90 protein-coding genes, 1 tRNA gene and 1 pseudogene (1 of these 92 cut by a window edge) are annotated in these 115343 nt (G+C 44.2%); 45 read left to right on the top strand and 47 right to left on the bottom strand.

The features are described from left to right. Positions 1–594, bottom strand: the 5' end (the start) of a protein-coding gene (locus MHH46_RS01570) for an S-layer homology domain-containing protein (RefSeq protein WP_179086296.1). Its footprint begins 5304 nt before the window's first position; the window shows 594 of its 5898 coding nt (coding positions 1–594); its start codon is at positions 592–594; its stop codon lies beyond the left edge, outside the window. 256 nt (positions 595–850) lie between these two features. Between MHH46_RS01570 and MHH46_RS01565 the strand changes: the two genes are divergently transcribed. Next, positions 851–1237: a hypothetical protein gene (locus MHH46_RS01565; protein WP_038568262.1), complete on the top strand. Its 387-nt coding sequence runs from the start codon at positions 851–853 to the stop codon at positions 1235–1237. Positions 1238–1342: 105 nt separating this feature from the next. On the opposite strand, the gene MHH46_RS01560 is transcribed toward MHH46_RS01565, so the two are convergent. The 3 genes from MHH46_RS01560 to MHH46_RS01550 all read right to left on the bottom strand — a co-directional run bounded on the left by MHH46_RS01560 (position 1343) and on the right by MHH46_RS01550 (position 4452). Next, on the bottom strand, positions 1343–2359 hold the full coding sequence (locus MHH46_RS01560; RefSeq protein ID WP_036687315.1) for an AI-2E family transporter: 1017 nt from the start codon (positions 2357–2359) through the stop codon (positions 1343–1345). Positions 2360–2499: 140 nt separating this feature from the next. Further along, positions 2500–3684, bottom strand: a complete 1185-nt coding sequence (locus tag MHH46_RS01555) for a polysaccharide deacetylase family protein (RefSeq protein WP_081387855.1) — start codon at positions 3682–3684, stop codon at positions 2500–2502. A 210-nt stretch (positions 3685–3894) separates the two neighbouring features. Beyond that, complete coding sequence (locus tag MHH46_RS01550; protein WP_076101159.1) at positions 3895–4452, bottom strand: GbsR/MarR family transcriptional regulator; 558 nt, start codon at positions 4450–4452, stop codon at positions 3895–3897. A gap of 219 nt (positions 4453–4671) precedes the next feature. Here MHH46_RS01550 and MHH46_RS01545 point away from each other — a divergent pair, with 219 nt between their 5' ends. From MHH46_RS01545 to MHH46_RS01520, 6 genes are read left to right on the top strand one after another with little or no spacing between them, the layout of a single operon-like run. Beyond that, complete coding sequence (locus tag MHH46_RS01545; protein ID WP_076192520.1) at positions 4672–5553, top strand: carbohydrate ABC transporter permease; 882 nt, start codon at positions 4672–4674, stop codon at positions 5551–5553. A gap of 25 nt (positions 5554–5578) precedes the next feature. Beyond that, positions 5579–6424 (top strand): carbohydrate ABC transporter permease, encoded by an 846-nt coding sequence (locus MHH46_RS01540; protein WP_076127021.1) that lies wholly within the window; start codon positions 5579–5581, stop codon positions 6422–6424. A gap of 35 nt (positions 6425–6459) precedes the next feature. After that, entirely contained in the window at positions 6460–7806 is a 1347-nt protein-coding gene (locus tag MHH46_RS01535) for an ABC transporter substrate-binding protein (RefSeq protein ID WP_081387856.1), read from the top strand. 15 nt (positions 7807–7821) lie between these two features. Beyond that, positions 7822–8610, top strand: a complete 789-nt coding sequence (locus MHH46_RS01530) for an HAD family phosphatase (RefSeq protein WP_076192524.1) — start codon at positions 7822–7824, stop codon at positions 8608–8610. Beyond that, positions 8607–8948, top strand: a complete 342-nt coding sequence (locus MHH46_RS01525) for a multidrug efflux SMR transporter (RefSeq protein ID WP_248549163.1) — start codon at positions 8607–8609, stop codon at positions 8946–8948. The genes MHH46_RS01530 and MHH46_RS01525 overlap by 4 nt, the downstream gene beginning before the upstream one ends. A gap of 51 nt (positions 8949–8999) precedes the next feature. After that, positions 9000–9869 carry a metallophosphoesterase gene (locus MHH46_RS01520; protein WP_076192526.1) on the top strand — a complete coding sequence of 290 codons (870 nt, stop codon included), beginning with the start codon at positions 9000–9002 and terminating at the stop codon, positions 9867–9869. A gap of 93 nt (positions 9870–9962) precedes the next feature. On the opposite strand, the gene MHH46_RS01515 is transcribed toward MHH46_RS01520, so the two are convergent. The 7 genes and pseudogenes from MHH46_RS01515 to MHH46_RS01485 form a co-directional block, all read right to left on the bottom strand. After that, positions 9963–10412, bottom strand: a complete 450-nt coding sequence (locus tag MHH46_RS01515; RefSeq protein ID WP_076192528.1) for a hypothetical protein — start codon at positions 10410–10412, stop codon at positions 9963–9965. A 33-nt stretch (positions 10413–10445) separates the two neighbouring features. Next, positions 10446–11363: an ABC transporter ATP-binding protein gene (locus MHH46_RS01510; protein WP_305954156.1), complete on the bottom strand. Its 918-nt coding sequence runs from the start codon at positions 11361–11363 to the stop codon at positions 10446–10448. Further along, positions 11356–12375, bottom strand: a complete 1020-nt coding sequence (locus MHH46_RS01505) for an ABC transporter ATP-binding protein (protein WP_076192532.1) — start codon at positions 12373–12375, stop codon at positions 11356–11358. The genes MHH46_RS01510 and MHH46_RS01505 overlap by 8 nt, the downstream gene beginning before the upstream one ends. A 15-nt stretch (positions 12376–12390) precedes the next feature. Continuing rightward, entirely contained in the window at positions 12391–13236 is an 846-nt protein-coding gene (locus tag MHH46_RS01500) for an ABC transporter permease (RefSeq protein WP_036687295.1), read from the bottom strand. Positions 13237–13240: 4 nt separating this feature from the next. Beyond that, positions 13241–14191, bottom strand: coding sequence for an ABC transporter permease (locus tag MHH46_RS01495; protein WP_076127007.1), 951 nt, complete (start codon positions 14189–14191; stop codon positions 13241–13243). A 69-nt stretch (positions 14192–14260) separates the two neighbouring features. Then, on the bottom strand, positions 14261–15877 hold the full coding sequence (locus MHH46_RS01490; protein ID WP_076192534.1) for an ABC transporter substrate-binding protein: 1617 nt from the start codon (positions 15875–15877) through the stop codon (positions 14261–14263). A gap of 82 nt (positions 15878–15959) precedes the next feature. Next, positions 15960–16073, bottom strand: a pseudogene (locus tag MHH46_RS01485) (peptidylprolyl isomerase); the annotation flags it as partial. A 435-nt stretch (positions 16074–16508) separates the two neighbouring features. Between MHH46_RS01485 and MHH46_RS01480 the strand changes: the two are divergent. After that, positions 16509–18086, top strand: a complete 1578-nt coding sequence (locus MHH46_RS01480) for a glycosyltransferase family 2 protein (protein WP_076192536.1) — start codon at positions 16509–16511, stop codon at positions 18084–18086. Positions 18087–18143: 57 nt separating this feature from the next. On the opposite strand, the gene clpB is transcribed toward MHH46_RS01480, so the two are convergent. From clpB to MHH46_RS01460, 4 genes are all read right to left on the bottom strand, one after another. Beyond that, positions 18144–20798, bottom strand: a complete 2655-nt coding sequence (gene clpB / locus MHH46_RS01475) for an ATP-dependent chaperone ClpB (protein ID WP_076192539.1) — start codon at positions 20796–20798, stop codon at positions 18144–18146. Positions 20799–21312: 514 nt separating this feature from the next. Then, entirely contained in the window at positions 21313–21588 is a 276-nt protein-coding gene (locus MHH46_RS01470; protein ID WP_405132553.1) for a hypothetical protein, read from the bottom strand. A 141-nt stretch (positions 21589–21729) separates the two neighbouring features. Continuing rightward, entirely contained in the window at positions 21730–22728 is a 999-nt protein-coding gene (locus tag MHH46_RS01465) for a DnaJ C-terminal domain-containing protein (RefSeq protein WP_179086297.1), read from the bottom strand. Between the two features lie 175 nt (positions 22729–22903). Next, on the bottom strand, positions 22904–23377 hold the full coding sequence (locus MHH46_RS01460; protein ID WP_076192547.1) for an Hsp20/alpha crystallin family protein: 474 nt from the start codon (positions 23375–23377) through the stop codon (positions 22904–22906). A gap of 408 nt (positions 23378–23785) precedes the next feature. Between MHH46_RS01460 and MHH46_RS01455 the strand changes: the two genes are divergently transcribed. Further along, complete coding sequence (locus tag MHH46_RS01455) at positions 23786–25432, top strand: SWIM zinc finger domain-containing protein (protein WP_076192549.1); 1647 nt, start codon at positions 23786–23788, stop codon at positions 25430–25432. Continuing rightward, positions 25429–28449, top strand: a complete 3021-nt coding sequence (locus tag MHH46_RS01450) for a DEAD/DEAH box helicase (protein WP_076192551.1) — start codon at positions 25429–25431, stop codon at positions 28447–28449. Before MHH46_RS01455 ends, MHH46_RS01450 begins: the two co-directional genes overlap by 4 nt. Before the next feature lie 50 nt (positions 28450–28499). Here the strand turns inward: MHH46_RS01450 and MHH46_RS01445 are convergent, their stop codons facing one another. Then, positions 28500–29300 (bottom strand): hypothetical protein, encoded by an 801-nt coding sequence (locus MHH46_RS01445; RefSeq protein WP_076186200.1) that lies wholly within the window; start codon positions 29298–29300, stop codon positions 28500–28502. A 527-nt stretch (positions 29301–29827) separates the two neighbouring features. On the opposite strand from MHH46_RS01445, the gene hflX reads away from it, so the two are divergent. Beyond that, entirely contained in the window at positions 29828–31093 is a 1266-nt protein-coding gene (gene hflX, locus MHH46_RS01440) for a GTPase HflX (protein ID WP_076192553.1), read from the top strand. A 156-nt stretch (positions 31094–31249) separates the two neighbouring features. Here hflX and MHH46_RS01435 read toward each other — a convergent pair whose 3' ends face one another. From MHH46_RS01435 to MHH46_RS01420, 4 genes are all read right to left on the bottom strand, one after another. Next, the gene (locus MHH46_RS01435; protein WP_076192555.1) at positions 31250–31978 is read right to left on the bottom strand and encodes a protein-glutamine gamma-glutamyltransferase; all 729 of its coding nucleotides are present in this window, start codon (positions 31976–31978) and stop codon (positions 31250–31252) included. Between the two features lie 75 nt (positions 31979–32053). Continuing rightward, positions 32054–33316 carry a CdaR family transcriptional regulator gene (locus MHH46_RS01430; RefSeq protein WP_076186206.1) on the bottom strand — a complete coding sequence of 421 codons (1263 nt, stop codon included), beginning with the start codon at positions 33314–33316 and terminating at the stop codon, positions 32054–32056. 500 nt (positions 33317–33816) lie between these two features. Next, on the bottom strand, positions 33817–34950 hold the full coding sequence (gene ald, locus MHH46_RS01425; RefSeq protein ID WP_038568222.1) for an alanine dehydrogenase: 1134 nt from the start codon (positions 34948–34950) through the stop codon (positions 33817–33819). 281 nt (positions 34951–35231) lie between these two features. Next, positions 35232–36458, bottom strand: coding sequence for a Zn-dependent hydrolase (locus MHH46_RS01420; RefSeq protein WP_076192557.1), 1227 nt, complete (start codon positions 36456–36458; stop codon positions 35232–35234). A 220-nt stretch (positions 36459–36678) separates the two neighbouring features. On the opposite strand from MHH46_RS01420, the gene MHH46_RS01415 reads away from it, so the two are divergent. From MHH46_RS01415 to MHH46_RS01400, 4 genes are read left to right on the top strand one after another with little or no spacing between them, the layout of a single operon-like run. Further along, on the top strand, positions 36679–37737 hold the full coding sequence (locus tag MHH46_RS01415) for a glycosyltransferase family A protein (protein WP_076126983.1): 1059 nt from the start codon (positions 36679–36681) through the stop codon (positions 37735–37737). Continuing rightward, positions 37734–38861 (top strand): polysaccharide pyruvyl transferase family protein, encoded by a 1128-nt coding sequence (locus tag MHH46_RS01410; protein ID WP_076126981.1) that lies wholly within the window; start codon positions 37734–37736, stop codon positions 38859–38861. The genes MHH46_RS01415 and MHH46_RS01410 overlap by 4 nt, the downstream gene beginning before the upstream one ends. Then, on the top strand, positions 38836–40383 hold the full coding sequence (locus tag MHH46_RS01405; RefSeq protein ID WP_076126979.1) for a sugar isomerase: 1548 nt from the start codon (positions 38836–38838) through the stop codon (positions 40381–40383). Before MHH46_RS01410 ends, MHH46_RS01405 begins: the two co-directional genes overlap by 26 nt. A 19-nt stretch (positions 40384–40402) precedes the next feature. Next, entirely contained in the window at positions 40403–41719 is a 1317-nt protein-coding gene (locus MHH46_RS01400) for a glycosyltransferase family A protein (protein ID WP_076192559.1), read from the top strand. Here MHH46_RS01400 and MHH46_RS01395 read toward each other — a convergent pair. Beyond that, positions 41705–42805 carry a low specificity L-threonine aldolase gene (locus MHH46_RS01395; protein ID WP_076126976.1) on the bottom strand — a complete coding sequence of 367 codons (1101 nt, stop codon included), beginning with the start codon at positions 42803–42805 and terminating at the stop codon, positions 41705–41707. The two genes, MHH46_RS01400 and MHH46_RS01395, sit on opposite strands and share 15 nt — an antisense overlap. Positions 42806–42962: 157 nt before the next feature. On the opposite strand from MHH46_RS01395, the gene udk reads away from it, so the two are divergent. From udk to MHH46_RS01370, 5 genes are all read left to right on the top strand, one after another. Then, positions 42963–43589, top strand: coding sequence for a uridine kinase (udk, locus tag MHH46_RS01390; protein WP_036687251.1), 627 nt, complete (start codon positions 42963–42965; stop codon positions 43587–43589). Positions 43590–43735: 146 nt separating this feature from the next. Next, positions 43736–45328 (top strand): spore germination protein, encoded by a 1593-nt coding sequence (locus MHH46_RS01385; protein WP_076192561.1) that lies wholly within the window; start codon positions 43736–43738, stop codon positions 45326–45328. Positions 45329–45364: 36 nt separating this feature from the next. Further along, positions 45365–46489 carry an endospore germination permease gene (locus MHH46_RS01380; RefSeq protein ID WP_405132552.1) on the top strand — a complete coding sequence of 375 codons (1125 nt, stop codon included), beginning with the start codon at positions 45365–45367 and terminating at the stop codon, positions 46487–46489. A gap of 50 nt (positions 46490–46539) precedes the next feature. Continuing rightward, complete coding sequence (locus tag MHH46_RS01375; RefSeq protein WP_076192565.1) at positions 46540–47739, top strand: Ger(x)C family spore germination protein; 1200 nt, start codon at positions 46540–46542, stop codon at positions 47737–47739. Positions 47740–47915: 176 nt separating this feature from the next. Then, positions 47916–48146, top strand: coding sequence for a hypothetical protein (locus tag MHH46_RS01370; protein ID WP_256717203.1), 231 nt, complete (start codon positions 47916–47918; stop codon positions 48144–48146). Positions 48147–48176: 30 nt separating this feature from the next. On the opposite strand, the gene MHH46_RS01365 is transcribed toward MHH46_RS01370, so the two are convergent. The 5 genes from MHH46_RS01365 to MHH46_RS01345 form a co-directional block, all read right to left on the bottom strand. Continuing rightward, entirely contained in the window at positions 48177–48452 is a 276-nt protein-coding gene (locus MHH46_RS01365) for an ArsR/SmtB family transcription factor (protein ID WP_367946839.1), read from the bottom strand. A gap of 88 nt (positions 48453–48540) precedes the next feature. Then, complete coding sequence (locus MHH46_RS01360) at positions 48541–49572, bottom strand: LacI family DNA-binding transcriptional regulator (RefSeq protein ID WP_076126967.1); 1032 nt, start codon at positions 49570–49572, stop codon at positions 48541–48543. 164 nt (positions 49573–49736) lie between these two features. Then, the gene (locus MHH46_RS01355; protein WP_076192570.1) at positions 49737–50570 is read right to left on the bottom strand and encodes a carbohydrate ABC transporter permease; all 834 of its coding nucleotides are present in this window, start codon (positions 50568–50570) and stop codon (positions 49737–49739) included. After that, a complete protein-coding gene (locus tag MHH46_RS01350) occupies positions 50570–51412 on the bottom strand; it encodes a carbohydrate ABC transporter permease (RefSeq protein WP_036687240.1) in 843 nt (280 codons plus the stop codon). Before MHH46_RS01350 ends, MHH46_RS01355 begins: the two co-directional genes overlap by 1 nt. Positions 51413–51572: 160 nt before the next feature. Further along, positions 51573–52955, bottom strand: a complete 1383-nt coding sequence (locus MHH46_RS01345; RefSeq protein ID WP_076186229.1) for an ABC transporter substrate-binding protein — start codon at positions 52953–52955, stop codon at positions 51573–51575. Between the two features lie 333 nt (positions 52956–53288). Here MHH46_RS01345 and MHH46_RS01340 point away from each other — a divergent pair, with 333 nt between their 5' ends. The 3 genes from MHH46_RS01340 to MHH46_RS01330 are packed head-to-tail and all read left to right on the top strand — an operon-like array spanning position 53289 to position 56417. Continuing rightward, positions 53289–53939, top strand: coding sequence for an N-formylglutamate amidohydrolase (locus MHH46_RS01340; protein ID WP_076192573.1), 651 nt, complete (start codon positions 53289–53291; stop codon positions 53937–53939). Continuing rightward, a complete protein-coding gene (locus MHH46_RS01335; protein WP_143762751.1) occupies positions 53905–55053 on the top strand; it encodes a hypothetical protein in 1149 nt (382 codons plus the stop codon). The genes MHH46_RS01340 and MHH46_RS01335 overlap by 35 nt, the downstream gene beginning before the upstream one ends. A 14-nt stretch (positions 55054–55067) precedes the next feature. Continuing rightward, complete coding sequence (locus MHH46_RS01330) at positions 55068–56417, top strand: folylpolyglutamate synthase/dihydrofolate synthase family protein (RefSeq protein ID WP_076192577.1); 1350 nt, start codon at positions 55068–55070, stop codon at positions 56415–56417. Here MHH46_RS01330 and MHH46_RS01325 read toward each other — a convergent pair. Then, positions 56412–57209, bottom strand: coding sequence for a RimK family alpha-L-glutamate ligase (locus MHH46_RS01325; protein WP_076192579.1), 798 nt, complete (start codon positions 57207–57209; stop codon positions 56412–56414). The genes MHH46_RS01330 and MHH46_RS01325 overlap by 6 nt on opposite strands. 362 nt (positions 57210–57571) lie before the next feature. On the opposite strand from MHH46_RS01325, the gene MHH46_RS01320 reads away from it, so the two are divergent. The 6 genes from MHH46_RS01320 (at position 57572) to MHH46_RS01295 (ending at position 64246) form a co-directional block, all read left to right on the top strand. After that, the gene (locus MHH46_RS01320) at positions 57572–58465 is read left to right on the top strand and encodes a carbohydrate ABC transporter permease (protein ID WP_036687229.1); all 894 of its coding nucleotides are present in this window, start codon (positions 57572–57574) and stop codon (positions 58463–58465) included. Next, positions 58462–59340 (top strand): carbohydrate ABC transporter permease, encoded by an 879-nt coding sequence (locus MHH46_RS01315; protein ID WP_038568194.1) that lies wholly within the window; start codon positions 58462–58464, stop codon positions 59338–59340. The genes MHH46_RS01320 and MHH46_RS01315 overlap by 4 nt, the downstream gene beginning before the upstream one ends. A 52-nt stretch (positions 59341–59392) precedes the next feature. Beyond that, entirely contained in the window at positions 59393–60778 is a 1386-nt protein-coding gene (locus MHH46_RS01310) for a sugar ABC transporter substrate-binding protein (RefSeq protein WP_076192581.1), read from the top strand. A 135-nt stretch (positions 60779–60913) separates the two neighbouring features. Then, positions 60914–61903 (top strand): LacI family DNA-binding transcriptional regulator, encoded by a 990-nt coding sequence (locus MHH46_RS01305; RefSeq protein WP_036687224.1) that lies wholly within the window; start codon positions 60914–60916, stop codon positions 61901–61903. Between the two features lie 30 nt (positions 61904–61933). Beyond that, positions 61934–62929 carry an N-acetylglucosamine kinase gene (locus MHH46_RS01300; protein WP_076192583.1) on the top strand — a complete coding sequence of 332 codons (996 nt, stop codon included), beginning with the start codon at positions 61934–61936 and terminating at the stop codon, positions 62927–62929. Between the two features lie 6 nt (positions 62930–62935). Beyond that, positions 62936–64246, top strand: a complete 1311-nt coding sequence (locus MHH46_RS01295) for a 6-phospho-beta-glucosidase (protein ID WP_076192586.1) — start codon at positions 62936–62938, stop codon at positions 64244–64246. Positions 64247–64795: 549 nt separating this feature from the next. On the opposite strand, the gene MHH46_RS01290 is transcribed toward MHH46_RS01295, so the two are convergent. Next, positions 64796–66136: a PLP-dependent aminotransferase family protein gene (locus MHH46_RS01290; protein WP_076192588.1), complete on the bottom strand. Its 1341-nt coding sequence runs from the start codon at positions 66134–66136 to the stop codon at positions 64796–64798. Positions 66137–66278: 142 nt separating this feature from the next. Here MHH46_RS01290 and MHH46_RS01285 point away from each other — a divergent pair, with 142 nt between their 5' ends. Beyond that, complete coding sequence (locus MHH46_RS01285; RefSeq protein WP_076192591.1) at positions 66279–67202, top strand: DMT family transporter; 924 nt, start codon at positions 66279–66281, stop codon at positions 67200–67202. 96 nt (positions 67203–67298) lie between these two features. On the opposite strand, the gene MHH46_RS01280 is transcribed toward MHH46_RS01285, so the two are convergent. Continuing rightward, the gene (locus MHH46_RS01280) at positions 67299–67946 is read right to left on the bottom strand and encodes a hypothetical protein (RefSeq protein ID WP_076126946.1); all 648 of its coding nucleotides are present in this window, start codon (positions 67944–67946) and stop codon (positions 67299–67301) included. A gap of 160 nt (positions 67947–68106) precedes the next feature. Here MHH46_RS01280 and MHH46_RS01275 point away from each other — a divergent pair, with 160 nt between their 5' ends. The 3 genes from MHH46_RS01275 (at position 68107) to MHH46_RS01265 (ending at position 71618) form a co-directional block, all read left to right on the top strand. Further along, a complete protein-coding gene (locus MHH46_RS01275; protein WP_076126944.1) occupies positions 68107–68844 on the top strand; it encodes a response regulator transcription factor in 738 nt (245 codons plus the stop codon). Further along, complete coding sequence (locus MHH46_RS01270; protein WP_076192593.1) at positions 68822–70174, top strand: cell wall metabolism sensor histidine kinase WalK; 1353 nt, start codon at positions 68822–68824, stop codon at positions 70172–70174. Before MHH46_RS01275 ends, MHH46_RS01270 begins: the two co-directional genes overlap by 23 nt. A 688-nt stretch (positions 70175–70862) precedes the next feature. After that, positions 70863–71618: an SDR family NAD(P)-dependent oxidoreductase gene (locus MHH46_RS01265; RefSeq protein WP_038568170.1), complete on the top strand. Its 756-nt coding sequence runs from the start codon at positions 70863–70865 to the stop codon at positions 71616–71618. 99 nt (positions 71619–71717) lie between these two features. Here the strand turns inward: MHH46_RS01265 and MHH46_RS01260 are convergent, their stop codons facing one another. The 6 genes from MHH46_RS01260 to MHH46_RS01235 form a co-directional block, all read right to left on the bottom strand. Further along, positions 71718–76025: a glycosyl hydrolase gene (locus MHH46_RS01260; RefSeq protein ID WP_081386374.1), complete on the bottom strand. Its 4308-nt coding sequence runs from the start codon at positions 76023–76025 to the stop codon at positions 71718–71720. Between the two features lie 396 nt (positions 76026–76421). Further along, a complete protein-coding gene (locus tag MHH46_RS01255) occupies positions 76422–76766 on the bottom strand; it encodes a hypothetical protein (protein ID WP_076179139.1) in 345 nt (114 codons plus the stop codon). A 216-nt stretch (positions 76767–76982) separates the two neighbouring features. Beyond that, positions 76983–78083, bottom strand: coding sequence for a glycerol dehydrogenase (locus tag MHH46_RS01250; protein WP_076101108.1), 1101 nt, complete (start codon positions 78081–78083; stop codon positions 76983–76985). 165 nt (positions 78084–78248) lie between these two features. After that, on the bottom strand, positions 78249–79643 hold the full coding sequence (locus tag MHH46_RS01245) for an MATE family efflux transporter (RefSeq protein WP_076192595.1): 1395 nt from the start codon (positions 79641–79643) through the stop codon (positions 78249–78251). Between the two features lie 118 nt (positions 79644–79761). Next, a tRNA-Leu gene (locus MHH46_RS01240) sits at positions 79762–79845 on the bottom strand. Between the two features lie 227 nt (positions 79846–80072). Then, a complete protein-coding gene (locus MHH46_RS01235; protein WP_076192597.1) occupies positions 80073–84380 on the bottom strand; it encodes a bifunctional 2',3'-cyclic-nucleotide 2'-phosphodiesterase/3'-nucleotidase in 4308 nt (1435 codons plus the stop codon). An 816-nt stretch (positions 84381–85196) separates the two neighbouring features. Between MHH46_RS01235 and MHH46_RS01230 the strand changes: the two genes are divergently transcribed. Further along, positions 85197–85634: a hypothetical protein gene (locus MHH46_RS01230; RefSeq protein WP_076126935.1), complete on the top strand. Its 438-nt coding sequence runs from the start codon at positions 85197–85199 to the stop codon at positions 85632–85634. Positions 85635–85670: 36 nt separating this feature from the next. Here the strand turns inward: MHH46_RS01230 and MHH46_RS01225 are convergent, their stop codons facing one another. The 7 genes from MHH46_RS01225 to MHH46_RS01195 all read right to left on the bottom strand — a co-directional run bounded on the left by MHH46_RS01225 (position 85671) and on the right by MHH46_RS01195 (position 94588). Next, positions 85671–86585, bottom strand: coding sequence for a polysaccharide deacetylase family protein (locus MHH46_RS01225; protein ID WP_076126933.1), 915 nt, complete (start codon positions 86583–86585; stop codon positions 85671–85673). After that, positions 86557–87879 carry an MFS transporter gene (locus MHH46_RS01220; RefSeq protein WP_076126931.1) on the bottom strand — a complete coding sequence of 441 codons (1323 nt, stop codon included), beginning with the start codon at positions 87877–87879 and terminating at the stop codon, positions 86557–86559. The genes MHH46_RS01225 and MHH46_RS01220 overlap by 29 nt, the downstream gene beginning before the upstream one ends. A gap of 153 nt (positions 87880–88032) precedes the next feature. After that, complete coding sequence (locus tag MHH46_RS01215; protein ID WP_076126929.1) at positions 88033–88566, bottom strand: DUF1854 domain-containing protein; 534 nt, start codon at positions 88564–88566, stop codon at positions 88033–88035. Then, a complete protein-coding gene (locus MHH46_RS01210; protein WP_076126928.1) occupies positions 88559–90754 on the bottom strand; it encodes an ABC transporter ATP-binding protein in 2196 nt (731 codons plus the stop codon). The genes MHH46_RS01215 and MHH46_RS01210 overlap by 8 nt, the downstream gene beginning before the upstream one ends. A gap of 160 nt (positions 90755–90914) precedes the next feature. Next, complete coding sequence (locus MHH46_RS01205) at positions 90915–93296, bottom strand: phosphoketolase (RefSeq protein WP_179086298.1); 2382 nt, start codon at positions 93294–93296, stop codon at positions 90915–90917. Between the two features lie 293 nt (positions 93297–93589). Continuing rightward, the gene (locus tag MHH46_RS01200; protein WP_076126926.1) at positions 93590–94312 is read right to left on the bottom strand and encodes a GntR family transcriptional regulator; all 723 of its coding nucleotides are present in this window, start codon (positions 94310–94312) and stop codon (positions 93590–93592) included. A gap of 87 nt (positions 94313–94399) precedes the next feature. Beyond that, positions 94400–94588 carry a hypothetical protein gene (locus MHH46_RS01195; RefSeq protein WP_036687195.1) on the bottom strand — a complete coding sequence of 63 codons (189 nt, stop codon included), beginning with the start codon at positions 94586–94588 and terminating at the stop codon, positions 94400–94402. A gap of 311 nt (positions 94589–94899) precedes the next feature. Between MHH46_RS01195 and guaD the strand changes: the two genes are divergently transcribed. From guaD to MHH46_RS01170, 5 genes are all read left to right on the top strand, one after another. Continuing rightward, positions 94900–96264: a guanine deaminase gene (gene guaD, locus MHH46_RS01190; RefSeq protein ID WP_076192599.1), complete on the top strand. Its 1365-nt coding sequence runs from the start codon at positions 94900–94902 to the stop codon at positions 96262–96264. Between the two features lie 38 nt (positions 96265–96302). Then, a complete protein-coding gene (locus MHH46_RS01185; protein WP_076192601.1) occupies positions 96303–97655 on the top strand; it encodes a uracil-xanthine permease family protein in 1353 nt (450 codons plus the stop codon). Positions 97656–97983: 328 nt separating this feature from the next. Beyond that, complete coding sequence (locus MHH46_RS01180; protein WP_076192603.1) at positions 97984–98304, top strand: helix-turn-helix transcriptional regulator; 321 nt, start codon at positions 97984–97986, stop codon at positions 98302–98304. Between the two features lie 94 nt (positions 98305–98398). After that, the gene (locus MHH46_RS01175) at positions 98399–99478 is read left to right on the top strand and encodes a saccharopine dehydrogenase (protein WP_076192605.1); all 1080 of its coding nucleotides are present in this window, start codon (positions 98399–98401) and stop codon (positions 99476–99478) included. Between the two features lie 269 nt (positions 99479–99747). After that, a complete protein-coding gene (locus MHH46_RS01170; RefSeq protein ID WP_076192662.1) occupies positions 99748–100899 on the top strand; it encodes a glycosyltransferase in 1152 nt (383 codons plus the stop codon). Between the two features lie 48 nt (positions 100900–100947). Here MHH46_RS01170 and MHH46_RS01165 read toward each other — a convergent pair whose 3' ends face one another. After that, positions 100948–101289, bottom strand: coding sequence for a nitrous oxide-stimulated promoter family protein (locus tag MHH46_RS01165; RefSeq protein ID WP_076126918.1), 342 nt, complete (start codon positions 101287–101289; stop codon positions 100948–100950). 205 nt (positions 101290–101494) lie between these two features. Between MHH46_RS01165 and MHH46_RS01160 the strand changes: the two genes are divergently transcribed. From MHH46_RS01160 to MHH46_RS01150, 3 genes are all read left to right on the top strand, one after another. Then, positions 101495–101977 carry an RNA polymerase sigma factor gene (locus MHH46_RS01160; RefSeq protein WP_036687188.1) on the top strand — a complete coding sequence of 161 codons (483 nt, stop codon included), beginning with the start codon at positions 101495–101497 and terminating at the stop codon, positions 101975–101977. Next, entirely contained in the window at positions 101974–102582 is a 609-nt protein-coding gene (locus tag MHH46_RS01155; protein WP_076126916.1) for a zf-HC2 domain-containing protein, read from the top strand. Before MHH46_RS01160 ends, MHH46_RS01155 begins: the two co-directional genes overlap by 4 nt. 215 nt (positions 102583–102797) lie before the next feature. Further along, positions 102798–105179, top strand: a complete 2382-nt coding sequence (locus MHH46_RS01150) for a GH36-type glycosyl hydrolase domain-containing protein (protein WP_076192607.1) — start codon at positions 102798–102800, stop codon at positions 105177–105179. A gap of 214 nt (positions 105180–105393) precedes the next feature. On the opposite strand, the gene MHH46_RS01145 is transcribed toward MHH46_RS01150, so the two are convergent. The 3 genes from MHH46_RS01145 to MHH46_RS01135 are packed head-to-tail and all read right to left on the bottom strand — an operon-like array spanning position 105394 to position 110065. Continuing rightward, positions 105394–107979, bottom strand: a complete 2586-nt coding sequence (locus MHH46_RS01145; RefSeq protein WP_076192609.1) for a metallophosphoesterase — start codon at positions 107977–107979, stop codon at positions 105394–105396. Positions 107980–107982: 3 nt separating this feature from the next. Continuing rightward, entirely contained in the window at positions 107983–109248 is a 1266-nt protein-coding gene (locus MHH46_RS01140; protein ID WP_076192611.1) for a bifunctional 2-polyprenyl-6-hydroxyphenol methylase/3-demethylubiquinol 3-O-methyltransferase UbiG, read from the bottom strand. Positions 109249–109273: 25 nt separating this feature from the next. Continuing rightward, positions 109274–110065, bottom strand: a complete 792-nt coding sequence (locus MHH46_RS01135) for a nucleotidyltransferase domain-containing protein (RefSeq protein WP_076192614.1) — start codon at positions 110063–110065, stop codon at positions 109274–109276. A gap of 229 nt (positions 110066–110294) precedes the next feature. Here MHH46_RS01135 and MHH46_RS01130 point away from each other — a divergent pair, with 229 nt between their 5' ends. From MHH46_RS01130 to MHH46_RS01120, 3 genes are all read left to right on the top strand, one after another. Further along, a complete protein-coding gene (locus MHH46_RS01130) occupies positions 110295–111608 on the top strand; it encodes a YafY family protein (RefSeq protein ID WP_076192616.1) in 1314 nt (437 codons plus the stop codon). Next, the gene (locus MHH46_RS01125; protein ID WP_076192619.1) at positions 111595–112392 is read left to right on the top strand and encodes a WYL domain-containing protein; all 798 of its coding nucleotides are present in this window, start codon (positions 111595–111597) and stop codon (positions 112390–112392) included. Before MHH46_RS01130 ends, MHH46_RS01125 begins: the two co-directional genes overlap by 14 nt. Before the next feature lie 141 nt (positions 112393–112533). Next, positions 112534–112755, top strand: a complete 222-nt coding sequence (locus MHH46_RS01120; protein ID WP_076192621.1) for a helix-turn-helix transcriptional regulator — start codon at positions 112534–112536, stop codon at positions 112753–112755. A 143-nt stretch (positions 112756–112898) separates the two neighbouring features. Here the strand turns inward: MHH46_RS01120 and MHH46_RS01115 are convergent, their stop codons facing one another. Continuing rightward, complete coding sequence (locus MHH46_RS01115) at positions 112899–115052, bottom strand: pectate lyase (RefSeq protein WP_076192624.1); 2154 nt, start codon at positions 115050–115052, stop codon at positions 112899–112901. Positions 115053–115343 lie beyond the last annotated feature (291 nt).

The raw sequence follows: 115343 nt of genomic DNA, 5'->3' as shown, positions 1-115343 counted from the left end.
TGCTTTGCTTTTAATTTGTAAATTACGCGCAGAAGTGTTAGCCATCCCCCCGCCACCGTTGATCCGGAACAGATTCACTCCTTCCTGCAAAGCTGCAGAAGGATTAAAGTTTTTGATGAAATCCTCCGTAGGAACATTCAGATTATTGCCATTCATAATCCAGAAAACAATATTTCCATGCGCCGGTATTACAGCATCACCATTAGGTGCCCATGTATCTTTGTCATTATAAAAGAAATAATAATCCTTAAAATTAACCGGCTTGTCCGTATTATTGTAGACTTCAACAAACTCGTAACCATCTACAGAGGTTCCATCTGTCCCTTTTACATTTTTAGTATCCGGAACAACTTCTGTAATCAGTAGCGCTCCTGGATTATGAGGTACCGCGTACACCTCTGCCATTACAGTCGGTTGACTTAAAAGCGTGTCGAGCTCAACCTGTTCATCAAAATGCGCCTCTAATTCGGAAGATGTCTGCTCCGTCTCCAGCTGCTGCTCTTCGGCATATCCTGCTGGAGCCATGATTCCCAACATCAAACTGCTGGCAATTATGCTGGAAAATAAACGTTTAGCTTTTGCTGTTATTCTCAAAACTCCGAACACTCCCCATTTGTTTGATTGTGATTCAATGCATAAATATGCAATGAAGCTCATCTGGAAAGTATACCTGCGGTGTATTATCGCTATATCATAGCCGTGTTAAATCTTTAGGTTATTTTTAATATTGCTTAAGCTTCAGTTCAGCTTCGCGGGTTACAATATAACTAGTTAGAACCCATTTTAAACGATACTTTAGACGGATGCTTAAGCAAGATAAGTTATTGCAGAACAAGAAAAGAGGACTCTAATGGATATAAAAAGAGTGATCATAGTCGGAACGGTAGTTGTAGTGATGTCTTTCGGAAATGCTTGGACTAGTCTTACCGCTAATGCAAGTTCGCCTGTAAAATGGTCCACGGCAGAGGTCGCGGATCAAGACGAATTATTGGAGGTACTTAACCAGCCAACGGACGAGGATCTATACGAGGCCATATATGACGGTAAGTCACTTCAAGATATTGCATCAGAACAAGGCCAAGATATTGAAGCTGTAATCGATCTACAGGTTGCCCAGCTAACGGATCAATTGGATTCACGGTTAGCCGCTGGAAGCATAACAACCGAGCAGTATGCGGCATATAAAGCGGAGCTGAGGGACATCGTTTCAGATAGTGTCCATACTTCCTTCGGTTAAGGGAATACATACAGCGACGCTGTAACATACACAAAAAACCCGGCTAAATGGATCTTCCATTTAGCCGGGTTTTGTATATTTAATACTTATTTTATAACAGAATCCCTAAGTCCCTATCTTGTTCTCTCTGTTAATCTCCAGAATATCAAGGAAGAATACAAAGATCGGAATCCCCAGAATCAGACCCCAAACCCCGAGATAATGCTCAGAGAATAACAACACGATAAACGTATAGAACATAGGCAAATTCATTTTGGATGACATCAGTTTAGGATTTAGGAAGTAGCCTTCTACAAAATGAAGCACGGCAATCATTGCCAGTACATAGATAGTCATGACTAGGCCACCAATATTGTAACCAATAATACAAAGTGGGATTAGCGAGATAACAAAACCTACAACCGGAATTAAACTAAGCAAGAAGATCATAATGGATAATGCGAAAAGGTAAGGAAAACCTAAAATCCAGAGTCCGATCACCGTAAAGCATGTATTAAACAACGCGATCAGAATTTGTGCTTCGATCACTTTTCCGAAAGAGGAGATAAATTTTCTGCCAAAATACTCAAGCTCTACATAGAACCAAGAGATTTTGCTCTCTTTAAGGCGGGAAGTGAAACTAACGATCCTGTTCTTCTCAAGTATAAATACAAAGCTCAAAATGGTTGATAAAACAAAGCTGGTGCCCCAATTGCTTATTTTCAAGACATATTCAATACCGTCTTTCATATACGACTGATAGTTCAAATCCTTAAGCTGGGCGAATATATACTGCACAATATCATTCTGCGGGATGTTCTCAGGGGTCAAATTGGTCAAAAAATTCGTTAACTGTTTAATCTGAATGAAAACCTTAGGCAGATAATTAACGAGGGTTATGACAATTACAGCGATTAAGGCAAGGTATAGAATAACAATAATCACTTTGCTGTTAACTGCTACATATTTGTTAATGCGCTTCGTGAGCAGCACTTGAAAGCTATTCATTACATACGCAATCAAAAACGTCAACAGTACCAAATTAAGCATATCTCTAATACTGAATAGCAGTAGAGCAACCAATCCTAAAATCAAAAAACGCCGGACCGTTAAATTTGCGTAATAACGCTTAAACAATTCCATCAGTTCTCTCCATTCGCTTACCAATTAGTACTCTGTTTATAGTCTACAGTAAGGAATTCACTTATAGCAACTAGTGATTCGCCTAAAATGACGAATTTACTCACTTTTTGTAATCTCATCATCAATAAAAGTGACACTTTTCATGCTCCTGCATCCATATGAGTCAATTCAACGATTCGGCGTTTCGGATCATATTTCATATCTATATGCAGATCTTTGCATAATTGATGAAATGGAACCATCAAGGTTCCCTTCCTCATTTCAGGAGAATTTCTTACCATATTCACCTTTTGGTTGTTCAAGGTCAATTCCATAGGCAAATCGATATGCTTCATCTGATCAAGCGTCAACGCAGCGGTAAGTGTCTCACTTCCCCCGTTAATTCGTGCGGCATTCCGATCCGCTCTGGTGTTAATCCCATCCTCAATTTTGAAGGTCAGTGAAATCCCCAGCGAATCACAAACAGCCAGCAATCTGTCATTGTAGGACCCATAAGGAAAAGCAATCGCCGAATCCGTATTGCCCAATTCTTTCTTCAGCCTTTGCTCCGCCTTAGCCAGATCACGTGTAACTCTGCTGTAGTATTCGACATTCATCTCATTCCTGTTCTCATCATCAACATATAACAAGGCACTTGCAGCTGGCCGCTGCCCGCCCTCGGCATCGACAATCCCATAATGGTGCAAATCATAGGTATGACTATAAAATCCCATCCCAGCATGCTTCATTTCCCGCATTTGCTCCCAAGTGAGCTTCGGTACGCTATTCGGATCTGGGTGATCTATTGTAGATACGATAACAAAATTAACGGCTGTATATCCGTATTTTTGCAAAACGGGGAACGCCAATTTATAGAAACTCTCATATCCATCATCAAAGGTCAGCAGCACTGCATTGTCCGGAACTGCGCCGTTATTCAGCATAAATTCACGGTATTCCGCCATGTTGATCACATGAAAACCTTCCTGCTTCAGCAGATTCATTTGATCATCAAACCGATCAACCGATAACACCCAAGGAAACTGTGGCATGGGCTTCTCAGAAAGATGATGATACATCAGCACAGCCACCTGATCTCTGTAGTAAATACCTTTTGGAAGAGGTCCGGATTTCTGCCAGCCGATTTGTGTATTTAGTGCCTGTTCAGCTACCGCCTTCGGGATCATAAGATCATCAGGCGAGGCAGGGTTGGCAGCTATCGTCTTTATCATTTGACCATTTACGTTAATAATAATTGTTGAAGGTTCACGTTGTGTATTCAAAATAGCAGCAAAGCTCAGCAGTAGAACTATGACAACAAGCAGCATATATTTTTTTGTTTTCAATCTCAGAATCTCCTTAACAACATTTCTTGTCCCTATGTAACTATATATTTTATGGAAGTTCCACCTGCTATTGGTTACATTTTCTTCTTATTTTTGTTTCTTTATCATAAAAAAGAGGGCGAACCTCAAGCCTGAACCGGCTTAAGGAACACCCCGCAAAAATGGAGATCTATATACAATTATGTACATCTATATGTGATTGTAGACGGTCTAGGACCTTCTCTTATCTGCGAAGTAATTCTCTTCCCCAAGCTCGTCCACGAACTGCTGCAGCCAATGATAATATTGAACGGCATGCTCCAGCTTCTCCAGATCCTTCAGGCAGAATTGCCGCTCCTCCTCAGACGTATCCACGGCTTGAACCAATCCCTCCAGCTCAGGAATGACAACGTCTAAAGCGTGCTTCATGACATCAATCTCCCGCTGTAGCTTCATCCCAAAAAAGTTCTTAAAGGTCTGAAAGAAATCTGTTTCCACTGCATACAGATCCTTTCGGTCCCGCTTCTCCTCCAGCTTAGTGACCATCTTGGAGGCCATCAAAGAACGGACTCCATAGCTCATATTACTCTTGCTCATATTCATCACATTCTTCATCTCTTCAAGCGTCATCGGACGGTCTTCAAAGAACATAATTCCATACAGCTGCCCAAATGAATAATTCGCACCATATAGGTCCATCGTCTGAGCAATCGCATCGATCATCGGACGCAGCAGCTGCTCGCGTGGAGATAAGTCTTTATTCTCTTCACCAAAGGCTACCTGTTTCATAGCTGCACCTTCATTCCACTTAGAATCTACCCTTCTATTTTACACAAAATAGCAACTACCTGCGCTAATCTCTTAATTTTTTACATAATCTCGCATCGATCTTTACGTCCACTTGACCACGCAGCCGCTCGATGAGTGTACAATTTTTTTTGAACGGAAGAGCTTTCCTCAGAATTATACCGCAAAAAACAGAAGATGGAATGGGGTATCGACAGAATAATGAAACGTTCGAGATTTATAGGGGAGTTGAAACCGGTGCTCTTCACCTTGCCGGCAATGATTCCATTCGTTGTATTTTGGCTAGCGCCATTACTTTATGTATTTTATCTCAGCTTTACCGAATGGGACTTCATGAGCCCTGAGAAAACCTTTGTCGGACTAACCAACTATCTGGATCTGTTCAGCAATCCTGCCTTCTATAAAGCACTTAGAGTGACTCTGTTATTCTGTGCCGGAAGTGTGCTGCCCGTTATTCTGATCGAACTTGGACTAGCACTCCTGATGAACGGGAAGCTGAAAGGGTCCACCCTCTATCAGGTATTGCTGTTCTCCCCTTGGGTCACGCCGACCGTGGCTGTATCCATTGTCTGGTCCTGGATCTATGAACCCGAAATCGGCCTTGCCAATACTGTACTTGACCTCTTAGGTCTAGAAAAAATCGGTTGGCTTCAAGACCCTAAATGGGCGCTGCTTGGCGTTCTGCTCGTGACAATATGGAAATCGGTAGGCTGGGCGATGATTTTTTACTTGGTGGCACTACGCAATGTCCCTACGGATCTGCTGGAAGCAGCTCAACTGGATGGAGCAAATGCTGTTCAAAAATTCAGCCGTATTACTTTACCGCTAATCTCGCCAACGACACTGTTTCTGTTCATCGTACAGATCATCGGGGCGTTACAGGCTTACGACCAGATTAACGTACTTACACAAGGTGGACCCTCAGGATCAACACGCACCTTGCTCTATATGTATTATCAGTCTGCCTTTGAAGCCTTTCAGATTGGAGAAGCCTCTAGTGTCGCAATGGTTCTGGTATTTATATGTATGCTGCTATCCGTAGTCTCGCTAGAGGTTAGTAAACGGACAACCCATTATCAATAACAACTGCTGTAAAGGAGAACGACTGATGAATGCAACGATCGTACGCGTGGGCAAGCTGACCCGCCATCTATTTTTTACAGCTATTGCACTGATCATGGCCTTCCCCTTCTATTGGATGGTCACCAGCGCCTTAAAAACCAATGATGAAATCTGGCAGTCTCCGCCCACAATCTGGCCTAAGGATGCGCTGTGGAGTAATTTTTCAGCCGCCTGGCACGAAGCCCCTTTCTTCAGATATATGGGCAATAGCATATTTGTCGCTGTGTCGATTGTTATTCTGCAGGTCATAAATTCCGGGATGATGGCCTATGCGCTTACGCATATGAAATTCCGCTTCAGAGGGCTGTTCTCAGGCGTTATTCTTTTCGGCTATATGGTTCCAGCCACCGCTGTTTATCTTCCCGGATATTTGGTATTGTCCCAGCTCCATCTACTGGATTCATATGCCGGATTAATTCTATCCAACTGTGTAAGTGTCTTCTCCATCTTTCTAATTCGCCAAGCCTTCCTTCAGGTTCCCCATGAGCTGGTGGAGGCTGGAGAAGTGGACGGTTCCTCACATATGCGGATTCTGTGGACCATTCTTGTCCCCATTACACGTTCTTCCTTTGCTGTGCTAGCCCTGATCACCTTCATTGATCAGTACAATAACTATTTCTGGCCGATGCTGATCACCAAAGACCCGAATCTACAGCTAGTCTCGGCGGGTCTGCGTAGTTTCTTTACTCAAGGAGGTGCCTACGGATTAAAATGGCCGCTGATCATGGCCGCTAGCGCATTCACCATCGCCCCGTTGCTGCTAGTATTTCTACTAGCTCAGAAAACGATCATGCAAAGTGTCAATATGACCGCTGGTTCCAGCAAAGGATAAGCTAACAATTCTATTTTAATAAGAGGAGAATGATGATGAACGTATTGAAGAGACTGTCCACCCTGTCTTTGGTTGCCGGATTTACAATGTTAACAGCTTGCGGAGGAAATGCGAATACAGGCAATATTACAGCGGCGAATGGAGCTTCTTCCTCCCCCTCCACAGAGGCTGCACCCACACAAAATGCACCGGTAACGATTGAATTCTGGTATGGTCTCGGCGGCAAGCTTGGTGAGAATATGGAGGCCCTGATTCAGAAATTTAATACCTCTCAGCAAGAGGTCATCGTCAAAGGTATCGCGCAGGCAGACTACACGGAAACCGAACAGAAGCTGCAAGCAGCTATCGCTACAGGAAAAGTACCTGCGGCTGCTCTCTCCTCCAATGTAGATTGGGCCCGTAAAGGATATTTCGCTCCGATAGACGAGCTTATGGCACTGCAGCCAGATTTTAATAAAGAGGATTTTGTCCAAACCTTTCTAAATCAGGGCCAGGTTGATGGTAAGCAATACTTCCTGCCGATGTATGGAACAACGCAGGTCATGTACTACCACAAAGATGTTTTTGAGAAGAATGGAATTGATGCGAGCACATTAAAGACTTGGGAAGATCTGGCTGCCGCAGCTGCGAAAATGACAGTGAAGGACGGCGGCAAAACCACCTTTTATGGTTGGGAGCCTATGTGGGGTTCAGGGAACATGATTGATGCCGTACTCAGCAAAGGAGGCACTATCCTTAGTGAGGATGGAAAACAAGTTATGGTCGACTCTAAAGAGTGGATTGAAACCTGGGATTTGTTCCGCAAGTGGATTCACGAGGATAAGATCATGCGGATTCATTCCGGCGGTCAAGGCTGGGAGTATTGGTACAAGACGATTGACGATGTAATGAAGGGTCAAGCCGCAGGCTACACTGGCTCCAGCGGCGATCAGGGCGACTTGGACTTCAGCATTGTTTCGGCTATGGAGCAGCCAGGCTGGGCAGGGATCGGTGAGGGCAAACCCGTAGCCCAAGCCCTTATGGCCGGCATTCTATCCAAAGCCAGCGACAGTGAAAAGGAAGCAGCTATGAAATGGCTAACCTACTTCACGAATGCTGAGAATACTGCGTCCTGGTCCATTAATACGGGATATATTTCGGTGCGCCAATCCGCATTGCAAGACCCGGCGTTTGTGTCATTCAGCGAAAGCAATCCACAGATTAAGGTTCCATTGATGCAAGCTTCTCATGGTTCTGCACCTTTCCAAGACCCAACTGGCGGCAAAATTAACGATGCGTTGACAATCGCCGCAGATAAGGTGCAGATTGAGAATATCCCAGCAGCACAAGCACTTAAGGAAGCACAAGAAACGGCACAAGCAGCGCTTGATAAATTAAAATAAAGGGCGGTGGACTTCATGTCTGAGCTCATCACTCCACAAGGCAGATATGCTGTAGCAGCTATTCTATTCGATAAGGATGGTACGCTGCTCCAGTTCGTATCCCTCTGGGGCAGCTGGGGCGAATGTTTTTTAGAGAGATTCACGAAGTATATGAAGGAAAAAGGACTACAGATTGCAGAAGAGCAGCTCCCTGCATTAATGGGAACTGTACACAATGCCCAGGGGAGCATTACCGATTATGATCGCAACGGACCGCTGGCTATGGGGACTATGAGTGATCTTTATGCCATTCTGTCATGGCAGGGTTATCTGCAAGGTTTATCTTGGGCGGAGTCCATGGAGCTTGTCCATCAATGCCGTCTCGAAGCGGATGTTAGGTTAGAAGAGAAACGCCCCGTTCACTCCCTTCCGGGACTTCATCGTTTTCTTGATGAGTGTGTGAGTGCAGGCATTCCTCTCGCCGTGGTGACCGCAGATGAAACAGAGGCCGCAGACAAACATCTCCAATGGCTGGGCATACGGCATTATTTCTCCGAGGTAATTGGAACAGATCTTGTGGATCAGGGTAAACCTTTCCCCGACATGGTGCAGCTTGCCTGCAAAAGGTTAGCCGTGGAACCCGCGTACACAGCGGTTATCGGCGATACTAACGGGGATATGCGAATGGCTAAAGCAGCGGGTGTACAGGTAGCTATCGGCCTAGCAGAAAGCGACGGTACTAGTGCTTCAACACATATTCTCCCGGATGCAGATCTCATTGTACAATCTTATGCTGAGCTCAGAATTGAGGTTACTCCCCTGTGAGAATAGAAGGAATATGGGCATGGATGTTTCTGGCGCTGGCTATTGTGTTCGAACTCTCAGGGACCCTCTCAATGAAAATATCTCAAGGGTTCACCCAGCTCTGGCCTTCCGTGCTTATGTTCCTGTTCTATGGAGCCAGCTTCACCTCCCTGAATTATGCTCTCACCTCTATTAAGGTAGGCGTAGCTTATGCGATATGGTCAGGAGCGGGAATCATCCTGATTTCCTTCATAGGAACCCTGTTCTTTGAAGAAAAGCTAACCCTATCCTCACTACTTTGGATAGCCGTCATCATTGTCGGGATCATAGGACTGAATATTAGCGGCAAGACGCATTAGCGAACAGCAACAGTATTGGATAGGTTCATAGATGAAGGAGGATGCCCAAACATGAGTACGAACACATCACCTGAAGATAAACCAGTTATCACCTTTCAGATCATTACGGATACCCATGTCACTGCTGACCGCAATCATGAGTACAATCTTAACTTCGAGCTGGCTCTCCGTGATATAGCAGCGCATGGGGAAGGCAGCAGCGGGATTATGCATATCGGTGATGTCACAGACCACGGCTTCCCTGCTGAATACGAAGAAATGCTTCGTATCCTCAAACAATACAAAACCGAACTGCCCGGGATTACCTTTACCTTAGGCAATCATGATGTGGGCCTCGGAAATTGGGAATCACGTTTAGGAATGTATACGTCACAGACCGGAATGTCCGGACCCTATCATGATCACTGGGTCAATGGCTATCATTTTATTATGCTAGGGACAGAACAAGGATTGCCCAAATTCTGCGATCTTTCTTCTGAACAGCTTGATTGGCTGGAGCATAAGCTTGGAGAACAAGCTTCACCAGATCAGCCTATCTTTCTCTTCCTGCATCAACCGCTTAAAGACACCGTAGCCGGATCGCTGGAATCGCAAGATTGGTATGGTGTCACACAAGATAAGGAATTAAAAGAAATCCTGTCGAGATACCCTCAGACCTTGTTATTCACTGGACATACCCATTGGGAGCTGGAGGTAGACAACACTATGTTCCCTGGCGATGGAGAGATCGCAACGATGTTTAATGCTGCTTCTGTCGCCTATCTTTGGACTAATGAAGATAAACATAAAGAGGGCAGCCAAGGCTTCTATGTAGAAGTGTATAGCGATAAAGTGCTTGTCCGGGGCAGAGATTTTAAGACAGGAAGCTGGATTGAGGCTGCACAATATGAGGTAGCTTACCCAGCGGTAAACGTATATTAACGATAAGCATTTAAGCGAGAATTATAACAAAAAAACGATTGTGCACAGGGAGTCCTTCCCCGCAACAATCGTTTTTTACTGTAGCTATTCAGCTTAACGTCCAATCGGTGCAATCCGGTAGACAGCTGTATCTCCAACCGCTGCCTTCGTATCGCTCTCGATCTGCCAACCGAAGGATAACACAGAAGCCAAACGTTCCTTCTCGGCCAAGGTTAAAGCCACCTCAGCGGCTTCCTTACCTTCCTCAAGCTCCAGAGCCGCTTCTTTGCCCAGAGCTACCCATATCCAGCTGCGAATCCCACGAATCGTGTTGTATTTAATCTGATAGCCTGTCTTCACCGCTTGCCCGAACAACTCGGGCTGCTCTGACTGCAACGTAGTCAGCTGCTTATAATCAAATTGGTATTCGCTCTTGTCAACGGGCAAATCGCCCTCTGCCACTTTACGAAGAATATCCTCATCAGACCACCCCAAGGAGCGGAGTGATTCCACCAATAACGCATCCCACTGGGATAACTTTACCCGGTTTAAGTTCTCTGACATTCTGATCCCTCCCAATCTATATATAGAGTCTAATCATACCTTAAAATCATAAGCAACATAATGGCCCGTACTTACTTCCTGTAGTGTGGAAGTCTCAGCTCTGCCATACTCTTGCGAATATCCGTCTAAAATAATTCTCTGATTGGCCCGCCGGGGATCCGTCTCCAAGATGGAAGACAGCAGCGCTTTTGTATAAGGATGAATAGGATTCTCGTACAGCTCATCACTTTCGGCTACCTCTACTAGACGACCGCCATACATCACGCCGATCCGGTCAGAAATATGCCGTACCATCGACAGATCATGTGCGACAAAGAGATAGGTCAAGCCGAATTCGGACTGCAAATCCTCCAGCATGTTCACTACCTGAGCCTGGACAGACACGTCCAGCGCTGAGATCGGTTCATCACACACGACAAACTCAGGTCTTACGGACAATGCTCTGGCAATCGAAATCCGCTGGCGTTGGCCACCGCTGAATTCATGCGGGAAACGGTAGAGATGTTCTCTTTTTAAACCTACCTTTTCCAGCAATGCCGCAACAGCTTCTTTGCGTTCTTCACCTTCGTGGATGCCGTGGATTTTCATCGGCTCACTGATCAGATCAAGCACACTTAAGCTTGGATTAAGTGATGAATAGGGATCTTGGAAGATCGACTGAATGCGTCTGCGAAAAGGTTTTAGCTGCTTCTCTCCAAGCTTGCTCAGCGGCTGCCCGTCAAAAGACACTTCACCGTCTGTGTAGTCATATAAGCGCAGCAAGCAGCGTCCAACCGTGGACTTGCCGCTTCCCGACTCTCCAACCAGCCCAAAGGTCTCTCCCTGACGAATCTGAAAGCTTACGCCATCTACTGCCTTAAGCACCGATGTATCGCGTCCCCACATATCCTTGCCTTTGGAGAAATGTTTTTTGAGATTATTTACGTCCACTAGAATCTTATTGTCACTCAACCGAACCGCTCCCTTCAACGCCAGCTACAGCTGGAGTCTCCTGCACACCATCTGCTAACCAGCACATCGAACGGTGACCGGGCGATAATTCGATTACCGGAGGACGTTCGCTGCAACGGGTAAAAGCATTAGGGCAACGTTCCATAAAGGGACAGCCAGAAGGAGGATTCAACAAATCCGGAGGTGTGCCTTCGATTGGAATTAGACGTTCACGCGATTTGCCGTCACGTTTCGGAATGGAGCGAAGCAGACCTTTCGTGTAAGGATGCTGTGGGCGATAAAAAATATCCTCCACCGTACCTTCCTCCATCACTAGTCCACCATACATTACGATAACCCGTGTACATACCTGAGCCACCACACCCAAATCATGAGTGATCAGTGCTATAGCTGTACTGGTATTATTTTTTAGCTCTTTAAAAAGATCAAGAATTTGGGCCTGTATTGTTACATCAAGCGCAGTTGTCGGCTCATCCGCAATCAATAGCTCTGGCTGGCAGGAAAGCGCCATGGCGATCATAACCCGCTGCCGCATCCCGCCGCTGAATTCATGCGGATACTGCTGCAGCCGCTGCTCAGGATTATTAATGCCCACCTGCCGCAGGATACTTGCTGCCTCTTTAAACGCTGCTTCCTTATTTAAGCCGCGATGCCGCCGGATGACCTCCGTAAGCTGCTGGCCGATTTTTTTCACAGGATTAAGAGAAGTCATGGGGTCCTGAAACACCATCGCTATGCGGTTACCGCGCAGTTTTCTCCACTCTTTTTCCGAAAGGTTAGATAAATTGTCACCACGAAAATTAATATTTCCAGCGATAATTTTACCCGGAGGTGTAATCAACGACATAATCGCCTTCGCAGTTACACTTTTCCCACTTCCGGATTCACCAACAATCCCTACCGTTTCTCCAGCATCTATATGAAAGCTAACGCCACGAACTGCCTGATTCTCTCCATCCCGAGTTTGGAAGGAAACCTTCAAATTCTCAACAGACAATAGCCGTTCCGTCATGATGTCTTCACACTCCTATCTTCGGATCAGCTTCGGTTCAAAGCCAACCCGCAAAATATCGCCCAGAACATTAAAGCTCAGAACCGTTAATAGTATCAATAACCCCGGGAACAATGCCAAATAAGGTGCCTGAGCGATATATCCCTGCGCATTGTTAAGCATACTGCCCCAAGTGGCATTCGGAGGTTGTACCCCGAACCCAAGAAAGCTTAGGGACGACTCCATCATAATCGCGGAAGCGATATTATTCGTCGCACCTACAATCACAACAGGTACTAGCCCCGGAAGAATATGACGCCAAATAATTCCGAAGTTGCTCTGGCCGGAAGCTTTTGCATACAGTACATATTCCCGTTCTTTAATCGTCATCGTCTCCGCACGAATCACACGGGCAATGTTCATCCACATTAATAGAGCAATGATTAAAATGATGTTTCCTACACTCGGCTTCAAAAATACGCTGAGCAGCAGCAGCACAAGGAAAGATGGAATGGACATCACTACATCAAGCATCCGCATCAATAGATTATCAATCCATCCGCCAAAATATCCACTGATTACGCCCACCGTCACACCTATACCCGTGGCAATGATCATTGAAGCAAAACCAACTAGCAAAGATACCCGGCCACCATACAAAGCTCGGGCAAAATAATCCCGGCCGTAATCATCCGTACCAAACCAATGATCCGCCCCGGGTGCCTTCAAACGTGCCAAAACATCCATTGCATTCGGATCATGTCCGGATAAAAAAGCAAATATAGAGCCTAGTGTGAAGACGATTAAAGTAATGAGGGCTGCGACACCCAATTTATTCGTAAATAGCTCATCTCCAACACTTTTCCATTTACTGCGATTCATGAGGTCACCTCGTTAATTTAATTCGTGGGTCCACGAAGCTATATAGAATATCCGCGACCAGATTGCCGATGATCAGCATTAAAGAAGAGAACAAAGTTATTCCCATAATTACGGGATAATCCATCCCTTTAACCGCAGTCATCCCTAAAGAGCCAATACCCGGCCATGAAAATACCGTCTCCGTTACAATTGCACCCGCCACCAGATCACCCATCGACATCCCGAGCAATGTAATTACTGGCAACAGTACATGCTTTAGCACGTGACGGAACAGAATCGTTGTCTTGCTGGATCCAAAAGCATATTGAATCTGCACATATTCTTCTTTTAGCTGTCCAATCGTACTAGAGCGGATGTATCGTACGTAACCGGCCAGAAATCCAAACGCCAATACGGCGCAAGGCAAAATACCATGCTTCAATACATCAACCGCTGATTCCACACCAATGGTTCGCATCCCCATTATAGGCAGCAGGTGCAGCTTAATTGCGAATAAGTACATAAGTAAGATGGCCAGCCAAAATAAAGGCACTGAAATTCCGATATAGGATAAAAAATTAATTACTTTATCCACCCAGCGGTTCCGGTTAGCTCCAGCAAGCAGACCCATCGGGATCGCCAACAGAACGGCTAAGCCGATTGCACTGCCCATCAAACCTGCTGTTGCAGGTAAACGTTCTAGAATTTGCTCCAATACAGGCTGATGATTCACAAGGGAATAACCGAAGTTGCCCTGCAGTACTTCTTTGATCCATATAAAATATTGAATGTAGGCTGGCTTATCCAGCCCAAGGTTATGCCGGATGCGCTCAATATCATCCGCGTGCATATTCGGCGTAACGAAGGATAGTACCGGATCCCCCGGAGCCAGCTTAATCATCGCAAAGCACACAACCGAGACAAAAAACAGCATCGGCAGGGTTTGCAGTAATCTTCGGACGATAAGTTGTCTCATACGTATATTCTCCCAGTTCTATATCGGTAAAAAAATAAGCTGGATTGACCAGCTTATTTTTTCCCGTTCTTATTTAAGGTAGATTTTCGATAAATCTTCAAAAATAACGACAGGCTTCAAGACTGCTTCTTCTAGACCGCCGTAGTTCTTGGAGACAGCTACAATAGTCTTAGTATTAGCAATTGGATAAATCGGTGCATCGTCAGCAATGATCTCTTGGATCTTCTTATAGATCTCACCACGTTTAGTTGCATCTGCTTCTCCTGCACCATCATTGAACAACTTATCGACTTCAGCATTATTATAATGCGAGTAGTTAGAGTCTGCAGTAGAAGTATACAAAATTCTGTAAGCATCAGGATCGTAACCCATAATATAACCTGCAATCGCAAGTTCAAAATCTGTTGAATTCATATCACTGAACTTCTGGCCATATGCCGAGGCATCCATATTTTGCAGTTCAACTTCAGCGTCAATGGCCTTTAGCTTTTGCTGCACGTATAGTGAAATGGCTTCCTGAGCTTTATTACCGCTCGATACAATCAATCTCAATTTCAGATCGCTAACCCCTGCCGATTGCAGAAGCTCTTTGGCTTTTTCTACATCATTATCAAAAGAAGGTACGTCATTAGTATAGAACAATGCATCCGGAGTCAAAAAGGACTTCGCCGGGTCTGCATACTCGTTAGAAGTATAAGCAGCCTGAATGATTTCATCACGATTTAGGGCTAAAGACAAGGCTTGACGAACTTCTTTTTTAGCAAGAGCACCTCTATCACTGTTTGCATTGAACAACAGGTAGGACAATCGGCCTTCACTATAAGGCAGGATTTCGAAATTGTTCGAAGCCTCAATCGTTCCAACATCCTGTGGATCTAGATACTTAATGTTGATCTCACCATTCTGAAGTGCGAGATTCGCAGCATTCGTATCTTTAGCAATCCGGTACGTTATAGAATCAAGATGTGGTTTGCCGCCAAAGTAGTTATCAAATCTCTCGAGTGTAACATATTCGCCTGCTTTGTATTCTTTAAATTTAAATGGGCCAGATCCAACCGGAGCAGCATTCTTGGTGCTTTTCTCTAGATCCGTCTCATTCTCAAAAATATGCTTTGGAATCGGAAATACTTGCACTAGTGTAGCTTCAAAAGCTGGGCTGACCTGCGGAAGCTTGAACTCTACAGTCAGATCATCCACCTTAACTGCCTTAACGGGTTTATCACCGATGAATAAGTTCGCTCTCAGCATGCTGTTTTGCTTCTCATCGAGGATGCTATCAATCGTGAACACGACATCGTCAGCTGTAAGCTTTTCTCCGTCATGCCAAGTTAGTCCACTTTTCAGTTTCAATGTATAAGTCAGGTTATCTTCGGAAAGTGTCAGGCTGTCTGCCAAGTAGAAGGTCTTCTCTCCGTTATTCACTTGGAACAATGGCGCGTAGAGCGCTTGGTCAATCGTCAGACTGACACGATCACCTGCATAGTTCGGATTTAGAATGACAGGATCTGCAGCGACCCCAATAATTAAGTTGCCGCCATCTTTTGGTTCAGTGCTTGCTGTCGATCCTTCAGTAGCCGTAGGCGTCTGATTTGTATTTGTGGAAGCGGCGTTATTTCCCCCGGAGCACGCGCTAATCAAAAATGTTAACAAAACCAAAGTAATAACTCCAGATAATCCTCTACGCATAAGTTTCTCCCCCGTGTCTATATTGTCTTTGTTTGTTTTTATATTGTATATCGGGATACTAGGAATTACAATGGATAGCATTTCACATTAATGTAATATTGAGGGAACTGATAGTTTCGACCTTTTTCATGACATCCCCACGCCTTAAAGTATCCACAGGGTCCATACCTGAAATGACTCTTCCGAATACAGTATGCCAAGGGTCGCAATAATCAAACTCTGTTCAGCCACCAATATGAGCTTCAGTCTTCGCTTTCTCTTCCGGTGCAATCAATTTCCTCAGCATCCTCATTCAGCAGAGGTCGGTATTCACCCTTTCCATCATCCCAGAACACATCCGCACGAGGATTCATGGCCAGTAACAGATTGATTAACTACTGAACTTTTAGTGGTGATTTATCCATAGTCTCATTCCTGTGCTCATCTGGCTGCATTCTTATCTAATTATCCGGTAATTGTACAGCAGATTCATCAAAATTAATATATCTAAAAAGTTCAATTTATCCAACTCTCATTTCTCATTTACTATAAGAACTTTGCGAAATAAGGATTATTACTCTCTCACTGTAAATATATTGAGAACATACCTATACCTCTCGGAAGAAAGGGAGAGTCCCCCAAGGAGGCCGCAATGAATAAGACACGCGTATTAATCGGCAGCCCGATCCATCAAAAGCCCAATGTATTACGGGAATTTCTGAATTCCCTGCTGCGCTTGAATATCGAGCAAATCGAACTGGATTTCCATCTGATTGATGACAATGATGATGAGGAATCCAGCCGGCTGCTCCAGGAATTTAAAAGCAAGGGCGAGCATATTTTTATTCAAAGCTCCGGCTTTAACGATGCGTACATTCGCAATGATACGACTCACTATTGGAATTCTGATTTAGTCTGGAAAGTCGCCAACTTCAAAAACCTCATGATAAACCGAGCGCAAACCCTGAACTACGACTACCTGTTCCTGATCGACTCAGACCTCATCCTCCACCCCGATACGCTAAGTCATCTAATAGGGACGAACAAAGATATTATTTCAGAGGTATTTTGGACACAGTGGCAGCCAGATACCATGTTTCAGCCGCAGGTCTGGATGCATGACGAATATAATCAGTGGGAGATACTTCCCGGCGAAAAACTGCAACCCGAGGAGATCAACCGCAGATTTCATGAATTCATAGCCAAACTCCGCAATCCTGGAATCTATGAAGTGGGGGGTCTCGGCGCTTGTACATTGATTAGCCAGCATGCGATAAAAGCCGGGGTGAGCTACAATCAGATCCGGAACATATCATACTGGGGCGAGGATCGCCATTTCTGTATTCGTGCCGCGGCCCTTGGCATTCCGCTATTTGTTGACACCCATTATCCTGCCCTTCATTTGTACAGAGATAGTGATTTGAACAAGGTTGAAGATTTTATCAGAGAAACAAAAGGGGTAAAAGCTGAATCGGCACCCACACCCATCGAGGAAAATTCCAATGAGGTTGCAGCTGCTCCTATAACCAAAAAGCGTCCCAAGCTAACCCTTACCATGGTTGTAAAAAATGAAAGCGGGCGCTTCCTGCGACAGGTTCTGGAGGAACACCGCAAATATATCGATGAGGCTGTCATTATTGATGACGGCAGCACCGACAATACAGCAGCTGTCTGTCTGGAAGCACTTGAAGGCATTCCCGTTCGTCTCGTGCATAATACCGAATCCAAGTTCAGCAATGAAATTGAGCTGCGAAAACAGCAGTGGGAGGAAGTCCTAAAGACAAATCCCGAGTGGATTCTGAGTCTGGACGCGGATGAGATCTTTGAAGCCAGCTTTGCAGAAAATATAGATTCCTTGCTGTATGCAGATGGGGTCGATCTGTTCTGCTTCCGCCTTTACGATTTATGGAACGCGAACCATTACAGGGAGGATACCTACTGGCGCTCTCATCTGAACTACCGCCCTTTTTTGCTTCGCTATAAAGAAGACTTCAACTATGTATGGAATGAATCCCCACAGCACTGTGGGCGGTTCCCGGAAAATATTTTCGAGCTGTCTCATCAGCTAAGCAATCTGCGGCTCAAGCATCTCGGTTGGTCCAAAGCCGAGTTCCGGCTGGAAAAATATCTGCGTTATATGCTCCTCGACCCCGACGGCAAATACGGCTGGAAAGAGCAGTACATGTCCATTTTGGATGAACAGCCTCATCTAATCCCTTGGGTGGAATGAGGCTTACAATAAAAAGGGCGTTCACAAAACCATTAGGGTTTTGTGAACGCCCTTTTTTTATTCAGAACTCAATTCAGAACTCTCTGGTCCATCGACTTCTGGCTTCAGAATGGTTACTGTCAGCTCGTTGCCGGATTCATCCACCTGAATAACTGATCCCTCTGCGGCTTCACCAGCAATAATCGCACGCGCCACACGTGTCTCCAAGCTGCGCTGGATAAATCTTTTCAACGGTCTTGCCCCATACACAGGATCAAAACCTTCCTTAGCGATAAAACGCACCGCCGATTCAGTTAATGCCAGTCCGATCTCCCGTTCTGCCAGACGTAGACGCAATCCATCCACCAGTTTGTCCACAATTTTCTCGATCTCACCCAGTGTCAGCGGCTTGAACATTACAATGTCATCCACCCGGTTCAGGAACTCTGGACGGAAATGACCACTCAGTTCCTTCATCACTCTATCCTTGGCAGCTTCCGTGAGCTGACCGTTTTCATCGGTGCCTTGAATCAGATGGGGTGAACCGATATTGGAAGTCATAATGATGATTGTATTCTTGAAGTCAACCAATCGGCCCTGTGAATCAGTCAGCCGTCCATCATCAAGCAGCTGCAACAGAATGTTAAACACATCGGGATGCGCCTTCTCCACTTCATCGAGCAGCACTACAGTATAAGGCTGACGCCGCACAGCTTCCGTAAGCTGCCCGCCTTCCTCATATCCAACATATCCTGGAGGTGCACCGACTAGGCGGGAGACACTATGCTTTTCCATATACTCCGACATATCTATACGGATCATGCCATCTTCGCGGTCAAAAAGAGATACCGCAAGCGACTTAGCGAGCTCAGTCTTCCCTACACCCGTCGGGCCAAGGAACAGGAATGAGCCAATCGGGCGATTCGGATCTTTGATTCCCGCTCTTGCCCGAAGCACTGCATCGGCCACCAAGCTGACAGCTTCGTCTTGGCCCACTACCCGTTCATGCAGCGTATCCTCCAGACGCAGGAGCTTATCCCGCTCACCTTCTACCAGTCGGCTAACCGGAACGCCGGTCCAGCGGGAGACAATATCTGCAATTTCCTCTTCAGTAACAGCCTCCCGTAGCAATCTTGTATCCTGGTCTTGCTGTGCCGCTTCTTCCGCTGTTTTCAGCTGACGCTCCAGATCAGGAATAATGCCGTAGCTCAGTTCGGCTGACTTATTAAGATCATATTCCTCCTGTGCATCGACCAGATCCTTACGTGCTTGCTCCAGCCGTTTTTTGAGGTCGCGAATCCCTTGGATGGCCGACTTCTCTTTCTCCCAGCGCGCCGTCATTCCTAGCTGCTTCTCCTTCAGGTCAGCGAGCTCGCGCTGCAATATTTCGAGACGGCGTTTGCTGGCGTCATCGGTTTCTTTTTTTAGCGCTGCTTCTTCAATCTCCATCTGCATCAGGCGGCGGGTCACTTCATCCATCTCACCCGGCATGGAGTCTATCTCTGTGCGGATCATGGCGCAAGCCTCGTCCACTAGGTCAATCGCCTTATCCGGTAAAAATCGATCCGTAATATAACGATTGGACAATACCCCTGCGGCTACCAGTGCGCTGTCATGGATTTTGACCCCGTGGTGAACTTCAAACCGCTCCTTCAGACCACGCAAAATGGAGATCGTATCCTCTACATCGGGTTCGCTCACGAGCACCTGTTGGAAACGGCGCTCCAGCGCAGGGTCCTTCTCTATATATTTGCGATATTCATCGAGCGTTGTGGCACCGATACAGTGCAGCTCACCCCGGGCCAACATCGGCTTCAGCATATTGCCCGCATCCATCGAGCCTTCGGTTTTACCTGCGCCCACAATCGTATGCAGCTCATCAATAAAAAGAATAATGCGGCCGTTACTTTCGCGAACCTCCCTCAATACCGCCTGCAGGCGTTCTTCGAATTCACCACGGAACTTCGCGCCTGCCACAAGTGAACTCATATCCAGTGAAAAAATCGTCTTATCCTTCAGCCCCTCTGGTACGTCTTTGCGCACGATCCGGTGGGCCAAGCCTTCCACAATGGCTGTTTTCCCTACACCTGGTTCACCGATCAGCACAGGGTTATTTTTCGTTTTACGGGACAAAATCCGGATTACCCGGCGGATCTCGCCATCACGACCAATGACTGGATCAATCTTGCCCGCGCGAACCTCTGCTACAAGATCACGGCCGTATTTCTCCAGCACCTCATAAGTAGCTTCTGGCTCCCGGCTGGTTACCCGCTGATGTCCACGAATCTCAGCAAGCACCGACATCAGCTTTTCACGAGTCAGCCCACGGCGGACAAAGAGATCCCTTAGCTCACGATTCTCCCCGCTCGAATCTGACACCATGGCCAGCACCGCATGCTCCACAGAAACAAACTCATCCTGCATCTTCGCCGCTTCCTTCTCCGCCTGCTCCAGCAGATGAATCAGCGATTGTGAGGCGTAACGCCTTACCGTGCTTGCTCCTGACCCGCTGATGCTCGGCTTGCGTTGAAGCAGTTCATCTGTGCTGCGCATCAGCTCAGCCACAGGGATATTCATCTTTTGCAGCAATCTTGGCAGCAATCCTTCTTGCTGCTGGAGCAACGCTTTTAACAGATGGAGATTATCGATCTCCTGATGACCGCTGTCTGATGCCAGCGACTGCGCCGCAGCTACTGCTTCCTGCAGCTTTTGAGTTAATTTATTGAAATCCATAGCTCTCTCACCTTTCTATTTAGGAGTGATTATATTAAATCGGCCTTTTGGGCCGGGGATAGGTTAACTTAGCGGGATTTATCCCGCTTATTTCGAGTAACTGGCTGGTTTGCGCTCATTCTGCGGGATTTTTACCGTTCTTTTCGAGTAACTAGCTGGTTTGCACTCATTCTGCGGGATTTTTGCCGCTCTTTTCGAGTAACTAGCTGATTTGCACTCATTCTGCGGGATTTTTACCGTTCTTTTCGAGTAACTAGTTGGCTTGCGCTCATTCTACGGGATTTTTACCGTTCTTTTCGACCTACGAGCCCCATTCGGCACTTTCGAAGACACTTTTGCTTCTCTTTTCGACCAACGATCTCCATCCGGCACTTTCTAAGGCATTTTTGCTTCTTTTTTCGCACATCGAGCCAATTTCGGCGCTTTCTAAGGCACTTTTGCTTCTCTTTTCGCAGATCGAGCCTATTTCAGCGCTTTCTAAGGCACTTTTGCTTCTCTTTTCGCACATCGAGCCTCATTCAGCGCATTCTACGGGATTTTTGCCGCTCTTTTCGACCACTGAGCCCTCTCCAGCACTCTCTAAGGCATTTTTGCTTCTTTTTTCGCACATCGAGCCTAATTCGGCACTTTCGAAGGCACTTTTGCCTTTCTTTTCGACCAACGAGCTTAATTCAGCGCTTTCTAAGGCATTTTTGCCTTTCTTTTCGACCATCGATCCCAGTTTGGCACTTTCGAAAGCACTTTTGACTCTCTTTTGACTCTCTTTTCCCACCATAGTGCCGACTTTCACCGTTTGAGCGAAACGTTCATTTATAGTTAGTGGCTAAATAAGTTACTGTTCTGCAACTAGCATTCAAATCACCTTATTCACCAACCAGAGTTGATCACAAACGAGTGTAATTACCTCACCTCTACCTCTTCTACCTATCTATTAATTACCCACTTTCGCCTTCTGCCGCTGGGTGCCAGTGCTTTGACGTTTAGCTCTGGCTTCGAAAGGGCTGGAGTCTGCCAGCTTTCGGTAGAGATTTTTCTCCGCTTCGCTGATAGGTTCAGGGATAACAATCTCAATTCCAAATAAAATATCGCCGTTCGCACCATTCTCACGTTTTAAGCCCTTGCCGGGGATACGTAGCGTTTTGCCGCTCTGAATTCCTGCTGGAATCTTCAATTTCACGGCTCCGCCCCCCGGTAATGGAACCTTCACTTCTCCACCCAATACCGCTTGCCAAGGAGCGATTTCAACCATGCCATATAAGTCGCCATCGCGAATCTCATAAATATCATGAGGAAGAATATGAAGTGCCAGCAGCACGTCGCCACCCGGAGTGTTTCCCGCGATTTTAATAATTGTACCCTCATAGGATCTAGGCGGAATGTTCACATCCACCGTTTTGTCACTGACCTGTACTCTTACAGTGGCACCTTTATAAGCCTGCTCCAAGGTAATATCCAGCTGCGCCTGCATGGTACTACGGGCCTCGCCCCACGGATTGCCATTCGCACGCCCCATTCCACTTCCCGAGAAAAAATCAAAGCCAGCCCGATCCGCCGAGCCCCGATTCCCAAAAAACATCCCGAATAAATCTTCCTCCGAAATACCAGAACCTCCTGTTGAATAAGTTCCACCGTTCCAGCTTCCACTTCCACCAAAGTTTGAATCCCAAGAGGAGGCTCCACTCGCCGCCCCTCCACTAGCTCTGCCACGTTGAGCTCCATAAAGCAGCTCTTCATCATAGAGTTTCCGTTTATCCTCATTACCAAGCACTTCATAGGCTTCAGCTGCTTCTTTGAATTTCGCCTCTGCCTCAGGGGCTTTGTTAACATCGGGATGCCACTTCTTGGCAAGCTTCTGATAAGCCTTTTTAATTTCCTGTTTAGTAGCTTTTTTGCTCACACCCAAAGCATCATAATAGCTTTTACTAGCCACTCGCGCTTCCTCCTTTCCATCCCTATTCTCATATTGACCACCATTGCACTCCGAGAAAAGACGCACCATAGCCGGAATCCTCCACTACAATGCGCCTTCTATTCATAACACTATATTAAAAGCCCGTTGCCATCTCTAAAAGACTGAGCGGAAGTTCATTCCGCTTAATTTATGCTTATTCAGACTGCGAACCCGTAGAATTAGAATCTCCGTCTTGAATCTCGATGCGTTTACCTTGCATTTTTTGCCGTTTGGGAACTTCCAGCTTCAGCACTCCATCTTTCAAAGACGCGCGAATTTCTTCCTCGGCAATATCTTGAACATAGAATCTGCGCACATATTCACCATATCGACGTTCTCTGCGTACAATCTGATGTTCACTGTTCTCCTCGGCATTTTCTTCCGTACGTACCGCTTTAATCGTCAAATAAGGACTGGCATAATCAATGTCGATTTCTTCTTTTTTCAAACCAGGAAGTTCAGCTTCAATCAGGTAAGCCTGCTCACTCTCACGAATATCTGTTCTGAAGGACATCGTGGAGCTCTTAATCGGTGCAAAAAAATCATCATTAAAAACATCATTCAAGGACTTAGCCAGCACACCAAAAGCATCATCTCTACGTTTACCAAAAGGAACCATATCAAACATTATCCATTCTCCTCTCATTGACTTTGACTTTATTTGACCTATAACCTTATTATAGTCCCCTACCCGAGGAATAACAAAACCGATTTAAGCCGATTATCGCTCAAATTCAGGCGAATTAGCTGATTTTCCACAACAAAATTAGTTCTTTTTATTTATTTGACCAATTTTGACCTTTGTTTGATCTTTCGTAAATGACACCTATATAATCATGATCCAACTTGCAGTACGATTATTATATGTTCAGACCTTCCATTCAATACAAGCCATTAGCTTCTAATCATCTTCACGCCAGCTTTTAAACAGAGTTTTCTTACGATCTATCAAAATTTAACGATTTAAAGATGAAGCCAGCAGAAGTGATATAATGAAGACAACTAAAGACCATTTTCGTTACAGGAGACCAATTGTATGCAACCAACCTATCCTATGGATGATACGCAGTGGAGTAAGCTCATCCAAAATGTCGCCTATTATTTCGATGATCTTACCCTCAAGCGGGGGTTCCAATATTATAAACAAAATCGAGTGCAGCCGTTTACCATGACGGAGCCTCGTAAGATTAACGCTCTAGTTGAAGGTAGAGAGGATTACCGCGTCACCATTGATCTCGACGGCTTCACCAATTGTCATTGTAATTGTCCAGTATCAGGTCATTGCAAGCATATGGCTGCCGTGCTGTTGAATTATGCCGAACAGCAGAATAGATCTGTACAGGTTTTGGCTAACGCTAAAGCTGCATCCTTTTTGCCTAAAATATCAAGTACAGCAACAAGTACTTCTATTGGAGCCGATGCAACTCGTCAGCAGCAAATGAAAGAGATGGCCAACCGCATCGCTAGCGGAAAAATAATGGAGTGGCGGGAGTATTTTGAATTCTGTATCTCCCCTCTAGCCCATACTACCCGAAATCCTGAATATGTGAGTCGGGCCTTGTCTGCAATTAATAAATTCAAACCAAAAATGCTTCCGGAAACGGAGAAGCTGTTCACTCTGCATGCTCATCTTTATCTGTTGGAAAAGCTCGCTAAGCCTTCCACGCAATCCGTCGGTCAGGCCGCTTACGCCCCTTCTCTTGGTTATTACACACAGGTAGCAGTCTCAGAGCTACAGGAAGTAATCACAGGTCTTTTAAAAAAGACACTTCCGCTGTCCCCCGAGCAAGAGCAGGATCTATGGCCATACGTCATCGATACTCTATCTTATCTGCGGCGCGAGATGTTGACGGAGTCACGGGATCGCTCACGGGATCAACCCTCTTTTTCTCTTAGTTATGATCTGCTGTGGAGAAATTGGATTTATCCGAATACAGGTGGAACTAAGCTTTACCTGAATGAAATCGAACAGCTGCAGCAAGCAGAAGGTGAATTAGGCGCTTCCCTGTCACAACATGCTTGGCTGTTAGCTCAGAGCCGCATGTATTACTATCTGATGGATGACCAGAAGGCTTGGGACTTACTAAATAAGGTTGCCGAGCGCCCGGGTCTCCATCCCGATGAGCTCATGAGCTTCACCTCTCCGCTGCTGGATGCAGGGAACTGGTCCCGGTTGGTGGGTTGGCTTGTTCAGATCGGTCCACTGCTGAGCAGCAGACTCTATAATCTCAATAGCTATTCAACCAGTTGGGAAGAAGCTATTCGCCACCTGCCTGAAGCTGAGCCACAAATGTGGGATACACTAGCCACCATGTTACCTATCTCTGGCGAAGTCTATGAAGAGAAGCTAATCACCTATGAGAAATGGCAGACCTGGATGGATTATCAGCTGTCCATCGGTAAACAGCCCTCCGAATTTCGTGTCAAAGACCTCCAACCGGTGGAAAAGAATGCACCTGAGGTTCTGCTGCCCTTTTACCATCAGGCCGCCGAAAGATTCGTGCTGGATAAGAACAGACATAGCTACAAAGCGGCTGTGAAATTATTGAAACGATTATCCAAGCTGTATAAAAAGCTGAAACAAGAAGAACGCTGGGAAGAGTTCCTCACTGCCTTCGCCATTAGGCATAGCAGGCTCCGTGCGCTGCAAGAGGAGCTTCGGAAAGGAAAGCTAATACCATGAACATGCATTTACGCACGCTAACCATCCGGCTTGCATTAAGCCAGTATGGCGATGCTTTAATATTTGGAATGAATGAGCGCGAAGATCTCGTGCCGGGCTTGCAGCTTAAGCAGCGGCTTTTCGCCTGGCATGAGGCGTCTTTTTATGGTACGGAGTTAACCGTGCAGCCAGCTGGCGAAGGCGTGGAGCTAGTGATTCTTCCTGCTGAGCAGGTCATCCCCTTCTTTGCCGAGCAGAAGCTTTTGGCGCATATCGAATGGAGCTGGGAGGGCGATGCCGCCCACCTCACAGAACTGGCGCCACTTCTGGCTATATGTCTGGAGCACAAACAGTATATTCCCGACATCTCCGCCTACCGCGCCGGGAGGCTGCAATGGACTTGGGACGAGGGGGCTCTTGCGCAGGTGGCAGTGGACAGTGACACTGCTAAGGGAGCCCTTGAGGCGCTAAATGGCGGCAGCGAATTTAGCCGTGGATTACGTGCGGCGTTCTCTGCCGCCGTATCGCAGCGCTATTACAGCACGGAGGCCGAGGCCGGCGACCTCCGCAGCGAATTCCCGCTTCTCTTCGATAGAAGCGGAGCACTTGCAGCGGGCATGGATACCGCTGCGTGGCTTATCGCCATTGGCTGGAAGGCGGACACCGCGCCTTTCCGGCCCGCTCTACAGCTGCTGGAGCCCGATGAGGATGAATCCTATTGGCGGCTGCAGCTGATCCTTCAGGACAAGCGCGATGAATCCGCGCTTGTTCCCATCAGGCTCGCCGATAACGGCGAGCCGTACGGCTTGTGGCCGACCGCGTGGTCGGCTCACGTGCATGAACGGGCCGCGGGATGGCTGGAGCGCCTCCGCGGCAGTCTGCCGCCCGAGCGCTTCGCGGCGGGCGGCGATGTGCTGGCCGAACCGCTGAGCGATGCCATCGCCTGGCGGTTCTTGACGGCCGAGAGCCAGCGGCTACTGGAAGCTGGCTGGCAAGTGCTGTTGCCGGCGTGGTGGGAAGCCGCCAGCCGGAAAAAGCCGCGCCTGCGCGCAAAAATCAGCTCCGGCGAAGACAAACGCAGCGGTGGCGAGTCGCTGTTTGGTCTCGATTCGATCATCGATTTCGATTGGCGAATCTCCATCGGCGATGCGGATCTCACTGAAGCCGAATTTGCCGAGCTGGTCGCAAGAGGGGAACGGCTCGTCCGCTTCAAGGGCAAATGGGTCTCACTCGATCCGGCTCTGCTGGCGCAAATCCAAAGAGCCATGGCGGGAATGGACAAGTCGCAAGGCTTGTCCTTCCAAGACGTGCTTCAGCTCCACTTACTAGGAGCTGGTGAAGAGGCAGACGCTGAAGCTACGGAAGAGCAGCTGCAAGAAGATGCCGCGCGTCTGCGTCTGGAGGTAGAGCTGAACGAGCATTTGATCAGCCTTATCGATCAGCTGGGCCAGCGCTCAGAATGGCCTAAGCCGCCCGTACCCGCAGGCCTTAAAGCGGAGCTGCGCACCTATCAGCATGAAGGATTCGCCTGGCTGACCTTTCTGCGCCGCTTTGGGCTGGGGGCCTGTCTAGCCGATGATATGGGACTAGGCAAAACAGTACAGCTCATCGCCTATCTGCTACACATCCAAGAGAACACGGATGCAAGCTCAGCCCGGCGGCAGACCGACCCACCAGGCTGGCCTTCATTGATCATCTGCCCGACCTCTGTGTTAGGCAATTGGCAGAAGGAGCTGCAACGCTTCGCGCCTTCGTTGAATGTTATGCTTCATTACGGAAGCCGCCGTCTGGACGCGGGATTCTTCTATGGCGCAGCTTCGCAAGCCGATGTGGTACTGACCTCTTATGCAACTGCTGCGCTTGACCAAGAGCTGCTGAAGGAATTCACTTGGGCGACGATCTGCCTGGATGAAGCTCAAAATATCAAAAATGCCCAAACCAAACAATCCGCAGCTGTACGTAGTTTTCCAGCTCTACACCGGGTCGCCTTAACAGGGACGCCGATAGAGAACAGATTATCCGAGCTGTGGTCCATTTATGATTTTATAACCCCAGGTTATCTGGGCAGCGCCAAGTCTTTTAATGACCGATTCACGAATGCTATTGAGAAGGAACGCGACGCGAAACGTACAGCGGACCTACAAAATCTAGTGAAACCTTTCATGCTGCGCCGCAAGAAAAAAGACCCTAATATACAGCTCGATCTACCTGATAAAAATGAAATGAAAACCTATGTTCATCTGACAGCCGAACAAGCGGCGCTTTACGATCAAACCGTAAACGGACTGTTGGAACGGATGAAGAAGCTGGAAGGCATTGAGCGCAAAGGGGCAATTCTCGGGGCTCTGACCGGGCTTAAGCAGCTATGCGATCACCCGATGCTTGTGACAAAAGAAGCTATCCCTGAGCTTGATACGGACAATAAACTGGATACCAGCTTTCTTATTAACCGTTCCTCCAAACTCGAAAGACTGCTGGACATGGTTAAGGAGCTGCGCGCGGAAGACGAGCGCTGCCTGATTTTCACTCAATATGTGGGTATGGGAAAAATGCTTCAGGCGGTTCTCCAGCAGGAGCTGGGCGAACCCGTCCTTTATTTGAACGGAAGCACCTCCAAACAGGCGCGCGACCGCATGATCGAGCGGTTTCAGACACCAGCCCCTTCGGCGGAAGATGGGTCTACACGCCCAGACACACCGCCGTCTGATCAGCCGAATGTATTCATCCTTTCACTCAAGGCTGGGGGAGTTGGCCTGAACTTAACTGCAGCCAATCACGTATTCCACTTCGACCGCTGGTGGAATCCAGCGGTCGAGAATCAAGCAACTGACCGCGCTTACCGCATGGGCCAGACTCGTGATGTGCAGGTGCATAAATTCATCGCCCTGGGCACACTCGAAGAACGGATTGATGAGATGCTGGAGAATAAACAGCAGCTCAGCGATAATGTGATCTCCAGCTCGGAAGGCTGGATTACCGAGCTGTCCACTGAGGCTCTGAAAGATCTCTTTACCTTGCGTAGAGACTTAAATGACTAGCAAAAAGGAACATTCGCGTAAATGCGAATGTTCCTTTTTCTCAAGAATAATTACCATTGCTCGGACATTTTAAAGGTGACTGCGAGATCGTCCCCGCCCGAGAGGGAGTTTACCACCAATGTGACCGGTTCATCATGGAACTCGTATGAGAGTCGCTCATTAAGCAAATTAACCGCCAGATTCGCATACGCACCAGAAATCCCTGATCCTGTACCTTGCATAATAACTTTTCCACCCGTGACCGTAGTGCAGGTGTAGTTCACCAGCAGTGCCGTGTCCGTGACAGGAATAGCCGTAGTCGGTGTAGGATAATTCTCGAAGGTCCCATCAAGGGTCCCGCCTGCAACGACCATATAACGCACAGGTCTTTTGGACATAACATCTAAAGCTGCCGGTCGAATCTCAGCCGCAAGACCTTGTGGAATAGCAAAGCCAGGACGTCTCATAAAGCTGATCGCTGCGAAGTCAGTCGATGTAACGGTCACGTTATCACGTATTTCCGAGGTTATTCGGCTCACTTGAAACACTTCAAGATCAACGGCCGTCCATACACCGTCCACATCAACAAGGAAAACCTGAATCTTCATCTGCTCCTGCGAATATACAAAATTAAATTGGAATAAATCCTCTACCATGACATAGGTCTTGCTTAAGGTCTCCTGATATTGCAGCTCAAATAACTCTTCAACAAAAATGGCCTGGGGACTGACACTATTGGATAAGCCCGTAATATAACAAAACGCGCCAGCCGATCCATTGTTGACAACTTTGATCACTACTTGATCTATTGGCCGAGTACCGTCGACTGGTAAATTAATAATGGTGTTTGTGGACAGAACAGGCAATGTCATCACACCTCCTATATATCAATTCATATATGATATGTAAACATTGTTTAGAATTATTGGGTGTAATTAAAATCCAAGAGATGTTCCAGAGCATAAATAGAGATTTGCCACTAAATAACGAATGTGGTAAACTCGATTTAACTTTTTATGAACGGAGGGTTACGTGTGATAGACTTTATCCGAGTTAGAACTTTGCGCGGCTAATTGAATAGCGCTAAAGCTCTGCCCATGTGCAGAGGACTCAGGATTGGTCTACCCATTTTTAAAGGTAACCCGATAATTTAACAACAGCGTGTAGGGGGGATTCTCTTCACCTCCATTCCTTTAAGAATTGAACATCCATAGAAGCCGATTAGCCAACTGCTGCTCGCAAGGGATCAAAGTGTCTCTTCCCTGCGACTGGACTGTTGTTTAATTCATTCTACCTATGGAAGGCCCTAACTCTGACGTCCTCTAACGAACCGTAAGCACAGGCAGATTGCCTGTGTTTTTTTGCGTTTATTATTTACTATTGGAGGATGAATAAATATATGGAACAAATACGAGAAAAAGCAATTATAGTCGGTGTCCAGCTTCAGAACGAAACGAATTTCGCCTATTCGATGGAAGAGCTGAGCAATCTGGCAGCTGCCTGTGACCTTGAAGTCGTAGGAGAGCTTAGTCAAAAGGCAAGTCGAATTAACCCCTCCCATTATATCGGGACAGGTAAAATCGAGGAATTATCGGCACTTTTAGAAGCACACGATGCTCCTATTGTTATTTTTAACGACGAACTGTCACCTTCACAGATCCGCAATTTGGAGTCCGCACTGGACCGTCAGGTCATTGACCGGACCATTCTGATCTTGAATATTTTTGCGGAAAGAGCGAAGACCAAGGAAGCACAGCTGCAAGTTGAAGTAGCCAAGCTGCAATATATGCTGCCGCGCCTCACAGGTCTTCGTGAGTCGCTGGGCAGACAAGGTGGCGGAGCTGGACTTAAAAACAGAGGTGCTGGTGAAACCAAGCTAGAGCTGGACCGCAGAAGAATTGAAGAGCGGATCACTGCTTTACAGGTTGAACTGCAACAACAAGTAGCAAGACGCCAAATCCAGCGGAAACAACGGCATAAAAATGAAGTTCCCGTCGTCTGCCTTGTAGGCTATACGAACACCGGAAAATCCAGCTTAATGAATGTCATGGTAGAGACTTACCATCCAGGTTCCCATAAACAAGTATTCGCCAAGGATATGCTGTTCGCTACACTAGAGACATCGGTTCGCAGCATTGAGCTGCCTGATCACAAAACCTTTTTATTAACAGATACTGTCGGATTCGTCAGCCAGCTTCCCCATCATCTGGTCAAAGCGTTCCGCTCCACTCTTGAAGAGGTTACCGAAGCGGACTTATTGATTCACGTAGTCGATATTTCCGATCCGCAGCATCAACAGCATATGGCGGTTACAGATGAGACGCTCAAAGCACTTGGCGCTGACCAGCTTCCAACGATTTATGCCTATAATAAAGCTGATCTGACTGATTTGCCTTACCCGCAAATTGAAGGTGACAACGTCTACCTTTCCGCCAAGCAAAATAGCGGAATGGCTGAACTTACCGCTCTGATCCGCAGCCATGTTTTTACGGACTATGTCCAGTGTGAGATTCTGGTTCCATTTGATCGGGGTAATGTAGTCTCTTATTTCAATGAACATGCCCATGTTCAATCTACTAGCTATGAAGAAACAGGCACACGCCTTGAGCTGGAATGCAGAAAATCTGATTTTGAGAAATTCCGCAACGATTTTATTGAGCTATAACAAATTAGAAACGACGTGGTAATCCTTAATTAAAAAAGAGGGATAGAGTTTTCAGAGTTATCTGAAGCTCTATCCCTTTCCTTTGTGAATAAAAAAATGAACAATACAAAAGAGCCCCCTCTTTGCATTGCTCAGTAAGTATAAAATAGGCAGACGCTAGATCTTATAAATATAGTTTCTAGAGCCTATCCTTGAACATACAGTGTATCGGAAGCTTCTATTGTTGGCTGCCGGTAAAACCGTTCCTGCAGATAACCGCTGTAAGTAATTAAAGTCTGGATGCACCGATTCATCCGTTAAATAGGCCGAGATATCACTCCCATATACTCTTTCCTGATTCAGAGAGTCTATGATGATCTCTCCAGTAGTAATCCCTATGCCATGGCCGTAGAACAGATCATTTTCGAGTTTAATTGCATTCTCGCCCTGCCATTCTGGCTTGCTCGGAGCATGATCGGGATTCTTGAAATATACAACGTCTCCCCGCTGCGTTAGTTCCTTGTTGTAGTTTGTAATTAAGCGTAGATTCTCATCGTAATTCCAGTCCCATAAGAACAAATCCTTGAAATACTGATTAAACGCTTCCTCACCTATAGCTTCAATCGTCGCCCGATACATAACAATGACCATGGCTGTCGCGCATTCAAAGGCATATAAATGACCATTCCGAAAAATATCTTTAATCCCCACTGTGGGTTCCACGCCAGCGTTCAGTTGAAGCCCACCAATCTCTGTACGTGTCCAAAACTGCGGATTGCAGCGGGAATCATCAAATGTTGCAAAATCCACTCCACTTTCATTTAAAGCTTCAGCCGATTCCACGATGCTTTCTCTCATTTTGCGCTCAAAGTCAAGGGCATCGGGTGAACGAACTTCCTTCACCATGCTTAGTCCCTCCAATGTTATAGGTTCTAAATATAGGTTATTGTACGTGTTCGTCACCGGGTTGGTGCTTAATTCTCATGATTCCCTGGCATCCACGAACCACTGGTTAAGCTGCCGTGTCTCTTCCGTCAAAATATCCAGGAAAATAGAAGTGCGATAACCCGTATCCTTCAAGCTTTTGCCCGTAATCTCTGCAATTCGGTTTAATCTATAAAGCAATGTATTAGTGTGTATATGTAAAAAAGCCGCGGATTCCTTTAAATTGCCGCTTAATGATAAATAGACAGCGATGGTTTTGAGAAAATCACTTTTATGCTCGCGATCATGTTCTTTTAGCGGATATAGCAACGGGCTTTTACGAATTCGACTGCGCTTTTGCTCCATAATAGCCGGTATATATGCCCAAAATCCAATCTCCTCGTACAATAGCAACTCCCGCCCATGAAAAGGCAGCAGCTTTTTGATCTCCACAATGGACACCGCTTCCCAATAGGCAATAGCCGCGGACATATATTCAGTGTAATCGAGACTACAGCCAGCAGCCAGTGTGCAGCCTTCACTCTTATACATATCCTCCATTGTTTTATGCAGGAATGAAGATAATCCACCCGCCCCCTCGATCACAAAGCTGAAGGAAAACAAAATAATCAGCCGATTATGCTCAGCCGTCAGAAATAGTAATTGCAGTCCGGAATAAGATGCCATAACCTGCCGAAACCGGAGTATTAAATGATCATCGATTACCTTGTCACTTTCAAACACGCTAATATAATATTTTTCCGGCAAAAGAATGGACCAAAATTCCGCATCCTTTTTAATATTTGCTTCGTTGTCGTAGTGGGAGGTAATCAGCTTCCAGAAAAAGTCCTCATGCGTTTTGTCCTGCTTCGTTTTCCAGCCTCGCTGCTTAAGTAAATAACGGCCTACGATACCTGCCGCCTTCTCAACGATATTTTCGGCATGCCCTTCTACCAGGTTGCCTGTATCTACTACCCAAATGTACCCGAGAATTTCCTTCTGATGTTTGATACAAATGGCCAGCCGGGGACCAAGTCCCACCTCCAGCACTGCAGGAATTCGAATGGGATGTGCCGCGCTCTCCAGCTGCTGCATAATCCCTTTTTTGCGCAAGCCAATAATCACAGTGTTAGGTACACGCTTCCCGATAATCGTTGAAATCCGCGCGGAGTCACTCTCAAATTCATGCGAGCTGTAGCCAATCACATGATGATTGCTGTCCTCAATGGTAACTTGAGACTGGAGCGATTCACTTATCGCATCTGCCAATGATTCCATACTGTCGAAGAAACGATCAAATAATGGATCCTTATCTGTCACTAGCTTCACTCCCACCTGAAGAATAACCAAATCCTGTACTCTAGAGTGATTTCATTATAGTATGCATCCCCCTAGCTGACTATAAGATAAATAGCTGGTGTAGGTGAGGGACGAGATCGGCTAGGTGAGGAAGGTGTTTGGGACGGGGATGTTTGGTGGGGGTTTTGTTGAGAGTTTTGTGGGGAGTTTTGTCGGGGTATTTGGGAAGGTTTAATAGTTGTTGGTGATTACCAAATGTTATAAGTGGTTTTTAGGGAATAACCCCCGGAAATCTCCATCAAAGCTTTCACCCGATCCATCCAACTTCACTACGTAATCTATCCACCATCACACCACACGAGCAAACAACTACTGTATCTAATTACTCTGAAACACAATCTATTTACTTTAACATCGTACTGACCAACTTCCACCCGGTCTCCACCGCAAGAAACGCCAAACAGCAAGCTCCCCGCAGAGAGCTTGCTGTTTGGCTCATTCCATTATGGAACGTGTCTATTTTAGATCAATGTGAATGTCTGCTCCATGGCTTGCTCAACCGAATAAGGTGTCTCACCCAACGCTTCGGCAACAGCTTGGCAGGTGATTCTGCCATTGGCTACATTCACGCCGCTTCTTAAGCCGTCATTATCCTGAATCGCCTTGATCACACCTTTATTGGCAATTTGCAGGGCATATGGAACTGTAACATTTGTTAAGGCAATAGTTGAGGTCTTAGGAACAGCGCCTGGCATATTAGCCACGGAATAATGCAGCACGCCGTGTTTCACAAACACGGGATTATCATGTGTCGTCACTCTGTCGATGGTTTCTACAATACCACCTTGGTCAATGGCCACGTCAACGATCACTGATCCCGGCTTCATGGTCTTGACCATTTCTTCAGTAACCAGCTTCGGTGCTTTAGCACCCGGAATTAACACGGCACCTACCAGCAGATCCGCTTCAGCCACTGCTTTGGCAATATTATAAGGGTTAGAGATCAACGTATTAATCTGTGCTCCAAAAATATCATCTAATTGACGTAGTCTCTCCGCACTGAGGTCAACTATCGTAACATCTGCGCCTAAACCAATAGCCATCTTAGCTGCATTAGTACCTACTACACCGCCGCCAATGATACTCACTTTACCTCGACTAACGCCAGGAACTCCGGAAAGAAGAATACCTTGTCCGCCGTAGTTCTTTTGCAGGAACTGCGCGCCCAATTGGACGGACATCCGGCCAGCTACTTCGCTCATCGGTGTTAACAGCGGCAAGGTGCGTCCATGAACAACCGTCTCATATCCGATCGCAAAGACGCCTTTGTCTTTTAGCGCAGCAGCCAAGGCAGGCTCTGGAGCAAGATGAAGATACGTAAATAGAATAAGGCCTGGACGGAAATAGGGGTACTCAGTTGCTAATGGTTCTTTTACCTTCATCACCATTTCAGCAGAGCTCCAGACCTTTGCTGCATCCTCAATCAATTGTGCTCCGGCAGAGACATACTCTTCGTTAGGAAATCCGCTGCCCACACCGGCTCCAGCTTCTACGAGCACTTGATGACCTTCAGTAATTAAACTAACTACACCCGCAGGGGTTATGGCAACACGATTTTCATTGTTTTTAATTTCTTTAGGTACTCCGATAATCATCATTCATCTCTCCCATCTAATGTAGATCCCTTATGTAAAGAATGATAACATATGATTAGCATTCCCATTTTGTTAAAAAATTAAAATATTATCTACCATGATTGTGTTTTTACACAAAGGATCAGACTTAACTGCCCATTAATCTTTAACCATTTTGGTACTCAACACAACCATCTTTATTATCTCATAAAAAAAGACACCCTATAGAGTGCCTTTTTGACGATTTTGTATGAAATTAAAGCGACTACCTTATCGCATTATGTTATATTAAGTGACATTACCTATCTTGATAATAACAACATCACTGTTTCTAACACTACATTTACCCCTTTTTCGCAGTCTTCATAAGAGGTTAGTTCCTCTTCACAATGGCTTTTACCCTTCACGCTAGGCACGAACACCATTGCGGATGGCAGAAAGCTGGCTACGAATTGTGCGTCATGCCCTGCACCACTTGCGATCTTTCGACTGGAATAACCCAAGGTTTGAGCCGCTTGCTCCACCAAATCACACACATTCTGATCAAACCACACCGTATCTCGGCCCCAAAGCTTAGTCTTGCTTACTTCACAATCCAGCAGTTGCTCTGGCAAACCGTTGATAATGGCTTCCACTTCACGCACAATCTCCATCTCTTTATGTCTGGCTTCAATGGTGAAAATCACTTTATTGGGAATGACGGTATGGATATTAGGAAGCACATTCATTCTGCCCATGGTATACACAAGCTCGGAATCGAGCGCCCCCAGCTTGCTCCGCAGCTCAATAATCATATCTGTGGCAGCAAACAAAGCATCTTTGCGCATCGCCATAGGGGTTGTGCCCGCATGATCGGATTCTCCCGTCACCTCAATCTCGTAACAGGCCATACCAACTACACAGTCAACCAGCCCAATCGTCAGCTCCTCTTTTTCAAGAACAGGCCCTTGCTCGATATGAAGCTCCAAATAAGCGGTGGCTTCGGTGATACGATTGCTCATTTCTCCCTTATATCCACTCTTCTCCAGCGCTTCACCAAAGGTGATGCCTGCTGGATCTTTTTTGTTCAACATAACACTTTTATCAAACTTTCCGGACAACACACCAGAGGCCATCATCGATGGCTCAAAACGTGCCCCCTCTTCATTCGTAAAATTCATAATCGTCACCGGAACCTTCGGCTTAATCCCGTAATCTACAAGCGTCCGCACCACCTCTAGACCCGCGATAACCCCCAGGACGCCATCGAATCTGCCCCCTTTTTTCACAGTATCCATATGCGAGCCAATCACAATCGGAGGCCCGGAAGTTTCGCCTGCCAGTGTGGCATACATCGTCCCCATATCATCCATCTTCACAGACATTCCGAGCTCTTCACAACAGGCACGAAAATAATCCCGAACTTTAAGATCCTCTTCCGTCAGCGATAATCGGGTCACGCCATTTTTATCTGTACGCCCATAATCGGCAAATGCCTCGATTGTATTCTTCAGTCTCTCACCGTTCACGAATATTTTTTGCAGCTGCATCCCAGATCCCTCCGCTTCGAGCATTTTGTTGGCTTTCTATCTATGTTAAACCAAACCATAATATTTTCATTTTACATATTGTAATAACTATTATTCACATGATGCTACAACGAGTAGAGCCAGCAATAAGTAAACTAAAGTAGTATATACAATCTTTTCATACGAGGGGTAAGCTTAAGATAGCTTATCATCCAGTTTTCCACAGGAAAGGAGCGAACCCATGAATCTAAGCCTTGTGATCCCGGTATACAATATAGAGCAGTATATAACCCCTATGTTTAATTCACTGCTTGACCAAAGCGATCCGCATTTCGAAGTCATCATCGTAGATGATGGTTCTACGGATAACACTTACAACGTTATAGAAAAGATTCTTTCGCGTAATCCCGCCCTTTTCTGTAAAGTCATTCGAACGGAGAATCATGGAGTAAGCGCGGCTAGAAATAGGGGTTTAGCTGAAGCCACAGGTAATTATGTTCTTTTTGTCGATGGAGATGATTATGTCTCCGCAGACTTGGTCTCAACCATTCATTCTTATACTCAAGATGAACAACCCGAGATTATTTGCTGGGGTTATAATCATGTCTCAGAAGGCAGAGAAACTCTATTAAGCTGTACCTCTGATTTCAGCGACGTGACGGGAAGTGAAGCACTGGCGCGGATTTTCGTGAACAAAAGCTTGCGAATATGGACAGGGAGTATCGCTTATAAGCGAGAATTCTTACTTCTCCACGGGTTAGGTTATACAGAACGCTGTGTGAATGGAGAGGATCAAGAGTTCATCTACAAAGCCTTGTCCAGAGCGGCCAGAGTCATCTCAATCCCGGATATACTATCATTTTATTTACAGAGAAACTCCTCCATCTCCAACAGCTATAACGTGAATAAATTCGATGTAGTGGATGCTTTCAAAAGGGTGGATGAATATTTCAAAACCTATCCCTTTGCTGAACTAGACACGATCTCCCCTTTGTTAATGAACCGTGAGCTGATTGAGAACTACTTTTTCAACCTCAAAACCTGTCTAAATGGTACGGAAGGGGTAAGCATTCAGGAATTACTTCGTGACATCAACCATACCTATCCCAAGCTCAATCAAGAAATGGATGAACTCATAAGACGTTATAGAGGAGATAATCGCAGATTAACCCTTTATATCAGAACATTTTTAATCTCCCCGCTTCTATATCACAGATTCATCTCTGTGGAGAGAGGCTTATCCCGGTTCAAGCGCAACCTACTTAAAGGGAACGGAACCCGAAAGGAATCTAGAATATGAAAAAGATGCTGATATACGCCTATACCGAATTTAATCTGGGCGATGATCTATTCATTAAGGTGCTGTGCGAAAGATATCCGGATACCAAATTCAGAATTTGCGCACCACGCCTCTATAAACAATGTTTCAAAGAGCTCCCTAACCTCAAAGTGTATCCTTCCGATTCCCTTCTTCTAAGAGGCATTGGCTATATTTGCAGGAAGCTAAAGATACATAATGTGGCTCACAAATATCTGGCAGATCACTCAGATGGCGTCGTTCATATCGGCGGCTCAATTTTCATGGAAGCAGACCACTGGGCAGAGCATTTCAAGAATGCAGAAGTCATTCGTAATCAAAATAAGCCTTACTATCTGTTAGGATCTAATTTTGGCCCTTTTACAAATCAAGAATACTATGATGAGCACAAGCGGATTTTCAAGGATTATACAGATATATGTTTCAGAGAACAGTACTCTTATGATTTATTTAAGGATCTGGATAATGTCCGCTTAGCCCCAGATATTATTTTTCAGCTAGACCCGCCAGATATTCCAAACGAACCGGAGGATTACATCGTCTTATCCGTTATTAAACCTTCTGCGAAAGGTCTGAACGGTTTTGACAACCTCTATTATGAAAAAATGAAAGAACTCGCAATTTATTTCATTGAAAAAGGTTACGCGGTTCATTTCATGTCATTTTGCGAACACGAAGGCGATCAACTGGCGATTGAAGAGATTCAGCGCCTTATCGGTCCCTCCTACAAGGATGCTATTCAAGTGCATTTATATAAAACGAACATGGAAGAAGTGTTGTCCGTGTTAGCTAATGCCAGTTCTATTGTGGCTTCAAGATTCCATGCAATGATTCTGGGCTGGGTATTTAATAAACCGGTATTCCCTGTAGCCTACAGCAAAAAAATGGTCAATGTAATGGAAGATGTTGGATTCACAGGTCTGTATGCCGATTTCAACACGCTGGAACAGGTCCAGCCTGCACAGATTTTTGAAAGTATGATCACCTGCTCTATGGATGTCACACTGCAAGCAAAACAAGCCGAAAGACATTTCGAGCATCTAGATACGTATTTACCGCTTTACGAAAGGGGGATTCGTTATGAAAGCCAAGCGGAGCATTCTTAACTTATCCTTTGGACTGGGAAGTCAACTCATCACGATTATCCTCGGTTTTTTTATACCCAGACTGATAATGGTCAACTATGGCTCTGAGGCCAATGGGTTGATCGCTTCGATTGTGCAGATTATTAGTTATTTGGCGCTGCTGGAAGCAGGTGTTGGGGCGGCCTCGATCCAAGCACTTTACAAGCCGGTAGCTTCGGATAATAAAAACAATATCAACTCTATTCTGGCTGCCACCTCCAGCTATTATAAAAAAACAGGTATTTACTATTTCTTCGCCGTACTGCTACTCGCCATCGTGTACCCGCTAGTGATCTCGTCTGAGATCGATAAATTATCGATTATGGTCATTATTTTGCTTACGGGGATGGGCGGAGCAATCAATTATTATTTTCAGGGGAAATTCAAGGTCCTGCTCGCTGCGGAGGGAAAAAGCTATGTAGAGACTTCCATTGTCACTGTGGCTAATATTATGAACAGCCTGATCCGGATTCTGTTATTACTGCAAGGTGTGGACATTATTGCGGTTCAAGCTTCCTATTTTATCTTAACTTTACTTCAAATCATCGCTTTCTATATTTATATGAATAAGAATTACAAGTGGATCAACCTGAATCTTAAACCAGACTATGAAGCCATTGGTCAAAAGAATTCCGTATTAGTCCATGAAATCTCCTATTTGGTGTTTAGAAATACTGACGTACTTATATTAACCATCTTTACGAATCTAAAAATCGTCAGTATCTATGTTATGTACAATATGATTTTTACGATCGTGGATAATATCGTCCAGACCATAAACGGAAGTGTGAAGGCTGCCCTCGGGCAAAGCTACCATGAGAGTAAAGAAGCATTTATTAAATTTTATGATGCTTACGAAGTGTATTTTATGGGGCTTATCTTCTCGATTTTAACGGTGGCTTACATTTTGATTTTACCCTTTATGAAATTGTATACCGCTGGGGTAAACGACGTGAATTACATTGATATGTGGCTGCCGGTCTTGTTCGTAGTCATCAAATTATTAACCAATGCCAGAACGTCTTCCAATAATGTGATTACCATCGCTGGACATTTCAAAAAAACACAAAACCGTTCCATTCTGGAATCCGCCATTAATCTGGTGGCTTCTGTTGTCTTCGTAATCTTCATGGGAATTTACGGTGTACTGATGGGAACGATAGTTGCCCTCCTATACCGCTCCATAGATATTGTGATCTATGCCAGCAAACATTTGCTGGACCGCAGTCCATGGGTCACTTTTAGAAGATGGCTTACGAATGCAGTAGTTTTTGTAGGCATTATTCTCATCACAACTGCCATCGACATCCCGATCCATTCCTATCTGGGGCTTATGATCTGGGGTGTACTTCTAGGACTAGTGATCTTGCCTGTATATTTTGTAATCGGCTCTTTAATGGAACGGGAAGTCTTCCTCTATACATGGGAACATCTCAAAAAGTATCGATACAAACTCAAAAATAAAATTAACGCTCAGCCTGAGGTAAGTGGTTTATCCAAATAACACAACAGGAGGACTGGAAATGGATCATAGCGAGGTTTTGCAGCAAGCCTGTTACGTCTTTCTAAACGACCTAAATGATGAAATAAACCATTCACCCACCATCCAAATAGAGGATACAGAACTATTGCAAAGATGCCGCCAGATCATAGATCAAGAACAAAATGTACAAATCAAACCTTATCTGGAAACCTTATCTGAGGTTATTCATGCCTTTCTCACGGGGAGGGCTTCAGAGGATACTTTGAAATTCTATCTGTCTGAACAATTCAACATTGTTGCCAGTGATATCGCAGGTTTAATTCAGGGGTTGGTTAAAATGGAAAGCCGCATTTCGGATACGGAAATTTCCTACCCAACAGTCCAATCCTTATCCGATTCTCCCAAGATCAGTGTCATTATCACCACCTATAATAGAAAAGAATTCCTATATCAAGCGATCCAAAGTATCTTAATGCAGGACTATCCCAATAAAGAGATTACAGTGATTGATGATTGTTCTACAGATGGCACGAAAGAGTTAATGCAGCAACACTTTGGGGCGGAGCCACGGGTCATTTACATGCGCAATGCTACCAATAGCGGACCTGGAAATAATCGTCGAAAAGCTTTTGCTGCACATGGTGATGGGGAATATGTTCTTTTTCTCGATGATGATGATTATCTGATCGACATGAATTATTTCAGTAAAGCTGTCCGCTTCCATCTCCTTCATCCCGAAATTTCATTTGTAGCTGCGAATGTGTTCCTGGAGTATTCCAAAGCCAAACAACTAAAAATCTCCAATCTGCAGCTTAGCAGCATTATTAAGAAACGCGATTATTTCATGAATTTCGAGAAAAAAGGATATCCAAAACCCGCCTCTACTTTAACTACTGTCTTTAAACGAGAGGCCTTAATGGCTATGGATATCCTAGATATGAATATGGTCAACGATGCTTCCATCTATTTGCGTTCCCTGCTGGTAGGTGATGCGGGCTTCATTGATGTGATTGCTGGCGTGTACAGAATACACGGGAACAATATCACCTTTAATCTGAGCCAAGGATTCTTAATTGAGAATCTGGAAGAAAAGAAACTCATTAAGAATATGGCCGTGCAGAAATATGGATATAACGCACAGGAAATGACGGAATGGTTCAACCACAATGCTTACGATACGATCTCATACTATTTATTAAATTCTGCAAAAGACGCTACAGACTTTAAATTCATGTACCATTGGGCGCTTAACCATTGCCCGCTGATCTACAATCAATTAAAAAATGAGTTTCGCATGAAGCTTATTAAAAAACAACTATTACGAATCTCCTTACTCCGCACGCTACTCGGCAGATGATTCGCTCATTAGCTTATCGAGCAGCAGAAAAAACTCTTTAAGCTTTTCTTTTGGGATGTCGGCATACTTGTCTCCAATGCTGATCTCACAATAAGAAGCATGTTCCCCGGTAGCTCTTATACCCGCGCTTAAACCGATTCCTGTCGCCTCATACACCGCTGACAGAATCGGTTCAATTTGTTCCTTAGACATTTGAAAATGCATGTGAAACATATTGGAGACAGGTTGAGCGGGCAGAGTGGTTACGTCGTGACATTGATTAACCCAAGCAGCAAGCTCCTTTGCACCTTCATAATACTGCTGCATGTTGCCTTCTCTTTGCTGGTAATAATAATCAGAAGAAATGATGTACGGATATAAGCTGATTAAGTCTCCACCATGCCGCCGTTTCCATATCTTTGATTGCTTCGTAAAATCTTCACTGCCTGCAAGAATTGCCCCAGCGATTCCTCCAATTCCTTTATAAAAGGATATATACACACTATCAAAGAGTGCAGAGATTTCAGCTGCTGACTTCCCGTAATACGGGAGGATCTCAAATAATCTTGCCCCATCCAAATGCAATTTAATGCCGCGTGCACGGCAATGAGCAGAAATAGCTTCAAGCTCCGTGTATTCTGGCAGCTGACCACCAATCTCGCGCTGGGGTAATTCCAGCAACAGACAGGCGATATCCTCCTTTAGGTTCGCCACATCCTCCAAAGTGATTAATCGGTTCTTGTCCGCAAGCAAGATAGGCTCAATATGATGTAATTCCTTCAGGCCATCCTGCTCATGGATCTCCAAGTGACATAAGGGATGATAGGCTACCTTTTTCACCTCTTTTTCATCGCACCAAATTCTTAAAGCGATTTGCTGCGCCATCGTTCCGCTCGGAAAGAAAACCGCGGTTTCTTTGCCCAGGATATTCGCCATTTTCGTCTGGAAATCTTCAATCACTTCGCCCGTTCCATAAATATCAGATGCCGTACTGTTCTCTACGGCTGCCAAGGCTTCCTTCAACACTTGCACATCTCTATTCCCATTCCCTGCGATTCGATAGGCCGTTTCATTAAAAGCCTCTTGTACGGTTTTTTTTCCGTTCATTCGTTGGATAACCCCTTCCGGATTTGCCTTGTCCCTAATATAGACGAATTTCCAAAAATCCCATCTTAATTTTACCCGATCTAAGGTGAAAAAACATGAGCGCTGTGCTACAATATTGGAATTGCAACGGCAATCTTAGGGAGGGTTATTGAATCACATGCTCATTATTGGTATCGCCGGCGGCACCGGCTCGGGAAAAACAACCGTAGCCCGCTCCGTCATTGACCGTCTTGGAACGGGAAAGGTAACTTTCATATCTCAAGATAACTACTATAAGGATCACTCACATCTCAGCTTTGCTGAACGTGAATCCATTAATTACGATCATCCTTTCGCTTTCGATAACGAGCTGCTCATTGAGCATCTTAAATCTCTGCGCGAAGAACAGACCGCATTCGCTCCCGTGTATGACTTTACAGTCCATGCCCGCTCCACTACAGAGACGGTAGAACTGAAGCCAAACAATATTGTAATCATCGAGGGACTCCACGTCCTTTCTGACGAGAATCTCCGTGAAATGCTCGACATCAAGGTATTCGTGGATGCCGATCCTGATGTACGCATTCTCCGCCGGGTCCTTAGAGATATTGAAGAACGTGGACGGAGCATCCAGTCGATCCATCATCAATATTTGAGTACAGTTAAACCCATGCATGAAGCTTTTATCGAGCCATCCAAAAAATACGCTGACCTGATCATCCCTGAAGGTGGCCATAATGAGGTTGGTATTCAGTTGTTGTCCATCCTAACGGAGAAGCATCTATATAACGATTGGACGTCTTAAAGTCTTAATTAAGCGCTTCTAGCTAGCTGCAGAGAATCTCTCTGCGGCTTTTTTGATATGCGTTGACCCATCCATGGTTCAGAATAATCCCACCTCATTATGGTAATAGCTATATTTACAGCACCAGCGGAAGAGGGATAACAACTATGGGATTTCTGAACAGAACAATAACAAAAGTTTTTAAGAACCCTTCATTAGGGCACCCTAACCCCACTAAAGAATTACCCAAGGAACCCATTAAAGAAAAACTTCAAGATAATATTCAATATATAAAAACAACACTCGGCAATAGTACAGATCTCGTGATTAGAGAATTCTTTATTGGTTCCAAACACCAGATCAAAGCAGCTATTTTCTATACAGATGGATTGGCGGATAGTAAAGCTATTCAGGATTTCATTCTGGAATCACTAATCTTAGAACTTCCAGATCCAAGTCTTGATACACAAACAGCCAACTATCAATTATTAAAAGATCACATGCTCACTGTAGGGGATATTAAAGATGCGACGGAGTTCAATTCTTTATTCACCTCTCTATTATCCGGAGATGTGATCCTCTTACTCAATGGATATACCAAAGGGTTCACCATAGGCATGCGTGACTGGAAAGACCGTGGCGTAACGGAAAGTGCCACTGAAACGGTGATTCGTGGACCTAAGGAAGCCTTCACAGAAAGCTTACGCACGAATACCGCATTAATCCGGCGGAAAATAAAAGACCCCAATCTTTGGTTAGAAACACAGCAAATTGGACGTGTAACACAGACAGACGTAGCCCTCATGTATATCAATGGCATTGTTAGTGATGAGATTCTGCAAGAAGTCCACTCACGTTTAGATCGGATCGACATTGACGGGATCCTGGAAAGTGGCTATATCGAAGAATTAATCGAGGATGAAACCTATACCCCATTTCCAACGATCCATCATACGGAACGCCCTGACGTTATAGCAGCTGCTCTTATGGAAGGAAAAGTAGCCATATTAGTAGATGGGACACCTATAGTAATGACGGTGCCTACCTTATTTGTTTCCTTCATGCAGACGGCGGAAGATTATTATCAACGTGCCGATGTTAGCACCTTAGTACGAATGCTTCGATACTTCAGTATTTTCATTTCACTACTTGCCCCATCTTTGTATGTAGCTATTACTACCTTTCATCAGGAGATGCTGCCCACAACCCTGCTGATCAGTCTAGCCGCACAACGGGAGGGCGTGCCGCTTCCAGCATTTATTGAAGCACTCTTAATGGAGCTTGCCTTTGAGATTATACGAGAAGCGAGTGTACGAATGCCTCAAACCATAGCCCAATCTGTATCCATTGTAGGCACCCTAGTGATTGGGACTGCGGCAGTTGATGCCGGCATTGTTTCTGCTGCCATGCTTATTGTCGTCGCTATTACTGCTATCTCCAGCTTTGTGCTGCCATCCTTCGATCTTGCCCTGACCATCAGAATGCTCCGTTTCCCAATGATGTTCCTTGCTGCATCCTTTGGATTGTTTGGGATCATTATCGGCGTTATTGCGATAGTTCTTCACATGTGCAGCTTACGTTCCTTTGGAATTCCTTATTTGAGCCCGTTTGCTCCCTATAATCTCGCCGATCAAAAGGACACCTTTTTCCGAATGCCGCATTGGGCTATGTTTACCCGCCCTAGACTTATCAATAAAAAAAATATCGTTCGGGAAAAGAGTACACCACCGGAGAAACCGGGAGATCTCACGGAGGAATAGCCCCTGAAACCTTGACCTATGAAGTGATAAATTGGAGTGAAGAAAGCCATGCTCGAAAAAGGTAAAATAAGTACTCGCCAGCTTACCATACTGGTTATGTTCCTTACGATCGGGGATTCCATTCTCGTAATCCCTCCCTCCACTTCACACTACGCCAGACAAAATGCCTGGATTTCCGCATTAATTGGTATGATCGTAGGTTTATTAGCCATCTATATGTACAGCAAGTTCGTAAAGTTGTACCCCAAACTAACGCTTATTGAGGCGATTCAAAAGGCTTTTGGAAAATGGATTGGGACTATTCTATCACTCTTGACCTTAATGTATTTTCTTATCGTCACCGTTGGAAGTATGCGAGAACTCAGTGAGTTCGTTACATCCGAAATATTACCGAGAACCCCTATTCCGGCTGTTTTAATCTTATTCATGGTGATCGTGATTATGGCTACACGACTAGGTATTGAAGTCATAGGACGAGCTGGAGAGATCTTTACACCTATGATTATTACCCTATTTCTGATTCTGACGGTCGCAATTATTCCTCAGATGGAGATTGTCAGATTACTGCCCATATTGGAGGATGGCATAAAACCAGTGTTGAGAGGGTCTATTTCCATTACGGCTTACACCTTTATAGAACCGGTTGTTTTTCTAATGTTTCTCCCTTATGTAAACCAACAACAAAAGATAACCAAAGGCTTACTACAAGGCTGTTTCTTAGGCGGTATTATTATCTTCCTGACGGTTACTATTTCCATATTAGTGCTAGGTCCAGATCTGACAACCAGGGATATCTATCCCAGTTATAACATTGCAAGGCGCATATCCGTTGGTGGTTTCTTCGAGCGGGTGGAAGCCATGATAGCACTACTTTGGATGTTAACCTTGTTTATAGAAGTTACCTTATACTTCTATGCTTTCGTTCTGGGGTTGTCTCAATTATTCAAACTAAAAGAGTACCGGGTGCTAACTCTACCCACAGGATTAATTTTGGTTACACTAGCACCTCTTATTGCGCCAAATTACACCTATTACAACAAAGTATTCGATAATTATTGGGTGTACTATGTTATAACCTTCGGGTTATTTCTACCTTTGGTGTTGTTAGGTGTGGGAATGTTTCGAAGGGCACTGGACAAAGGCTTAAAATCTCGAAGCTAAAGATGGGCTGGGAGACATGAATACCGAAAGATCTAACGGAGGATTAAACCATGAAACGAAGATCGCTTCTGATTTGTGTTCTTATTCTCATGCAAATATTTGTAACAGGTTGCTGGAGCCGCCGAGAATTAAATGATCTTGCGATTGCTGTAGGAATAGGGATCGATAAAATTGGAGATCAATATCAAGTTTCTGCACAAGTGGTCTTACCCAGTCAAATCGCTGGCTCCAAGGGAGGCTCTCCTCAAGCACCCGTCAACCTTTATAAAGCGACAGGAAATACTGTATATGAAGCCCTTAGAAAAATCACAACCGTTAGCCCACGTAAAATTTATATCTCTCATTTACGGATCCTAGTCCTTGGCGAGGATTTGGCTAAAGAGGGAATCAACGATGTTCTTGATTTCATGTCAAGAGACACTGATACGCGAAATGATTATTTTATAGTGGTAGCAAAGGATGCAAAGGCAGAAGATGCGTTGAAAATATTAACCAGTCTTGAAAAGATTCCTGCCGTGCGATTGTTTTCCAGTCTGGAAAGCTCGGAGAAAAATTGGGCACCTACATCTACTGTGACATTAGGAACCCTAATTACAGAACTTGTCAGTAAGGGTAAGAATCCAGTCTTAACAGGTGTTGTCATCGAGGGGAGTGTAGATGTAGGAGAAACTCCGAATAATGTTGAAACGGTAGACTCTCCAACAGAATTGAAATACTCCGGATTGGCCATATTCAAGGAAGACAAATTGATTGGTTGGCTAAATCCTGAGGAATCAAAAGTGTATAACTATTTAACCAATAAAGTAGAGAGTACTGTTTTCTATATCCAATGTCCCGAAGGTAAAAAGGTTTCGCTTGATGTATTTGAAGCCCGTTCCAAAATGAAAGGCAGCATCCATAATGACAAACCAGAAATCAGTATTGAGCAACATATAGAATCAGATATAGGAGAGGTTCAGTGTAGAAATCTTGAACTGACAGACACAAAAACTATCACCGAATTAGAACAAATCGCCAATAAAAAAGTCTTGAATTTATTCAAAACTACTATTAAAAAGGTACAGAATGAATACAAAAGCGATATTTTTGGATTCGGTGAAATCATCCATCGTTCTAACCCGCAGGCGTGGAAGAAACTGCGAAACAATTGGGATGAGACCTTTGTTAACCTTCCAATAAGCGTAAAGATGGATATTAAGATTCGCCTGTTAGGGAAAGTGACTAACTCTTTCCTAGAAGAGACGAAGTGATAAATTGGAGTCACAAAACCATGTATAACATCGCAAGGTGCCCAACTATTAAAATTGAAAGAGTATCGAGTGTTAACCAAATTACACTTATTACAGCGAAATTGCAGTAATGTTCAGAAGAGCACTGAGCAAAGACTTAATATCTCGAAACTAGATGGTTTGGGAGGTTGTGAATATTGGGTATAGTAGTGATTCTCATAGTTGTAGCCGTTATAGCAGCCATTGAAGTTCCCCTGATGTGGAGGAAAAAATTAATCAAGGAGATGTGGGTTTTCTCATTTCTTCTGTTGCTGGGAACCTTCTTCAGTCTTATTAATGCGTTACATATTTCGGTCTCTAACCCATTGGGATGGATGATATTTATCTATAAACCCATCTCCGATATGGTAAATGCCTGGTTATCCTAAAATGGGACTGAACCATTCGCTTGAGATGGCTTAGTCCCCATGATTAAACGACGTTGCCAAATCAGCAAGCGCCCTAAAGTTTGTTGCTAGCCGTTCACGCGCCAGCCAGTAATAGACTTCCTGGCCTCTCTTTTTATGGTCAACAATGCGGGCATCCCGTAGGATTTTGAGATGATGTGAAATCGCTGGCCTGCTTATTTCGAATTCACCTGCAATTTCCCCAACATTCAGCCGACCTTTATTCCCTAATAACGTAACAATCCGAATCCGAGTAGGATCACCAAATGCGGTGAGAAACCGTGTGATGCTGTTGATATCGTTAGGTTTAATCTCTTGCGGTTCTATCTCCCCACCCCGATTCGTAAATAAACTTAAACATACTCACTTGTTGAAACTACAATAAAGACCTTGTAGATTCTCTAACTATTAATTCTGCCGGGAAAATCTGATGCGCATGCTTAACCTTCTTATTGATGAGATCAAAAAGAATCTTAATCGTAGCTTCCGCAATCTCCACTACCGGCTGTTTGATGGTAGTAATAGAAGGATTATAATAGAAGGAAATATCCAATCCGTCATAACCAGCCACAGAGTAATCTTCCGGGACTTGCTTGCCCGCTTCAAATATTGCCTTACAGGCGCCGATAGCCATACTATCTGATAAGGTAAAAATAGCGGTGAACTCTTCACCTAACTCTAGCAATTCTTTTGTAACCGCATACCCATTTTCCATACTGTAACTGTCGATATCCTCTTTCATCCGCCGCACTAGCCGCTCATTATAAGCGATTCCATGATCAGCTAAAGCCCTTTTATAACCTTCATATCTTAACTTACCGATACTTACATCTTCTTCTGGTGCAGTAATGACCGCAATTTTCTCATGCCCCAGATTACATAAATAGTCGACAATCTTATAGCTCTCATTAAAGTCATCTACAGATACAGAAGAATAGTCGCTCAAATCAAACTCTTCCGTCATTCCGATCGTACTAAGGACAAATGGAACCGTTAATTGCTGTAATTTCTCTTGAGAGTGTGAGAATAAACCTCCTAAAAAGACAATTCCCTTCAACCGTTTTTCTTTCTCCAGCTCAATCGCCACTTCGATTTCATCTTGATTCTCATCAACTCGTTGTAGGATGAAGGAGTATTTCTTGCGTTGGATCTCTTTTTCGAACACTTTGATCATCGGGCTAAAAAATGGATTGGATATCCCTTTAATCAATACTGCAATCGTTTTCGAATCAGAACGTTTTAAATTTCTTGCACTGTTGTTCGGGACATAATGATTTTCTTTGATAACCCTCATAACCATCGCTTTTGTTTCTTCATTAATATCCGGATGATTGTTAATAGCCCTTGATACAGTAGTCACGCCAACACCGCATAATTTGGCGATGTCTATAATAGTCAGTCTCTCCATTTCTATCTATCCTTTACTTGTTAGTATCTATCAAACTCCTTAATCCTTATTCAACTTCATAGTCAAAATAAGAAAGCAGGGGATTCCTGATGGTCACCCATCAAGAAAAACACCCTACTCGCTTCTTACATGAATATTAATTTATTTAACGAGGTAGATCAAGCTTAACCCTTAACCGCACCTGCAACGACACCTTCGATGATGTACTTTTGACAAGTCAGGTAGAAAATGATGATTGGCACAATAGCTAAGACCAGCATCGCCATCATAGCTCCCATGTCAATCGATCCGTATCCACCTTTTAGGTACTGGATCGCAATAGGAATCGTTTTATATTCTGTACCAATCAGCAGGTCTGGCAATAGGAAGTCGTTCCATACCCACATTACATTAAGGATAGCTACAGTTACAGCAATAGGTTTCAGGATAGGCAATACCACTTTAAAGAAGGCCTGAGGTGGATTACAGCCATCAATCATTACCGCTTCTTCAACTTCAAGCGGGATAGACTTCACAAATCCGCTAAACATAAACACAGACAGCCCTGATCCAAACCCTAAATAGATTAAGATAATCCCTATCGGATTGTCGAGATGCAGCACGTTTGCGGTCTTAGTCATTGTGAACATAACCATTTGGAAAGGCACGATCATCGAGAATACAAACGCATAATACATCATGCCTGTAAATTTGGACTTCACCCGGGTAATGTACCATGCAGTCATGGAAGTAAATAACACGATCACAGCCACTGAGCATACCGTGATAAACAAGGACATTCCGAAGGCACTGAAGAAATCAATCTTTGTTACACCACTAGTATAGTTCTTTAAACCAACAAATGTAGTCTCATTAGGGAATAAGAACGGCGTATCACTAATATAGAACTTACCCTTGAAGGAGTTCATCAGAACAATAAAAATAGGAGATAAGAACGCAATGGCCAAGACCAACAAAATGGTGAATATAGAGTAGTCTTTTGCTCTAGTCTTTTGCATTAGTTCTCAACCTCCTTTCTTCTAGTAATGACAAGTTGTATTAAGGCGATTAAGGCTACTAAAGCAAAGAATACGACGGCTTTCGCTTGACCGACACCTTCCCATCCTGATTTTCCGTAGAATGTATTGTAGATGTCCAGTGCTAACATGGAGGTCTGCTTAGACGGAGCACCAGCGGTTAACGCTAAGTTCTGGTCAAACAATTTAAATGAATTGGATAAGGTTAAGAATAAACAAATAGTAATGGACGGCATTACGAGTGGAATAGTCACATTACGCAAAATCTTAGAACGTGAAGCTCCATCAATTCTTGCGGCTTCTACTATATCTTTAGGAACATTCTGAATACCTGCAACATAGATAATCATCATGTACCCTATCAATTGCCAATTCATAAGAACGATTAGTCCCCAAAATCCATACGTTGCATCAGAGGTCAAAGTGACACCAAATTTGTACAAAATCCCATTAAAAATCAACTGCCAGATGTATCCTAGTACGATACCGCCTATCAAGTTAGGCATAAAGAAGATCGTTCTAAATACGTTGGTACCTTTTAGCTTTCTAGTTAACAACATCGCCAAGATGAAGGCGAACACATTAATAGTAAGAACAGATAAAACTGTGAATTTAACGGTGAAACCTAGTGCATTTAGAAACTCTTGATTCGAAAAAGCTTTAGCGTAATTGCCAAACCCTATCCATGTTGCATCATTGACTGTAGTAAACTCTGTAAAAGACAAATATATACCCAAAAGAAAAGGGATCACAAAGGCAATTCCAAAGGCTATTATGGTCGGTAATGCAAAAAGAGCAAAATATTTTTTTATCGATTTTTCCATGGAGTCTTCTCCTATCTCAGTATGGAAAATGATGAAACAGATGTAGCAAGATCCACTCCAATTGTTGCTTAGTGCCACTGAATCCCGAGGGAGCCCAGTGGCACTAAGCTTTTATCTGTATGACAACTGAGAGTTATTCAAGCATCTTTTCATGCATTTATTATTTTGCTTTTTCAGCCTTCCAAGTGTCCTTGAAGATGGTTACAACTTCATCCCAAGTTTTGTTTCCTTGAGCGTATTGCAAGAGCGCATCACCAAAGACGTTTTTGAATTCTTCACTTGGGAATGCTGCGAATGTCCAAGCTACAGAAGTAAGATCTTTTTCCATCCAAGCAGATACTTCTTTAGCAAGTGGATCTGCTGGTTTTTCGCTGTCTTCAAAGGTGTTGAATGGAGCGATGAAACCTAGATCGTTAGTCACATAAGCTTTACCTTTTTCACTGGAGAACAACCATTCCAAGAAAGCGATAGAAGCTTGTTGGTTCTCAGCAGATACTTTGCTGTTGATTGCGAAATAGTTTTCTGTACCTACAGCCAGACCTTGTTTTTCTTCGCCTTCCATACCTGTGTAAATAGGCAAGAATTTAATTTCTTCAGCTTTAACTACGTTACCGTCAACATCGTTGATTTGTGACCAAGCCCAGTTACCATTTTGAACCATAGCTGCGTTACCAAGTGCAAATTCAGCCATGGAGTCAGCTACGGATTTACTACCCAGCAAGGATTCTTTAGTTACAGAGTTCTTGATGTACAGATCGAAGATGTTTTTAAATTTATCGTTGTATTTGAATTCAACTTCTTTAGAAGCTAGACCCGCAAGAACGGTGTTGTCAAACTCAGTATTGTCTTTGAATTCATAGTACAGCGGCAAGTTTGCAAGGTGAGTCTGCCATCTCCATTGCTCACCAGCAGCGAGGGAAGTGGAGGCGAATACACCTTTAATGCCCAGTTGGTCTTTTTTAGCCGTCATATCTTCTACTACTGCTTTCAAAGTGTCGAAGTTATTGATCTCAGTTGTGGAGGAGATCGATACCGCTTTATCAGCCAAAGCGAAGTATTTTTTCATAATTGCGTCGTTGTAGATGATGCCGTATCCTTCAACTACGTAAGGGATACCATACACGCCTTCACCTTCAGTTACAGCCAAGCTTTTGTCAGACAGATAGCTGTAAAGCTTAGTATCTTTCAAATCCAAGGTGTAATCTTTCCAGGATTGAAAACCAACAGGTCCGTTAATTTGGAAAATAGTTGGCGCTTCAGACTTGGAGATTTCGGATTTCAATTTAGTTTCGTAAGTACCCGCAGCAGCCGTTACGACTTTTACCTTAACTCCTGTTTCTGCTTCGTAATCCTTAGCGATCTTTTCATATATTTCTGCAATCTCAGGTTTGAAGTTCAAGAAATAAACTGACCCTTTTTTACCAGATGTAGCGTTTCCATCATTGGTTGCAGAATTATTTTCTTTATTCCCACATCCTGCCGCTAAGACAACAACCATAGACATTACTAACATGAGCCCTAAATATTTTTTGATATTCTTCATTCTTCTTCCCCCTCGTACTTTTTATTAGATTACTTCGCATGAAGACGTTCCGATGCTGTTAGCGAAAATCATGTCAGCGTTTTCATTTGCTTAAGTAATCCCCAGCTTCTTTTTTGGTATCCTTCTCGGTATCCTTATCGGTAACGTTTTCAATTGAAATATTAGCACACCATTTTGAACTTTTCAATAGCCAATCTTTTAGAATCATTTTATGGAAAAACTGCCCACGGCAAACCTTGCAAGCGTTATAATAGATTCATCCTTATTCATGAATGGTGAATGCTTAGGACATACTAATGGTTAACGACCCATTAAATAACTATGAATAGGTGATTGCATATTTTATCTCTGATCGAACAGTATGAGCTACAATTCTCCAATAATAATTATTTTGGCGATATCGGGGTAGATCCCTCTTACTCCATTGTAGAAGGCTCCCTTCCTGTACTAGTCTCAGCTCCACATGCCATTAATCATTTTCGAGAACATGCTGTAAAACCAGCTGACATGTATACAGGCTCCCTTGCCCTCTTGTTACAAAAGCTCACTAATTGCTACTGTATTTATTCAAATAGCTTCTCCAAAGAAGACCCAAATTACATCTTAGGTGGAGAATATAAGGCTGCGCTACGAGCGCTTGTCAAAGAACATCGCATTCAGTTTGTGATCGATCTGCACGGAGCTTCCAAACTTCGAGAGTTTGATATTGACCTAGGGACACTGTACGGAACCTCTATACGAGAGAATAATTTAAATGACGTCATAGGCATCTTTAACAATAATGGTATTACCAATGTTCGACAAAATCATACATTTTCTGCATCCCATCCTGGAACGATTACTTCATATTGCGCTAAGGAATTGTTAGTTCAAAGTATTCAAATTGAAATTAATCGAAATTATCGTAACCCGAATGCGTTTGATTTATTCCAAAAAACCATTCATTCCCTTGAACAAATCATTAAACTATTGGGCGGTGTCTGACATTATTATCGAGCAAACCTTTACTATTCTAGACAAACAAAGCCTTCAACCTCGTGAAGAAATCACAATGAACTCCGAAGAGTTAAAGGAATTAGGTTTAGTCCAGCATATCTTCGTTGATCTTACAGCAGAGAATGGTGTCAAAGCCAGCTGTTTAATTTTATCGGCAGATGAGGTGCCAAGAGGTACAATCCAATTATCCAAGCGGGCAAAGGACAAGCTCGGGGACTGCCTGACTACAGGATTAACAATAACGAAGCCAGAATACGACACAGTTCTTCGGGGAATTCCTAAAGTGGACGAGATTGCCAAACCCTATGTAAAAGCCTGTCCAGCACTCGTCCGTAAATATACGAATCAAGTAGAACTTATCAATCCCAAAAATGGCTTCCGGGTAAACCTAACTTTACGAGAAGATAGCACAGCCAAACCGAATACCCTTTACTTCAACAGATACATTATGTTATTGCTTGAAACCCATTCCGAGGGGCATGACCCATTAATCATTACTCGCGCTAGGACGCGTTCTCAACCCAAGCCAGGCATACATAAACTTATAAATCAACTGATCCAACGGCCCTTAAGTGCATTAGGGAACTTTTTTATTGGCAAAAGAGAGCTCACCCTCAGAGTGGGTCATCCTTACCCTTTTGATGAGCACCAGAATTTATGCAGAATTCATCCGAATGTTAGAAAACTGCTAGGCATGGAAGAAACAGATCAGATCGTGATCTCCTATAATTCTAAACAAATCACCATCCCCATCTTAGACATCGATACGGAGCATATTGCCCAGTCAGTCAAGCTTCATGCGGATAATGAGCAGCTTAAATTTATCGACGGCCACTTATTTATCGGGATCACCGCCTTATCGCGTAACGAGTTAGAAATCCCAAGCATCGGCACATCAGTTACCGTAAAAAGAAGTATGTACTCCTTATTCCTAAAGCACTTAAATAAACTAGTCTTACCTGTTATCGCTTTGTTGTTCACCATAGTACAGCTATATAAGGATTTGAACTGGAGCATCGCTCTGACCGTCATCATTTCTCTTGTGTTACTTCCGATTATCATCTACACAACACTATCTGAGGAACGCGCCAAAATTAATTAAATGGAGGGATTTCCGTGGAATTCACTTCACAATCCCAAGTAGAAGATATGATCTACAGCTCTTACCTAAGGGCCATTAACAACATTACAGAAACTTTGGATGAAGAAGTTAGAAAACCGGAGTTAACCAGAGTATTACTGGATGCAGTCGGAAGTCCGGATCGCAATCAAAAATACATACTGGTCACAGGCAGTAAAGGTAAGGGCTCCACCTCTAGATTTATTTCCTCTCTGTTAAGTCACTTGGGATATAAAGTGGGGTTATTCACCTCCCCTCACCTGGTAGATTTCAACGAAAGAATCCGGATCAATGGGCAGGCAATAGCCACAGAAGATTTTGTGCGATTAGGTAATGTAATTCGCGGGGGCTTCCACCAGATCGAAGAGCAGCTTGCTGCTGATGAATATCAAGGTCCGGTTGGGGTTGCTTTGGCTATTGCGGCTTTGTACTTTAAGGAGAAGGGTACAGATATCAATGTGATTGAATGCGGTAGAGGAGGAAGGTTTGATGACACCAATGTCCTGAGCAATGACTGGGCTGTCATTACCCCGATTATGGAAGAGCATGTGGCCCATTTGGGACCTGATCTGAACAGCATTACACTGCACAAGCTGGGGATTGTCAAAAACAACACAACAAACGTCTATGTTAGCAAACAGAAATCCGACGTTCTTGCGATCATGAAGGACAACCTCTCCTCCAACCCTGTGCAATATTATGAAGAACAGTTTTTAGCTGAATCTATCACAACCACTTCTGTCGGAACTACTTTTGATGTCCGGACGAAGCCAGCCGTTTATCCAGCCTTGACCCTTCCGCTATTGGGACAGTTTCAAGCGGTCAATGCTGCCAGCGCAGTCGCACTTTGTGAAGAGATTACAGGGGGACCCCTTGATCAGGAGATCGTACATCACTGTTTTGAACAATTACAATGGCCGGGACGTTGTGAAGTTATCTGTCATGACCCACTGACGATTATTGACGGAGCTATTCATAGAGATTCTGCAAGCTATCTGGCTGAACTTATTCAATTAGTGAATCCTGAGCGCAGCCGTACCGTCACATCCATCATCGGTGTCCCTAAGGATAAAGATTACACAGGGGTCATCGAAGTCATGAGTACAGTCTCGGATCAACTAATCGTAACCAAACCCGATATAAGCCATCTAATTTTCCCTACGGATGCTCCGCTTATCGCTAAAAGTTTTCTCGAAAAAAGTTCCGAATTCCCTTATTTAGAGGACGCTCTCACGTATGTTAAAGAACAATCACCTTCCGAGATTATTGTAATCGTGGGTACGCAAACTCTAATCGGAAATGCCAAAAGATTATTCGGGCAATCGCTGCTGAATATCGGCTTATAACTGATTCATACGCTGAAGAATAACTTCCCTGTAAAGGTCTGAGAGGCCAGGTACTTCACTTGGATTTTGCTTGCAATATTCATCTAACATTACCTTATGATTGACTTCGATCACCAACAAGCCTTGATTTGTCTCTAAGATATCTACTGAGCAGAAATCAAGGCCCAGCGCTTTAGAGGTCCGGGAGGCAAGCTCCGCCAGCGCCTCTTGTTTGACCTGATCTTTCACCTCAATCGTAACAGCTCCGTTAATCAAATTGTGCTTCCACGAACGAACTCTTTTTTTGCCAAGGAATACACGCGCCTGATGATTAAAAGTTACAATTCTATACTCAATCTCCGCTTCATAATAAGGACCTATTGCCCCATTAAGCTGTAAAGAAAATAATAAATCCAGCTTTTCATGCAGATCGGCTATCTCATTGATTTTGTACACATGATTGCCCTGCGCCCCGTTATCCTGCTTCATAACTACCTCCCCATTGTACGCTTGGAAATAACGCTCAGCCAATGGATAAGGATTCAAATTGCTAAATTTGGAGTCTGGATGCGGCAAATAAATATGTTCTACGGCTGGGATATTCGCCTTATGCAAAACATCATAAGTTAGAGATTTACTCATGGCAATGATCGTAGAAGCACTGTTGTTTAGTCCGATCTCAGCGTCTACCATCACAAATGATTTCACTCCATCTGTCGCTCTATATACGAAATTCGGTGTAATTTCCTCAAAGCTAATCCCTGAGGCTGTAACAGAATGCTGGATCATTTTTAAGTAAGGTCTAGTCGTCATTCAGTTTCCTCATTTCTAACAAAATATGACCAAACCTAATCATAGCATGAGGAATATTAATAAAAAATAATAAAATTGCGTTATAATAGTTAACACAATAAACTCCCGAATCTTATTTCAGCTCCCTTTTTCACAAAAATGACAGACTGTATGTTACGTTTAATGACTGACAGCGCTTTTATAGTTAAAATAAGTGTTGATTATTTAGTGATCATCCTCTATGATAAGCTTATTAAAGCGAATCAAAAAGTTAAAGCGGTTAAACTTTAATCTCTAGGTACCTAGTATTATTGCTAATTAATAGTGTTAGTATGATCAAAAGTTAAAGCGCTTATACTTTTAAAACGAGAGGTTGGTGTGTCATGATCAATCGCGAGAACAGGCGGCAGACGTTCTACATGTATCTGTTCATTTCTCCTTGGATTATCGGCTTCCTAGTATTCGCCCTTTATCCTATCTTATCATCGCTTTACTTCAGCTTTACTGATTATGACATCATACACCCACCTAAATTTATCGGGCTCGCTAACTACACAGAGATGTTTCACAATGACCTGTTCTGGAAATCAGTGGTTGTCACGCTGAGATATACCTTCATCGGTGTACCTATCCAGCTTGCACTCGGTCTTGGCTTTGCGCTATTGCTCCACCAGACCATTCCTTTGCGCGGCTTTTTCAGAACAGCAATGTATTTTCCAAGCATGGTATCCGGCGTGGCCATGTCCCTGCTGTGGTACTGGATCTTTAACCCGCAGATCGGGCTCTTCAATTACATCCTTTCCTGGTTCGGCATTCATGGACCGGCTTGGCTGATGAACCCAGACACTGCACTATATGCCTTGATCATCATGACTTTCTGGACAGCAGGCTCAGGAATGATTTTATTCCTCGCAGGTCTGCAAGGCGTACCGGCTAGCTTGATCGAAGCCGCTAACCTTGACGGTGCCGGGCGCTTCAGAATCTTCCTGAACATTACCTTACCGATGATCTCTCCCGTGCTGCTCTTCCAACTGATTATGGGACTGATTGATTCCTTCCAAGTCTTTACCCAAGCTTTTGTCATGACTCAAGGGGGGCCGAATTACTCTACCTGGTTCTATGTCTATAATCTCTACACCAGCGCTTTCAAAGAATATCGTGCCGGTTATTCCTCAGCCTTGGCATGGGTGCTCCTTATCGTAGTTATGCTCTGCACCGCACTAATTATGAAATTGTCTAACCGTTATGTTCACTATGAAGGAGGCGGACGCAAATGAGTACAGTCAGAGCGCTAAGCCCCCGGACTAAAGGAACAAAACGCCGCCGGAAAGCGGAGCCTGTTAAGATTTTCAGCTTTATTACTCTAGTAGTTACAACATTTCTGATGCTGCTTCCTTTGTTCTTCATGGTCTCCACTTCACTTAAGTCCAAACGCGAGATGCTGAAGTTCCCACCCACCTTTCTTCCGGAGAGCTGGCAGTGGAGCAATTACACAGAAATATTTGATACCCTGCAGTTCGGTACTCTTTATAAAAACAGTCTGATTATCGCCGGCTTTAGTGTTGTGGGAACCTTGATTTCTTCGGCGCTGGTTGCCTATGGATTCGCCAGATTCAGAGGTACAGGTAATCAGGTGTGGTTCATCCTGCTGCTGAGCACCATGATGTTACCCTATCCGGCCATTATGATTCCGCAATTTGTACTCTTTTCGCAAATGAACTGGATAGATACCTTTTTACCCCTGATCGTGCCTGCTTTCTTCGGCTCAGCCTATAATATTTTTCTGCTGCGCCAATTCTTCTCCACATTGCCTGAAGAGCTGTTTGATGCCGGACGCATTGATGGCTGTGGTGAAATACGGATGTGGGCTACCATAGCAATCCCACTCTCCAAACCTGCACTTGCAACCGTAGCTATCTTTGCTTTTATCTACAACTGGAATGATCTGCTTACGCCAGTGCTTTACTTAAGCTCATCAGATAAGTTCACGCTACCCGTCGGGATGGCTTCTCTTACCTCATCGAGGTTCCGCATTCCACCTTGGCATCTGCTAATGGTTGCTTCGGTTCTAGCTATGGTCCCAATCGTTACGCTGTTTGCTGTAGCCCAGAAACAGTTCGTCGAAGGGATTGTACTTACAGGGATTAAGTAATAATCCGCCATCCGGCGGCCAAATATACTTGAAATCATGGAGGGTTTAGCTAATGAACAAGAACAGGAAAAGTATTGCGCTTTTACTTGCAGCTACCATGCTCGTTGTTCTAGCCTTATCAGGCTGTAGCGGCGGCAAATCGGCGGGTAACGCCCTATCTGAAGGAAACGGTGGCTCTACTAATTCTGGAGGCAAAGCAGAAACGGTAACGATTACCCATTACACAATAGATTCAGAAGACCGCACATTTGTCGAAAAATTAATCCCTGATTTCGAGAAGCAGCATCCGAATATTAAAGTGAAAGTGGAAAAAGCGCCATATGAGCAGTTCGACAGCAAGCTGCAAACGCTAATTGCCGGCGGCAAATCGCCCGACGTGACAAGTCACTGGGGGTATGGAGGTTTCGCAGAATACTACAATAAGGGTATGTTGTTCGATATGACCGACCTTATGAAAGAGGATGGTTTCAAGGCAGAGGATTATAGTATCCCAGAGAATCTAATGGGTATCTACAAGGTTAAAGATCACACTTACGGCATCCCGGTCAATATGTATGTCACCTTAATGCTCTATAACAAAGACATGTTTGATGCTGCCAAACTGACTTATCCAACAAGCGATTATGAAGATAAGAGCTGGACGTTTGAAAAAATGGTCGACGAAGCTAAACAAATGACGCTTGTATCCGATGATATCGCCAAAACTCAATATGGCGTAGACTTCACTTGGTCCGAACGCGATATGCGGCCGTTATATTTTGGAGCGGAGCCTTACTCAGAAGATACATGGACTAATGGCGGCGTGCCTTCAGAGACTTATTTTGACTCCCCTGAAGTGATCGCTGCCTACAACAAGCTTTTTGATCTTGTCTTTAAGGATAAAGTCTCTCCTTCTTCCGAATGGAGCAAAAGTGTAGCTGGACAGAACGGCGATCCCTTTGTTGCTGGTAAAATCGGCATGTCTATCGGAGGCTCATGGAACCTTGCAGGTGCAAATGACTTCCCCTTCAAAATTGGCGTAGCCGCTGTACCATGGGGAGGAAACGAAAAGGTACGCAGCACCCTTTATGTCGATCCGCTGCTGATCTTGAAGGACTCCAAACATCCGAAGGAAGCTTTTGAATGGATCAAATACCTGATCACAAGCGAAGTGCAAGAGAAATCCATTGAGCTTAGTGGCGGTAACCCACCAGTCAACACCGAAGCTGCAGAAGCTTACTATAAACATTTTGAAGGTATCGATCCACAGGATATCAAAAATGTCTACGAGGGTGCTGTTAACTACGGCTTCGAATCCTATAACCACTTAATCACCAACTACTCGCAAATTAATGACATGTTCATTAATGAATTGCAGCCAGTAGAAACTGGACATAAGACGGTTGAAGAGGTGATGGCGACGATTCAGAAGAAGGTTACAGAGATCATTCAGCGATAACTGTTTGTCAGGTATACCGCCCCCTTTAGGGACGGTATACCTGCGTGAAATCATACGTTTAGCGGACAGTCTGCCAACCCTGTATACTGAAAGTAGAAAACAGGATCGGAAAATCTGCCGTGAGGAGAATTAAAGATGAAAGTTAGTATTTTTGATGTAGCCAAAAAATCCGGATTATCCGTTGTAACCGTATCCCGGGTGTTAAATGGGGCCGAATCGGTACGCGAGAATAATCGCCAAAAGGTGCTGGAGGCAATTAAAGAGCTGGATTACCGCCCTAATGCTGCGGCACGCAGTCTGGCAAGCGGTAAGACGGGAATTATCGGCATTATTGTCACTACCCTGCAAGATTCCTTTTTTGACGCAGTGGTCAAAGAGCTGAATGAAATATTAGCGATGCATGGTTATTTTTTAGCCATATCCATCTCAACAGGCATCGAATCGGATGATAGCCATTATTTAATTCAGGAGGATCGTGTAGACGGTTTAATTCTGCTCTCTCCGATGGAAGAGGACAATTATATTGTGGAGTTAAAACGGCGGGGTATTCCTTATGTGCTGATAGATAATCAGAAGCCCGAAAATGATACCTACTCCATCACGATCGACAACTTCAAGGGGGGATACGCAGCTACGCGTCATCTGCTGGAGCTGGGACACACTTCAATCGCTCATCTCTGCGGTCAGGAAATGTTCCGGAGTACGCGGGAGCGGCGCAGTGGATTTCTACAGGCGCTTCAGGAACAAGGACTGGCCCCCTTTGAGATCGTGCCTGGTGATTTCGATATTGGGATGGGATACGATACCTGCAAACGTTGGCTGAAGGAAGGAAAGCTGCCCACCGCCGTATTTGCCGGGGATGACAATATCGCGCTTGGAGTCATCAATGCCCTGATGGAAGCGGGCATTCAGGTACCCGAAGAGGTGGCAGTGGTCGGCTATGACGATCATTATATTGCTTCACAGCTTCATCCACATCTGACAACAATACGTCAGCCTGCAGACAAAATCGGGCTGGCAGCCGCGGATATGCTGCTCAAACGCATCTCCGGAAAGATGAAACGTGGAGCCGGGATGCGGATTGATCCTGAACTTATCGTACGTGAATCTACCGGAGCTGAGTAGATTAAATTTATACACTAGGAGTGACGACCATTGACTTACTACTTGGGGATCGATGGGGGAGGCACGAAAACCTATGCTCTGCTAAGCGATGAACATGGCAATGTTCTTGGCAAAGGCAAGAGTGGTAACGGCAACCACCAGACAGGCGCCCTTGAGGCCGCCAACAGTATTCAAGAGGCCACATTCGGGGCGCTGGCTGAAGCCGGACTCCGGTTGGAAGACATCCAGCATACCTATCTCGGACTTGCCGGTGCTGATCGCGAGGCCGACTATGCTATTCTCCATCCGATGATACGCCAGATAGGATTCACCAAATACACCATTAACTGTGACACTATGATCGGTCTACGCGCCGGAACGAATCGCCCATATGGTGTCGCGCTCATCTGCGGCACCGGCACCAATTCAGCAGGCAGAAACCTGCAGGGAGAGCATTATCAATGCGGCGGCTTTGACTATATGTACGGTGATTTTGGCGGGGGTGGCGCACTCAATATTGAGGTGTTTCGTTCCGTTATCCGAGCTTGGGACGGCCGGGAACAGCCCACCCTATTAACAGGCTTACTGCTAAAAATGTTAGGTTATGAGGAAGTTGGGCATATGTTTCACGATTTCCTTGATCATTGGAAAAAAGTCCCCGTAAATGTTGCCCGCCTGCTCTTTGAAGCAGCAGCTGAAGGAGATGCCGTAGCATTGGAGATTTTACATCGGCAAGGGGTTGAACTAGGTAAGTCTGCGGCAGCTATCATTCACAAGCTAGGCATGGAGCAGGAGACCTTCGATGTGGTGCTGGCAGGAAGTCTGCTAACCCGGGGGGATCGCGGTTGGATTCGCCAGCCTATCGAGAAAGCTGTACGCGCTGCAGCCCCTCAGGCAACAGTGGTTACCCTTGCCACAGAGCCTGTAGTCGGTGCAGTATGGTCAGCTATGGATCAAGATGGGTTGACCATTAGTAGTGAAGTGTATGAGAAAATGCGGAAATTTCAGGATTATGAATCGATCAAACAAACTACAAGACAGGAGTGATTAATCTTGGCAGCTAACCAAGGATTAAAGATTGCAGTTATCGGTGGAGGTTCTTCGTATACCCCAGAATTAGTAGAGGGATTCATTCTTCACTATAAACAACTTCCCGTGCGCGAATTATGGCTTGTAGATATTGAGCCTGGTCTTCGCAAGCTGAATATTGTAGGTAACTTGGCAAAACGTATGGTGGAGAAATCCGGCCTTCCGATTGAGGTTCATCTGACAACAGACCGCCGTAAAGCGATCGAAGGCGCCGACTTCGTCAGCACTCAGATGCGTGTCGGCATGCTTGATGCCCGTGCTCGTGATGAGTCGATTCCGCTCAAATATGGCGTTATTGGCCAAGAAACAACAGGTCCTGGGGGAATGATGAAAGCACTGCGCACCATCCCTGTTATTCTGGATGTATGCCGTGATATCGAGGAACTGGCTCCCAACGCATGGCTGCTCAATTTCACTAACCCTGCTGGGATGGTCACCGAAGCCGTTCTGAAATATTCTAAGGTAAAAAGTATTGGCCTGTGCAACGCACCTATCGGCCTGATCAAGCAAGTCTCTGCCAAATATAATGTAGCAGCAGACCGTGTATATGCCGAATTTGTGGGCCTCAACCACTTGCACTGGATTACTCGTATCGATGTTGAAGGTGAAGACAAGCTGGACGACATGCTTGCAGATACAACCAGCTACAGCGCTAAGAACGTACCAGCAAGAGAATGGAACCCGGAATTCCTGCAATCCCTTCATGCACTGCCCTCATACTATTTAAAATATTTCTATATGACCGATGCCATGCTCGAAGAGCAGATAGAATCCCATAAACAAGGCATTAACCGTGCTGAAGTCGTTAAACGTGTAGAAGAAGAGCTCTTCGAGCTTTATGGCAATCTAGAGCTAAGCGAGAAGCCGAAGCAGCTGGAACAGCGCGGCGGTGCTTTTTACTCAGAAGCAGCTGTTAATCTCATGAGATCGCTCCATAACGGATCAAACGACATTCAGACCCTAAATGTCGCAAACCATGGCATATTGGACTTCCTGCCAGATGACGCCAGCATTGAAGTGAACTGCGTGGTCACTAAAAACGGCCCGCTACCACTGCCACTGACCAAAATTCCAACCATGGCTAAAGGACTCATTCATGCTGTCAAAACCTATGAACAGCTGGCGATTGACGCCGCTGTAACCGGAGACCGCGCCCTTGCCCTTCAGGCGCTCGCACATCACCCGCTTGTTCCGTCCGTGGACGTAGCGATTCGGATGCTGGACGAAATGCTGGAAGCTAATAAAGAATTCCTGCCGAACTTTTTTGCGAATTAATTCATACCTCCTATCGAGAAATAACTAAAAGAGACCGAACCCGGTCTCTTTTTTTGCGCTTGTTGCTGATACTCGCTACCGAAGCAAAAATGAATAAAGCATCTTGGTAATTTGCACTTAGCGAATTCGCTATCGGACACAGCTGACCTTAAAAGCGGCTTTTTCACATTTTTAGAGTGCTAGCGGACCCCATAGCCGTTATTAGCATGAAAACCACCCAATATAACCCCTTTCTAATTGAATAGCGGCGCTGGTGTCCGAAAACCTGCTTCAAAGGCTAAAAACTAGCAAATAACGTTATCTGGGTCCGCATGACTCGGCCGAAGATTGCACAGAAAATGTGTTCGGATATTTATAGAAGAACCAGAGATTACTGCGAGTTGTACCGATAATGAGATCTGCTGTCCATCAGTTCACTGCTGCCAGATTTGCCAACGACCCACAACGCAAAAAAACGATCCCTGTTACTGGAGGAACGCTTTTTTGTTTCTACTCCAATGGGCTCCCAGCATTTCCACCATTATCATCCACTCATTTATTGCTGCGCTCTCAGCGTATTTCTTGCATTACCTGTTCAATGCCAAAGCGAATATCCGGCTCTTTTACACTGGATACATTGAGCTTTAGAATCTTCTCTTTATTAAAAGAGGGCAGATACCCGCTGTCCGCCATTTCGATGCGAATGAACTTTTTTTGCAGACGTTTGATCATCTGTTCTGTCTTTATGCTGTCACTAAGCTTCAGATACGTATGCACACCAAGCTGGCCGGTTGGATGGTAGGAATAATGCTGTGCTGTCGCTGTATCTAACTCTCTCATAATCGATTCATGGAGCAGCGTGGATCTTTTTTCGTAGCAGGAACGCATCTTTTTTCGGTGGCGCTCGAACATTCCGCTTTTCAGATACAACTCCAGGGCAGCCTGAGACAGCATAGAGCTATCTATATCCATCAGTCTTTTGAATCGGTTAAAAGAGTCACACAGGACCGCTGGCAGTACAGCGACACCGACACGTAGACCCGGAAATATAATTTTGGAAAAGCTTTTCAAATAGATCACATGGGAAGCATCGTCATAAGCGTAGATCGGATCCTCTTTTGCATCCTGCTCCAAGTCCGCCATGTAGTCATCCTCAACGATGTATACATCGTATTTAGCTGCTAGCTGAGCAATCGCCTTCTTCTGGGGACGGGTATAGGAGACGCCAAGCGGATTATGAAATCGCGGGACGGTATAAAAGAACTTGAACTGGCCTGTCTTAAATAACTGTTCTAATTCTTTCAAGTCCACCCCAGCATCCGAACGCTTTATTCCCTCTGTCTCAATGCCATACGTCTTCAGATATTCCATAAAAAGCGGATAACCCGGCTGCTCAATCAGCACTCGCTGCCTGCCATTCGGAAAAGGAATTCGGGTCAATACGCCAAGCGCCTGCTGCACACCTGAGGTAATAAAAATCTGTTCCGGATTGGCAAATACCTGATAAGAAGCCAGATGCCGCTGCATTTCACGAATAAGAGAAGGAAGCCCCTGCGGCGTTCCATAGATGAACAAGTCATTGCGGTACATATCAATCGCTTTATTAATACAATGTTGGAAATCCAGATACGGAAAAATATCCGGGTCGGGTGCAGACACCGTAAAATCGATCCAATGTGCACCTTCGTCTTTTCGCTGTCCGCTTCGTTTCATGACATAATAACCACTTTTTGAGGCGGCATAGATTAAATGTTTGTCCTGAAGATCCTGCAACGCGCGAATAACCGTACTTTTACTACATCCATAACGTAAGGACAACTCCCGGATAGACGGTAATTTATCTCCCTCACGATACGCATCCTCGGCAATTTGCGCTTCCAGCTCGTTGATTAACTCCGAATACTTATACATCCCTTTCACCTTCCTCCAAGCTTATTCTGTACCGGTACAGATGAATAATAATTACATTGTAGCACAGCTACTCTAGCCTTAGAATAAAGAGCAGAACAGGACCGGTACCTAAATGCGCGCAACACTTTGGAGGTCTTTACTAATGAATACATCTTCTACTCAAAAAGCGATAGCAGCAGCTGTCATGAATGCTATTATCGTCGGGTTTTCCTTTATATTTGTAAAAATGGCCCTAACCGTCTCGGATCCTTTTGATACGCTAGCTCATCGCTTCACGTTATCTTTCCTTGCCGCTTCTTTATTTACTTTTCCAGGGTGGGGGCGGGTGAAGTTTGGAATATCCAAGGCCGCAGTGATAATCCCACTGGCTTCAATGTATCCAGCGTTATATTTCAACCTTCAGGCGTATGGACTTTTGTATACAACTTCCGCTGTAGCGGGTATTATTCAGGCGACAATGCCCATCTTCACCATCCTTTTGGCGGCGATGTTCTTGAAGGAAACCACGAGCAGCTTCCAAAAGATCTCTACATTAATCTCAGTTGCAGGCATTATTCTTATCTTTGCCATTCCAGGTTTGAGTATCTCTTCTTCTAGTCTTTGGGGCGTCTTGCTCATCCTAATCTCAGCTTTATCCCTTGCCGGTTATAATGTTGCGGCTCGAAAGCTGACACGTACCTGGAGTCCCAAAGAACTTACCTATATGATTACTTTGTTCGGATTTATATTTTTTAATGGACTGTCGATCATTAAGCATGGTTCGGCAGGAACCTTGGGTCAGTATTTCACACCTTTTCAAGAGCCAAAATTTATATTCTCCATGCTCTATCTCGGCGTACTCTCTTCCCTCGTAACCTCCTTCCTCTCCAACTATGCTTTATCACGGATGGAAGCTTCACGCGTGAGCATTTTCGGCAGTCTTTCAACAGTTGTCTCTATTCTCGGTGGTGTACTTCTGCTGAATGAGCAACTGGAATGGTACCATTGGACCGGTACAGTGATGATCATCGCCGGGGTGATCGGTGTGAACTGGCGGAAGCAAGTAAGGGCCAAAGGCAAAGCGTGAAGATTGATATGCATACAAAAAAGACACCCCGCGAGGTGTCTTTTATCTTTACCCTTTTCAGTATCTCTATTCTGTAGCAAGCCTCGCTAATCGCCGTTATTTGGCTGTTTCAAGCTCCTTGATCTTCTCTTTATATTGATCCAACAGATTAGCTAAAGCTTCCTTGATAACAGTCGCATCTTTGGATTTAGCGGCACTATTCAGATCATCTTGGGCTTTGAAAAAAGCTTTATCCGCGTCGCTAAGATCTGGAATGGAAATAGCAATTGAAGTCGCGTCTACAGCTTTAATTGAAGTAGTGATATTGCTATCTACCTGCATATCATCGACTACAGGTATTACTTCAAGGTTACGACCAGCTTCAATATATCCTGCAGGTAGAGCTTCGGTGGATAGTATTTCTTTAGATAATTGAACTCCCTCCACCAGTTCCGCAGGCACAAGCTCGGCAAGTGCGGTTACACTAAATCCAGCAACCTTATAATACTGATCCAAGGTGTTCTTCCAATCTTCTTGGGTATTAGGTGCGTAGGTCTTAGCCAACTCTAGGGGATCTACCCAATCAATAGTGGTTACTTTAGTGGCAATTGTTCCTTTAGAGGCAGCAGTAACCACGGCTGCAGCCGTTGTTTTCGTGTTTCCGTCTTGCGCTCCACTTGCTGCGTTCGTTGCAGACGGTGCAGCAACGGCGGACACTAGCAGGGCGGACAGCGCTAACTTTTTAAATAACATCTGTTGATTCATAAATACAACACTCCTCGTCGATTCGAATGATCTTACAAGACCAAGCTTACATAATGGGTGTGGCAGAACATTGGTTAATTTGTGGAAAAACGATGGCAGCCGCCCCTACCCACCTCTGGATTGATATACTTGTAGGAGAATAATCTGGAGGTAACCCGAAATGAATAATCCATATCTCATTGCCGTAGTCGACGATGATGAACATATACGCAATCTTGTTGAAGCTTATTTACAAAAAGAAAACTACCACACCATCGGCCTTGGCAGCGCTGAGGAAGCATGGACCTTGTGGCAGACTAGCCCCCCGGATATGTGGGTACTCGACGTTATGCTCCCCGGCATGGATGGTTATGAGTTCTGTAAAAGGATTCGTAACGAAGCCGAAGTACCGATCATTATGATCTCCGCAAGAGATAATGAAGTGGATAAAATATTAGGATTGGAGCTTGGCAGTGACGATTATCTAGTCAAGCCGTTCAGCCCTCGTGAATTAGTCGCCCGGATCAAACGGCAGCTTCAACGCTGGTACAAAATGAGTAATCAGGCCGAAAAATTGAATAGTCAGACCACTTCCACCCGTCTTGAAATCGACCAGCTTCTACTATTGCCGGAAGAAAGACGTGTATTCTGGTGTGGTGAAGAGGTAGACTTGACCAGCAAGGAATTCACCATGCTAAAAGTATTCGCTGATGCCCCTAACCGGGCATTTACAAGAGATGAGCTGCTGAGCTATGTGTGGGGAGACGACTATTTTGGAAGTGATCGCGCCGTGGATCATCTCATTAAACGGATGCGCAAAAAACTGGAGCATTTGCCCATTGAGGCTGTATGGGGACACGGATACCGCATGAGAACAGATGGGGGTGAGCATACGAATGAAACTAGCACATCAGATTAATTTAGCCTTTAGTATTGCATTGGTATTGCTACTATCTATTACTGCAGTCGTGATCCATTTTGTACTACTCAACCATTTTGTCGGAACACAAAAAGAGGATTTAAGAACCATTGGTGCGGCGATGTCAGTTACATTGACTGAAGAAAGTAAATACATCGGGGAGATTGGCACTCAGCTGGAAGCTCTGCCGGTGACCTTACCTTCTCTAAGCACTGCAGGCGTCGAAGCCATTCTTAGCGATGAGACAGGAAAAGTCTTGTCCACATCATCAGAGATGAGTTCAATTGCAATAAACTATGATGCCAAGAGTGTCACAGGCCAAGCCACTGAGCTCCAGAACATTTGGAATGGAACAGATACACGGTATATTACTGAAGTGAAGGCTACACCTATAGGCACGCTAACTCTACTAACCCCTATGAGCGCAGTCACTGCTATTGAACAAGCTTTGCTCAAAAGACTGCTGATCGTTTTCAGCGCAGCGGGAGCATTTATGTTCCTATTTGGCCTATTTATCACCAAGAAGCTGATTCAACCTCTAATGAGGCTGCAACAAGAACTCCGCAAAGTCAAAGAACGGCACTTCTCAGATGTTAAATTAATTAAAGCTGGTGGAGAGCTTGGATCTGTCGCTCAATCGGTATATGACATGGCAGATGAATTAAATCGTTTCAACCATGTGCAGAAACAATTTTTCCAGAATGCGTCTCATGAATTAAAAACTCCCTTAATGTCCATTTCCGGCTACGCTGAAGGGATTAAGGATGGTGTTTTTGAAGGTGAGAATGTAGTAAAAGGGCTAGACATTATCATGAGCGAAAGCAGCCGCTTGAAGAAGCTCGTGTCCGAAATGACTTTACTTGCGAAGCTAGACAGCGAGGAAGATATATTCAAGCCTACGGTTATTTGTTTAAAAGATCTACTGACAGAAACCATCGAACGAATGAACCCTCTATTAATGAAAAAAGAATTAACCCTCCATATCTCCCACGATCATCAAGATTCTCTTACGATCCGTGCGGATAGGGATAAGCTGCTACAGGCGCTTCTTAATGTAGTTTCCAATGCAGCACGTTATGCTAATCAACATATCTATATCCATGTTTCAGTCAAGGAGGGCCGGGCTCTGTTATCCGTAAGTGACGATGGCCCTGGAATTTCGGACGATCTGCTTCCTTATCTCTTCCATCGTTTTGTAAAAGGAAAAGACGGAGAATCCGGACTTGGACTGGCTATTTCCCGCGCAATCATCGAGCGTTGTGGAGGTCAGATCAGCGCAGGCAACCGAAGAAATGGCGGTGCGGTAATCTCGATGGGGTTTCCTTTATAAATATCCATAAGAGGCTGTCTCAAAAGTAGTGAACTCTACTTGGGGCAGCTTCTTTTTTATGGAATAGAAAAGTAATGGATTTTACTGTGCCATATGACTATATACCACGCGTAGTGTTCTCTGATATTGGGTTGGGCGGTGGGCGACTTGCTAGGTGAGTTTTTCATACCGCTTGCGGTAGGGTTTAAACTAATTAGGGAAAAACTCCCTGAAAATAGCCGATATTCACTCTAAATGCACGAAATCAGGGAATTCCTCCCTAATAATTAGGGGGATTTCTTAATTAGTTACTAAATCGGCCGAAAATCAGGTAAGTTTTCCCTAATTATAAGTCTGATGAACAGAAATCTCTGAATTTCAGGGAGAAATTCCCTAATTACTCTATAAATACTTCACTTATTGCATCACTTGCAGCATCACTTGGTGCGACACATGAATCATCAATTGCTCATCACTTGGTGCGCCGCTTAATTCAATCGCTCAACATGTACATAAGAGCTGGAACAGACCTCATCAGATGCTGTATTATTCATCATCACCCTCTATATTCATCTTGGTAAATGATGCCGTTTCTACTTCATGGTAAATATAGCTACTATTTTGGGTAATATATAGTCGAAGTAACAATTACACCTTACCTCTGATAAGAGTTAGATACTACATTTTTTCACAAAAAGGAGATACCAACATGAGCAGACTTGCAGGAAAAGTAGCTATTATTACTGGTGGAGCAGGCGGTATTGGTAAAGGGATGGCCCTGGCTTTTGTTAAAGAAGGCGCTAAGGTAGCTATTATTGACCTCAATGAAGAAACCGGCAAAGAAACAATTAAAGAATTACAAGAATATCAACCTGAATCTATCTTTATTCAAGCGAACCTCAAGGAACACGATAAAATAGCTCACCTTGTTAAACAAGTAGCTGATAAATTTGGAAAAATAGATATTTTAGTAAACAATGCCCACGCATCCAGAATGAAATCTATTGAAGAAACTACACAGGCTGATTTCGATTTATCTTTTGATACAGGCTTCTATCCAACCTTCTATTTCATGCAAGCAGCACTACCGTATTTAAAAGAAACACAAGGTAAAATTATTAATTTTGCATCGGGCGCTGGCCTTAACGGGGATACCAATCAAGGAACATATGCTGCTGCAAAAGAAGCCATCCGTGGAATTACCCGGGTAGCCGCTAATGAATTTGGTCCATTTGGTATCAACGTAAACATCATTGCTCCAATTGCTAATTCCCCTGGCATGATTGAATGGGCAGAAGCAAACCCTGAGTATTACCAAAACATGATTTCAAAAATACCTTTGAGAAGATTGGGTGAACTGGAAAGTGATATTGGTCGTGTTGCGGTATTCCTAGCGAGTGAAGATTCCGATTATATTACGGGCCAGACTATCATGGTAGATGGCGGGTCTATTAAGCTTCGTTAATTTCAAGCAGATACTCGACTTAAAATGAATAAATTTGATGCTAAATAAATAAGCCGGAAGTGAACATCGTAAAATGTTCGCTTCCGGCTTTACTACTTTCTATTTAATCGTGATTTCGTCCACATATACGGTAGCACTACCTACTGGATCAGTTGCTGTGGTCATGACTTGAACGCCAATCGCTTGGGTCAAATTACGATCCGCTACCTTGCTGATATCCAGTGTTATTGTAGTAAATCCATTGGCATCTACTGGTGTAGCCGTAGAAGCAGTCCATGTTCCCCAGCTTGAGCCACTTTGGGTAAACAGCTGAGCCATTACACCGCTAACATCGCTTGTATCAATAGGTACAACCTTGATTTTAAGCGTAATTGTTGATGCATTCGCTAAGTTGGTAACCACCACACGACGCAGCTGGAATTGCCCTCCATTCAATGTTAAGTCCGCTTGCATCGAATGAGTTCCCTCAGCATACACAGCATTGCTCACCGATAGATTCTGAGCCAGCGCTGTATTATATTTATTATTTTCATCCACATTGATGCTGAAGCCTTGCAGTGTATTGTCCTCGAAGCCATAGACGACAGCTTCAGGTGCGGTACCATTCTTCAGGGTCCGAACATCATCCAGATACAGCGTAGAAGTTCCCGTACCACTGAATCCCTCGAGCTTGATACCTATGGCTTTTACACTATTAAGATCTGCAATACCTGCCAAGTTGAGCGAAACCGTAGTAAATCCGCTCGAATCTACTTTCACAGCTCCACTGTCAGCCCAAGACCAGGTTGATCCCGTCTTAATATACAAACGTGCATCCGCTGTTCCGTTCGACAGTTTAATTTGTGCGCTTAATTTATCAACCGCGCTCAGATCCAGACTGCCATTTTTGCTGAGCTCAAAAGCTCCATCTGAATCGAGTGAGAACAAGGTGCTTAACGAATGAGTTCCCTCAGCAGCCTCATCAGTCGAGATTACCGCCGCGCTTGCACTCGCATTATTTTGCTCTACTGTCCAGTCCTGAGTATCTTTTTCGAAACCATACAACAGCTTCGCCTGTTCTGGCGTGCTGCCAGGGCCTTCGCCCCCATTAGGAACGCCACCCGTTCCATCATTAAACGCTGCAATATCGTCGAAGTACAGCGTACCAGACGTACTTGCTACTATGTCCTTTTTATTTACGTAGATAGACACTGCCCGAATGTCCTTAAGGTTCTCTTTAGTGATTACTTTACCGGCATTTCCTGTATCCCATGGCGCTGGAGCGAACTGGCTGAATGGAATTTCCACCAAGCCAGGTGTCGTACCTGCCAGTGAAGGATAAGCTTCAAAAGAAATGCCGCTTGCATTGACCTGAATAACAAGCTTGTGGTCGCTGCCATCAGGTGCAATCCAGAGCTTCAATTTGTTGGCGTCCGACCAGTCGGCATTATTCATGTTTTTGGTACGACCTGTATAACCTTGGCCATCCACATTATAATCGAATCTCAGGCCATACTTGCCATCATTTTTATGGTCCGCATCAAGTGAGATCGTATTTAGATCACCCGCAGGACTTAATGCCGCACGAAGTAATTCATCATTCCCTTTGTAATTCTCAAAAGTATCTACAATCAATGGGTCCCCATTGCCCTCTACGTCACTTACAAAGATTTGGATCGTTTGTGAAAGTACAGAACCATCCTTTGCATAGGACTTAACAGTAAGCATCACGCCAGTTTCGTCGAAGGCTACACCTGGTGTCCAATCTGCCAAGTAATAGAAACCTTCTGCGTCAGCTGCCATGCTGTACTCTGTTGTGTCATCCCCAATCAGGTAGGTTACTTTATCCACGTCCTGATTCAACACACGAACACGAAGGGTCGATGCTTTTGTCGTGGGCACTGTTTGGTTTGCCGTTGGTGAGGCAATGTGTAAAAAAGGTTGCTCGGTTTCTGTAGTTACCTGTTTCGAATACGCATCCGCAATAGCCACTTCATGGCTGAAGCTTGTATACGGATCATTATAATAGTCTACAAAATCAGGGAGCAGTTCATGATCCCCTAGCCCGTTTGGAGCATTTCTATAAGGGACAAAGATAGAATCTGTATTGAAATTTGCCCAAGTCTGCATGTACGCCATCCGTTTAGCATCCGGATCAGACTGCAGTGCAGCGATTAGCTTGGTAAAGAATTTCAGGTCCTTCGTTCCAGTTGGCTTCACACCCGAATAACCGAACTCAGTAAATGCTGCGATTTTCCCCTTACCATCCGCCAGCTTCGAGATCAGCTTAGCATCCTTCACGACTGAATCAAACCAACCCTCAGTGGTTCCGTCATAATAATTATCGAAGCCAAGGATATCGACATAGTCATCTCCCGGATACGTCTCAAGGAATGTCGCATCTGTGCCGTTAAATGGACTTCCCGGTGAGAACGCATATAAGAAGTTATGCACATCTTTTTTGTCCCTTAAGTATTCAACGGTATAACGATAAATTTCAGCATACTGCTCCTTCGTACGGTAAGGCGCACCCCACCAGAACCAGCCACCATTTTGCTCGTGGAATGGACGGAAAATGACTGGAATAGCTTTACCATCATCATCTTTTAAGTTATTTGCAAAGTCCGCAATCATATCCAGGAATGCATTAAACTCTGCATGTTTGTCACCGCCGGGTAATATATGCGTAAGCACATTCCCTTTGGTGTCATAAAAGTCCTTTCCTGTGACGAAGTTCGGCATATGCGAGCTTAATGTAAGCACGCCGCCTTTTTCATAAGCAGATTTCATCACGCCGATTAATTTATCACGATTCTCCAGCTGGGTTGCGCCTAGATCGCCTGGTTTCTCAAAACCTTCAAGACTAAGCGTATCCCAGCCGAACAGCCCCGGAAGGTCACCTACTGCATTCTCGACCTCAGACTGCGTTCCGTCCTTTTCAGTAATAGAAAGTCCTTCTGTAGTAGCATGCTGATGTCCAAACAAGATCTCACTGCCGCGGATATCCTGTAAATAGGCGAATAGCGATCTAGTCTCACTACTTGCATCAACATCCGCTAAATTCTCGATACGTCCCACAGGACCCGTCGGGTCTGTCGGTGTCGGTGTTGGTGTTGCTGTCGGTGTCGCTGTTGGTGTCGGTGTTTCCGTTGGTATTGGTGTCGCTGTAGGTGCCGCGGTTGGATTAGTCGGACCTACCGGCGTTGTTGATGAGCCTGATGCCGAGGTAGGCGCTGGGGTAGTCGTTGCTACAGGACCTTGATTGCCTTTGATAATGACAATTGTGCCAGGAGCAATGGGCTTACCGTTCAACGTTACTCCTGTTGCTTTAACGTCCGCTTTTGCAATGTCGCCCTGACCGGAAAGAGTGGTTCCAGTCGCTTTGACAGCTACGTTTAGATTAGCAATCGATGCGCCTTCACCTAGGATCAGCCCCACAGTGCTATTTAGAATTCCCGTGGTGATCATCGTCCCAGTTCCAAACTCCAGTCTTGCTAGACTATCTACCGTTAGCTGAGAAATTTGGGTTGTACCACTCGTGAGGACACGAACCTCACCCTCTTTACGATTTATATTTACTTTGCCTAATGAGCTATTCTTAATAAGAATGGAGTTTATCCCGCCACCTGCAATAAATGTGGTGCCCGTAACCTTAATACCCTCAAGGGTCACTTCGCCGTTACCGATCCCAGCAGTTAGATACAGGTTTCCGTTTATCGTTGCATTTTTTAACACAACACCATCCTGATTAACGACTACATTCCCAAAAACTATTCCTCCTTCAAAGCTTCCAGATTGCGAGTAATAACTCTTCACTATTTTATTAATTAACGTTATAACTTCGGCACGGGTGATCCTTCCAAGCGGCTTAAAGGTTCCATCCTCATACCCTGTAATCAAACCTGAGAGCGCATGAACTGCATCCTTAGCATAAGCCTGAATCTGAGCGGAATCACTAAATCCGCTCATCGATGAAGCGCTTTCAATGTCTTGAAGAGTAAATATCCGAGCCAACATCGTCACCGCATCCTGACGCGTTATATAATCAGTAGCTTGTGCTTTATTCTCTGAGTATCCTTCATAATACCCAGCATATCGTGCCAACGAAAGCTGATCTGCATACCAATCGGTCGCTTTTACATCGGAAAAAGATTGATCTGACTTCATATAGAAACCAAATACCTTATTCAAGATCGTAGCAAACTCAGCTCTTGTAATTCCTTCATTGGGATGAAAAGAACCATCCTGATACCCGTTTAATACGCCATTTTCTACCCACTTCGCAATATTTTGTTGTGCCCAGTGACCCTGTGTATCACCGAATCCCACAGTCGATGGCGCTGCTGCTGCAGAAATTACAGAGGGGAAAGGAGACATTATCATTGCACAGGCAAGTATACTCCCCAGCCACTTTTTCGCTTTTTTCATTCCTAATTCTCCTTCGAAAATGAATGGATTTGATAATAAGAATAGCCAACCAGCTGTTATGAACCCAATAACTATCTGTCCTTATAGAAGACAATTACAGACCTACTCGCTAACTATTCACCTCCACATACTCAGCTTCGTTATTAATAACAAACACTAACAAAATATTTTAATTTCGTTAGATATTTCGGTATATGCAAGATTATAGCGGTTACATTGGCATAAAACAATCTAAATATTCCCTTTTGTTATAATTATTTTATTGTTTACGTTAGTATTAATGTTAGTAATTCCGAAAATAAATAACAAAATTCAATTTAATATAACAAAAACAGACACCCCGCAGGAGTGCCTCCCAATAATCATATAGATGAGATCCGATTCATTTATCATGTTTTATTGGTGGCACGGAAACACAGTTGTACCCTCCCGCACCTCTTTCGTCAGATCGTCCATAGTGACAAGATTACGTGTAGTTCCGAGAACGATAATGACATAATACGATTGCCCACTTGAATCCTCGAGCACTACCTGATAACCCGACCCTCCAAATAAGGGTTTGCAAATCGTTGCAACTCTCAGCGACGCACTTTCCGTGTACTCTTTGCGCACATAATCCATTCCAAGGCTTCCTGCTGCCTGCTTGTTCTGACGCTCCGAATTCCCGTGAATTACTGCTATTATTACCGCTCCAATAATTATGATAATAAGGACTAGATAACCTAAATGTTTTTTTCTCATCTTTCCTCCTTATTACATAGAGTGATATTGGCACAGCAACGGGGCGATTAGCAATAATCTCGTTTCCGTAGGCACCCTATCCCGTGATTAAGTATGCCGAAGCCGATACCTATAAGCATAATTTTACCCCTACTCTACTTCAACAGCTTAACCTATATAAAAACAAAAGGCACCCCCAAGGGCGCCTTCATTATCACTACATATTAGTTGTGCTAGTTATTTATAAGACTCTGCCAGCGAGTTCGCCACCACTATCGCATTGTACACATCTTCCGGAGTAACCGGGAACGGCATATTGCCCATTGTGTCTCCTTCTGCACAAGCAGCTTCAGCAACTTGGCGCCATTCGGATTCGATAAATTCCGTGCACCCCAGATCGGCGAGGGTTAGCGGAAGATCTACATCCTTGATAAGCTTAATGACAGTTTCCAGCTCCTCATTTGAGGCATTTTCCAGTACTAGCTGGGCTAAAAGACCAAACGTAACCTTTTCACCATGCTGAGCTTTGTGTAGTGAAGGAACGGCTGTCATCCCATTATGAATAGCATGCGCGGCAGCCAGACCACCAGATTCAGCACCCACACCACTTAGATAAATTGTCGCTTCAATGGTCTCCTCCACCGCGCGTGTATAGAGCTTCTGATCAACCGCACGTTTTGCTTTTACCGCATTCTTAAGTAGAGCTTCATAACAAAGTCTTGATATACCTAGACCCGTTGTAGAAGGTTTCATAAGTACGAGATTGTCGCCATTAGAGGCATAACAAGCACGGGCTTCAAAATAAGTAGCCAGTGCGTCGCCAATTCCAGCTGCGAAAAAACGGGAAGGTGCTGAAGCTAAAATCGCTGTATCCGCCAAGACCACATCCGGATTACTTGGGAGGAATAAGTATTGATCAAATGAACCATCTTTATTATAAATGACAGCCAGCGCTGTACATGGTGCATCAGTAGATGCAATCGTCGGAAAAATAACTACAGGCAGCTTCTCATAATACGCAGTAGCTTTGGCAGTGTCCAGTGTTTTACCTCCCCCGATACCGACGATGATATTCGCCCCAGCTTTACGGGCAAGTTCCCGATTACGATTAATCTCTTCCTGAGTACATTCATAATTGAATTTTTCAAAAGTAGCCTTATTCCCCGCACCTTCGATGGAACTCCCCGCCTCTTTCTTAGCACGTTCCAAAATGAACTCATCACAGATCACATAGGCATGATCGCCAAACGCCTTAATATACTCATTCAGATCTGACAGTAAGTTATGGCCGGAGATAAATTTCTTTGGTGAAGTAACGGATCTAACGAAATGTGACATTGTGCAAGACTCCTTGTTGTGTGTTTTAGTAAGCATAAAGACGCAATTCCTACATATTATTACCCCGCTACCCAAGAAATACTCAAGCTGCATTCTCCAAAGGCACTCATCAGAGCATGCAAAAAAAGACACCCCTCAGGGCGTCCTTTGATTTTTTTATATCTATTATATAACACGATGCTGAACCCATTTCTTGCCCATAAATCGCCGCAGGAAAATCAAACCTCTGATCCCCCACTCACAATTCATCGCCAGCCAAACGCCGAGTATACCAAAGTTCAGAACAATACCTAAGATGTATCCGAGCACTACACGGAACAGCCACATCGTAAGCATCGAAACCATGGAGGTGAATTTGGAATCCCCTGCCGCTCTAAGCGCCGAAGGCGTAATAAAGCTTATAGACCATAACGGAATTTGCGCAATCGTATTGATGAGCACAATCAGGAAGATATCACCCAAAATCTCAGCAGGAGGATGGAACATAGACACTAATGGATTGAAAAAAGGCATAATCAGCAACCCCATCACCACCAGGGAAAGAGAAGAGGCGACAAGGAATGATTTAATAAATTTTCGAGCATCCTTAACATTATTGCTTCCCATACATTGTCCCACCACTGTAATAATCGTCAAGGACAACGCATTCCCCGGGATTTGCATAATCCCTGCAAAGGAGGAGGCAATCGCATTAGTCGCAAGTGCATACGTACCCAGACTAACGATGAAGATCTGAGTCAGAATTTTACCACCATTAAAGAACATCTGCTCTGCCGCAAACGGCATCCCGATGAACATTATTTTTTTCAGCATAGACAGCTTAACCGCTACAAGATCGCGAATACGGATATGCAGATCGTTGTCCAATCGGAATAGATAATAAAGTGCGCAGAACGCCCCCAGGTATCTAGCTATATTTATAGAAATGGTCATCCCCAGAACACCCATATGCAACAGGTTAATAAAGACGAGATTCAATAAGACATAAGTTAAATTCATAATTAGCGAAAGTACAAGCGAGGCCCTCGTTCTACCAATTCCACGAAGAGCACCACATACCGCTTCCACAACAGCTATACCAAGATAAGAGATACAGCTCCCGATTAAATATATTCGGGCGTTCTCCATAACCTCCGGTGAGGCCGCTCCAAATAGTAAATTCAACAGCGGATTGTGAAAAAGAATTCCGAACATCCCAATAGCAAATGCCATCAGCGAAACAGATGACGTAGCACCTGCCGTAGCTTTTGACACCATGAGGTCATTGCCGCTCCCTTTATACTGCGCAACAACAACCGTCCCACCTGTTGAGACGGCAATAAACACACTAATGAGAAAAATATTAAGAGAATCTATCATATTGACCGCACTGATAGCTGCCACACCAGACGAGCTTATCATAGCTGTATTCACTAGATTAAGACCCACCACAAAGGCCTGATCCACTAGGATAGGGATGAATAAAGCAATCATCTGACGATAATCTATCGATTCACCAGAGAAATACTTTTCTAGAAACCGCACACTTTGCTTCGTATTTACACCTACATTAGGCTCCATCTTTGCTTCACTTCTTTTACATAGAGTTTGTCAAATTGAATTATGCGTATAAATAGAAAAAGGCTCTTCAGGTTGAAGAGCGATTCAAAAGTATTGCCTGTTTATATGCACTTAGGTATGCGGTCGAGAGGACTCGAACCTCCACGGGGGTTAGCCCACACGGACCTGAACCGTGCGCGTCTGCCAATTCCGCCACGACCGCACAAGATATAAAAAAATACAGTGCAGAATATAAGTTAACATGATTTCACAGAAAGAGCAACAACAAATTTAACAAGTAAAAGCGTCTTCGGTGCCCTTGTAAGGGCAGTAAGCGTTTAAGGGAAGACTATAAGAGTATTGGTGTCACTTATACTTTCTTATATTTAAAAAAAGTGTATCGGTGCCCTCAAGAGGATCATCGATACACTTTTAGTTAGAACAATAGAATTATGATGCTTGTCCAAGCATGCGATAGATGATAACCGCTGCTTGAGCGCGATTAGCTATACCCTTAGGTGCAAATTTCCCACCATCAACACCGTTGACGATTCCCAATTGAGTTAGCTGTGCGATAGCCTCTTGTGCATAAGGAGCAATACTGGATTTGTCTGCAAACTTACCCAATGCTGCATTTTTATCAATCGGCTGTAGTTTGTCTTTCAGTGCGTTAGCAACCATAATGGCCATCTCTTCACGAGTCACTTCACGACCCGGTTCAAATTTGCCATTTCCAGAGCCTTGTACAAGTCCAGCCTTCACCGCAAGGGCGATAGAATCCGTGTACCAAACTCCTTGTTTAACATCATTGAACGAACTAGTTGTTGCTGAACCCGTAAGATTCAGTGCGCGTACCAGCATCGTAACGAACTCTGCTCTAGTCACTGTTTTGGTTGGCGCAAAAGTATTTGCATCCAGACCTTTCAGAATGCCCTTAGCAGCCAATGCTTCAATAGCTTCTTGCGCCCAAGCTACCTTGCCCAGATCCTTGAAGTTTGCTGCTGGCGCAGTAGTTGGTGCAGGTGTTGCCGTTGGTGCTGTTGATGGTGCTGGTGTTGCTGTTGGTTTCGCGGTTGGAGTAGGCGTTGGAGTTACACCGGTAGAACCGCCTCCACTGCCACTGCCTGATCCCGAATCAGCCTTTAATTTATTAATAATACGACCTTCAATGGCTGCTTTAATCTCTTTGCCATTAAACGTTTTTACAATGTAGTCGTAGAACACGTCCAAATCAATAGGTCCAGCCAATGAATCACTAGCTTGAGTCAGAACCTTGTAGTTATCTCCACCCGCAGCCATAAAGTTATTTACTACTGCTGTATATTTCTGCGTAGGATTAATTGGTGTTCCATCAGTTAGTGTGAGGATCGCAATACGATCGGCTACTGGCAGATACATATTCGCTGTATATTTCAGTCCGGAAATTTGCAGCGTTTTGATATCTGGTGTTCCATCAGCTTTTACATTCCATTGCTGTTGCAGCAATGTTTTGATTTGCGCTCCGGTTAGTGTCAGCTTCACAAGCGTGTTGCCGAATGGCTGAATTTTAGCCAGATCGCCGAAGGTAACAGGACCTTTCGGAAGGTCCGCACGGATACCGCCTGGATTCATAAAGGCGAAATCGGCAGCTTTTGCACCATCGCCGAAGTCAGCATTACGCATAGAATCAGCAATCAGATTACCAAGTGCAGCCTCATTATTGTAAGCATCGGTACGAGTGATAGTTCCGTCCGTTGTACCCACTGGTTGAGTGAGCTCAGGATGCTTCTCAAGGTAAGCATTAACCAGTGCCACACTTTCCGGATCTGGTGTTACCCCATCATGGAAGGTGGAAGTTACCACAGCAGACTTGTCCTTCACGTCACCTGTTTTAGGATCAATGATCAACTTGATATCCTCAAATGCTGTACCGTAAGAATAAGCTTGTACAATCAGCTTGCCGTTTACTGTTCCATTTGCAAGTGCATGGTTATCACCAGCAACGATAACATCAACAGGGGATTCCGCAGGAAGCGCATTGGCTAGATCAGCCGCTTCACCTGTAGTCACACCATCTTTGGTTGTTGCAGGATCATGTGCAAGCACGATAATGGTCTCAACACCTTTAGATTGAAGCTCCTTAGCGTATTTCTCAACAGCCGCCACTTCCTCTTCAGGCGTGAGGAAATGCACGCCAGCCGTACCGGAAGGTGCCACCTTACTTGGTGTGGATTTCGTTACAAGACCAATAAAGCCGATCTTCACACCGCCTACTTCTTTGATTACATAAGGATTAATAATTGGCTCGCCAGTTTTGGCATCCACTGCATTCGCATTAACATAATCAAAGTTTGTACCCTTGTGGGTAACGTTGCTATCCTTAGGGTCCACTCCGCCGTTCAATTGTGTCATCAGTGCATCGACACCTTGGTCAAATTCATGGTTTCCTAGGGAGCCCACATCAAATCTCATCAAGTTCATCCACTCAATCGTCGGCTCATCGCGCTCAAGTGAAGATACTGGAGCAGATGCACCTACGGAATCTCCGTTATGGAAGAGTAGAGAATTATCGTATTTAGCCTGTGCTTCTTTCAGATAAGTCGCAAGAATAGCGGCTGTTCCCACGTTCTTATTGTTTACGACAGACACCGTATCCAGTTGACCGTGGAAATCATTAATTCCAAGAAGGTGAACTTCTACGTCCTTAGCTGGTAGAGCCAATTCATAAATACTAAATCCCTTAATATCTTTTTCACCAGTGTCCTTAATGTTGGCCGGCATAACTTTCGCCGCTTCTGGTGACGAAGTAAACGTGAGATTTACGTCATCCGAAAGTGGAGCCAAAGACCAGTTGCCATCCGCAGAAGGATCTATTGTACCTACTTCTTTGATGTAGTCCATAAGGATCTGGCGATTCTCATCTTGGGAATCGACTAGAATCTCCGAACCCTTCACACCTGGGAAATTCCCTCCGCCACTTGCACGGTAGTTGTTAGTTACAACAATAAAGTCTTGGTTAGGATCCAACGTTTTTCCTTTATACGTAATTTGCTTCACACGACTCGATGAAGCATCGTTAATCACACCGGTAGGACTATATTTTGCAGGTTTGGTTACATCAATTGTGTACTTAATGCCATCAATAACATCGAAGTTATAAACAGCAAACTCCCCATTCAGCAAGCTTTGTGGAGCTGTGATGTCTTCTTTGATGGTATTAAAAGCACCCGCACTCATTTCAACCCATTCCTTAACAACAGAACCTTTAACTTTAATAGCTTTCAGCGTGTTGTCATACAAATACAAGTCACTTGCACTACGAATAGTCAGTGGACCTTTCTCAATACTCGTGTACTCTGAAGGACCGTTACGCCCAGCCTTGAAAGGAGCACCTACACTGAGAATCGGAAGATTTTTATACTGTGGAAGATTGGTATCAATATACTTCTCCACATACCATTTCTGGGCATTGGTAACAATCTGCACGGTAGGGTCGTCCTGAACCATTGCAAAATAGCTGTTCATCGGAGCGGTAGTAACACCTAGCTCTTGACCTGTATAGTCAATAGTAGCTTGGTGATCTGCTGCAACAGCAGCATCAACAGCAGCATCCGGTATAGCATTGGCTATGGAGCGGGTTGAGGCAATGGATTTATCTTTATCCACTTCCCATTTTCCGCCTACTTCCACCAATTTGAGATCAATCAGGCCCAAGTAACCCCCACCATAACCCGCTTGCACGGCTGGAGTCCCGTTAATGTGGCCGTAAACATTATCAACAACAGATTGAGCGTTATTATACGCCTGCCCTGTTAATGGATCCTTGAAAGAATTGTCAAGGGATTTATTATCAACTGTTGGGAACACCTTGTGAGTGTGTGAGAAAGTAATCGCATCAATGCCGTCAACCTTACTTAAAAGATTGATAGCATTCTCTGCACCAGTACCTGCAACTGCAGTTGCATCGAAGCCGGTATGTGCCATTGCTACGATTACATCGACACCCTCACTCTTCATGATAGGAACATATTTTTCTGCTGTTTCAGCAATGTCCTTAGCAATGACTTTGCCTTCCAGATTAACCTTGTCCCATTCCATAATCTGCGGGGTCACAAGACCAAGCACACCGACTTTAATATCCCGGAGCTGGTTATCGCTGTCCACTATTTTTTTATCAAGAATGACATAAGGTTCAAAAGCATTTACGTCATTATCTGGATTACCATCTTTATCATCAATATATATATTGGCATTTACATAGGGGAAGTCCGCACCACTCAATGGGTTATTAGCACTGCCCTTAATAGTCCGATTTAAGAATTCCAGCCCATAATTGAATTCATGATTACCAAAAGTCGCAACATCATATTCCATAATATTCATAGCCGCAATCATAGGGTGTAGCTTAGTCTCTGATTCTACTAAATTACTTTCATTCGCGATGTAAGTACCCAATGGCGTACCTTGAATCAAGTCCCCATTGTCGAGCAGAAGATTATTATCAGGATATTCGCTCCTAGCATAAGTAACCAACGTAGCTGTCCGATCGAGTCCTACAGTTGTAGAAGCCGCATTCTTAAAATAGTCCCAGCCGTAGACATTGGTGTGCACGTCCGTCGTGCTCATCAGCCGGAGTTTGGCTGTGGCTGCGGATGCTGCTTCAGCTTTATCTGTACCCCAAGCTGCACCCAAACCAATACCTCCAAACACCTGCAAAGAAAGCACTGCAGTTGCTAATACAGAAGCAATCGGCTTATTCCATCGTGTCTTCCATCCCATAATAATATTAGTCCTCCCTATCATTTTCACATAATTTCTGTGATATTATATCACACAAACATAACCAATTATCATATAATTGTAAAAATAATATAAAACAATGTTAAATATAATAACATAAGAAGAAAGACCTAGACTTATGAATCCGTTTTTATAGGTCAAGAGTCAATAGATGCAAAAAGAACACATCTTCACCAGATGTGTCCTAAAAACAATCCTATATAAAGTCTAGAAAAGTCGAATCTATGTCCGGCACTACTTTTTACCCATTCATAGCAGTAATCCCAAAACAGATTGCAGTTATTAAAGATAAGGGTGTCATCACAAGTTTTTCTTTCATGCTCCTCGACAATAAGTTCATTATAGTATTAAGCATTAAATAGACGGCAAAAAAATAACATACCCTTCTATCAAAAGGTAATCCAATAGAGATCACATTCCCTGCCTGCAATAAGTACAGGATGGCAACTAGCTGTATCACTACTGAAACTCCACACGCGACTCTCATTTGTGAAGGCATAATTCTATGTCTTCCTCCCATTGCAAATTCCCCATAAGGCAATCCCAGAGACAGCAGTATATAAAGAATCACTGCTCCCAAAAAAGTAATACTCCCAATCCATGCTGATATCAAGTTTTCACTCCTCCATAATTTATTTATCGCACATTAAACTATATGAGTGTAATGAATTATTATGGGCATCAACACAAGTGGTAGCTCTTTCACCCAAATATTTTTTTATGATGAACTAGCACAAGCAACACAAAAATATCTGAGTAATATAGAAGTAAATAGACCAATGAGGTGATCCACAAATGGCAAATACAACGAAGATTCGCAAACGTGCTGAACAGCTGAAAGGTAGACCCGTGTGCATTACGTTACATGATGGACGTACGTATATAGGATGGATAACCGGCCTCGATAAGAATGGACTGACCCTTTCCAAACCACGTAAAAACAAACACAGAAAATCAAAAAAACACTCTTCTTCCCGCTCCCGGAAAGCAAACGTATCAGGATTAATGCCCTTATTCGGCTCACTTTTCGGAATGGGTGGAGGCGCTCTAGGCTCCGCAGGAGCAGGGGCTGCCAGTTCTGGAGGCGGTGGTTTTGGCGGATTTGGCGGGTTCGGGGGAATCGGCAACTTTATTGGAATGGTACAAAAAACTATGCCGGTTATGAAGATGGGTTACAATATGATTAAATCTATTTCCCCCTTCCTTAACGGGCTAAAAGGATTAATGGGATAATCAAAAGACACCCCTCAAGGTGTCTTTTATTTTTGCTCATAATCTTATCAGGTTCTTTAACAATCTGCCTGCAGATCTTAACCGTGGACGTTTTAGATGCTCCTGTACATAACGATAATTCGTCAATTCAACCTTAGCATCACTGAGGGCATAGGTAAAATCATCATCAAAGGGCAACTTATACTCCCAAACTCGCTTACTCCAGTGCGGAATATTTGCTTGCATCCATGGATCGTCTATCCCGGGATGAATATAGGTCTCACTAACGCCATCCGGCAACGAATACAGCTTAGCAATAATAGATCTTTTAAACCTTTCATACGTCTCGCCTTCCTCTACACCAAAAGGATGCGATAGCAAATAGTCGGGAATCGGCACCCCAAACGTATCCGCCAGCCCTGCTCCAAGGGCAACTGGTCGTTCAATATTTTTCAGCGATGCCAAAAGCGGATCCTCAGCATGGATGTATCTGAAGAATCGTGAGGGCAATCCCCAGCGGGAAATTTTCCACAACGTCTGCGGAAGCAAGCTGCGTCCTGTTTCCATTCCGTATAAACTACCCATGTGGTTGTCTACATGGCTAATCACTATTCCCGACTGTTTCACTCGCTCGTACTGCGCATCTATCTCCTTTAGTACGGCTTTTGTCTGCGCCCCCTGTTCGAACTCTTTTACCGTCCTATATTGATGTCCGCTCTCGTCGTGAAGAGAAGCCTCCCCCGTCAGGCTCGCCCAGCGCAAAGCCTCAAATTCACTAGTCATCGTCAAGTGAAGTCCCACATTCCGTTGTTGCCTGCGACTACACCATGTAGCCGCCTCCTCAAAGCCAGGGGCCACCGCCATAATCGTTGCTGAGGATACCTTTTCCTCTTCCAGCAGATGTTTTATCGCCTGATTCATGGGGGGACTTTGCCCAAAATCATCACAATTGATGATTAATTTTTTGTTCATAGTCAGCCTCACCTCTCAAAGAGTCCATAAATGTAAATTTCATTGTGAAGGATATGACAACAGCTATGGCCAAAAGACATAATGGCACCACACTTATTAAATACCTAAATGTCGCTTCAGGATTGGACCCTGGGTCATCGCCGCCTTGATAGCCAAAGATCATACCTACAATGAAAAAAGCTAACGCAGAGATTAACCCGCTTGAACGAGTGATGAATCCGCTTACAGCCGTGTAGATTCCTTCTCTTCTCAGACCTGTTTTTTCCGCATCCTCATCAATAATCTTGCCACCTACTATTGCTGGGGTCACTAGAAATCCGGCTAATCCGAAACCGACAACTACGCCAGCAGCCACGCCACTTAAGAGGTCATAACCAAACCATAACGGAATTACCGATAACGCATATAAGATCAGTGATAACCGCCACGCCTTAACCCCGTCCATCTTACGAATCATCCAGTACCACACGAATACTAATGGAATGACCGAAACAAAAACAGCTGCGAGTAAAATCGATACCTGAGCCTCTGAGATATGAAGTACATATTTTGCATAAAAAGGAATCATCGAGCTTACAAGTCCATTCACCGTTTGGGCAAAAGAGTTCGAAATATTAAACACCCAAAACTTTTTATTCCGAATGGTCTCCCGAAAAGCCGGAATCAACTTCAAGGGTTCCTGCTCTGTGGGCTCCTTCTTTTCTTGGACATTCATCATACATAAAAACATAAACACTCCAAAGAGACAGGCATACACTATAGCCATATTAGAGAAACCAATAGCTGCAAAAATAATTGGGGTTAAGGCAGTACCGATTAACAAAGCTACAACTTGATAGCCTTGCTGAATCGCAGAGGCTTTTGCCCGAATACGGTCTCCACGGAAGAGCTCCGGGAGTAACGCTCCATAATTCACCCATAACACAGTGGCGACAGCCTCATAGAAAATAAGTGTGACTAGAAACCAAGTGAACAATCCATTTTCAGATAATCCGCCGGGAGGGGAGAAAACCAGTACAAATGCCAGCATGAATAACGGAATTGAGCCAAACACCCATGGTCTGCGTCGACCCAAACGAGTATCTGTGCGATCTGACCAATAGCCGAATAACGGATTGTTTACCGCATCCCAGATCAGAAAGATGGTTCTGGCTAATGTAGCAAGTCCAATGCCCAATCCTAATTTTTCAACATAAAAGTAACTGTAAAATGAACTAAATGCCTGACTGGGAACCATCATCGCAAACATCCCTAAAGCAAAGGTGTACGGCGAATTGATCCATTTATGCTTCACTCACATACCTCCCCTATGGTAAAGATCCGGTTGTAATATATTACCATACCGAAGAGAGAACGCCATCAAATTTTTCCTTAGCAGAAACTACGGATAAAAAAAGAGGCCCCGCAGGCCATCAACAAATGGCTGCGGAGCTTTTTCATAACTAGACTATAAAACATCCTTCAGCTTGCTTCGGCTCTGAACATCCAGGGCTAGATAATCACGGATTTCGCATCTTTTTCCATTGATATCCGTAAGAATGATTCGTTTATGACTTGGATACTGCATATGCTCGTGCAGGTTCCGCATAACGATCCGGGTCTGGCCCAGATTCGTTTGCAGCTCCCAAATCCACATATCCGCTTTTTGCTTAATAGAATCAATGCGGGTTACAACCGGAAGAAAATACCGCAGCCGGAGCTCTGTGTCCACTTCCACCCGACTTTCTTCATCGAGCTGATCAATGTCACGAATGACTCCGATCTCCTCACTCTTGGAGTTACGAACTGAAATATACTCCGTGGTATATTGGAATGGAAATATACGAAAAAGAATTAATTCCTCATAGACTTGACCCTCCACTACTCCTTGAAACACGCCACCTTGACTGCGGCTAAAAGAGATTGCACCCGGTTCAAGAATGTTAATCTCATAGGGATCTTTAGGATTCAATTCCCCGTTAACAAGATTCGAATCACTCATGCATCTCAACCCCCTTAATCTGCGACATTTCCTTCTGTGCCTCAACTAGCTTGAAGTAAGCACCTTCTGCAGCAAGCAATTCCTCATGTGTACCCACTTCAATGATCTTCCCGCGTTCAAGCACTACAAGACGGTTCGCATTTCTTAGCGTGGATAATCGATGGGCAATCGCGAATGTCGTTCTGCCTTTTACCAGTCGCGAGATCGCTTCTTGAATTTGTCGCTCGGTCACTGTATCTACAGAAGCTGTTGCTTCATCTAGGATTAGAATTCGCGGATCGTGAATTATTGCTCGGGCAATAGACACTCGCTGCTTCTCTCCACCGGACAATTTATGGCCACGTTCCCCAACTCTTGTATCATAGCCATCCGGCAATTGAACGATAAAATCATGGGCGTTGGCAATTTTTGCAGCGCGCATGATTTCTAATTCCGTAGCGTCCGGTTTAGAATAGGCAATATTCTCAGCAATCGTTCCGTCGAATAGAAACGTCTCCTGCAGCACTACACCGATCTGACTACGCAGATCTGACTGGCTGATATTTCGGATGTCCACACCATCGATGGTAATGGTTCCCTCATCTGTGTCATAGAAGCGACAGATCATATTAATGAAAGTCGACTTACCGGCACCTGAATGTCCGACCAGACCAATCATCTCGCCCGCACCCACTTTTAAATCCACGTTCTTGAGCACAGGATGATGTTTTTCGTATCCATAAGTAACCCGCTTAAACTCAACCTCACCGTTTACGCGGCCGATGGCTGCTGGATTCACAGTATCAGGCACATCTGACGGAGTATCCATAATTTCAAAGACCCGATCTGCTGCTGAAATCGCATGGCTGGCCCAGTTGATCATTTGGCTCACCCACTGCAAAGGTCCAAGAAGCATCCCAAGGTAGGTCACCAAAGCGATTAGCGTACCGATGGATAATTGGCCCTGTAGCACCGTTTTCCCGCCATAAAACCAAATTAATAACGTACCCACACCAGCAACCAACGCAAAAGCAGGAAACATCCCCTGCCATAAGCCTTCGATCCGAATATTATGCCGAACCAGCTCCTTATTGGCGACTGTATAACGTGACATCTCTGTTGTTTCCTGACCGAATGCTTTGACTACACGAATCCCCTGCAAAGAATCGCCAACCAAAGCGTTTAATCTAAAAATAGATCTCCACTGCTGGTACCAACGTCTGCCAATCATCGGCCATAACACGGTCGACAGCACCACCATAAGCGGCATAGGCAGCATAGCAAGCAGCGTTAGCTTCCAATCCATACTGAACATAATAGTGAAAATAGCGATTACCCGCAGCAATTCACCCGAGACCCAGATTACACCGTCAGTCATAAATTGCCGCATCGCCTCTGAATCATTATTCACCCGTCCAATAAATTGCGAAGATTGTCTTCGGTCGAAAAAAGATAAAGATAATTTCATCAAGGAATGATACACATCATGACGAAGATCACCCATGATTTTGGAACCAATCCATACCCCTATAAGTCCACGTACAGTCTGCATTAAAGTAATTACTAAGGACGTGGCTGCTAGCCCGATCACAATCCATAGAAGCGTTGAGCCCATATCCTTTTCTGTCAACACATTATCAACGATCATCTTCGTCAAAAATGGTGGAACAAGCTCTACCAATGTAGTAAAAATCAACATAATCGCCGCAGCGATCATTTGGATCTTATAAGGCTTGGCATAGCTCAGCATCCGAAATAGAACCTTGCCGTTACTCTTGCACACCGGACAAGCTTGCGAATCTTCCGGCAGTGGATTGCGGCATTTTGGACAATTTCTTGGAAACTCTTTTTCAGAAGCGGTTGGCCGTTCCTCGCCTTTAGCTACAGCGCCAATTAATTTAGAAGCAAAACCAAATATAGAGGTAAGTGATGCTGTATAACGTATAAGTATAATAGGCCCCTCTTGGGTATCCACAAGCAACGATCCGCCGCCTACCCCGCCTACTACCCGGGCATCAGTAATATTCGAGACTAGAAGCTTTGAGACCAGTTTCCCGTCCGTTCCCCAAACGGAAATCTCCTTCTCAGTCAATACAAGCCACTGCTCACCGAATTGCCCATCTTTCATTAAATCGGATACAGAGTGAAATAAAGGTTGTTCTGTAAGCTGTATTTCTATAGACTTGGGAAGTTTATCAATAGATGTCATACATTTCTCCCCTTTCTTTACCCAACTATTTACTCACATATATTTACAGTGGTAAAGATGAAAAAATGATTATAATTGTTTTGTATGGTTATTTAAACAAATAAAAAGACACCTCTAAAGGTGTCTTTTTGTATTACTTCCTATGGTACTGGCTATACGCTTATTTCAAAGCTTTCCATACCCAGTTCTCTACTTCTGGCAAATCAATACCCTCTTCACGAATGAATTGGTGATGTTTCTTAACGATAGCATCCATTTCATCTGCGATCGCTTTATAGTCGTTAGCATTAGGCAAGCTCAGAACAGCTTCCTTCGCCAAGTCAAAGCGGTCCATTTGATTCAATACGCGCATATCGAATGGTGTTGTGATATCGCCATTCTCGCGGTATCCGTGTACGTGCAGGTTATGGTTATGGCGATCAAAGAACAAGTCTTTAATCAGACCTTCATATCCATGGAAAGCGAAGATAACTGGTTTATCTTTTGTGAAAAATTGATCAAACTCTTCGTCAGATAAGCCACGCGGATCTAATTTTTGACTTCTCAGTTTCAACAAGTCTACCACGTTGAGATATCTAATTTTAAGGTTCGGCAGTTTTTCATGCAGGATAGAGATGGCAGCCAAGCTTTCGATAGTTGGTTCTGTACCTGCAGAAGCAAAGACAACATCAGGCTCTCCACCTTGATCGGTGCTTGCCCAGTCAATAATCTTCAGTCCTTTATCCACCAGCTCTTGTGCTTCATCCGCACTGAACCATTGTGGACGAGGATGTTTGGAAGAAACAATCAAGTTAATTTTTTGACGGTCATTTAAGACGGTGTCAAAGACAGCCAGCAGGGAGTTGGCATCAGCCGGCAAATACTCACGGATAAATTCTGGTTTTTTATCAGCCAAGTGACCTAGCAAACCTGGATCTTGGTGAGTATAACCATTGTGGTCTTGCTGGAATACAGTTGAAGTTGCTACCACATTCAATGATGGAATATCCGCACGCCAGCTTTGATCTGTTGCTTTACGCAGCCATTTGAAATGCTGAGTAATCATCGAATCCACGACACGCAAGAAAGCTTCATAGCTTGCAAAGAAACCATGGCGACCTGTCAATACGTAACCTTCAAGCAAACCTTCTGCCTGATGTTCAGACAATTGGGAATCGATAACACGGCCATAAGAAGCTAGGAATTCGTCATTCGGCTCAATCACTTGATCCAACCATTGACGTTTCGTCACTTCAAAGACAGGTCCCAGACGATTGGACATTGTTTCATCCGGTCCGAAAATTCTGAAATTGCGGTTCTCTTCGTTCAGAGAGATAACATCTTTCATGTATTTACCCAGAACGGCCATATCTTGTGCTATTACTTCACCTGGTTTGGAATTATCAAGTGCGAACTTACGGAAATTCGGTAAGTTTAGATCTTTAATTTGGTTGCCAGCATTAGTAACTGGGTTCATTCCCATACGTCTGTCGCCAGTTGGCAGAATCTCAGCAAGTTCAGCGTTCAGACGACCATTGTCATCAAATAATTCTTCTGGTCTATAGCTGTTCATCCATTCCAATAACGCTGGAGCATGCTTCATATTTTTTTGATCCACTGGAATCGGCACCTGATGGGCACGGAAAGAGTTCTCATTCGGAACACCATCCCATTGCTTTGGACCCGTCCAGCCCTTAGGAGAACGGAAGACCAACATTGGCCAAACCGGACGCGTCAGGTCATTGTTGTCACGTGCATTCTTTTGAATCGCTTCAATTCTTTCAACGATGGTATCAAGCACCTTAGCCATTTCCGGATGCATTAGATCAGGATTTTCGCCTTCAACGAAGAACGGTTCCCAACCCATACCTTTAAAGTATGCAGTAATTTCTTCTTTGGATTGACGAGACAGAATCGTTGGGTTACTGATTTTGAAACCATTTAAGTGCAAGATCGGCAGAACTGCACCATCAGTAACTGGATTGATGAACCGGTTGGAGAACCATGAAGCCGCTAATGGGCCAGTTTCAGCCTCTCCATCACCAATAACAACCGCGGAGATCAAATCTGGATTATCCAGAATTGCACCTACACCATGGGATAGAGAATAACCTAATTCGCCACCTTCGTGGATCGATCCAGGTGTTTCAGGGGCAGCATGGGAAGCAACTCCACCTGGGAAAGAGAATTGTTTGAACAATTTCTTCAGGCCTGGGATATCTTGTGTGATTTCCGGATAAATTTCAGTATAGCTACCATCGAGATAGGAGTTCGAAACCATAACCTGACCGCCATGACCAGGGCCCTCGATGTAGAACATATTCAAATCATATTTAGTAATGACCCGATTCAAATGGGCATAAATAAAGTTCTGGCCTGGAATAGTTCCCCAGTGTCCAATGGGCTTAATCTTTACGTCTGCTTCTTTCAGCGGTTCTCTTAACAACGGATTATCTTTCAAATACAGTTGACCTACAGAGATGTAGTTAGTTGCGCGCCAGTATGCATCAAGCTTCTCTAAATAAGTTTTTGATGAGTAATCAACATCCATGGATAATACCATTTCTTCCACTCCCCAAAATTTTTTCTGTGTCTACATTGCCGTAATTTCTTCCACAAGTACATCATACCGCCGCGAAAAATTAATTCAACCTTTTCAACAAATGATACGGTCCAATTTTGTGAAAATATGAACATAGTATGAAATACAGTGTCAATTGTCTGTAAAAATACGTCAATATTAATATATATGTAAAAATATGGACTGAAGTTTGCGGGGGTATTTGCTCCTTATCCTTCATCTATTTTGCGCAAAACAAAAAAAATAAGACCGAGAAAAATTCCCCAGTCTTACTTTTAATGAACGGACACAAAGGTATTAAATTTTAAGTATTTATAGTGGAAGCGCATATGGGAGAATTCAAATGGCGTGCCATTATCTAAAAAGAAAATCCCTTCCATAATGCTTACTGGCTCATTTGCCTGCAAATGCAGCAGCTCTTGATCCGTAGCCTCAGAGGGTTCTGCGGATATCGATAAAAAGGATTTGGTTACCGCCAGATTTCGTGAATCCTCCAAATAATTAAAGATAGATCCTTCAATAATGGTCTGATTTAAATTCTGCACGATTTTGATTGGGATATAACCCGTTTCAATCATAAAGGGTTCATCATCAAAAAGACGTAAGCGAATGATTTTGTAAACAAAATCATGAGGGCCTAAAAACAGATCCCGTTGTAGTTCTTCCGTTGGTGGAATGACCTCAAATTTCAAAACTTTAATCTTTGGCTTCTTCCCATTCATTTGAAAATTGTCGGTGACACCTAAATTAGAGCCTTCGTAGTTAAAAATAGATTCATTTTTTATGTATAAAGGATTTATAAATGTCCCTGAGCCACGCTTTTTAAAAATAATGCCGGCATTTGCCATTTTAGTCAGAGCACTTTTAATAGAACTACGACTCACTTGATAAGTTTCACTAAGCGTTCGTTCATCCGGTAATTTCATATCGGGAAACTGCCCAGCAAAAATTTTCATTTTTAAGTCATCAATAATTTGTTTGTAGACAAACTGTGTCATGAAGTACTCCTTTTCAGGTCGATACAAGTTTTATTTCAATCTTTACTATAACATAATAACCAGACGTTTATAATCTATCCGGCCAGCTTATTTACGTCGGCGATTTGTCATGCGATTGTACATCACTAAACCGGCAATGACCATGCCCAGCGTCCCCATACTACTTGCTGATTCAGCCTGCATACCAAACAAAATGCATAGGTTAGTGACCAAGCTTTTTGTAAGTACAGCAACAATAATTAACATCAACGGGCGCCAAATGTTGTATCTTCTCATCCAGGCAACACTCCTAATCCAATTTTCTCAAACTATTGATCGATTTCATCTATTATATCACAAGATAGTAACCGCATTCATTTCCTATAACCGTAAAGAAATCGAAGCCGATCAGCATTTTTTACTTCCCTCTATCTTTTTCTGTATTCTAGCCTAGCGAACGTGACGTCTATGTGTCATATTCGCTTTCAATTCCTCAGCTCCTCCTATCCGTCAATTACGCCTTTATTCGACTTTTGGTCTGGACTTATCCTTTTTCACGGATTATAATAACGAATGCACACCAAAAGACGAACATTAAGGCGGAAATTATGAGAAATTATATGCAAATATTCCTAGGCACTTCATTTTCTAGCCTATCCCCAAAAGAAATACAAATTTTAAAGGATCATCTCTTCTGTATCAATTCGGATGGGATGATAGAAATGATCGTTGCACCGGATCACCCCGACTATCAACCCTTGCTTGATGCTTATCAAGGTCAGGACAATTTTCATGTATTAGCCGAGGGCCAGTATTTTTTGCCCGGCTTTATCGATCTGCATGTCCACGCGCCACAATGGGCTCAATCTGGAACTGCATTAGATATCCCGCTCTATGATTGGCTAAATACTTATACCTTCCCACTGGAGTCTAAATTCTCGGACCTGGCTTTTGCAAAAAAAGTCTACGATGACGTGGTTGGTACTTTGCTCGCAAACGGAACCACTACAGCACTTTATTTTGCAACGGTGCATAAAGAGGCCAGTCTATTATTGGCTAAAATATGTGCGGAAAAAGGGCAACGTGGACTCGTTGGAAAAGTGGTTATGGACGATACGCAGGGAAATCCTGAGAATTACCGTGACTCCGACACCCACACCGCACTAGTGGATACGGAAGAATTTATACTAGCTGTACAAGAACTCGCTAAATCTACTAAACAAGGCGTTTATCCAGTAGTGACACCAAGGTTCATTCCAAGCTGCACTAATGAGGCTTTACAAGGCTTGGGAGAACTAGCCGCTAAATATGATACGTATGTGCAATCGCACTGTAGTGAAAGTGATTGGGCACATGGTTATGTGCAAGAACGGTTCCAGAAGAACGATGCTTTTGCCTTGCATGATTTTGGTCTGCTCAGTGATAAATCTGTCATGGCACATTGTAATTTTTTAGATGAAGATGATGTGAATTTGTTTGCAGAGACAGGAACAGCTATTGCGCATTGTCCGATATCCAATGCGTATTTTGCCAATAGTGTCATTCCGATCGCTGACTTCCATGCCAAAGGCGTTGAGATTGGTTTAGGCTCTGATATTTCCGGAGGTTTTTCACCTAGTCTCTTCGATAACATTAGACAAGCCGTAATGTCTTCAAGAATGCTGGAGGATGGTGTGAATCCCTCACTTTCTGCACAAAACCGCGGAGTACCGGGATCACGAATTACGATCCATGAATCCTTTTATCTTGCTACCGCTGGCGGCGGAGAAAGCTTAAGCTTACCTATCGGCCGGTTACTAGAAGGTTATGCATGGGATGTTCAAATAATCGATACGAAAGTACCCTCGGCGAAATTGCCCGTCTTTGATGAGAGTGAAGATTTGCAAGATATTTTTCAAAAGATAATGTACCTGGCTAGACCTGAAAATATCCGTGAAGTCTGGGTACAGGGTGAAAAAGTTCATTCGCGTTAAAGATTAATTAAACTAGAAAACTTAAGGTGGGCATCGGAGTGAAAACACAAGCAAACGTACAAGAGCAAGCACATTTAGAATCACAGCTACTAACTGTTCTACCCGATGAAAAAGTTTCATTTAGTAAATCCGTCATTCTCGGCTTTCAACATGTATTGGCTATGGATGTCTATGTAGTGCCATTCCTGATTGCGATGTTAATCGGCTTACAGCCCAATCAGTCCAGCGCGTTAATCCAATCCACCTTTATTGCCGCAGGACTTGCAACGATTGTGCAAACCTATTTCTGTATGAAGCTGCCTATCGCTCAAGGTCCTTCTTATGTTCCGCTGGGTGCGATCGTCAGTATTTATGCAGCTAGTGGTGGCGGAGAGCTCGGTTGGAGCTCCGTGTTAGGTGCCAGCTTAATCGGGGCCATCCTGGTTATTATTTTGGGTTATGCGGGGATTTTTAATAAAATCGTTAAAAACTTTATTCCGCCTATCGTAGGTGGCACAATCATTTTCATTGTAGGTCTATCTTTATTGCCTGTTGCGATCAGAGATAATATCTACGGAGCCTCCGGGGCTTCAATTAATCAAAATGTATTATTAGCCCTTATTTCAGGTGCTACACTGCTTATTTTTGTGGTTCTCGGTACTTTGTTCCGTAATAAAGGATCTGTCTTCCGAATTCTTTCCGTAATGATGGCGTTAGTAGTCGGATGTATTTCCGCTAATATTATGGGCGTTTTAGATTTCTCAGCGATAAGTAGTGCCAAGTGGTTTAGCATGCCGCGAATCGCTTTTGTTGATTTCGGCTTTTCCTTCAATTTTTCAGCTATTATCACCATGGTTATTATTTATATCGTGCTGCTGGCTGAAACAACAGGCACCTGGTTTGCGGTCAGCAATGTAATCAATAAACCTTTGACAGACAAAAATATTAACCGCGGCGTAATTGGAGAAGGAATTGGCTGTCTTATTGCTTCTGTGCTCGGTTCGACTCCTGTTACAGGTTATTCAACTAATGCAGGGATCATCTCCATTACAGGTGTTGCCAGCCGCCGGGTTTTTCTCGCTGTAGGAGGATGGTTTGTCCTCTTTGGTTGTTCCGGTAAACTCGCCGCTTTGATCTCTTCCATTCCATCCGCTGTAATCGGCGGCGTCTTCGCCATCATCTGCGGCATCATCGCAATTAATGGTGTGCAAGTAATGAAGAATGTAACCATCGGCGAAAAAGAAATGTACATTATTGCCTTACCTATGATCATCACCTTGGCGTTGGTACTCATTCCTGGTGACTACTTGAACTCTTTACCTACATTCGTACAGTATTTATTAGGCTCACCTATCCTAGCTGCTTCATTGGCAGCAATATTATTGAATAAATTATTACCTAGTGGAAAATAGAACATAAAAAGAAGCAGCCTCTTATTGATCCTTTTTTATCCCCGCGAATAAGCCGAGCTTTGTATGCTACCTTCTGGAATTCCTTAAACAAAAGACACCCATCGAGGTGTCTTTTGTTTAAGGACATGATTATTTTTTACTTGAGTTCATCCATAAAACCGCCTTACCATATGACCTCACAATTTTAATACAAATATCCATATGTCCCTTGATTATATTTAATAAACTAGGATTCCTCCAAAATAACGGAGACTATCAACGCATTGAATTATTCCCTGAAATATATTATGATACGTTTAAACAATTAAACATTATAACGGAGGGAGTTATGAACGAGTCTAGTAGTAATCAGAAGGCGATTCATATTTTCGAGAATTTAAGCCCCTATTTCCAAGGCTTGGGGGATCCTATTCGTCAGCAAATCATTGCATTGCTGATCGACAAAGAGAGTATGAATGTGAGCCAAATTGCAGAGCATATCCCCATGTCCCGGCCTACAGTCTCTCATCATCTGAAAATATTACGGCAAGCAGGGCTGCTTAAGGTTCAGAAGAAGGGCACGGAAATGTTCTACAGACTTGAGTTTGACGAAGCGATAGCGCTTATGAAACAACTTGTCCATTTCGTTGAAAAGGAATGCCAGTGCTAATGCCATTAACCTGAATAGCACTTGTCATTCCTATTTTTTTAAGCAATATGTTAAATAACTTAAACATATAAACATTTAAACGGAGGTTGCAGATATGCATAGGAAAAAGGTACTTATTGTAGGAGGATACGGTGCCGTCGGCAGACAAATTGCTCAAATATTACACGATCGACATCCCGATCTCGAGATTATATTGGGAGGAAGGTCACCGCAAAAAGCAGCACCTTTTGAGTCCACACGGGTACAAACAGTCGTAGTTGATAATAATGCGGATGATCCACTGCTTTATGCAGGCGATAATGTATCGCTAATCATCAATTCCGTCAACGATCTGCAGGATCGGCTACTTATGTCTGCAGTTAGAAGAAAAATCCCACTGATCGATCTTACTCGCTGGACAGAGATATTCCAACAATCAATCACAAAGTTAGAAAAAGCAGACCTCTATGCTCCTATCGTGTTTTCTTCGGGATGGATGGCGGGAACTGCTTCGCTGTTCGCCATGCTGCACTCGGCCACGCTTCAAAACGTCGCCGTTGATATTCACGCGTTGTACTCTCTACGTGACAAAGCAGGACCCGACTCCGCGGCGTACATGGATCGTATGACCATTCCATTCCATATTACAGAACGGGGGGGAAAACGTCTTGTATTTCCAATGACTGACCCCATCAAAGTCCAATTTCCAGATGGATATACAGCAAAATGCTATCGGCTTGACACCCCAGATCATGTCACCTTGCCAACAGCTGAGCATATCGACTCCGCCAGCTTCCGCATCTCCTTCGACAGCAAAGCCTCCACCTCCATCCTTGTCGGACTAGTTAACAGCGGAATATGGAAGATGATCAGCGGGGACCGATTCCGTTCGCTTAGACGAAGACTGCTCTACAATCCTGGTACTGGCAGCGCACATCATATCCTTATTCATCTAAAGGGCCTGGATCATAATGGGCACTGGGTTGAACGGACAATAGCGATTTCTGACCCGCTTGGTCAGACTCATCTTACCGCTTTGGGAGCTGCTGTCCAAGCAGAAAAGCTATTGCGGATATCAAAGGAAGAACCATTGGTCCCAGGCATTTATTATCCAGAAGATCTACCTGATGAACGGATGGACATCTCTGAAATCACCAACTTTTTTAAACAATATGGGGTTCTTATATCTCACTAATAGCACTTCACATATACCGAGCATTCTGTCTACTACAATTAAGCGCACAGACAGTAAAGAACCCGCTAATATAGCGGGTTCTTTACAATAGAGATGAGACGGAGCTAGGTAAGTTCACAAAAAGATAAAATCTTTGATTCGTGCTAAACCCTGTCCCCTGCCTATTTCCACCCTTAAAGGCGTTTGACTAGACCAGGCTAAAGTCCCTGAATATATTGTTATTATTTATCCTATTCAAGGACTTTTATTAAATGGTGGGGGTGATCATTCTGGCTATCCGTTACAGCATCATAATTCCAACCTATAACCGACTTCAGCAGCTGCTACTTACACTCACTTCATTCGAGACACAGACCTATCCGAAGGATCGGTTCGAGGTAATCGTCGCAGATGACGGTTCTACAGATGGTACTAAGGAAATGGTCGAAAGCTTTCAAACTTCTTATCCGCTTCTTTATGTGGCTCAGCAGGAACAACGCGGCCGTTCTGCCGTAAGAAATTTGGGGCTGAGTCAGGCAAAAGGGAAATACGTCATCTTCTGCGATGCTGATTTTCTGGTATTCCCTGAATTCATTAGGATCGTAAACCAGTATCACCGTAAATATCCTAAGTCGATAATTTCAGGTATTCCACACTCATGGGATGACGCTTATACCCACTACTACCCAGACTTTTCTCCTGAAGAAAAAGAACATTGCCGCAATACACTTTCGCCTTCTAACTTATGGAATCCTAACTTCGAATCAGCGACTGAAATTATCCCAATAATCACACCCAATGATATCCTTCAGCAGACGGAGACGTTATCAAAAGTCACCTTTGCCTCAAGAGTTCCTCCAAATACTAAAAAGCAATTTGCCAGCACAGATGTAGCCCCTTGGATGTTACTCGTCACACGTTGTGTGTCCATAAGACGCAGCCAATTAACTCGGGCTGGAGGTTTTAATGAACAGTTTATCCTCTATGGACTCGAAGATTGGGATCTTGGGTATCGACTGCATCGATTAAAAATCCCTTTTCACAGCATCAAAGAAGTTGTCGGCGTTCACCAAGAACATCCAACCCACTTCAGAGGAAATCTCATAAATATTGAGAATCTAAAAATCATGTTCAAAAGCTACGGGTTCAATGACTCTTCCCTAAATCTGTTCGCCCTTGTTCCTCCAAACGAAGACCTGGAGAAATACAAACATACTATACGGGTCTTGCGCAGAGGATACCGAACGAAGTCAACACGTTCATCAGCAATATTAATGAGAAGGACGTTACGGATTGCCGCCAAACAGCTCTATGAACCCAATGATACCGCCGTATACCAAGAGTCGTTAAGACGGATAAGTGTAAAAGTAAAGAGGAGAAAAAGCCGGGTTGCCCGTGTTTTGCGAGAGATTTTGGTGAAGGCTGAAAAGCTGGGAGAATAATACCTAAAAATACATTAAACCGGGCATCAAATGATGTCCGGTTTTTACTTATTTTCTCAATTTATTAGGTAGCGGAATATGCCTAATCGACTCAATGGGGTGATAGAGCAGCATCCACGGACCAGAAAAACGCATAACCCCTTTAATTCTTTGGCGATAATCCGGTTTGTAACAATGAACAGGACATTTGGCACAAGCTGTTTTCTCTTCACCAAACTTACAATAGGCTAACCTCTTCAGCGCATACTCGTTTAATTCCTGACATTCCTCACAAAAGCCTTTATGATGATGTTTTTTCTTACAATATATACGAATCATTTTGGTAACAAGCTCTTGTTCTTTTAGAATTTTAGGACCCTCATTTAACTGCCGGTTTACCTTTGTTATCATATATGAACCCCCTTGTAACTTGTACAATAAGATCTCATGTAATTATAAAGGGTAAACCAACTGTGAAACCAGCCTTAACGCTAAACCTCCTTAATTCCCTCACATACCGGGGTTGAAAGCGATTATTTTATAAATCAAATTTATTTTTAAAAAACTTGTAACGTTTATAGCTTTTTACGGATATATAACTTGAGGAGGTGAATGGATGCAGGACAACGAGCAATTATACAGGGAATATTCAACCCAAGTATATAAATTCGTATTTAGCTTTTGTCATAATCACTTGCTGGCAGAAGAAATTACCCAAGAAACTTTTTATAGAGCTATAAAATCGATAGATAAATACGATGGGACCTGCAAAGTATACGTTTGGCTTTGTCAAATTGCTAAACATGTGTGGTATCAGGAGCTGGACAAGCAGCGCAAGCGGAAGTCTGAGGAATTAGAAGACGCTCCTTTGGCTAACGCAAATTCAACAGAATCCCAGTTCATTTTTGCTCAGGACAAAATGGATTTATTTAAACAACTTCATTTACTTGATCCAAATACCAAAGAAGTATTATATCTGCGTTTGACCGGAGAATTCAGTTTTCGGGAAATTGGCGAAATTCTTGGCAGAGATGAGACCTGGGCAAGAGTTACCTTTTACCGTGGAAAACAAAAATTAATGAAAGGAAGATCTTCATGAAATGCGAGATCATTCAGGATTTATTACCTTCCTATATTGAAAAGCTAACCTCTGTACATAGTAACGAAGAAATCGAAAAACACCTGCAATCCTGTGAAAGCTGCCTTCAATCCTATAATGAAATGACCGCCACAGCAAATCTAAGTGTGCCTATTATTGATAAAGAGGAAGTTAACAAACTCAATTATTTTAAAAAAGTGAAAAAAAAGAATATAAAAACTCTCATTTTTTCCGTCTTATCGGTACTCATACTGGCTACAGCCCTTATTGGACTTTTTGTTATCGGTTTCCCTGTATCCTCTAAAGATGTAGTCATAGATTATCAGAAGACAAAGGATCGTTTGGAAGTTCATCTAACTTTGGAAAATGGCAAGGACCTCGTGTTCTCAGGAAAAACCAAATTTATCCGCGATGAGAATAATAATGTAATCGGTTCTGAAACTAGGTATACGCCTAGAGGTTTACTTCATAATCCCTTTGATGATGTAGGCAAAAAAGTTATGTTGGGGACGGAGATTCATACTGATCTAGATTTTCCAAACAAGTTTATTCTTGAATTCAAAGATAAAACTATGACGTTTGTTAATGGTGTTTTAGTGGAGTAGACATTGCCGCTAAAATAAATAAAGACACCTTTTAAGGTGTCTTTCGCTTTACACCCTACTAAAAAAGTTAGCATTTTTGTTCGTTTTTTCGCTAAAATATAGGGTTATCGATTTACTAAAAGTATCTTATAATAAAATTACACATGGATATTTCACCTCTTTGTGAACGCGCGTTTATAGATCGGCCCATTAACCACTTAATAGGAGGAATGGTCATGCAATATGGTTATTTTGATGGAAAAAACAAGGAATACCTCATTACCAAGCCGAATACGCCTGCCCCTTGGGCGAATTACCTCGGCTCGCCGGAATACGGTGCAATCATCTCAGGTAACGCAGGCGGCTATAGCTTTGTAAAGTCTGGCGCAAATGGGCGGCATATCCGCTACCACTTCAACTCTAAGGACGAGCCCGGACGCTATATTTACGTGAGAGATTTGGAGAACGGGGATTATTGGTCCGGCTCTTGGCAGCCAGTGGGTAAAGATCTGGAGCAATATAAGTCGGTATGCCATCATGGAACCGGATACACGAACATTGTCTCGGACTACGATAACATCCATACAGAATCATTATATTATGTACCACTGAACAAAACCTATGAGGTGTGGCGCATGAAGGTGCGCAATGATGGCTCCAAAGCACGCAAGCTGGCTCTCTTCGGATTTGTTGAATTAACCAACAATAACAACTATGAGCAGGATACCGTCAACCTTCAGTACACTCTGTTTATTTCACGGACCTACTATAAAAATAATATGATCCTTCAAGTCATCAATGAAAACACCCCCGAAGAACAAACCTGGAGATTCTTCGGCGCTGCAGGTGCAGAAGTTACCGCTTATGACGGTGACCGGGATACGTTCCTAGGCGATTACCGCAGTTATGGCAATCCGGCCTCTGTTGAGAACGGCCAATGCTCCAATTCATTAAACTACAATACTAACTCCTGCGGGGCCCTGCAGATTAACGTAGATTTACAGCCGGGAGAAGAGAAAGAAATCGTATTTCTACTGGGACAGTATGATGAGAAAGGCGCTTCCGAAATTCTCAGCCATTATAAGGACTTGTCCGTGGTAGATAAAGAACTCGAAGAGTTAAAAGCATTCTGGCACAGCAAACTTAACCGCTTCCAAGTCCAGACACCAAGCGATAACCTGAACAACATGATCAACACTTGGAATGCATATCAATGCTTTATCACTTTCATCTGGTCACGTGCAGCCTCCTTCCAATACTCCGGTCTTCGTAATGGACTCGGATATCGGGATACCGTGCAGGATATTCAAGGCATCATTCATCTGGATCATGAGATGGCCCTTGAACGTCTAAGACTGATGATATCCGCCCAGGTTTCCAACGGTGGTGGACTTCCGTTGGTGAAATTTGATCACAATCCTGGGCATGAGGGCACACCGGATGATCCAGAATACGTGCGGGAAACCGGTCACCCCCATTATCGGGCCGATGACGCTTTATGGCTGTTCCCAACCGTCATTAAATACTTGAATGAAAGTGGCAACTGGGATTTCACAGATGAAATAATCCCTTATTCGGATAAAGGCGAGGGCACAGTGTACGAGCATTTGCGCCAGGCACTTCAGTTCAGTCTGGATCGTATGGGCGCACACGGCATGCCGGTTGGGCTTCATGCCGACTGGAACGATTGCCTACGGCTTGGAGCCAAGGGTGAGTCGTTGTTCGTCGCATTCCAGCTGTATATGGCATTCAAGGTATTCATGGAAATCGCACAAAATAAGAACAAGCCTGAAGATATTCAATGGGCGCAGGGCCTGCTTGATGAGCTGGACGATAACATTCAAAAACACGCTTGGGAGAACGATCAATTCGTCCGCGGATTTACCGAAGACAACTATACCATCGGCTCCTGGGAAAATGATGAAGCCAAGATCTGGCTCAATCCGCAAAGCTGGGCCGTATTAAGCGGTGCAGCCCGCCCGGATCAGGCGAAGCTCGCCATGGACAAAGTGTATGAGAATCTGCGGACCGATTACGGCACTATGTTATTCTACCCTCCGTTCCGTGAATACGGTTTGCCAGTAGCGTTGATGGCTCTTTTCAACGCCTCAACTAAGGAAAACGGCGGCATCTTCAGCCAGCCGCAGGGATGGCTCATTCTGGCGGAAACCATGATCGGCAACGGTGGGCGCGCGTTCGAATACTTCCTGAATTGCAGTCCGGCCAGCATGAACGATAAGGCTGAAATCCGTAAACTCGAGCCTTATGTACATGGCCAGTTTGTCGAGTCCAAGGACAGCCCATATCAAGGCCGGGCGCATGTCCACTGGCTGACCGGCACCGCTTCAACCGTGATGGTCTCCTTGGTGGAAGGCATTATGGGGGTTCAACCGCAATTTGATGGCCTTCGCCTCAACCCGTGTGTTCCTTCCGACTGGACAGACTTTTCCATGGTCCGGGAATTCCGTGGGAAGAAGCTGAACATCCAGGTGGAGAACAAGAAGGGTGTACAAAAAGGGGTTACCCATATCGTTATTAACGGTGAAGAAATTCAAGGCAACCTGATCCCAGTGGCCAAAATGGCGCCAGAAAACAACGTGCTCGTTATTATGGGTTAAGGCGTATTTATGAGGAATAGATAGGAGGACGGACCCGATAAGGTGCGTCCTCCTGTTTTTACAATTAGAACGAGGCTTGTACACTTGCCTTCCGGCTCTATGACCGCGATTGAGCTGGATACAATTGACGAAAAAAAGACTGCCGGGACCTTCCCGACAGCCTGAACTCATTCTCATAATTGGCAAACCAAGTTTCTTCGCCTGTAACAATCCTCTACAACCTCGGGTCGATCTCTTTCTCTTTCGTTACCTCGAATAACAGGTTTGCTGCAATTTGCTTGTAGTCCTCGTTGTCAGACGAGATCTCATCCAGCTTCACTTCTAGCATTTGTCTGCCCAGCCGGTGTTCGATTAAGGACGTCCGAAGCTTAGGAGCGATATTCTTCTGTTTCATCAGCTTGGCATACTTATGTGGAAACTTGTAGTCGTACCCGTAGATGATCGACAGGTAGCCCGGATTGCGGACCTTCATGTATGGGACTACCCCCTGCTGTTCTTGCTCCGGTTTGATTACAATTCCCTCCATATGTTTCTCTACCGTTATCTTTGCGAAATACTCCTCTGCTCTGATGTAGGCATCAGGCTCTTTCAAGTCCAAAACCAGAGATTCATCATCATTTAAGAACCTGTATAATTCGGAGGTTTTACCGTCAGGTACCCGTTCAGCACCATTCTCCAGTACTTCCTTCAGGATTGCAAAAGGTTTGTACGCTAATTCTGCATCACCCGCATACAACTCCAGTTGCTGCTTGTATACTCTGTAAGCTTCCTCACGCTGGTCAAGATCTACATACGATTCTCTTATGTCACGGACATACTTAAAAGTCTGATAAACATGAGACCCATAGTTGTTGTTAAGCGCCTCTTTCGACATATGGTGCTGGTCTTGTTCAAACCCGCTTGCTTCAAAATCCTGTATCAGTTTACCCAGTGACTCCTCAAATCCATATTGTCTTAAGAAATCCAGTTCTGTCTCCAGCGCCTTGCTAATCGGCCGGAACTGACGCTCAATTAACCCATCCCCCAGCGCTTTCCAAGGCAGCAGCTCGCCATCCAGTAAAAGCACACGGATCCCCTGCTCAGCCATATAGGTTCCGAATCTATGCAGCAGTTGTTCGTAGATAGGCGTCAGATCGACCGCCTTAACCTTGTAGCCGTTCCGGCTAATTGCGTAACACTGCTCTATATCCCGGTAAAGGTACACACTACAGCGTGATCCCATATATTTAGGCTGCAGGACGACTTCAGATATACGACGCTCGGCAAAATAATCCAACCCTTTTCGCAGAGACTCAAGCTCACCGGCAGCCATATCCTTATCCGCAGGTGACATCGTCCCGGAGATGAAGTTGACCCGGTTCTGCGAGGAATACTGCAGTCTGCGCACAGACTCGTAATCAAGCTCTAACAAGGATACGGTTTGCTGTTCCCGGAACAGGATAGGTAGCTCTTCGTGCACCGTAGTCACATGCGATTTTTGACTTTTATAGAAAGGTTTAAACGACATGCGAACAGAAGTTAGTTCATTACCCTGCGCACTCCCTGTGTCGAGGTGGAGTTTGTTTTTGATCCGAAAAGTCTGCTTGGCTGCAATATGTCCGAAGAGATGAAAGGGGTGATTACTCACAGCCTCTTGCTTTAGGAAATCAAGCTGTTCCTCAAAGGAAACCTCACGATCCAGCCGAAAGTTACGCTGATGGCGTAGTGAATTCGTATCCAGCTTACCAATGTACTTATTACGGCAAGGAGCATGAGTAACATAAAAAGAAGGACCTTGCATACCTATATAGCGGTAAAAGGGCTGAGATTGCTCCACTAAAGCCGAAAATTTACTAAAAAGCGCGGTATCCTCCTTAAGCACTTGGGTGGAATCAAAGTACGTTCTTAGCAGTTCCGGATCGGTTCCTTGAATCTCACCCTTTACGTACTTGTATACAAAGTTCTCGTGATTGCCCATAACAAATAGGAAATGCTCGCGGTTATCAAATAAGAACTCAATCGTCTCCCGTGTCTTTTTGCCCTTATCAATCCAGTCACCAGCAAGAATGACTCGTGTGTTACTGAGCTTATCTGTTGCACTTAACTTACCTTCGTGCACCCTGTAGCCGTAATTACGTAATAGTCCCTGAAGCTCTTCGACGCACTCATGAACATCCCCAACCACAATATACTCTTGTGCTTGTAGAAGTACCGTAGATGTGTAAGTATCCCAATCCTGTATAATCACCCGGTAGTCCGGGTTAGGTATCCCTTCACCCTCGAGAATAAAATCTTTAGCACGCACTTTATGAATCTTGTTGTAACCTTCCCGTGACAGAACAGGCAGGACTTCTTTTCTCAGCCGGTTTAAATGATTGGAGATCAGCTTCTTCGAGCGCTCCGAGACGTAGTAATCCTCCCGTTTACGGTAATCAAACAGAATAACCTCCAGATTATAATTATTTTGCCCGGCGATCTCACGGACTTTACTACGGTAATCTTCGGATAGCCCAATGGTATCCATCACCACAAACTCCGCATTAATCGGAAAAGAAGTGACTAACTTCAATCTCTCAAACAATAATTGAAAGGTATGCGAACTCGCCTCCAGCATAACCTGATCATACTTATCATAGTCGTAGCCCAATATCTCCTGACGGATACTATCCGAGGATAAATACTGCACATTCGTACGTAACCCTTTAGAAGCATCCTCTAGTTTTAACTGCGGGATCAGAACTTCTTTAGCAAAAGTTGATTTCCCGCATTCCGTTGCTCCTACAAGCAGAAATATGGTATGTACACGCGTTTGAATTTCCACTGTCTACTCCTCCTTTCTTCGCACAATAGCGCATTGCGTCGTACGGATCTCGCCAACCCGGTCACCAACCATCAAATATTCAACCTCGACTGCTAAACCTTGAACCGTATCCAAAACCCATTGCCCGAACGCTTCCTGTCCCATTTCCCACTTGTGATCTTCATGCCGGAATCCTTCCAGCTCATAGTAACGATTGAAATCAGCATTCGGTGTCGTCACAATAAGCTGTTGAAAATTCACATTACCGATTATTTGCTGAATAAGCTCTGCCGCTTCACCCTCACTCATGTGCTCTACAACTTCTGTTAGAATCACATCAACCTGCTCCCCATTGTACGACTCCAGAAAATGGTCCAGTGAGCCAAAGGTTGCAATGTTATCAATGTCCTTAGCTTTCGCTTTCCGATTCACAACCTCCAGCAACGCCTCGGCTATATCTACCGCATAATAGGTGCTCTCTATTTTTCCGGCAAACGGAATTGCATAGAAACCTTCTCCGCAGCCGATGTCCAGAATCGGCTTATTGAATGGAAGCACACTCGAAATAAAAGTACGCCGCTGCATCGCAGTACCGCCATACTCCAGCCCAATAGAATACTGGTCTGTTTGTTCGATGGAGGCTTTATATCGCTTGAACCGTTCCTTAGAGGTAAGGAAATTCCTTGCAAATAGACTTCTTATATAAAAAGGTGCATCAATGACGTTAAGGCTGCGGATATATTTATCCAAAATAGCATCCGAAATATCTATGTACTCATCCCCAAATATGGATAAGAACAAGGACAGCACACCAACAACATGTAAGAGGTGATACAAGCTTTTATGTGTGGTAATCGTCAGGGAATAGCTCTTATGTGCCTGATGCTGCAAGGAGAAGGTATATCCCTTTAAATGCTTTTGGAAAAATTCAATATAGTGTATCCGCTCAACCTGAACCATATTGATGAAAAAAGAATGCTCATATCCTTCCGCATCCCGTTCATCCTGGGCTTTGAAGGGTGTAGAGAAAAACTCATTGACCGTATTAAGCGGAAATAGAGGTGTGTTAAAACGGGAGACATTTAGATACTCAAAGCTCTCGCTTCCATTCTGCTTGTAGGATATATCGTTATCTGCGTCCTTAAAATAAACGTTATAAGTTGCCTCATCAGAATACCATCCATAAGCCAATCCCTGACGAACCGGACGAAGCTGCATACCTGTCACTGGATTTTTTTTAATTAAAAAAGTGAATTTTGGATTCGTAGATTTCAGTTGTACAATAGCCACTACCATCTTCCTCCTATCAATCTTTCTATAGGGCCCGTCCCCATACTTCCTGTAAAGCTTCTCGAAATAGAGCATCCAGCTGATGATCTTTGTTGTTCTCCTTAGCATTCAAGGACGCCGCCACCTTATCCAACACTTGGAACTGTTCTTCTAAATAATCGTTAATCGCGGTTAGCTGCGGCTCGTAGTCTAGTTCCTCACCGGATTTTTTTCGTGCCAGCAATTGCTGAATCACCTGCCACAGCTCTTCATCCTGCGGAATAAGCCGCTCTACCAGTACATCGAACTCCATCGGCGGCATCTCTCCATATCGGTGAGTCCATTCACAGGCTAGAACGGGACGAAGTACATAAAAGTACTTTTTGATCTTGACCTGTTCGCCTTGCAAATAATCACGGTAGTTCCCTCTTGCCATGTTTAAGTAATGGTACATACAAGACTTCGGCGAAAATGTGTACGGGGAGATGCTTCTAAGCTTCTCTGCTGTACTGTACTTTTCTGCATATTGAATGGGTGATTGCAGCCACTCCAGCAGCGGTGGATTAGACTTCCGAAATAAATTCAGTGCTTTCCGCAAATCCCAGCCATTGATATCAAGCATATTGTTAATAGGACGCTCGATCACATCCCGCTTATCAAAAATAGATAGATACCATTCCGGTTTATGCAGATAAATAAATCTCACATCATAATCGCTGTCCTGCGATGGGAATCCCCACGCCCGGCTGCCTGATTCGCAGGCATACAATATTGTAACTTGCTCCTCCTGTTCAATCTGTTCCAGCTGCTCACGGATAAGCTTGTTTATAGGATCCATCTTCATCCCTCCAGATCGGTTACTTCCCTATTCTCTACCCTTGTTACTATTCGAACGCCTCATCAGAATTGCTTTGGCTTCATGGATCTATCTTCGCTCATCTTCCCTGTAACGAACAGGGCGGAAGTATGGCGGCGGCCAAAAACACTTCCATTTTATTCAACTCTGGTGCTTAATATAATGAGTACTACTATTTCTTATGGATTCGCTACAGGCTGGAGGGATACAAATGGCCCGGGAAAGTTTTGACAAGGAGATTCAATTTCTTCGCATGCTCTCTTTAGCGGGGGGAGCTTACAGCAGACAACAATTCGCCGATCGTCTCGGCATTTCTGTACATACCTATGACAAAACGCTGCGCAACCTGAAGGGCATGGTGACCGTCTTACAACAGGATCTGCCTACAGAACAAGGAACAGAACTCTCTGAGTGGCTCCGCTATAACTACTATGAATCTGCCGACCCGCTGCTCCTGTTCTTGTTCCGGGCGAAGTCGCTTAAGGAAACGGAGAGCATCCGGCTTACTCTACTATTAACTGCGCTCCAGACTCAGGAGCTAACGGCTAAAGATCTACAGGATGTGTGCAGTGAGCAAATGCCAACCGATTATCCAATGCCCGATGAGAAAACCATCCGTGGAGATCTGAAATACCTTGAGGAAGTTGGCGTTATTCTTCGTGTAAACGAAGGTCGGCCTTATCGATACAAGGCTGCTAACGATCTGATTGATCAATTATCCGGCGATCAGCTCTTGGATCTTTACGACTATGTTGATGTCATCGCCAACACGCAGACTCCGTCTGTGCAAGGTTACCTGCTGCGCGACACCTTAAAAAAGGTCCTGCGGAAGCGGGGTTATACCCTCGAAGCTACGGAAACCCATAGATACAAATATAATTATCATTCACGTATTCTTGATGAGGCACACCTATATACGATATTTGCAGCCATTCAGCAGCGAAAAAAAATCAAGTTTCTATATCTATCCCCTAAAAAGGGCAAAAACTACGCCTCTCAGAATACCAATCCTCTCTTTGAGCGGGAAACAAGGGGCGTCACAGAAACTGTTCTTCCGCTCCGCGTCATCTATGACCATCAATATGGGCGCTGGTATTTAATCGGACATAATTCACGTATGGGCATCATGAAATTCCGAATGGAGGGCCTCACTCAAATTGAGGAGGGCGACACTGTGGAAGAAGCAGAGTTTGCTCAGAAACTCAGCAATCTGGAAGAACAGATGACAACCAGCTGGGTTATAGATACCACCCGTGCAATTAAAGTGGTGGCGAGATTTTATAACCCCAATCGCCCAGGTGTTAATTTTATTCGGGAGCGGGTTGAAGCGCAGGGACAGTGGGGAGAAATTACGGAAGAGTCCGATTCTACATTCCTTTATGAGATCATAGTGAATGGTATTTATGAAATTAAGCCGTGGTTACGAAGCTTTGGCTCGAGCTGCGAGGTATTAGAACCCCCTTGGCTGCGTAAGCAATTTATCGCGGAGTGGAAGGAGATTCACAGCTATTATGAATCCATTTGAGAAAATATTTAACTTCCAAATCATTTCACGCCTCGACGAAGTGGGTTCATTAGCGCTGACCTCCCAGGAACGTTCCTGGCTGAAAACCATGTTAATGCACCCGGCCTCAGAAGCAGCTTTTACACTGGATACCTTAAGTAAATTGAACGCCATATTGGAGGCAGAAGCGTCCACAGAAGTGCGGCAAATTATTATGGAGAAAGCTAAAAGCAAAGAGCGGCAGGTCTATCATCCAATGCTTCGTACACTCCGCCGTATAATCATGCAGAATCAAGCGATCCTTATTACTTTCCATATTAAGCATGGAGGCCAACGAACTGACCAAGCCGGGTTCCCTCACAAGCTGGAATACAACATGTATAAGCGGGAGTGGTATCTGCAATGGTACAGCACCCGGCAACGTTCTCTTATGTCCACTAAACTAAAAAACATTATTTCTGTTGAAGTAGCTCCCTTCCCTGCCAAACGGATTAATGATTTAAAAGCAAGGATAATGCGATTATTAGAGGATCAGAAGGAATGTGCATGTATTCAAGTCATCCCCACCTTTAATGCTGAGCTGTCACGAATTCTGTACGCCTTTTCCTGTTTTGATAAATCCGTGTCCTTTGATGAAAATTCGGGTATCTATCGAATCAAAGTCATCTACATGAGAGACGATAGCGAATTCCTATTGTCCAAAATCCGTTTTCTTGGCCTCCGCGTAAAAATCGTCGAGGGTGAGCATCTTAAGCGGCGCATGCTGAAATCCGCAGCTATGGCGATTGACCGGTATGGGGAATAACCGAGAATTAGTATAAGCTGGTCAACTATCCTGAAGTGCTGAAACGTGCTTATATAGTAAAGTAAAAGACACGGTTAAGATGTCTTTTACTTTACTTACAGCAGCTTTCTTAAAAACTGAGAGTTAGTGAGGGGATTAGAAGTGGGAAAGAGAGTTATAGTGAAAAATTCAGAATTGACCAAAAAACATAAGATTTCCCTACGAGAATTATCCAGAATATCCGATGTCCGACATGCCGCATTAAGTGAGTTAGCTAATGGAAAAAGGGAGAATATTAACTTTAGTCATATAGGCAAAATTGCAGAAGCTTTAAATATTGAGGATATTCGTGAGATTATTGATTTGGTTGATGATAAAGATTAATCAAATCAACACAAAATTAATAGTTTTTGAATCGACAATAACTCAAGTAATAAGATCATAAGAAAAAGCAAAGAAAAGCGCCCCCTACAGGTCGCTTTTCTGCTTTTCTGATACTCCATATTAAAGTAGAGGCAGCCATTCCCCTATTCCAGCTTCATATAGTATAGATTCGCCGTACTATCTTTTGTAATGGTATGTGCACCTGCGGCTAGAGAGACAGTGGCAATGCCATTGGTTATAGGATAACTTGTTCCATCCACTTTGATTTTCGTTCCCTCTGTGTTGAACACTAGGGTTAGCGTTGAAGCTTTAGCAGCAGTGAATTGAATGCTAGTTGCACTCTCGATTTTTAGACATTGGGTTAGGGTTAAACCCTGATAGGCCACAGTTCCCTTACTTGTTGAGAGATTGCCTTGGATATTGAAGAAGCTGCTTGTTGTTCCATCCACAGTAAAGTTGTGAACGGTTGCTCCCGCTGTCGGCACTGGCGTTGTTGTCGGTGCTGGAGTCGCCGTTGGTACAGGAGTTGCTGTTGGAGCTGGGGTCGCTGTTGGCACAGGAGTTACTGTTGGCGTAGGTGTTACTGATGGAGTCGGAGTCGGATTCGTTGGGTTTGAATTCCCCCCTACAGAGACAAGTCCCGTTGTGTAGCTTCTGATTGCAGACATCAGCGCTGTATTCAACGCATACGAAACGTCATCCACTGAATCATTAAATTCCCATGTGAAGTCTCCGCCATTCAGACGTCCGGCTTTTGCCATAACAATCTGTTCAACATTGCTTACGTTATCAATATTAGATACGTTCACTCCTGTATTTACGCTCGTGTCGAAGTTGTTATAGGCTGTTCCGCCTTTTAATGCTTTGTATGAGCTTGGGACGGTTTCATCTCTTGACGAAGCTAAGTAAGCATCAAATGAGGTAACATTAGCAGGAGCTGTCCCTGTGTTTGAATTCGCATAGATGAGACTTGAAGCCTCTACAATAAGATTGTTATAGGCTTTAATCACACCTCCATTTTCGCCTGAGAATGTGCCCTCCCCTAAAGCATCTGTACCTTGTAAGGAGATCATCATTGGAAACTTAGCATGTCTAAAATAATTAGATTCTACAAAAGCTGAAGCACCTGTAGTAACACCCACACCGTATTTGGAGATACCATCGAAAAAGTTGTTATAGATATGGACGGATGCCACTCTAATCCGCGGATGACGGGAGTCCGAATGGTCAAACCAGTTGTGGTGGAAGGTAACAAAAAATTCAGCCGGCTCACTCAAACCAACTAGCGAAGATTTTCCGGAATCCCAGTAATGGTTGTAAGAGATTGTAATATAGTTGGATCCATTTTTAAGGTCTGTGGAACCGTCGCCCTTGGCTTGGTCTGCATCGCCTCCAGCAGCTCCATAAAAAATATCATTATTATGCACCCAGACATTCATATTGCCAGAATCCATTGAAATGCCATCGTCGGGGAATAACATTACACCCAGGTTTCTTACTTCCACATTACCTACATATCTTAGAAGCATTCCCCAACCGTATGCGTAAGCATCATTTCCGATACCTTCAATAGTAATATTCATTTCCGAATAATTGTTTTTACCTTTGACTTCAAGATACCCACTGCTGTTAAGCTGTCCACTCAGATCAGCAGCTGTAACTTTCCCGATAATTCGGATCGCAAGTGGAGTGGTATCATAGCCTTTTTGTCTCAGTGCCAAAATACCGCCCAGGCCAACCCCTGTTTGTACAGCGCCGGAGCTGTTGATTTTTACACCAAGGGTTACGGTTTGCGCATTCTGAGATGTTATATACAGCACTTGAGCACCATTCTTGAGGGTTCCATTCTCATTATAAGCCCCTGATCCTGTACCATATTGCGAACTAGTCGAAAAAGCAAACCCAGAACGGTCATATGACGTTACGGATAGCGGATTTGAAACCGCACTTACCGTCCCACCCCCTGACAAAGTAGCTTCAACTTTCATCACATAATTTCCGGCTGCAAGCCCTACAGCATCCGCTCTCCAGTAGGAAGGATATTTGCGGATTAACTCATTATTAATTTGTTGATACCCAGAATCCGCTGCACTTGCCAATTTAACATAAACGTTATACCCTGTCGCATTGCTTACAGGTGACCATTCCACATATGCCGTTTCATTCCAGCCTCCACTGCCTGTTACCGCAAGACCAGCAGCATGCACCACCGTATTTGTCCATCCACCTACTATTAAAGAAAGAGCAAGAGAAAACAACACAACAATACTGGTTACCTTTGCAACTCTTTTTTTCATTTTATTTCCTCCCGATTTTAAATTTGTTGCAGATATCCTTGTAACCGCTTGCAAAAAAATGAAGTTTCTCTTTTCACCTCCTAAATATTTAGAAAGAGATCCTACATCTAGCCCCTGTATCCCTTCGAAAATAATACAAATTCTGGAACCATAACACGTTCAACATATCAAAACTAAAAAAGGTTCCGAAACAATCATTTACTCATATCTCCCCTATCTAACCGTGTTCTGAGCTAATGATTATAGGACAGCGAATGGATTGTGATCATACAACACGAATAACCACACAGT

The organism is Paenibacillus sp. FSL H8-0175, assembly GCF_045040615.1.
GTDB lineage: Bacteria > Bacillota > Bacilli > Paenibacillales > Paenibacillaceae > Paenibacillus_AQ > Paenibacillus_AQ odorifer.
The sequence above is the reverse complement of the archived record's forward strand: the minus strand, read 5'-3'. Positions and strand labels throughout refer to the sequence as shown.

Bases quoted from the DNA above. Each gene is read 5' to 3' on its own strand.
- MHH46_RS01565 (WP_038568262.1), top strand. From the start codon at position 851: ATGGATATAAAAAGAGTGATCATAGTCGGAACGGTAGTTGTAGTGATG.
- MHH46_RS01560 (WP_036687315.1), bottom strand. From the start codon at position 2,359: ATGGAATTGTTTAAGCGTTATTACGCAAATTTAACGGTCCGGCGTTTT.
- MHH46_RS01550 (WP_076101159.1), bottom strand. From the start codon at position 4,452: ATGAAACAGGTAGCCTTTGGTGAAGAGAATAAAGACTTATCTCCACGC.
- MHH46_RS01545 (WP_076192520.1), top strand. From the start codon at position 4,672: ATGAAACGTTCGAGATTTATAGGGGAGTTGAAACCGGTGCTCTTCACC.
- MHH46_RS01540 (WP_076127021.1), top strand. From the start codon at position 5,579: ATGAATGCAACGATCGTACGCGTGGGCAAGCTGACCCGCCATCTATTT.
- MHH46_RS01535 (WP_081387856.1), top strand. From the start codon at position 6,460: ATGAACGTATTGAAGAGACTGTCCACCCTGTCTTTGGTTGCCGGATTT.
- MHH46_RS01530 (WP_076192524.1), top strand. From the start codon at position 7,822: ATGTCTGAGCTCATCACTCCACAAGGCAGATATGCTGTAGCAGCTATT.
- MHH46_RS01520 (WP_076192526.1), top strand. From the start codon at position 9,000: ATGAGTACGAACACATCACCTGAAGATAAACCAGTTATCACCTTTCAG.
- MHH46_RS01515 (WP_076192528.1), bottom strand. From the start codon at position 10,412: ATGTCAGAGAACTTAAACCGGGTAAAGTTATCCCAGTGGGATGCGTTA.
- MHH46_RS01505 (WP_076192532.1), bottom strand. From the start codon at position 12,375: ATGACGGAACGGCTATTGTCTGTTGAGAATTTGAAGGTTTCCTTCCAA.
- MHH46_RS01500 (WP_036687295.1), bottom strand. From the start codon at position 13,236: ATGAATCGCAGTAAATGGAAAAGTGTTGGAGATGAGCTATTTACGAAT.
- MHH46_RS01495 (WP_076127007.1), bottom strand. From the start codon at position 14,191: ATGAGACAACTTATCGTCCGAAGATTACTGCAAACCCTGCCGATGCTG.
- MHH46_RS01490 (WP_076192534.1), bottom strand. From the start codon at position 15,877: ATGCGTAGAGGATTATCTGGAGTTATTACTTTGGTTTTGTTAACATTT.
- MHH46_RS01480 (WP_076192536.1), top strand. From the start codon at position 16,509: ATGAATAAGACACGCGTATTAATCGGCAGCCCGATCCATCAAAAGCCC.
- clpB (WP_076192539.1), bottom strand. From the start codon at position 20,798: ATGGATTTCAATAAATTAACTCAAAAGCTGCAGGAAGCAGTAGCTGCG.
- MHH46_RS01460 (WP_076192547.1), bottom strand. From the start codon at position 23,377: ATGTTTGATATGGTTCCTTTTGGTAAACGTAGAGATGATGCTTTTGGT.
- MHH46_RS01455 (WP_076192549.1), top strand. From the start codon at position 23,786: ATGCAACCAACCTATCCTATGGATGATACGCAGTGGAGTAAGCTCATC.
- MHH46_RS01450 (WP_076192551.1), top strand. From the start codon at position 25,429: ATGAACATGCATTTACGCACGCTAACCATCCGGCTTGCATTAAGCCAG.
- MHH46_RS01445 (WP_076186200.1), bottom strand. From the start codon at position 29,300: ATGACATTGCCTGTTCTGTCCACAAACACCATTATTAATTTACCAGTC.
- hflX (WP_076192553.1), top strand. From the start codon at position 29,828: ATGGAACAAATACGAGAAAAAGCAATTATAGTCGGTGTCCAGCTTCAG.
- MHH46_RS01435 (WP_076192555.1), bottom strand. From the start codon at position 31,978: ATGGTGAAGGAAGTTCGTTCACCCGATGCCCTTGACTTTGAGCGCAAA.
- ald (WP_038568222.1), bottom strand. From the start codon at position 34,950: ATGATTATCGGAGTACCTAAAGAAATTAAAAACAATGAAAATCGTGTT.
- MHH46_RS01420 (WP_076192557.1), bottom strand. From the start codon at position 36,458: ATGCAGCTGCAAAAAATATTCGTGAACGGTGAGAGACTGAAGAATACA.
- MHH46_RS01415 (WP_076126983.1), top strand. From the start codon at position 36,679: ATGAATCTAAGCCTTGTGATCCCGGTATACAATATAGAGCAGTATATA.
- MHH46_RS01410 (WP_076126981.1), top strand. From the start codon at position 37,734: ATGAAAAAGATGCTGATATACGCCTATACCGAATTTAATCTGGGCGAT.
- MHH46_RS01405 (WP_076126979.1), top strand. From the start codon at position 38,836: ATGAAAGCCAAGCGGAGCATTCTTAACTTATCCTTTGGACTGGGAAGT.
- MHH46_RS01400 (WP_076192559.1), top strand. From the start codon at position 40,403: ATGGATCATAGCGAGGTTTTGCAGCAAGCCTGTTACGTCTTTCTAAAC.
- MHH46_RS01395 (WP_076126976.1), bottom strand. From the start codon at position 42,805: ATGAACGGAAAAAAAACCGTACAAGAGGCTTTTAATGAAACGGCCTAT.
- udk (WP_036687251.1), top strand. From the start codon at position 42,963: ATGCTCATTATTGGTATCGCCGGCGGCACCGGCTCGGGAAAAACAACC.
- MHH46_RS01385 (WP_076192561.1), top strand. From the start codon at position 43,736: ATGGGATTTCTGAACAGAACAATAACAAAAGTTTTTAAGAACCCTTCA.
- MHH46_RS01375 (WP_076192565.1), top strand. From the start codon at position 46,540: ATGAAACGAAGATCGCTTCTGATTTGTGTTCTTATTCTCATGCAAATA.
- MHH46_RS01360 (WP_076126967.1), bottom strand. From the start codon at position 49,572: ATGGAGAGACTGACTATTATAGACATCGCCAAATTATGCGGTGTTGGC.
- MHH46_RS01355 (WP_076192570.1), bottom strand. From the start codon at position 50,570: ATGCAAAAGACTAGAGCAAAAGACTACTCTATATTCACCATTTTGTTG.
- MHH46_RS01350 (WP_036687240.1), bottom strand. From the start codon at position 51,412: ATGGAAAAATCGATAAAAAAATATTTTGCTCTTTTTGCATTACCGACC.
- MHH46_RS01345 (WP_076186229.1), bottom strand. From the start codon at position 52,955: ATGAAGAATATCAAAAAATATTTAGGGCTCATGTTAGTAATGTCTATG.
- MHH46_RS01325 (WP_076192579.1), bottom strand. From the start codon at position 57,209: ATGACGACTAGACCTTACTTAAAAATGATCCAGCATTCTGTTACAGCC.
- MHH46_RS01320 (WP_036687229.1), top strand. From the start codon at position 57,572: ATGATCAATCGCGAGAACAGGCGGCAGACGTTCTACATGTATCTGTTC.
- MHH46_RS01315 (WP_038568194.1), top strand. From the start codon at position 58,462: ATGAGTACAGTCAGAGCGCTAAGCCCCCGGACTAAAGGAACAAAACGC.
- MHH46_RS01310 (WP_076192581.1), top strand. From the start codon at position 59,393: ATGAACAAGAACAGGAAAAGTATTGCGCTTTTACTTGCAGCTACCATG.
- MHH46_RS01305 (WP_036687224.1), top strand. From the start codon at position 60,914: ATGAAAGTTAGTATTTTTGATGTAGCCAAAAAATCCGGATTATCCGTT.
- MHH46_RS01290 (WP_076192588.1), bottom strand. From the start codon at position 66,136: ATGTATAAGTATTCGGAGTTAATCAACGAGCTGGAAGCGCAAATTGCC.
- MHH46_RS01285 (WP_076192591.1), top strand. From the start codon at position 66,279: ATGAATACATCTTCTACTCAAAAAGCGATAGCAGCAGCTGTCATGAAT.
- MHH46_RS01280 (WP_076126946.1), bottom strand. From the start codon at position 67,946: ATGAATCAACAGATGTTATTTAAAAAGTTAGCGCTGTCCGCCCTGCTA.
- MHH46_RS01275 (WP_076126944.1), top strand. From the start codon at position 68,107: ATGAATAATCCATATCTCATTGCCGTAGTCGACGATGATGAACATATA.
- MHH46_RS01270 (WP_076192593.1), top strand. From the start codon at position 68,822: ATGAAACTAGCACATCAGATTAATTTAGCCTTTAGTATTGCATTGGTA.
- MHH46_RS01265 (WP_038568170.1), top strand. From the start codon at position 70,863: ATGAGCAGACTTGCAGGAAAAGTAGCTATTATTACTGGTGGAGCAGGC.
- MHH46_RS01260 (WP_081386374.1), bottom strand. From the start codon at position 76,025: ATGAAAAAAGCGAAAAAGTGGCTGGGGAGTATACTTGCCTGTGCAATG.
- MHH46_RS01255 (WP_076179139.1), bottom strand. From the start codon at position 76,766: ATGAGAAAAAAACATTTAGGTTATCTAGTCCTTATTATCATAATTATT.
- MHH46_RS01250 (WP_076101108.1), bottom strand. From the start codon at position 78,083: ATGTCACATTTCGTTAGATCCGTTACTTCACCAAAGAAATTTATCTCC.
- MHH46_RS01245 (WP_076192595.1), bottom strand. From the start codon at position 79,643: ATGGAGCCTAATGTAGGTGTAAATACGAAGCAAAGTGTGCGGTTTCTA.
- MHH46_RS01235 (WP_076192597.1), bottom strand. From the start codon at position 84,380: ATGGGATGGAAGACACGATGGAATAAGCCGATTGCTTCTGTATTAGCA.
- MHH46_RS01230 (WP_076126935.1), top strand. From the start codon at position 85,197: ATGGCAAATACAACGAAGATTCGCAAACGTGCTGAACAGCTGAAAGGT.
- MHH46_RS01225 (WP_076126933.1), bottom strand. From the start codon at position 86,585: ATGAACAAAAAATTAATCATCAATTGTGATGATTTTGGGCAAAGTCCC.
- MHH46_RS01215 (WP_076126929.1), bottom strand. From the start codon at position 88,566: ATGAGTGATTCGAATCTTGTTAACGGGGAATTGAATCCTAAAGATCCC.
- MHH46_RS01210 (WP_076126928.1), bottom strand. From the start codon at position 90,754: ATGACATCTATTGATAAACTTCCCAAGTCTATAGAAATACAGCTTACA.
- MHH46_RS01205 (WP_179086298.1), bottom strand. From the start codon at position 93,296: ATGGTATTATCCATGGATGTTGATTACTCATCAAAAACTTATTTAGAG.
- MHH46_RS01200 (WP_076126926.1), bottom strand. From the start codon at position 94,312: ATGACACAGTTTGTCTACAAACAAATTATTGATGACTTAAAAATGAAA.
- MHH46_RS01195 (WP_036687195.1), bottom strand. From the start codon at position 94,588: ATGAGAAGATACAACATTTGGCGCCCGTTGATGTTAATTATTGTTGCT.
- guaD (WP_076192599.1), top strand. From the start codon at position 94,900: ATGAGAAATTATATGCAAATATTCCTAGGCACTTCATTTTCTAGCCTA.
- MHH46_RS01180 (WP_076192603.1), top strand. From the start codon at position 97,984: ATGAACGAGTCTAGTAGTAATCAGAAGGCGATTCATATTTTCGAGAAT.
- MHH46_RS01175 (WP_076192605.1), top strand. From the start codon at position 98,399: ATGCATAGGAAAAAGGTACTTATTGTAGGAGGATACGGTGCCGTCGGC.
- MHH46_RS01165 (WP_076126918.1), bottom strand. From the start codon at position 101,289: ATGATAACAAAGGTAAACCGGCAGTTAAATGAGGGTCCTAAAATTCTA.
- MHH46_RS01160 (WP_036687188.1), top strand. From the start codon at position 101,495: ATGCAGGACAACGAGCAATTATACAGGGAATATTCAACCCAAGTATAT.
- MHH46_RS01155 (WP_076126916.1), top strand. From the start codon at position 101,974: ATGAAATGCGAGATCATTCAGGATTTATTACCTTCCTATATTGAAAAG.
- MHH46_RS01150 (WP_076192607.1), top strand. From the start codon at position 102,798: ATGCAATATGGTTATTTTGATGGAAAAAACAAGGAATACCTCATTACC.
- MHH46_RS01135 (WP_076192614.1), bottom strand. From the start codon at position 110,065: ATGGATCCTATAAACAAGCTTATCCGTGAGCAGCTGGAACAGATTGAA.
- MHH46_RS01130 (WP_076192616.1), top strand. From the start codon at position 110,295: ATGGCCCGGGAAAGTTTTGACAAGGAGATTCAATTTCTTCGCATGCTC.
- MHH46_RS01125 (WP_076192619.1), top strand. From the start codon at position 111,595: ATGAATCCATTTGAGAAAATATTTAACTTCCAAATCATTTCACGCCTC.
- MHH46_RS01115 (WP_076192624.1), bottom strand. From the start codon at position 115,052: ATGAAAAAAAGAGTTGCAAAGGTAACCAGTATTGTTGTGTTGTTTTCT.